102 protein-coding genes and 2 tRNA genes (2 of these 104 only partly in view) are annotated in these 113,923 nt (G+C 63.3%); 73 read left to right on the forward strand and 31 right to left on the reverse strand.

The window, feature by feature from the left end; all coding sequences use genetic code 11:
• A protein-coding gene (locus tag IF10I1_RS13850; protein ID WP_186393279.1) for an acyltransferase crosses the window boundary here: on the reverse strand, positions 1 to 793 show its 5' portion. It extends 266 nt beyond the left edge of the window; only the first 793 of its 1,059 coding nucleotides appear in the window; its start codon is at positions 791 to 793; its stop codon lies off the left edge, out of view.
• Positions 794 to 873: 80 nt separating this feature from the next.
• Here IF10I1_RS13850 and IF10I1_RS13855 point away from each other — a divergent pair, with 80 nt between their 5' ends.
• The 6 genes from IF10I1_RS13855 to IF10I1_RS13880 all read left to right on the forward strand — a co-directional run bounded on the left by IF10I1_RS13855 (position 874) and on the right by IF10I1_RS13880 (position 5,971).
• Positions 874 to 1,242: a hypothetical protein gene (locus tag IF10I1_RS13855; RefSeq protein ID WP_186393280.1), complete on the forward strand. Its 369-nt coding sequence runs from the start codon at positions 874 to 876 to the stop codon at positions 1,240 to 1,242.
• Entirely contained in the window at positions 1,230 to 1,922 is a 693-nt protein-coding gene (locus IF10I1_RS13860; RefSeq protein ID WP_208994280.1) for a hypothetical protein, read from the forward strand. The genes IF10I1_RS13855 and IF10I1_RS13860 overlap by 13 nt, the downstream gene beginning before the upstream one ends.
• Before the next feature lie 459 nt (positions 1,923 to 2,381).
• On the forward strand, positions 2,382 to 2,741 hold the full coding sequence (locus IF10I1_RS13865; protein ID WP_186393282.1) for a MarR family winged helix-turn-helix transcriptional regulator: 360 nt from the start codon (positions 2,382 to 2,384) through the stop codon (positions 2,739 to 2,741).
• A gap of 135 nt (positions 2,742 to 2,876) precedes the next feature.
• Entirely contained in the window at positions 2,877 to 3,422 is a 546-nt protein-coding gene (locus tag IF10I1_RS13870) for a recombinase family protein (RefSeq protein WP_186393283.1), read from the forward strand.
• A gap of 451 nt (positions 3,423 to 3,873) precedes the next feature.
• On the forward strand, positions 3,874 to 4,692 hold the full coding sequence (locus tag IF10I1_RS13875) for an alpha/beta fold hydrolase (RefSeq protein WP_186393284.1): 819 nt from the start codon (positions 3,874 to 3,876) through the stop codon (positions 4,690 to 4,692).
• A gap of 70 nt (positions 4,693 to 4,762) precedes the next feature.
• Positions 4,763 to 5,971, forward strand: coding sequence for a GGDEF domain-containing protein (locus IF10I1_RS13880; protein ID WP_186424543.1), 1,209 nt, complete (start codon positions 4,763 to 4,765; stop codon positions 5,969 to 5,971).
• Positions 5,972 to 6,077: 106 nt separating this feature from the next.
• Here the strand turns inward: IF10I1_RS13880 and IF10I1_RS13885 are convergent, their stop codons facing one another.
• A complete protein-coding gene (locus IF10I1_RS13885) occupies positions 6,078 to 7,766 on the reverse strand; it encodes a methyl-accepting chemotaxis protein (protein ID WP_186393286.1) in 1,689 nt (562 codons plus the stop codon).
• A 353-nt stretch (positions 7,767 to 8,119) separates the two neighbouring features.
• Here IF10I1_RS13885 and IF10I1_RS13890 point away from each other — a divergent pair.
• The 40 genes from IF10I1_RS13890 to lpxB all read left to right on the forward strand — a co-directional run bounded on the left by IF10I1_RS13890 (position 8,120) and on the right by lpxB (position 51,626).
• Positions 8,120 to 8,196, forward strand: a tRNA-Asp gene (locus IF10I1_RS13890).
• 39 nt (positions 8,197 to 8,235) lie between these two features.
• Positions 8,236 to 8,312 (forward strand) — tRNA-Asp (locus IF10I1_RS13895).
• Positions 8,313 to 8,798: 486 nt separating this feature from the next.
• Positions 8,799 to 9,164 (forward strand): NADH-quinone oxidoreductase subunit A, encoded by a 366-nt coding sequence (locus tag IF10I1_RS13900; RefSeq protein ID WP_026355734.1) that lies wholly within the window; start codon positions 8,799 to 8,801, stop codon positions 9,162 to 9,164.
• Complete coding sequence (locus IF10I1_RS13905; RefSeq protein WP_050473199.1) at positions 9,155 to 9,736, forward strand: NADH-quinone oxidoreductase subunit B family protein; 582 nt, start codon at positions 9,155 to 9,157, stop codon at positions 9,734 to 9,736. The genes IF10I1_RS13900 and IF10I1_RS13905 overlap by 10 nt, the downstream gene beginning before the upstream one ends.
• 99 nt (positions 9,737 to 9,835) lie before the next feature.
• Entirely contained in the window at positions 9,836 to 10,441 is a 606-nt protein-coding gene (locus tag IF10I1_RS13910) for an NADH-quinone oxidoreductase subunit C (RefSeq protein ID WP_050473200.1), read from the forward strand.
• Positions 10,442 to 10,452: 11 nt separating this feature from the next.
• Positions 10,453 to 11,637 (forward strand): NADH-quinone oxidoreductase subunit D, encoded by a 1,185-nt coding sequence (locus IF10I1_RS13915; RefSeq protein WP_058899695.1) that lies wholly within the window; start codon positions 10,453 to 10,455, stop codon positions 11,635 to 11,637.
• A gap of 3 nt (positions 11,638 to 11,640) precedes the next feature.
• Positions 11,641 to 12,594: an FkbM family methyltransferase gene (locus IF10I1_RS13920; RefSeq protein ID WP_122520233.1), complete on the forward strand. Its 954-nt coding sequence runs from the start codon at positions 11,641 to 11,643 to the stop codon at positions 12,592 to 12,594.
• Between the two features lie 60 nt (positions 12,595 to 12,654).
• A complete protein-coding gene (gene nuoE, locus IF10I1_RS13925; protein WP_058899697.1) occupies positions 12,655 to 13,461 on the forward strand; it encodes an NADH-quinone oxidoreductase subunit NuoE in 807 nt (268 codons plus the stop codon).
• 10 nt (positions 13,462 to 13,471) lie between these two features.
• A complete protein-coding gene (gene nuoF / locus IF10I1_RS13930; protein WP_050473203.1) occupies positions 13,472 to 14,773 on the forward strand; it encodes an NADH-quinone oxidoreductase subunit NuoF in 1,302 nt (433 codons plus the stop codon).
• Positions 14,774 to 14,799: 26 nt separating this feature from the next.
• On the forward strand, positions 14,800 to 16,869 hold the full coding sequence (gene nuoG, locus IF10I1_RS13935) for an NADH-quinone oxidoreductase subunit NuoG (protein WP_186393287.1): 2,070 nt from the start codon (positions 14,800 to 14,802) through the stop codon (positions 16,867 to 16,869).
• Between the two features lie 16 nt (positions 16,870 to 16,885).
• Positions 16,886 to 17,935 carry an NADH-quinone oxidoreductase subunit NuoH gene (nuoH, locus tag IF10I1_RS13940; RefSeq protein WP_050473206.1) on the forward strand — a complete coding sequence of 350 codons (1,050 nt, stop codon included), beginning with the start codon at positions 16,886 to 16,888 and terminating at the stop codon, positions 17,933 to 17,935.
• Positions 17,936 to 17,939: 4 nt separating this feature from the next.
• Positions 17,940 to 18,170: a hypothetical protein gene (locus tag IF10I1_RS13945; RefSeq protein ID WP_019964671.1), complete on the forward strand. Its 231-nt coding sequence runs from the start codon at positions 17,940 to 17,942 to the stop codon at positions 18,168 to 18,170.
• A gap of 28 nt (positions 18,171 to 18,198) precedes the next feature.
• Positions 18,199 to 18,687 (forward strand): NADH-quinone oxidoreductase subunit NuoI, encoded by a 489-nt coding sequence (nuoI, locus tag IF10I1_RS13950; protein WP_019964670.1) that lies wholly within the window; start codon positions 18,199 to 18,201, stop codon positions 18,685 to 18,687.
• Between the two features lie 129 nt (positions 18,688 to 18,816).
• Positions 18,817 to 19,431, forward strand: coding sequence for an NADH-quinone oxidoreductase subunit J (locus tag IF10I1_RS13955; protein ID WP_050473207.1), 615 nt, complete (start codon positions 18,817 to 18,819; stop codon positions 19,429 to 19,431).
• 90 nt (positions 19,432 to 19,521) lie between these two features.
• A complete protein-coding gene (gene nuoK, locus IF10I1_RS13960; RefSeq protein ID WP_019964668.1) occupies positions 19,522 to 19,830 on the forward strand; it encodes an NADH-quinone oxidoreductase subunit NuoK in 309 nt (102 codons plus the stop codon).
• Between the two features lie 10 nt (positions 19,831 to 19,840).
• Complete coding sequence (gene nuoL / locus IF10I1_RS13965; protein WP_186393978.1) at positions 19,841 to 21,868, forward strand: NADH-quinone oxidoreductase subunit L; 2,028 nt, start codon at positions 19,841 to 19,843, stop codon at positions 21,866 to 21,868.
• A complete protein-coding gene (locus IF10I1_RS13970) occupies positions 21,868 to 23,403 on the forward strand; it encodes an NADH-quinone oxidoreductase subunit M (RefSeq protein WP_186424544.1) in 1,536 nt (511 codons plus the stop codon). Before nuoL ends, IF10I1_RS13970 begins: the two co-directional genes overlap by 1 nt.
• Positions 23,404 to 23,429: 26 nt before the next feature.
• A complete protein-coding gene (gene nuoN, locus IF10I1_RS13975) occupies positions 23,430 to 24,872 on the forward strand; it encodes an NADH-quinone oxidoreductase subunit NuoN (protein WP_186424545.1) in 1,443 nt (480 codons plus the stop codon).
• A gap of 17 nt (positions 24,873 to 24,889) precedes the next feature.
• Entirely contained in the window at positions 24,890 to 25,654 is a 765-nt protein-coding gene (locus IF10I1_RS13980) for a biotin--[acetyl-CoA-carboxylase] ligase (protein WP_082205961.1), read from the forward strand.
• A gap of 48 nt (positions 25,655 to 25,702) precedes the next feature.
• Positions 25,703 to 27,370: a ribonuclease J gene (locus tag IF10I1_RS13985; protein WP_186424546.1), complete on the forward strand. Its 1,668-nt coding sequence runs from the start codon at positions 25,703 to 25,705 to the stop codon at positions 27,368 to 27,370.
• Positions 27,371 to 27,464: 94 nt separating this feature from the next.
• Entirely contained in the window at positions 27,465 to 27,869 is a 405-nt protein-coding gene (gene mce, locus IF10I1_RS13990; protein ID WP_058900795.1) for a methylmalonyl-CoA epimerase, read from the forward strand.
• Between the two features lie 10 nt (positions 27,870 to 27,879).
• Positions 27,880 to 28,140 (forward strand): DUF1467 family protein, encoded by a 261-nt coding sequence (locus IF10I1_RS13995; protein WP_186393292.1) that lies wholly within the window; start codon positions 27,880 to 27,882, stop codon positions 28,138 to 28,140.
• A gap of 922 nt (positions 28,141 to 29,062) precedes the next feature.
• The gene (proS, locus tag IF10I1_RS14000) at positions 29,063 to 30,391 is read left to right on the forward strand and encodes a proline--tRNA ligase (RefSeq protein ID WP_186393293.1); all 1,329 of its coding nucleotides are present in this window, start codon (positions 29,063 to 29,065) and stop codon (positions 30,389 to 30,391) included.
• A gap of 237 nt (positions 30,392 to 30,628) precedes the next feature.
• A complete protein-coding gene (locus IF10I1_RS14005) occupies positions 30,629 to 31,852 on the forward strand; it encodes a lipoprotein-releasing ABC transporter permease subunit (RefSeq protein WP_186393979.1) in 1,224 nt (407 codons plus the stop codon).
• Between the two features lie 56 nt (positions 31,853 to 31,908).
• Entirely contained in the window at positions 31,909 to 32,589 is a 681-nt protein-coding gene (locus IF10I1_RS14010; RefSeq protein WP_186393980.1) for an ABC transporter ATP-binding protein, read from the forward strand.
• Positions 32,590 to 33,171: 582 nt separating this feature from the next.
• A complete protein-coding gene (gene dnaE, locus IF10I1_RS14015) occupies positions 33,172 to 36,615 on the forward strand; it encodes a DNA polymerase III subunit alpha (protein WP_186393294.1) in 3,444 nt (1,147 codons plus the stop codon).
• A 207-nt stretch (positions 36,616 to 36,822) separates the two neighbouring features.
• Positions 36,823 to 37,599, forward strand: a complete 777-nt coding sequence (gene rpsB / locus IF10I1_RS14020; protein ID WP_026355731.1) for a 30S ribosomal protein S2 — start codon at positions 36,823 to 36,825, stop codon at positions 37,597 to 37,599.
• A 189-nt stretch (positions 37,600 to 37,788) separates the two neighbouring features.
• Positions 37,789 to 38,712: a translation elongation factor Ts gene (gene tsf / locus IF10I1_RS14025; RefSeq protein ID WP_050473214.1), complete on the forward strand. Its 924-nt coding sequence runs from the start codon at positions 37,789 to 37,791 to the stop codon at positions 38,710 to 38,712.
• A gap of 80 nt (positions 38,713 to 38,792) precedes the next feature.
• Positions 38,793 to 39,509: a UMP kinase gene (gene pyrH / locus IF10I1_RS14030; protein WP_050473310.1), complete on the forward strand. Its 717-nt coding sequence runs from the start codon at positions 38,793 to 38,795 to the stop codon at positions 39,507 to 39,509.
• 197 nt (positions 39,510 to 39,706) lie between these two features.
• On the forward strand, positions 39,707 to 40,270 hold the full coding sequence (gene frr / locus IF10I1_RS14035) for a ribosome recycling factor (protein ID WP_050473215.1): 564 nt from the start codon (positions 39,707 to 39,709) through the stop codon (positions 40,268 to 40,270).
• 66 nt (positions 40,271 to 40,336) lie between these two features.
• On the forward strand, positions 40,337 to 41,104 hold the full coding sequence (locus tag IF10I1_RS14040; RefSeq protein WP_186393295.1) for an isoprenyl transferase: 768 nt from the start codon (positions 40,337 to 40,339) through the stop codon (positions 41,102 to 41,104).
• 2 nt (positions 41,105 to 41,106) lie between these two features.
• On the forward strand, positions 41,107 to 41,970 hold the full coding sequence (locus IF10I1_RS14045) for a phosphatidate cytidylyltransferase (RefSeq protein WP_244284721.1): 864 nt from the start codon (positions 41,107 to 41,109) through the stop codon (positions 41,968 to 41,970).
• A 75-nt stretch (positions 41,971 to 42,045) separates the two neighbouring features.
• Positions 42,046 to 43,239, forward strand: coding sequence for a 1-deoxy-D-xylulose-5-phosphate reductoisomerase (dxr, locus tag IF10I1_RS14050; protein WP_186393982.1), 1,194 nt, complete (start codon positions 42,046 to 42,048; stop codon positions 43,237 to 43,239).
• 162 nt (positions 43,240 to 43,401) lie between these two features.
• Positions 43,402 to 44,550: an RIP metalloprotease RseP gene (gene rseP / locus IF10I1_RS14055; RefSeq protein ID WP_050473217.1), complete on the forward strand. Its 1,149-nt coding sequence runs from the start codon at positions 43,402 to 43,404 to the stop codon at positions 44,548 to 44,550.
• Between the two features lie 147 nt (positions 44,551 to 44,697).
• Positions 44,698 to 47,070, forward strand: coding sequence for an outer membrane protein assembly factor BamA (bamA, locus tag IF10I1_RS14060; RefSeq protein ID WP_186393296.1), 2,373 nt, complete (start codon positions 44,698 to 44,700; stop codon positions 47,068 to 47,070).
• Between the two features lie 85 nt (positions 47,071 to 47,155).
• Positions 47,156 to 48,196, forward strand: coding sequence for a UDP-3-O-(3-hydroxymyristoyl)glucosamine N-acyltransferase (gene lpxD, locus IF10I1_RS14065; RefSeq protein ID WP_186393297.1), 1,041 nt, complete (start codon positions 47,156 to 47,158; stop codon positions 48,194 to 48,196).
• Between the two features lie 57 nt (positions 48,197 to 48,253).
• Positions 48,254 to 48,721: a 3-hydroxyacyl-ACP dehydratase FabZ gene (gene fabZ / locus IF10I1_RS14070; protein ID WP_208977450.1), complete on the forward strand. Its 468-nt coding sequence runs from the start codon at positions 48,254 to 48,256 to the stop codon at positions 48,719 to 48,721.
• Between the two features lie 7 nt (positions 48,722 to 48,728).
• Complete coding sequence (gene lpxA / locus IF10I1_RS14075; RefSeq protein ID WP_186393298.1) at positions 48,729 to 49,535, forward strand: acyl-ACP--UDP-N-acetylglucosamine O-acyltransferase; 807 nt, start codon at positions 48,729 to 48,731, stop codon at positions 49,533 to 49,535.
• A gap of 1 nt (position 49,536) precedes the next feature.
• Positions 49,537 to 50,427, forward strand: coding sequence for an LpxI family protein (locus tag IF10I1_RS14080; RefSeq protein WP_186393299.1), 891 nt, complete (start codon positions 49,537 to 49,539; stop codon positions 50,425 to 50,427).
• The gene (lpxB, locus tag IF10I1_RS14085; protein WP_094462039.1) at positions 50,424 to 51,626 is read left to right on the forward strand and encodes a lipid-A-disaccharide synthase; all 1,203 of its coding nucleotides are present in this window, start codon (positions 50,424 to 50,426) and stop codon (positions 51,624 to 51,626) included. Before IF10I1_RS14080 ends, lpxB begins: the two co-directional genes overlap by 4 nt.
• A gap of 128 nt (positions 51,627 to 51,754) precedes the next feature.
• Here lpxB and gltA read toward each other — a convergent pair whose 3' ends face one another.
• Both gltA and gltX read right to left on the reverse strand, forming a co-directional pair.
• On the reverse strand, positions 51,755 to 53,047 hold the full coding sequence (gltA, locus tag IF10I1_RS14090) for a citrate synthase (RefSeq protein WP_050473222.1): 1,293 nt from the start codon (positions 53,045 to 53,047) through the stop codon (positions 51,755 to 51,757).
• 240 nt (positions 53,048 to 53,287) lie between these two features.
• A complete protein-coding gene (gltX, locus tag IF10I1_RS14095; RefSeq protein WP_186393300.1) occupies positions 53,288 to 54,712 on the reverse strand; it encodes a glutamate--tRNA ligase in 1,425 nt (474 codons plus the stop codon).
• 202 nt (positions 54,713 to 54,914) lie between these two features.
• On the opposite strand from gltX, the gene IF10I1_RS14100 reads away from it, so the two are divergent.
• Entirely contained in the window at positions 54,915 to 57,176 is a 2,262-nt protein-coding gene (locus IF10I1_RS14100) for a ComEC/Rec2 family competence protein (protein WP_186424547.1), read from the forward strand.
• Positions 57,177 to 57,616: 440 nt separating this feature from the next.
• Here the strand turns inward: IF10I1_RS14100 and IF10I1_RS14105 are convergent, their stop codons facing one another.
• From IF10I1_RS14105 to IF10I1_RS14135, 7 genes are read right to left on the reverse strand one after another with little or no spacing between them, the layout of a single operon-like run.
• Positions 57,617 to 58,228 carry a hypothetical protein gene (locus tag IF10I1_RS14105; RefSeq protein WP_186393302.1) on the reverse strand — a complete coding sequence of 204 codons (612 nt, stop codon included), beginning with the start codon at positions 58,226 to 58,228 and terminating at the stop codon, positions 57,617 to 57,619.
• 1 nt (position 58,229) lies between these two features.
• Entirely contained in the window at positions 58,230 to 58,934 is a 705-nt protein-coding gene (locus tag IF10I1_RS14110; RefSeq protein WP_186393303.1) for a hypothetical protein, read from the reverse strand.
• A complete protein-coding gene (locus tag IF10I1_RS14115; RefSeq protein WP_123194420.1) occupies positions 58,906 to 59,907 on the reverse strand; it encodes a carbohydrate kinase family protein in 1,002 nt (333 codons plus the stop codon). Before IF10I1_RS14115 ends, IF10I1_RS14110 begins: the two co-directional genes overlap by 29 nt.
• Positions 59,908 to 59,915: 8 nt before the next feature.
• Positions 59,916 to 60,965 carry an ABC transporter ATP-binding protein gene (locus tag IF10I1_RS14120; protein WP_123194419.1) on the reverse strand — a complete coding sequence of 350 codons (1,050 nt, stop codon included), beginning with the start codon at positions 60,963 to 60,965 and terminating at the stop codon, positions 59,916 to 59,918.
• Positions 60,966 to 60,970: 5 nt separating this feature from the next.
• Positions 60,971 to 61,813 carry a carbohydrate ABC transporter permease gene (locus IF10I1_RS14125; RefSeq protein ID WP_058899717.1) on the reverse strand — a complete coding sequence of 281 codons (843 nt, stop codon included), beginning with the start codon at positions 61,811 to 61,813 and terminating at the stop codon, positions 60,971 to 60,973.
• 3 nt (positions 61,814 to 61,816) lie between these two features.
• A complete protein-coding gene (locus tag IF10I1_RS14130; protein WP_050473230.1) occupies positions 61,817 to 62,758 on the reverse strand; it encodes a carbohydrate ABC transporter permease in 942 nt (313 codons plus the stop codon).
• 9 nt (positions 62,759 to 62,767) lie between these two features.
• Positions 62,768 to 64,324: an ABC transporter substrate-binding protein gene (locus IF10I1_RS14135; protein WP_186393306.1), complete on the reverse strand. Its 1,557-nt coding sequence runs from the start codon at positions 64,322 to 64,324 to the stop codon at positions 62,768 to 62,770.
• A 313-nt stretch (positions 64,325 to 64,637) separates the two neighbouring features.
• On the opposite strand from IF10I1_RS14135, the gene IF10I1_RS14140 reads away from it, so the two are divergent.
• From IF10I1_RS14140 to IF10I1_RS14180, 9 genes are all read left to right on the forward strand, one after another.
• Positions 64,638 to 65,972 (forward strand): NAD(P)H-dependent oxidoreductase, encoded by a 1,335-nt coding sequence (locus IF10I1_RS14140; RefSeq protein ID WP_186415535.1) that lies wholly within the window; start codon positions 64,638 to 64,640, stop codon positions 65,970 to 65,972.
• Between the two features lie 10 nt (positions 65,973 to 65,982).
• Positions 65,983 to 67,026: a thiamine pyrophosphate-dependent dehydrogenase E1 component subunit alpha gene (locus tag IF10I1_RS14145; RefSeq protein WP_186393983.1), complete on the forward strand. Its 1,044-nt coding sequence runs from the start codon at positions 65,983 to 65,985 to the stop codon at positions 67,024 to 67,026.
• Entirely contained in the window at positions 67,023 to 68,033 is a 1,011-nt protein-coding gene (locus IF10I1_RS14150) for an alpha-ketoacid dehydrogenase subunit beta (RefSeq protein ID WP_019966160.1), read from the forward strand. Before IF10I1_RS14145 ends, IF10I1_RS14150 begins: the two co-directional genes overlap by 4 nt.
• Positions 68,033 to 69,352 carry an acetoin dehydrogenase dihydrolipoyllysine-residue acetyltransferase subunit gene (locus tag IF10I1_RS14155; protein WP_186393308.1) on the forward strand — a complete coding sequence of 440 codons (1,320 nt, stop codon included), beginning with the start codon at positions 68,033 to 68,035 and terminating at the stop codon, positions 69,350 to 69,352. The genes IF10I1_RS14150 and IF10I1_RS14155 overlap by 1 nt, the downstream gene beginning before the upstream one ends.
• Positions 69,353 to 69,392: 40 nt before the next feature.
• Positions 69,393 to 70,385 (forward strand): sugar-binding transcriptional regulator, encoded by a 993-nt coding sequence (locus tag IF10I1_RS14160; protein ID WP_208975621.1) that lies wholly within the window; start codon positions 69,393 to 69,395, stop codon positions 70,383 to 70,385.
• Positions 70,386 to 70,518: 133 nt separating this feature from the next.
• On the forward strand, positions 70,519 to 72,150 hold the full coding sequence (locus IF10I1_RS14165; protein ID WP_186393309.1) for an ABC transporter substrate-binding protein: 1,632 nt from the start codon (positions 70,519 to 70,521) through the stop codon (positions 72,148 to 72,150).
• A 66-nt stretch (positions 72,151 to 72,216) separates the two neighbouring features.
• Positions 72,217 to 73,188: an ABC transporter permease gene (locus IF10I1_RS14170; RefSeq protein WP_050473235.1), complete on the forward strand. Its 972-nt coding sequence runs from the start codon at positions 72,217 to 72,219 to the stop codon at positions 73,186 to 73,188.
• 10 nt (positions 73,189 to 73,198) lie between these two features.
• Positions 73,199 to 74,131: an ABC transporter permease gene (locus IF10I1_RS14175; RefSeq protein WP_208977449.1), complete on the forward strand. Its 933-nt coding sequence runs from the start codon at positions 73,199 to 73,201 to the stop codon at positions 74,129 to 74,131.
• A gap of 13 nt (positions 74,132 to 74,144) precedes the next feature.
• Positions 74,145 to 75,848: an ABC transporter ATP-binding protein gene (locus IF10I1_RS14180; RefSeq protein ID WP_186415534.1), complete on the forward strand. Its 1,704-nt coding sequence runs from the start codon at positions 74,145 to 74,147 to the stop codon at positions 75,846 to 75,848.
• Positions 75,849 to 75,890: 42 nt separating this feature from the next.
• Here IF10I1_RS14180 and IF10I1_RS14185 read toward each other — a convergent pair whose 3' ends face one another.
• On the reverse strand, positions 75,891 to 77,633 hold the full coding sequence (locus IF10I1_RS14185) for a sigma-54-dependent Fis family transcriptional regulator (RefSeq protein ID WP_208977448.1): 1,743 nt from the start codon (positions 77,631 to 77,633) through the stop codon (positions 75,891 to 75,893).
• 283 nt (positions 77,634 to 77,916) lie between these two features.
• Here IF10I1_RS14185 and IF10I1_RS14190 point away from each other — a divergent pair, with 283 nt between their 5' ends.
• The 5 genes from IF10I1_RS14190 (at position 77,917) to IF10I1_RS14210 (ending at position 83,840) form a co-directional block, all read left to right on the forward strand.
• A complete protein-coding gene (locus tag IF10I1_RS14190; protein WP_186393312.1) occupies positions 77,917 to 79,389 on the forward strand; it encodes a benzaldehyde dehydrogenase in 1,473 nt (490 codons plus the stop codon).
• A gap of 70 nt (positions 79,390 to 79,459) precedes the next feature.
• A complete protein-coding gene (locus tag IF10I1_RS14195) occupies positions 79,460 to 80,560 on the forward strand; it encodes an NAD(P)-dependent alcohol dehydrogenase (RefSeq protein WP_186393313.1) in 1,101 nt (366 codons plus the stop codon).
• A gap of 319 nt (positions 80,561 to 80,879) precedes the next feature.
• Positions 80,880 to 81,920, forward strand: a complete 1,041-nt coding sequence (locus IF10I1_RS14200) for a TRAP transporter substrate-binding protein (RefSeq protein WP_208977447.1) — start codon at positions 80,880 to 80,882, stop codon at positions 81,918 to 81,920.
• Positions 81,921 to 81,994: 74 nt separating this feature from the next.
• Positions 81,995 to 82,510 carry a TRAP transporter small permease subunit gene (locus tag IF10I1_RS14205; protein ID WP_050473240.1) on the forward strand — a complete coding sequence of 172 codons (516 nt, stop codon included), beginning with the start codon at positions 81,995 to 81,997 and terminating at the stop codon, positions 82,508 to 82,510.
• The gene (locus tag IF10I1_RS14210; protein ID WP_186393315.1) at positions 82,500 to 83,840 is read left to right on the forward strand and encodes a TRAP transporter large permease subunit; all 1,341 of its coding nucleotides are present in this window, start codon (positions 82,500 to 82,502) and stop codon (positions 83,838 to 83,840) included. The genes IF10I1_RS14205 and IF10I1_RS14210 overlap by 11 nt, the downstream gene beginning before the upstream one ends.
• Before the next feature lie 122 nt (positions 83,841 to 83,962).
• Here IF10I1_RS14210 and IF10I1_RS14215 read toward each other — a convergent pair whose 3' ends face one another.
• Positions 83,963 to 85,012, reverse strand: a complete 1,050-nt coding sequence (locus tag IF10I1_RS14215) for an AraC family transcriptional regulator (RefSeq protein WP_019966147.1) — start codon at positions 85,010 to 85,012, stop codon at positions 83,963 to 83,965.
• Positions 85,013 to 85,171: 159 nt separating this feature from the next.
• Between IF10I1_RS14215 and IF10I1_RS14220 the strand changes: the two genes are divergently transcribed.
• Positions 85,172 to 86,620: an APC family permease gene (locus IF10I1_RS14220; protein ID WP_094461827.1), complete on the forward strand. Its 1,449-nt coding sequence runs from the start codon at positions 85,172 to 85,174 to the stop codon at positions 86,618 to 86,620.
• 98 nt (positions 86,621 to 86,718) lie between these two features.
• Positions 86,719 to 88,089 carry an aminotransferase class III-fold pyridoxal phosphate-dependent enzyme gene (locus IF10I1_RS14225; RefSeq protein ID WP_122520209.1) on the forward strand — a complete coding sequence of 457 codons (1,371 nt, stop codon included), beginning with the start codon at positions 86,719 to 86,721 and terminating at the stop codon, positions 88,087 to 88,089.
• 170 nt (positions 88,090 to 88,259) lie between these two features.
• Here the strand turns inward: IF10I1_RS14225 and IF10I1_RS14230 are convergent, their stop codons facing one another.
• From IF10I1_RS14230 to IF10I1_RS14240, 3 genes are read right to left on the reverse strand one after another with little or no spacing between them, the layout of a single operon-like run.
• Positions 88,260 to 89,549, reverse strand: a complete 1,290-nt coding sequence (locus IF10I1_RS14230; RefSeq protein ID WP_050473244.1) for a TRAP transporter large permease — start codon at positions 89,547 to 89,549, stop codon at positions 88,260 to 88,262.
• A complete protein-coding gene (locus tag IF10I1_RS14235; protein ID WP_050473245.1) occupies positions 89,546 to 90,082 on the reverse strand; it encodes a TRAP transporter small permease in 537 nt (178 codons plus the stop codon). Before IF10I1_RS14235 ends, IF10I1_RS14230 begins: the two co-directional genes overlap by 4 nt.
• Positions 90,079 to 91,101, reverse strand: a complete 1,023-nt coding sequence (locus IF10I1_RS14240) for a TRAP transporter substrate-binding protein (protein WP_186415532.1) — start codon at positions 91,099 to 91,101, stop codon at positions 90,079 to 90,081. Before IF10I1_RS14240 ends, IF10I1_RS14235 begins: the two co-directional genes overlap by 4 nt.
• Before the next feature lie 112 nt (positions 91,102 to 91,213).
• Here IF10I1_RS14240 and IF10I1_RS14245 point away from each other — a divergent pair, with 112 nt between their 5' ends.
• A complete protein-coding gene (locus IF10I1_RS14245) occupies positions 91,214 to 91,714 on the forward strand; it encodes a MarR family winged helix-turn-helix transcriptional regulator (RefSeq protein ID WP_208977445.1) in 501 nt (166 codons plus the stop codon).
• 24 nt (positions 91,715 to 91,738) lie between these two features.
• On the opposite strand, the gene IF10I1_RS14250 is transcribed toward IF10I1_RS14245, so the two are convergent.
• The 8 genes from IF10I1_RS14250 to IF10I1_RS14285 are packed head-to-tail and all read right to left on the reverse strand — an operon-like array spanning position 91,739 to position 98,503.
• Positions 91,739 to 92,245, reverse strand: coding sequence for a flavin reductase (locus tag IF10I1_RS14250; RefSeq protein WP_186415530.1), 507 nt, complete (start codon positions 92,243 to 92,245; stop codon positions 91,739 to 91,741).
• Positions 92,246 to 92,256: 11 nt separating this feature from the next.
• Positions 92,257 to 93,237 (reverse strand): PDR/VanB family oxidoreductase, encoded by a 981-nt coding sequence (locus IF10I1_RS14255; protein ID WP_186415529.1) that lies wholly within the window; start codon positions 93,235 to 93,237, stop codon positions 92,257 to 92,259.
• Positions 93,234 to 93,995, reverse strand: a complete 762-nt coding sequence (locus IF10I1_RS14260; protein WP_186415528.1) for an SDR family NAD(P)-dependent oxidoreductase — start codon at positions 93,993 to 93,995, stop codon at positions 93,234 to 93,236. The genes IF10I1_RS14255 and IF10I1_RS14260 overlap by 4 nt, the downstream gene beginning before the upstream one ends.
• Positions 93,995 to 94,489, reverse strand: coding sequence for an aromatic-ring-hydroxylating dioxygenase subunit beta (locus tag IF10I1_RS14265; protein ID WP_186415527.1), 495 nt, complete (start codon positions 94,487 to 94,489; stop codon positions 93,995 to 93,997). The genes IF10I1_RS14260 and IF10I1_RS14265 overlap by 1 nt, the downstream gene beginning before the upstream one ends.
• Complete coding sequence (locus tag IF10I1_RS14270; RefSeq protein WP_186393321.1) at positions 94,486 to 95,748, reverse strand: Rieske 2Fe-2S domain-containing protein; 1,263 nt, start codon at positions 95,746 to 95,748, stop codon at positions 94,486 to 94,488. The genes IF10I1_RS14265 and IF10I1_RS14270 overlap by 4 nt, the downstream gene beginning before the upstream one ends.
• Positions 95,749 to 95,795: 47 nt before the next feature.
• Complete coding sequence (locus IF10I1_RS14275) at positions 95,796 to 96,161, reverse strand: hypothetical protein (RefSeq protein ID WP_050473251.1); 366 nt, start codon at positions 96,159 to 96,161, stop codon at positions 95,796 to 95,798.
• Positions 96,162 to 96,197: 36 nt separating this feature from the next.
• Entirely contained in the window at positions 96,198 to 97,337 is a 1,140-nt protein-coding gene (locus IF10I1_RS14280; RefSeq protein WP_244293755.1) for an acyl-CoA dehydrogenase family protein, read from the reverse strand.
• 2 nt (positions 97,338 to 97,339) lie between these two features.
• On the reverse strand, positions 97,340 to 98,503 hold the full coding sequence (locus tag IF10I1_RS14285) for an amidase (protein ID WP_186415525.1): 1,164 nt from the start codon (positions 98,501 to 98,503) through the stop codon (positions 97,340 to 97,342).
• 517 nt (positions 98,504 to 99,020) lie between these two features.
• On the opposite strand from IF10I1_RS14285, the gene IF10I1_RS14290 reads away from it, so the two are divergent.
• Complete coding sequence (locus IF10I1_RS14290; protein WP_058899900.1) at positions 99,021 to 99,587, forward strand: nuclear transport factor 2 family protein; 567 nt, start codon at positions 99,021 to 99,023, stop codon at positions 99,585 to 99,587.
• Positions 99,588 to 99,783: 196 nt separating this feature from the next.
• Here the strand turns inward: IF10I1_RS14290 and IF10I1_RS14295 are convergent, their stop codons facing one another.
• From IF10I1_RS14295 to IF10I1_RS14305, 3 genes are read right to left on the reverse strand one after another with little or no spacing between them, the layout of a single operon-like run.
• The gene (locus tag IF10I1_RS14295; protein WP_186415524.1) at positions 99,784 to 100,623 is read right to left on the reverse strand and encodes an intradiol ring-cleavage dioxygenase; all 840 of its coding nucleotides are present in this window, start codon (positions 100,621 to 100,623) and stop codon (positions 99,784 to 99,786) included.
• Positions 100,624 to 100,640: 17 nt separating this feature from the next.
• The gene (locus tag IF10I1_RS14300; protein ID WP_186424548.1) at positions 100,641 to 101,708 is read right to left on the reverse strand and encodes a maleylacetate reductase; all 1,068 of its coding nucleotides are present in this window, start codon (positions 101,706 to 101,708) and stop codon (positions 100,641 to 100,643) included.
• Positions 101,705 to 102,040 (reverse strand): Dabb family protein, encoded by a 336-nt coding sequence (locus IF10I1_RS14305; RefSeq protein WP_186424598.1) that lies wholly within the window; start codon positions 102,038 to 102,040, stop codon positions 101,705 to 101,707. The genes IF10I1_RS14300 and IF10I1_RS14305 overlap by 4 nt, the downstream gene beginning before the upstream one ends.
• Before the next feature lie 235 nt (positions 102,041 to 102,275).
• Between IF10I1_RS14305 and IF10I1_RS14310 the strand changes: the two genes are divergently transcribed.
• Positions 102,276 to 103,184, forward strand: a complete 909-nt coding sequence (locus IF10I1_RS14310) for a LysR family transcriptional regulator (protein WP_186424549.1) — start codon at positions 102,276 to 102,278, stop codon at positions 103,182 to 103,184.
• A 17-nt stretch (positions 103,185 to 103,201) separates the two neighbouring features.
• Here IF10I1_RS14310 and IF10I1_RS14315 read toward each other — a convergent pair whose 3' ends face one another.
• Complete coding sequence (locus IF10I1_RS14315) at positions 103,202 to 103,876, reverse strand: GntR family transcriptional regulator (RefSeq protein WP_186424550.1); 675 nt, start codon at positions 103,874 to 103,876, stop codon at positions 103,202 to 103,204.
• A 121-nt stretch (positions 103,877 to 103,997) separates the two neighbouring features.
• On the opposite strand from IF10I1_RS14315, the gene dctP reads away from it, so the two are divergent.
• The 6 genes from dctP to IF10I1_RS14345 all read left to right on the forward strand — a co-directional run bounded on the left by dctP (position 103,998) and on the right by IF10I1_RS14345 (position 111,883).
• The gene (dctP, locus tag IF10I1_RS14320; RefSeq protein ID WP_208994281.1) at positions 103,998 to 105,002 is read left to right on the forward strand and encodes a TRAP transporter substrate-binding protein DctP; all 1,005 of its coding nucleotides are present in this window, start codon (positions 103,998 to 104,000) and stop codon (positions 105,000 to 105,002) included.
• 79 nt (positions 105,003 to 105,081) lie between these two features.
• Complete coding sequence (locus IF10I1_RS14325) at positions 105,082 to 105,612, forward strand: TRAP transporter small permease subunit (RefSeq protein ID WP_050473258.1); 531 nt, start codon at positions 105,082 to 105,084, stop codon at positions 105,610 to 105,612.
• The gene (locus IF10I1_RS14330) at positions 105,612 to 106,925 is read left to right on the forward strand and encodes a TRAP transporter large permease (protein WP_186415519.1); all 1,314 of its coding nucleotides are present in this window, start codon (positions 105,612 to 105,614) and stop codon (positions 106,923 to 106,925) included. Before IF10I1_RS14325 ends, IF10I1_RS14330 begins: the two co-directional genes overlap by 1 nt.
• Complete coding sequence (locus IF10I1_RS14335; protein WP_186415518.1) at positions 106,925 to 108,346, forward strand: malonyl-CoA decarboxylase; 1,422 nt, start codon at positions 106,925 to 106,927, stop codon at positions 108,344 to 108,346. The genes IF10I1_RS14330 and IF10I1_RS14335 overlap by 1 nt, the downstream gene beginning before the upstream one ends.
• Positions 108,343 to 109,854 (forward strand): malonyl-CoA synthase, encoded by a 1,512-nt coding sequence (locus IF10I1_RS14340; RefSeq protein WP_186415517.1) that lies wholly within the window; start codon positions 108,343 to 108,345, stop codon positions 109,852 to 109,854. Before IF10I1_RS14335 ends, IF10I1_RS14340 begins: the two co-directional genes overlap by 4 nt.
• A 94-nt stretch (positions 109,855 to 109,948) precedes the next feature.
• Positions 109,949 to 111,883, forward strand: coding sequence for an alpha/beta hydrolase domain-containing protein (locus tag IF10I1_RS14345; protein ID WP_186415516.1), 1,935 nt, complete (start codon positions 109,949 to 109,951; stop codon positions 111,881 to 111,883).
• Between the two features lie 23 nt (positions 111,884 to 111,906).
• Here IF10I1_RS14345 and IF10I1_RS14350 read toward each other — a convergent pair whose 3' ends face one another.
• Entirely contained in the window at positions 111,907 to 112,329 is a 423-nt protein-coding gene (locus tag IF10I1_RS14350) for an Lrp/AsnC family transcriptional regulator (RefSeq protein ID WP_186393331.1), read from the reverse strand.
• Positions 112,330 to 112,462: 133 nt separating this feature from the next.
• Between IF10I1_RS14350 and IF10I1_RS14355 the strand changes: the two genes are divergently transcribed.
• Positions 112,463 to 113,026: a cysteine hydrolase family protein gene (locus IF10I1_RS14355; RefSeq protein ID WP_186393332.1), complete on the forward strand. Its 564-nt coding sequence runs from the start codon at positions 112,463 to 112,465 to the stop codon at positions 113,024 to 113,026.
• A 115-nt stretch (positions 113,027 to 113,141) separates the two neighbouring features.
• Here IF10I1_RS14355 and IF10I1_RS14360 read toward each other — a convergent pair whose 3' ends face one another.
• Together IF10I1_RS14360 and IF10I1_RS14365 are read right to left on the reverse strand one after the other, a co-directional pair.
• On the reverse strand, positions 113,142 to 113,774 hold the full coding sequence (locus tag IF10I1_RS14360) for an NAD(P)H-dependent oxidoreductase (protein ID WP_186393333.1): 633 nt from the start codon (positions 113,772 to 113,774) through the stop codon (positions 113,142 to 113,144).
• A 135-nt stretch (positions 113,775 to 113,909) separates the two neighbouring features.
• A protein-coding gene (locus IF10I1_RS14365; protein ID WP_050473264.1) for a PilZ domain-containing protein crosses the window boundary here: on the reverse strand, positions 113,910 to 113,923 show its end. It continues 262 nt past the right edge of the window; 14 of the gene's 276 nt are visible here — the last part of the coding sequence; its start codon lies off the right edge, out of view — the gene reads right to left on this strand; it ends in the stop codon at positions 113,910 to 113,912.

Genomic DNA, 113,923 nt, shown 5'->3' on the forward strand with positions numbered 1-113,923 from the left:
TGACATAGGCCGTGCAAACCGCATGGACCAACAGGAAGTAAGGCCCCCAAAGGGCGAACAGGGGGACGACTAGCGCCAGAACGGCTAGTGGCCCCGATAGAGGGATATAGTCCCTGTTCGCCCAGGCGGCGCAGCCCATCAGGAAGAACGTTAACGGATGCTGGTATCTGGTTTCACCGGAGAAGATGAAAGAAAGGTCAGGCCCATACACCACCAGATAGAGCAGACCAATGATCATCAGATTAGCGGCAGCCCTCCTGCGCCATACACCCATGATGCCGAGGCCTAGTACCAGTAGATAGCTGCGCAGCTCCACCGGCAGCGTCCACATCGATCCATTCGTGCTCCCTGGGAATGGGTTCTCCATGAAATTGAACGGTAGGTTCATCTGCCACGACCAGAGCGGTGCGTTCTGGAAGTACGTAGTCTTCACCGTGGCGAAATACTCTCCGAGACTGACGTTCGATCCTAGCGGGCCGATCACCAGGGTGGCGATTACGCAGAACATGATGATGCCTGGATAGAGCCTCAGCCCACGTGAGATGATGAAATGGATTGCGCCTCGTCCCGCAAACGATGCGGTGATCAGGAACCCGCTGATAGCAAAGAACCCGCCGACAGCGAGCTGGGTGATGGCGGTGTGCGGAACAATCAGTAGAGAGATCGGGTCATAGCCGTTCCCTGTGATCGGATAGGAATGACCGAACAACACTAGCAAGGCGAACAGTGTACGCAGAAGTGTGAAGTTGTTCTCTCTATTTCCGTCATAATCCTTGAGAAACCGAATGCTCATTGAGACTGGAAGACTTCCACTAAATCGGGAGGTGGTCCACGTCCTTAGCGCATATAAAAGTTGAAATCTAGGGGGTATCCGTGAGGCGCACGCGCATCATCGACCGGTGGATGGAGCTGGAGGCAGAGGCTCAGAGCCGTGAGGCGAAGGAGCGGGCCGGTGATCAGCAGACCATGCCGATGCCTGAGCTGTTCGCCCAGTTGATGCAGCAGCAGACGGAGACAAGCCGAGTGCTGGCTGAAACCCAGCGCATGCTCGCGGGATTGCTCACCGCCCCGAAGGAGCCCGAGGTGAAGAAGGATGGGCGGCTTATCTCCGCACGGGAGGCCCGTGCTGAGTTTGGTCTTTCGCAGTCTGCCAGTGAGATCGGCATCCGGTCCACCAAATACTGCCAGGCCCACGGCGTCCGCTACTACCAGCGCCGCACGGCAGCAGGTTGGACACGATGACGGGGGCCAGAGGCGAAGAGACGCTCACAGTTGAGCACCGCAGCACTGGGCTGAGTTCTCGGCCGAGCTACAAGGGCTGGCTTGCCGCCCAGAAGACAGCCGCTCTTGCCCGTGGCGGGAAGCCCCTACGGATGACCGGGGGCAGCGATTGCCGGGAGTTTCCCCGCGTGCCGCAGCGCAGGGCAGGCGAAATCATCAACCCCCTCACGGGTGAGGTTGTCACGGGATGCCTGACCGCCTCAAAGCTCTCCGGAGAACTGGGCCTGTCCTCCCGGAAGATTTACGACCAGCTTGAGAAAGCCGAGGCTGTGGCCCGTGTTCTGCGGGCAAGGGAAGTGCCGATGATATGCGCCCCTTGGCTGACGAAGCCCATGTATGAGCATGTGCCAGAAGTCACCCGTGCGGGGGTGGAGGACGGCCTTGTCATCCCCATCGCCTTCAGCCACGGGGGCAGGGAGACACAGTGCATTCTCATCACGGAGAAGGGGCAAGCCGTGGTCAGTGCTGCCTTGGCAGGGAAGACCGGTGAGACGGAGAAGACGGGGAAGGTGGAGACCAAGAAACAGGTTATCCGTGAGCTGCTGGCTTCGGGGCACTCACGGGCAGAAGTGATGAGGCAGACCGGATGGCCGAAGCAGACTGTCTCACGGCTGATGATGACGATGGAAGACCATCATTGATGAGTGTCCCATTTTATCGGTCATTCCCCTATTAAGAGAGCATGGGGCACTGAATAGGCAATGCTAGGACGGCCATAAGCCGGGAAGACCACATCTCTGGATAATAATCGGAAGGGTCACATACCATGGGCTCAGGTATGATCATGTCCAGGGGGAAGCCTGTATCTCATCATCAATGGTGAGGGTGATAGCTATGCCCTTCTCCGACCATCACCCTTTCTATCATTCCCCTCCGTAGCGTCCATGGCTGTGGTCTTTCCATAGAAAAGGGCGGCCTTTCTTACCGAAAAAATCCGAGGCGGCAATCGATATAGAGGAAACGCGCGTGTCCCCCGTGGGGGCGCGGGAATAGCTCCCGTGCGCGCCTAAGCATGCGCGGTTATGGCTCCCGCAGGCGCTCGCATGGCTTGACCTTCGCCGTCCCTCCTGCATCTTCCGAAGACAGCAAAGGGGGACGGCATGGGCCTTGCACCAGCACGACAGAGCACCACCACGGCAGGACAGCGCACGCTCCGGGGCCTGTTCCTTCACCTGAGCGTCTTTCGGGAACTGCGGGCTGAGATGCCCATGCAGATGGCGGCTGTCTTCCTGATGGTGGCCATGAAGCCCGGCGTCCATCAAAGAGACCTGCCTGACCTGTTGAACCTCAGTCAGTCTTCCGTCTCACGGAATATCAACGCTCTTGGCAGGACCGACAGGCATGGAGGCAAAGGGCTGGGTCTTATCGAGCAGAGGGCCGGAAGTCTGGGCTGGAGAACGCCGGAACTGTACCTGACAGAGGCGGGCAAGGGCTTGGCGAAGCGCTTGATGGCCATCTGACCCAGCGTGTCCGGTATGGGTGTACCCGGACAGGACATGCCTAAACCGCCCTTTTGTGTCCCGCATGGGTTGACTTCCGATTTATCGGACGATATTCCTGTTTTGTCTTAGACATTATCGGACAGGATTTACCCCATGAAAATCGGCTACGCCCGCGTTTCTTCCCTCACCCAGAATGAAGGCGCACAGGTGGACCTTCTCAAGCGGCACGGCGCTGAGGAGTTGTTCATTGAGAAAGCCAGCGGCACAAGCCGGGAAGGCCGTGAGAAACTGAAGGAAGCTATCAGGTTCGCCCGGAAGGGGGACGTGCTGATGGTCACCCGTCTTGACCGGCTGGCCCGTTCCGTGCTGGACCTGAACGCCATATCACTGGAGCTACAGGCCAAGGGCGTGGACCTTATCGCCACTGAACAGAACATCGACACCACAACGCCTACCGGGCGTCTCATGTTCAACATGCTTGGCGCGATTGCAGAGTTTGAGACGGACCTGAGAAAGGAACGGCAGCTTGAGGGCATCGCCAAGGCGAAGCAGGAAGGCCGTTACAAGGGGCGTCCTGTCACTGTTGATGCAGATGCTATCAGAGCTGCAATATCATCTGGGGATAAGCCTACGGCGGTTGCAAAGCGGTTCAACGTGGCCCGCTCGACCGTCTACCGAATTATGGGCGAGCCTGCTTAAGACAGGGCGTATCTGTGCGTTTTCCGCTGCTTGACGGGTAGGGCACTACGCTGGTACACAGAAAACATAAGCTGTCAGAAATACAGCAATGAAAACAGCATGTTCTGGGCGCCTCTGTGGACTTCGAGTCTCTCACCGCCCACCATCTTGTACCAAGCCGCCGAGCTGCTGACGCATCACGCCTTGAAAAGGCTCAAGCGACGCACGGGCTTGAGCAAATCTCTGACAATCAGCCGATCTGGCCTTTGCTGCGTTGGTGCAGCGGCTTCATAGCGTCAAGGCGTGCTGTTTCCGTGCGGCTTCGGCGTGTCAGTGTTATTGGGTTGCCTTGCCTGCCAAGTGCTTGTTTTATAACCTTATTGTGGAATATTGTGCAGTTTGCAGATAAATTTTTACTCCTGCCTAATTGCAAGTCCTTAAACTGCAGGGTGTGGGTTGTGAGGATTGCTGTATGAGCGTGCAGGACGTTTCAAGGAAATATGCGGTGACGCTGCGCGGCAAGGGCGGCGTTCCAATCGTCTTTGCCCATGGCCTCGGGTGTGATCAGACCATGTGGAAGGATGTGGCTCCCGCCTTTGAAGCGTCCAACCAGGTGATTCTGTTTGACCTGATCGGGTTCGGCAATTCGGATCACAGCTGCTTCAGCTACGAGCGGTATCAGTCGCTTTCCGATTATGCGGATGACTGTATCGAGTTGATTGAGCATGTCTGTTCCGAGCCGGTCATATTCGTTGGCCATTCCGTCAGCGCCATGATTGGTGTTCTGGCGGCCGGGAAGCGGCCGGATCTGTTCAGGCAGCTGGTGCTGATCGGTCCGTCCCCGTGCTATGTGAATGATGGCGCGTATCAGGTAGGCTTCAATGCGGCGGATATTGAAGGCCTGATCGAGGCGATGCGGTCGAACTATCTCGGCTGGACGAAAGGGATTGCGCCGCTGATCATGGGCAATCCGGAACGCCCGGAACTGACGGCGGTTCTGGAGGAGAGCTTCTGCCGGACGGATCCTGATGTCGCACAGCATTTTGCAGCCCTGACGTTCTGGAGTGACAACCGCAACGATCTGGCGTCTGTCACCACGCCGGCTCTGGTCATCCAGTGCTCCGATGATGTCATCGCACCGCAGACTGCCGGCCGCTATGTGGCCACGCAGATGCCCAATGCGCAGTTCGTCGAGCTCAAGGTTACGGGCCATTGCCCGCATGTGAGCCATCCTGCCGAAGTCATTGAAGAGATCAGGTGCTATGCCGGGCTTCCCATCCCCCTCAGCTGACGTCCCCGGACTTCTTGACGCATGGTATGATGCCCCTTGCGCGCTTGCGGTCACGGATGCCTCCTTCCGGGTGACCCGTGCCAACAGGCTGTTCTGCCGGCTTGCGGGAACCGGCGAAAGTGAGGCTGAAGGCAAGCGCCTCAGCAGCTTCCTGAGCAGGCCAAGCCAGATCTATTTCGAAAGTGTTCTGGCGCCGCTGCTGCACATCGAAGGCGCCTGTTTTGAAGTCGCGCTCAGCCTGCAGGCTGCGTCTTCGTCCACGCCCGTTCTGGTCAACATGACGGTCCGGACCGGGGTCTCGCCGCGGCTCTACGATGTGGCCGTTTTTCCGGCGCCGGAGCGGCGCTCCTTTGAAGAGCAACTGCTCAGTCTCAAGAGCGATGCCGAGCGGCGCGCCGCCTGGCTTGCCCAGCTTGAGGCTCTTTCAGGCATCGGAGCATGGACCTACGAGATCCGGACGGGACGGATGCTCTGGTCCGGCCGGACCTATGAGCTTTACGGAATCAGCAGCGGCACGGATATCGATCTGGAAACGGCTCTGCGGCCCTTTGCACCCGCCGTCCGCAGAATGATTGAGGATATGCTGGCGCAGCCGGATCTGCCGAGCCTGGCGCCCGTGTCCCATGAAGTGGAGTTCAGCCATCCGTCAGGTCTGGTCCGCCGTTTCAAGATTGCAGGCCATGGCAGCGTCAACCAGCTCGGCGAGCCGGTGATTCAGGGCGTTCTGCAGGACATCACGGACGCCTATAACAGTCAGCTCGACCTGTGGCGCGCAGCCCATTTCGACCAGATCACCAGCCTGGGCAACCGCTATCATTTCAATGCAGAACTGTCGGGCCGGACGGAGCCCAAGGGCAAAGCGGCTGAGTTCTTTCTGCTGATCATTGATCTTGATGGCTTCAAGGCCGTCAATGACACCTATGGCCACCGCGCCGGGGACGATGTTCTCAAGGAAGTGAGCCGCCGCATCAGCCTGTGTGCCAGCGCAGGCAGCTTTCGTCTTGGCGGCGATGAATTCGCGCTGATTGTTGACGCCAACTCCGGAGTTGATGCGGTGAGAGCGCTGGCCCAGCATCTGCTGACGGATATCGCCCGTCCGATTGATATCGGGAAGGAGGCGGTCTGCGTCAGTGCATCCATCGGCATTGCGCACTATCCGTCCGACGGATGCGAAAGCGATCTGCTTCTGCACGCGGCTGATTGCGCCATGTATGCGGCCAAGAAAAACGGCAAGAATCAGTTCGCCATGTTCCGTCTTGAGGCGGGAGCGGACATCTGACGGTCCGGCCAGGGACTGCAGCAGACGCCTGCCCAGCAAAAAACCGGCGGAGTGATCCGCCGGTTTCTGTATGTGGAGGGCAGGGGGCTGCCCGCCGGGTCTGTCATCAGGCGGCAGCGACAGCGCGCAGGAAGGTTTCGATGCGGTTGCGCAGGTCCTCGGTGCTCTTGGCGGTCTGGCCGGAGTTCTGCAGCACGTCTTCCGCTGTCTGTGCGGTGCGGGTTGCCCCGTCGGCGACGTGATGCATGTTTTCCGTGGCCATACGGGTCCCCTGAGCGGCTTCCTGAACGTTGGCGGAGATTTCCCGCGTCGCCTTGCCCTGCTCGTCCACGGCCCCGGCAATGGCGCCGGTGTAGCCATTCACCTCTTCCATGATGTCGGTGATCTCTTCGATCACGGCAACGGTCTCGCGGGTCGAGGCCTGAATGGCAGAGATCTGCGAGGAGATTTCTTCCGTTGCCTTGGAGGTCTGGTTGGCCAGTTCCTTCACTTCGGCGGCGACGACAGCAAAGCCCTTGCCGGCCTCACCGGCGCGGGCGGCCTCGATCGTGGCGTTGAGGGCGAGCAGGTTGGTCTGTTCGGCAATCGCCTGGATAAGGCTGACGACCTCGCCGATCTTCTGAGCGGCAGCGTCAAGGCTGGCGACCTTCTGGTTCGACTGGGCGGCACTGGTGGTGGCTTTGCCGACGATGATGCTGCTCTGGCTGACCTGGCGGTTGATCTCGCCGATGGAGGCGGAGAGCTCCTCTGCGGCCGAGGCGACGGTCTGCACATTGGCGGTGGCCTGTTCGGAGGCGGCGGCTGCGCTGCCGGAGGTTTCTTCCGTGCGTGTTGCGATCTGCTTCAGGGCAACAGCTGCCTCATTGAGGCGGCCGGTGTTTTCGGCGACGACACTGAGTGCCTGCTGCGACTCGACCTGGAAATTCTCGATCAGGCGGGCAATCGCCTCCTGGCGCTGATGCTCGCGCAGACGGTCGGCTTCGCTCTGGCTTTCCAGCTGCTGCCGGGTAAGGCCATTGTCGCGGAACACGTTGACGGACCGGATCATGTCACCGATTTCATCCTCGCGGCCCGTGCCATCAATCTGCGAGCCGAAGTTGCCGTCAGCGATCTCCAGCATGCGCAGCGACAGGCTGCGCAGCGGGCGGGCGATGGAGCGGGCGACGAGAACGGCGAGCGTCACACAGGCCAGAACAAGCACAGCCATGAGGCCGGCGCTGCTGATGGCCGTGCGCCAGTAGGCCGCGTTGATGTCTTCCAGAAGCACGCCGGAGCCGAGCACCCAGTCCCAAGGCTGGAAATAGGAGACATAGCTCACCTTCGGCAGCACCACGTTGTTCGGATCCTTCCAGGAATAGGCGACATAGGCACTGCCCTTCGCCTTCGCCTCCGTCACGAACTCGCGGATGTGCTGCTTGCCATCTCCATCGGTGGAGTTGATCAGGTTCTTGCCTTCATTTTCAGGCTTGGCCGGATGGACGAGGCTGGTGCCGGCGGCATCATAGACGAAGACATAATCCTTACCGGAATTATAGAGCATGCCGCGCAGGGCGTTGCGGGCAGCAAGCTGTGCGTCGGATTCGCTCATCTCGCCCTTGGCCGCGCGGGCCTGATAGGTGAGAGCCACATTCTGCGCCGCCTCAACAACACTCTTGATTTCCGTACGCTTGAAGGCGTTCAGGTTTTCGCCAAGTGCATAGAGCTGGTACGCAAAGGCAGCCGCGAAACACAGACTGAACAATCCGACCAGGGCATAGAGTTTGCCGCTGACAGTCTTGGGTGTTCCGAATTTCATTTTTAAAATTCCTCAGATGCAGGGTCCGTCCCAGCGGAACTATGCGGTCTATCGCTTAATAATTCAGAAAAACGCTACGTTAGTTTTATGTATTGTCCTGGTTGTATCCGTCTGCGAATGCGAATCTCCGGGTGTGTGGTGGCTGGTGGTTTTCTGGATAAGTCTGCAGCTTTTTGCGCGCGATGAGAATTTATCCACAGAGCTGCAGCCGATCCGCCGATGCGGGATGGCGGTTTTCTGCCTTTTTTGAAAAACAGGTCATTCGCCGGTTCAGGGGTGCTTGACTTCCGTCCGGGGCCGCCGTACATCGGCACCACTTCGCGGCGCCGGAAGGTTGCTGCGGGGGAAACGAAGCGGGTGTAGCTCAGTTGGTTAGAGTGCCGGCCTGTCACGCCGGAGGTCGCGGGTTCGAGCCCCGTCACTCGCGCCATTCCCTTTCAGAGGGTTTGGCAGCCGTTTCGTAAAGTGTGCGGGTGTAGCTCAGTTGGTTAGAGTGCCGGCCTGTCACGCCGGAGGTCGCGGGTTCGAGCCCCGTCACTCGCGCCACTTACGAAACTTGATGAAGCCCCCTTTGCGGGGCTTTTTTCATGTCCGGTAAAAACTTTCCACGTTTATGAAATGCCCGCCCAGCGGGGCAGGGCTGCGGCGGTTGGCCGCGGCGCTGGAGGCTGGCCCGGATGGTGGGCCGGATGGTGGGCCGGATGGTGGGCTGGGGCGTTTCGGAGGCTCGCAGGGGCTTTCCCAATGCGGTTTGCGCTCTAGCTTGTCTGTAAGAGGATATGCGTAGTGCTCTTCTGCCGTAGCGGAGGCATGGTTTTCCGGTGATGGCGGCGGCAGTTGGCTTCTGCAGGCGATTGCGCTGTCTGCTTTCGGCTCTTGCGTTGCCCATGCGCGTGAGCTAAGCGTGCGCTCGCATGTTGGTAAAATCGGGGCGTTTGACAGGCTCGAGTCGTACTCCTATGAGTGGGGCACGTGCCGGAACCACCGGATCTCCTCCCGATCCGGCCCGCCAAGTGCAAGGACGCGAAAGACATGGAAGATCTGTTGCGGGATTATCTCCCGATTGCCGTCTTCATCGGTATTGCGCTGGTCATTGGCCTGGCGCTGCTGGTGTCGCCGTTTTTGCTGGCCTATTCCAAGCCGGATCCTGAAAAATTGTCGGCCTACGAGTGCGGATTCAACGCCTTTGACGATGCGCGCATGAAGTTTGATGTGCGCTTCTATCTGGTGTCCATCCTGTTCATCATCTTTGATCTGGAAGTGGCTTTCCTCTTCCCCTGGGCGGTTGTGTTCGGGGATCTGGGCTGGCTCGGCTTCTGGTCGATGATGACCTTCCTTGGTGTGCTGACCATCGGCTTTATCTATGAATGGAAGAAGGGGGCTCTGGAATGGGACTGACCACGTCTTCGGGCACGCTGGTCGCACCCGCTCCGAAGGGTGTGATCGATCCGGCCACCGGCAAGCCCGCCGGGGCTTCCGATGCCTTCTTCATGCAGGTCAATGACGAACTGGCCGACAAGGGCTTTCTGGTCACCTCGACCGAGAGCCTCATCCAGTGGGCCCGCACCGGCTCGCTGATGTGGATGACCTTCGGTCTGGCCTGCTGCGCCGTGGAAATGATGCAGATGTCGATGCCGCGCTATGACGCGGAGCGCTTCGGCTTTGCTCCGCGCGCCAGCCCGCGCCAGTCCGACGTGATGATCGTCGCCGGCACGCTGACCAACAAGATGGCGCCCGCGCTTCGCAAGGTCTACGACCAGATGCCGGAACCGCGCTACGTCATCTCCATGGGCTCCTGCGCCAATGGCGGCGGCTATTATCACTATTCCTATTCGGTGGTGCGCGGTTGCGACCGCATCGTGCCGGTTGACATTTATGTCCCGGGCTGCCCGCCGACGGCAGAGGCGCTGCTTTACGGCGTGCTGATGCTGCAGAAGAAGATCCGCCGCACAGGCACGATCGAACGCTAAGGCCGTCCGGGCGCAAGGCCCGGGCAGCACCGTGTAGAATGCAAGGGTGCGGGTTGAGGGATCCGCACCGTCAGGTCCGGAAGGGTCGGGAACAAAACGATGGACGAGACGCTGAAGGAACTCGGCGAGCATATCGGGCTGGCGCTGAAGGACCGGTTGTTGTCGTGGCAGGTTGCCTATGGCGAGCTGACGCTGACCGTTCCGGCCCAGGACATCATCGATGTGGTGCGTTTCCTGCGCGATGACGCGAGCTGCAAGTTCGTCAATCTGACGGACATTTGCGGTGTGGATTATCCCTTCCGCGACAAGCGCTTCGATGTCGTCTACCACTTCCTGTCGCCGGTGCAGAACCAGCGCATCCGCGTGAAGGTGGCGACCGACGAGGACACGCCGGTTCCGTCGCTGACGCCCGTTTTCCCCGGTGCCGAGTGGTTCGAGCGCGAAGCCTACGACATGTACGGCATTCTCTTCTCCGGCCACCCGGATCTGCGCCGCATCCTGACGGACTACGGCTTCGACGGCCATCCGCTGCGCAAGGACTTCCCCGTAACCGGTTACGTGGAAGTGCGCTATGACGATGACAAGAAGCGCGTCGTCTATGAGCCGGTCCGGCTGACACAGGAATTCCGCAACTTCGACTTTCTCTCGCCCTGGGAAGGCACGGACTACGTGCTTCCCGGCGATGAGAAGGCAACGACGAATTAAGGGCGGGCGGCATGGCTGAGGCTCAGGTTCGCAATTTCAACATCAACTTCGGTCCGCAGCATCCGGCGGCGCACGGCGTGCTGCGCCTTGTGCTGGAACTGGACGGCGAAGTGGTGACGCGCGTTGATCCGCATATTGGTCTGCTGCACCGCGGCACCGAGAAGCTGATCGAGCAGAAGACCTATCTGCAGGCGGTTCCCTATTTCGACCGCCTCGACTACGTGGCGCCGATGAACCAGGAGCATGCCTTTGCCCTGGCGGTGGAGCGTCTGCTCGGCATCACCGTGCCGATGCGCGGGCAGCTGATCCGTGTGCTCTACTCGGAAATCGGCCGTATCCTGTCGCATCTGCTCAACGTGACGACGCAGGCCATGGACGTTGGCGCGCTGACGCCGCCGCTCTGGGGCTTCGAGCCGCGTGAAGAGCTGATGGTGTTCTATGAGCGGGCCTGCGGCGCGCGCATGCACGCTGCCTTCGTCCGGCCGGGCGGCATCCATCAGGATCTGCCGCGCCAGCTGCTGGATGATATCTGGGACTTCTGCGATCCGTTCCTGCAGACGCTGGACGATATCGACGGCCTTCTCACCGACAACCGCATCTTCAAGCAGCGTAACGTCGATATCGGCGTTGTGACGCTGGAAGAGGCCTGGGCCTGGGGCTTCTCGGGCGTCATGGTGCGCGGCTCGGGCGCTGCCTGGGACCTGCGCAAGTCGCAGCCCTATGAGTGCTACGGCGATCTCGACTTCGACATTCCGATCGGCAAGAACGGCGACTGCTACGACCGCTATCTCATCCGCATGGAAGAGATGCGCCAGTCGATCCGCATCATGAAGCAGTGCCTTGAGCGCCTGACCAAGGAGACCGGTCCGGTCTCGTCCACCGATGGCAAGATCGTGCCGCCGAAGCGGGGCGAGATGAAGCGGTCGATGGAAGCGCTCATCCACCACTTCAAGCTCTATACGGAAGGCTACCACGTGCCGGCTGGCGAAGTTTACGCCGCCGTGGAAGCGCCGAAGGGTGAGTTCGGCGTCTACCTCGTGGCGGATGGCACCAACAAGCCGTACCGCTGCAAGATCAAGGCGCCGGGTTACAGCCATCTCCAGGCGATGGATTTCCTCTGCCGCGGGCATCAGCTGGCCGACATTTCCGCAGTGCTCGGTTCGCTCGATATCGTGTTCGGGGAGGTCGACCGCTAGGGAATGGATCTGACAAGAGCCCCGATCTGCGTGGACAAGGCCAGCGGCGCCATCTCGGATGCGACGCCGGTGGAGCACGCGGGACTGGTTCTGACACGGATGGCAGCCAAGGCGCTGCGGCCGCTGGACGATCTGGGGTTCTCGCATGCGGCGCGGCTGATCCGCTGCCTGCTGCCAAGCCGCCGCAAGGTGGCTGTCAGGTTCACGCAGGACATGACGTTCTGCTTCCCTTATGGCGACGGCTATTGGGGGCTTCTGCTGGATCCTCGCGATACCTACGAGGAAGAGGTGGAGGCGCTGCTGCTGGCGGTGAAGGATTGTGAGTACGCCTTCATCGATTGCGGTGCCAATTACGGATACTGGTCGCTGAAGGTGACCAGCGAGCGGTTTGGCCGGCACAAGGCGGCCGCAATCGAGCTGGATCCCGCCAGTTTCGCGCTGCTTGAGGCGAATGTGGCGGCGAACGGCGGCAGGGTCACCTGCCTCAACCGGGCGGTGGCCGGACGGGATGACGATGTGCTCCGTTTCTACGGGGCCAAGCATGAGGCGCGATCCGTTGTGCCTCAGGCCGGTGTGGAGCCGAAGGGTGAGGTTCTTTCGGTCACGCTGGACCGCCTCGTGGACGATGGACACATTCCGCAGGAGGGGCCGCTGGTCCTGAAGCTGGATGTGGAGGGCATCGAGATCGAGGCGCTGCGCGGTGGTGTGGCGCTTCTGATGCGCGATGTGCTCGTGATCTACGAGGAGCATGGCAGCGACCGCAGCCATGCCGTTTCGCGCTACTTGCGCGAGGACTGCGGAATGCGGTTGTTCGGCCATGCCGGACACGACTTTTTTGAACTCGGCCCGCTCGGTGAGCTGGACCGTATCAAGACCAACCGGCGCAGAGGTTACGACTTCTTCGCCACACGCAGCCGCTTCTGGCTCGACCGTCTCGAATCCCTCGCAAGAGGGTAGGGGCGCCGGGCAGGACCGGAGTGGCAGCGGCCCACAGGGCACGGAACGGGGAAAAGGACCATGGCGGTTCGCAGACTTGCCGCTGAACAACCTGAAAGCTTTGCTTTCACAGCGGAAAATCTCGCTTGGGCGAAGAAGGTGATCGACCGTTACCCGGCTGGCCGTCAGGCCTCGGCCGTGATCCCGCTTTTGTGGCGCGCACAGGAACAGAACGAAGGCTGGGTGAGCGAGCCGGCGATCCGCTACATCGCGGAAATGCTGGGCATGCCGCACATCCGCGTGCTGGAAGTGGCGACGTTCTACACCATGTTCCAGCTGCAGCCGGTGGGCAAGAAGGCGCATATCCAGGTGTGCGGCACCACGCCCTGCCAGCTGCGCGGCGCGGAAGACCTGATCCGCGTGTGCAAGTCGAAGATCGCCGCTCATGCGCATGATCTGTCGGCTGACGGCAATTTCTCCTGGGAAGAGGTCGAGTGCCTTGGTGCCTGCGTGAACGCGCCCATGGTCCAGATCTTCAAGGACACCTACGAGGACCTGACGCCGGAGAGCCTTGAAAAGCTCATCGACGACATTTCCGCCGGCCGCGAAGTGACGCCCGGCCCGCAGATCGACCGCCGTTTCGGTGCTCCCGAAGGCGGCCCGACGTCGCTGACGGATATTGCCGACGACACGCAGGGCGTTCTTCCCGTACCGCATGTGGTGGATGGCGCAGAGAAGGCTTCGCATGCCTTCGCCGGTCCGTCGATCAACGGTGGCGGCAAGGATTTCAACGGCGTACCGGATTCGGCTGAAGTGTCAGTTGCACGTGTGAAGGCCGAAGTGGCCGCCCGCAAGGCTGCTGAAGCCGCAGCCAAGAACGAGGGGTGAGAGAGGCAAGATGCTGAAGGATCAGGATCGGATCTTCACCAATATCTACGGCTTGCACGACTGGGGCCTTGAGGGCGCCCGCAAGCGTGGCCATTGGGACAACACCAAGGGGCTGATCGAAAAGGGCCGCGACTGGATCATCGAGGAGATGAAGAGTTCGGGTCTGCGCGGGCGCGGTGGCGCCGGCTTCCCGACCGGCCTCAAGTGGTCCTTCATGCCCAAGGCCAGCGACGGCCGCCCGTCCTATCTGGTGGTCAATGCGGACGAGTCCGAGCCGGGCACCTGCAAGGACCGCGAGATCCTGCGCCACGACCCGCACACGCTGGTCGAGGGCTGCCTGATCGCCGGTTTCGCCATGGGCGCCATTGCCGCCTACATCTATGTGCGCGGCGAATTCATCCGTGAGCGCGAGCGCCTGCAGGCTGCCATCGACCAGGCCTATGACGCCGGGCTGATCGGCAAGAACAACAAGAACGGCTACGACTTCGACATCTACGTCCATCACGGCGCAGGTGCCTATATCTGCGGTGAAGAGACCGCGCTGCTCGAAAGCCTTGAGGGCAAGAAGGGCCAGCCGCGCCTGAAGCCGCCGTTCCCGGCGAACGTCGGCCTCTATGGCTGCCCGACCACCGTGAACAACGTGGAATCGATCGCCGTTTCCCCGACGATCCTGCGCCGTGGCGCGGTCTGGTTCTCCGGTCTCGGCAAGCCGAATAACGCAGGCACGAAGCTGTTCTGCGTGTCCGGCCACGTCAATCGTCCCTGCACGGTCGAGGAGGAGCTGGGCATTCCGTTCAGCGAACTCATCGAGAAGCACTGCGGCGGCATTCGCGGCGGCTGGGACAATCTGCTGGCGGTGATCCCGGGCGGCTCGTCCGTTCCCTGCCTCACCGGCGAGCAGATCAAGGACACGGCCATGGACTTCGACACCCTGCGCGGCCTCGGCTCCGGCCTCGGCACGGCGGCGGTGATCGTCATGGACAAGTCCACCGACATCATCAAGGCGATTGCGCGCCTGAGCTACTTCTACAAGCACGAGAGCTGCGGCCAGTGCACGCCGTGCCGTGAAGGCACCGGCTGGATGTGGCGCGTCATGGAGCGCATGGTCAAGGGCCAGTCCTCCCGTGAGGAAATCGACATGCTGTTCAACGTCACCAAGCAGGTGGAAGGTCACACGATCTGCGCCCTTGGCGATGCGGCTGCATGGCCGATCCAGGGCCTGATCAAGAACTTCCGGCCTGTGATCGAGGCCCGCATTGACGACTACGTGGCCAAGACCAAGGCTCCCAAGGCCTTGGCTGCGGCAGAGTAACCGGGAACGGAATTCGGAGACAGGCGATGACAAAGCTGATCATCGACGGCAAGGAAGTTGACGTCCCGGCGGATTACACGCTGCTGCAGGCCTGCGAGGAAGCAGGCGCGGAAGTGCCGCGTTTCTGCTACCACGACCGGCTGTCGATTGCCGGCAACTGCCGCATGTGCCTTGTGGAAGTGAAGGGCGGGCCCCCGAAGCCGACCGCCTCCTGCGCCATGGGCGTGCGTGACCTCAGGCCCGGCCCGAACGGCGAGCCGCCGGTGGTGCTGACCAAGAGCCCGATGGTCAAGAAGGCCCGCGAAGGGGTGATGGAGTTCCTGCTCATCAACCACCCGCTGGACTGCCCGATCTGTGACCAGGGCGGCGAGTGCGACCTTCAGGACCAGGCCATGGCCTATGGTGTGGACAGCTCGCGCTTTGCCGAAAACAAGCGTGCTGTCGAGAACAAGCACCTCGGCCCGCTGGTCAAGACCATCATGACCCGCTGCATCCACTGCACGCGCTGCGTCCGTTTCACCACGGAAGTCTGCGGCGTTGCCGACATGGGCCTGATCGGCCGTGGCGAAGATGCGGAGATCACCACCTATCTGGAAGCCGCGCTGTCCTCCGAAATGCAGGGCAACGTGGCCGACCTGTGCCCGGTGGGCGCGCTGACGCACAAGCCCTACGAATTCAACGCCCGCCCCTGGGAACTGGTGAAGACGGAAAGCGTCGACGTCATGGATGCGCTCGGCTCTGCCATCCGCGTCGACACCCGTGGCCGCGAAGTGATGCGCATCATGCCGCGCCTCAACGACGAGGTGAACGAGGAGTGGATCTCGGACAAGTCCCGCTACATCTGGGACGGCCTGAAGACCCAGCGCCTCGACCGGCCCTACGCCCGCAAGGACGGCAAGCTGGTTCCGGTGAGCTGGAGCGAAGCCTTCCAGATCATTGCGGACAAGGTGAAGGCCACCACCGCTGACAAGATTGGTGCGCTCGCCGGCCAGTTGTCCAGCGTGGAAGAGATGTTTGCGCTGAAGAGCCTGATGGACAGCCTCGGTGTGAAGAACATCGACAGCCGCTTTCCCGGCTCGCCGCTGCATCCCAAGCATGGCCGCGCCAGCTATCTGTTCAACGCCACGGTTGCCGGGATCGACGAGGCCGATGCCATCGTTCTGATCGGCACCAACCCGCGCCTCGAAGCTCCGGTGCTCAACGCCCGGCTGCGCAAGCGCTGGGTCAAGGGCAATGTCGAGATTTCCGTGATCGGCCAGAACGCCGATCTCACCTATCCGGCCACCTACAAGGGCGCTGGCCCCGACACGCTGGCATCCCTCATCGACGATGCGTCCTTCCTCGCCGGTGCGAAGAAGCCGCTCATCATCGTGGGTCAGGGCGCGATCAACCGTCCGGACGGGGCTGCTGTTCTGTCGCTGGCGGCCAAGCTTGCCCAGTCGCGCGGCGCGGTCCGGGAAGACTGGAACGGCTTCAGCGTTCTGCACACGGAAGCCGCTCAGGTTGGCGCGCTCGATATCGGCTTCGTACCGGGCGAGGGCGGTCTGTCGACCGGCCAGATCCTGGCTGAAAACAGCCTCGACGTGCTGTTCCTGCTGGGCGTTGACGAGATCGAGATCCCGGCCGGGGCTTTCGTGGTCTATCAGGGCACCCATGGTGACAAGGGCGCCCACCGCGCCGACGTCATCCTGCCGGGCGCTGCCTATACCGAGAAGTCCGGCCTTTACGTGAACCTTGAAGGCCGCGTCCAGCTGGGCGACCGTGCCGGCTTCCCCCCGGGTGAAGCGCGTGAGGACTGGGCCATCCTGCGTGCCCTGTCGGCGGTTCTCGGCAAGGCTCTGCCGTTCGACAGCCTAGCGCAGCTGCGCGCCAAGCTCTTCGAGGCATTCCCGCACATGGCGGCCATCGACACCATCGCAGCCGGCAACCCGGCTGACGTGGAGGCTCTGGCCGGCCTTGGCGGCAAGACCAATTCCGTCGCCTTCACCAACGTGATCAGCGACTTCTATCTGACGAACCCGATCGCCCGCGCGTCGAAGGTCATGGCGGAATGTTCCGCACTGGCCAAGTCGCGCCTGGCGGCGGCAGCGGAATAAGGGGCAGGGGACAACGATGTCGGAGTTTATGACGACCTACGGCTGGCCGTTCCTCTGGATGGCGTTCCAGAGCGTGCTGCTGATGGTGGTGCTCCTCGTGATCATCGCCTACATCCTCTATGCCGACCGCAAGATCTGGGCTGCCGTGCAGATCCGCCGGGGCCCGAACGTGGTTGGCCCCTGGGGGCTGCTGCAGTCCTTTGCCGACCTTCTGAAGTTCGTGCTGAAGGAGCCGGTCATTCCGGCGGGCTCCAACAAGGGCCTGTTCCTGCTGGCACCGCTCCTCACCGTGCTTCTGGCGCTCAGCGCCTGGGCCGTGGTGCCGGTGGCCGATGGCTGGGTGATTGCCGACATCAACGTGGGCATTCTCTACATCTTCGCCATCTCCTCGCTCGGGGTCTACGGCATCATCATCGGCGGCTGGGCCTCCAACTCGAAGTATCCCTTCCTGTCGGCCCTGCGCTCTGCCGCGCAGATGGTGTCCTATGAAGTCTCCATCGGCCTCGTCATCGTCACCGTCCTGCTCTGCGCCGGTTCGCTGAACCTGACGGAAATCGTCAATTCCCAGAAGACGGGTCTGGCGACGGCTGTGGGCCTGCCCTGGCTGTCGATCCTTAACTGGTACTGGCTGCCGCTGCTGCCGATGTTCGTGGTGTTCTTCATTTCGGCCCTGGCCGAGACGAACCGCCCGCCCTTCGATCTGGCGGAAGCAGAGTCGGAGCTCGTGGCCGGTTTCATGGTGGAATATGGCTCCACCCCGTACATGATGTTCATGCTCGGCGAGTATGTGTCGATTGCGCTGATGTGCGCGATGATGACCATCCTGTTCATGGGCGGCTGGCTGCCGCCGGTGGATGCGGCTCCCTTCACCTGGGTGCCGGGCTTCGTCTGGTTCCTGCTGAAGTCGCTGCTCGTCTTCTTCATGTTCGCCATGGTGAAGGCAATGGTCCCGCGCTACCGCTACGACCAGCTGATGCGTCTGGGCTGGAAGATCTTCCTGCCGCTGTCGCTGATCATGGTTGTGGTTGTCGCCGGCGTTCTGCAGGTGATGGGCTGGGCCCCGTAAGGCCATGGATATTTCCGTCGCCGGGTTGATTGGCGCAGCCATCGGGTTGTACATCGGCTGGCTCGACTACGGCATCCTGAACGGGCTGCTGTCGGCGATGGTCGAAAAGAACAAGCGCAAGGGCGGCGGATGGGCCGTACGGTTCGAGCCAGTCCTGCGCAAACTGGTTTTCATCCTTCCGGTCACCCTCTTTCCGGTGATCGGGTATCTGGCCGCGTTTCAGCTTGTAGGCTGAGCGGCAGGAAGGCAAAGAGGCTCTGGCGATGGGACTTGATCAGGCCATAAAGTCGCTGTTCTTGAAGGAGTTCGTATCGGCGTTCTTTCTCGCCATGCGCTATTTCTTCAAGCCGAAGCCGACTGTGAACTACCCCTTCGAGAAGGGGCCGGTGAGCCCGCGTTTCCGCGGCGAGCATGCCCTGCGGCGCTATCCCAACGGGGAAGAGCGCTGCATCGCCTGCAAGCTGTGCGAAGCCATCTGCCCGGCGCAGGCAATCACCATCGAAGCCGGCCCGCGCCGCAACGATGGCACCCGCCGCACCACCCGTTATGACATTGACATGGTCAAGTGCATCTACTGCGGCTTCTGCCAGGAAGCCTGCCCGGTGGATGCCATCGTCGAGGGCCCGAACTTCGAGTTCGCCACCGAGACGCGCGAAGAGCTTTACTACTCCAAGGAAAAGCTGCTCGCGAACGGCGACCGGTGGGAGCGGGAAATCGCCCGTAACATCGCAATGGATGCGCCCTACCGCTGAGGCGGCAGGCACAAGAAACAAGACCCCTGGCCGCTGCATGAAGCGGGCAGGGGATGCGCGGAACCGGCCGGCCGGCGGGGGACGCAAGAATGAGCCAAAGGCAAGAGCCCGAGACAGGCAGGTCCTGACATGATCCTGAAAGCCCTCTTCTTCTATCTGTTTGCCGGAGTGACCGTGGCATCTGCCTTCATGGTCATCTCGTCGCGCAATCCGGTGCACTCGGTGCTGTTCCTCATTCTGGCCTTCGTCAATTCGGCTGGTCTGTTCATCCTTCTGGGGGCCGAGTATCTCGCCATGCTGCTGATCGTCGTCTATGTCGGCGCGGTGGCGGTGCTCTTCCTCTTCGTGGTGATGATGCTGGACGTCGACTTCGTCGAGCTGCGGCAGGGCTTCCTGCAGTACATGCCGGTCGGCGCGCTGGTTGGGCTCATCCTGCTGGTCGAGCTGCTGATGGGTGTTGGCGCCTGGGTGATCGCGCCGGACCTGCTGGGCCATGGCTCACAACCGATCCCGCCGCTGGATCAGGTGTCCAACATCGAGGCCATCGGCCAGGTGCTCTACACCAAGTACATCTTCTTCTTCCAGGTTGCCGGGCTTGTGCTGCTGGTGGCGATGATCGGGGCCATCGTCCTGACGCTGCGCCACCGTGAGGGCATCAAGCGCCAGAGCGTTCCGGCTCAGGTTGCGCGCAACAAGGAAACGGCCATCGAGATCCGCAAGGTCGAGCCGGGCAAGGGCATTTGACGCGGGAAACCGCGGTTTTAAACCCGGGCAGGGGCATTTGATGCTCTTCTGCCCGGATCGGGGTAAACGAGGGAGCACTGCGAGGCGCCCATGGAAATCGGTCTGTCGCACTATCTGTCGGTCGCGGCCATCCTGTTCACGATCGGGATCTTCGGGATCTTTCTGAACAGGAAAAACGTGATTGTCATCCTGATGTCGGTGGAGCTGCTGCTCCTCGCCGTCAACATCAACTTTGTCGCCTTCTCCACACACTTGGGCGATCTCATGGGCCAGATTTTCACCATGCTGGTTCTGACCGTGGCGGCCGCCGAGGCTGCCATCGGCCTCGCCATTCTGGTCGTGTTCCACCGCAACCGCGGCTCCATTGCCGTGGAAGACATCAATGCGATGAAGGGGTAACGGACGGATGTTGTATTCAGCGATCGTCTTCCTGCCCCTGATTGGCTTCCTGATTGCCGGTCTCTTCGGGCGTGTGATCGGGCATACGGCCAGCGAGTACATCACCAGCGGTCTGGTGATCGTCTCGGCCGTGCTGTCCTGGATTGCCTTCTTCACCATCGGTTACGGCGAAACGGCGCTTGTCGAAGTGGAGATCCTGCGCTGGATCTCCTCAGGCGCGCTTGATGTCGCCTGGTCGCTGCGCATCGACACGCTCACCGTGGTGATGCTGGTGGTGGTGAACACGGTGTCGGCTCTCGTGCATGTCTATTCCATCGGCTACATGCACCACGACCCGCACCGCTCGCGCTTCTTTGCCTATCTGTCGCTCTTCACCTTCGCCATGCTGTCGCTGGTGACGTCGAACAACCTGCTGCAGATGTTCTTCGGCTGGGAAGGCGTGGGCGTTGCCTCCTATCTGCTCATCGGCTTCTGGTACAAGAAGCCCTCGGCCAATGCGGCGGCCATGAAGGCCTTCGTCGTCAACCGCGTCGGTGACTTCGGCTTTGCCCTTGGCATCTTCGGCGTCTTCATGATGTTCGGCACCATCAACCTGCCGGAGATCTTCGCCAACGCACAGGCCGTCGTTGGCGGCCACGGGGCAGAGGGCGCTGACCACGGCGCGGCCGTGCTGAACTTCCTCGGCCATCCGCTCGATGCCCATACGGCGATGACTGTTGTCTGCCTGCTGCTGTTCATGGGTGCCATGGGCAAGTCGGCGCAGTTCCTGCTGCACACCTGGCTGCCGGACGCGATGGAAGGCCCGACCCCGGTGTCGGCCCTCATTCACGCCGCCACGATGGTGACCGCGGGTGTGTTCATGGTCGCCCGCCTGTCGCCGCTGTTCGAGCTGTCCCATACGGCGCTGATGGTTGTGACCTTCTTCGGTGCCACGACCGCCTTCTTCGCGGCAACGGTCGGCCTCGTGCAGAACGACATCAAGCGCGTGATCGCCTATTCAACCTGTTCGCAGCTCGGCTACATGTTCGTGGCGCTCGGCGTCGGTGCCTATTCGATCGCCGTGTTCCACCTGTTCACGCACGCCTTCTTCAAGGCGCTCCTGTTCCTCTGCGCCGGTTCGGTCATTCATGCGGTGTCGGACGAGCAGGACATGCGCAAGATGGGCGGCCTGCGCAAGCACATCCCGTTCACCTACTGGACCATGTTCATCGGCACGCTCGCCCTCACGGGTGTCGGCATTCCGCTCACGCACATTGGTCTGGCCGGCTTCCTGTCCAAGGATCTGGTGATCGAAGCCGCTTATGCCGCTTCGTCGGGTGCGCATGCCAATGCCTTCGCGCTCTACGGCTTCTGGATGACGGTGGTGGCCGCAGGCCTGACTTCCTTCTACTCCTGGCGCCTGACCTTCATGACCTTCCACGGCAAGCCGCGCGCTCCGGTGGATGTGATGAAGCACGTGCATGAATCCCCGATGGTGATGCTGGCGCCGCTGTTCATCCTGTCCATCGGTGCCGTTCTGGCGGGCATGCTGTTCTACAGCCAGTTTGCCGGCGAGGGCTACGATGCCTTCTGGAAGGGTGCGCTGTTCACCGGTACCGAGAACCACATCCTTCACGCCATCCATGACGTGCCGAAGTGGGTCAAGGTTTCGCCCTTCGTCATGATGGTGCTTGGCCTCGGGACCGCCTGGTACTTCTACATCCGCTCGCCCGAGACGCCCAAGCGCCTGGCTGCCGAGCATGAGGGCCTCTACAAGTTCCTGCTGAACAAGTGGTACTTCGACGAGCTCTACAACCTCATCTTCGTGCGTCCGGCCATGTGGATCGGCCGCCAGCTCTGGAAGAAGGGTGATGGCAAGATCATCGATGGCTACGGCCCCGATGGCGTTGCCGCCCGTGTCCAGAATGTCACGTCCTGGGTCGTGCGCCTGCAGACCGGATATCTCTACCACTATGCTTTTGCGATGCTGATCGGTGTGGCGGCGCTCGTCACCTGGTCGATGTTCACCGGCGTTTCGACCGGCGGGGGAGCGCACTGATGATCGATTGGCCGATCCTGACACTGACCACATTCCTGCCGCTGGCAGGTGTGCTGGCCATTCTCCTGGTGCCGGGAGACGATGACGGGGCAAAGCGCAACATCCGCATGGTTGCGCTGGTCACCACCATCTTCACCTTCATCCTGTCGCTGTTCATCTGGGGCGCCTTCGACTACGCCAACCCGGGCTTCCAGCTTGTCGAAAGCAAGGAATGGCTCGGCGGCAACATCGGCTACCGCATGGGCGTCGATGGCATCTCGATGCTCTTCGTCATCCTGACGACGTTCCTCATGCCCTTCTGCATCCTTGCCTCCTGGGAGAGCGTGCAGAAGCGCGTGAAGGAGTACATGATCGCGTTCCTCATTCTGGAAACGATGATGATCGGCGTGTTCTGCGCGCTGGATCTGGTGCTCTTCTACGTCTTCTTCGAGGCGAGCCTGCTGCCGATGTTCCTCATCATCGGCGTGTGGGGCGGCAAGCGCCGCGTCTATGCCAGCTACAAGTTCTTCCTCTACACGCTGCTCGGCTCCGTGCTGATGCTGGTGGCCATCATGTCCATGTACTGGACGGCCGGCACCACCGACATCGCAGCCCTGATGCGCCATCCCTTCGCGGAGAATGCGCAGACGTGGCTATGGCTCGCCTTCTTCGCCAGCTTTGCGGTGAAGATGCCGATGTGGCCGGTGCATACCTGGCTGCCGGACGCCCACGTGGAAGCGCCGACCGCCGGTTCCGTGATCCTGGCCGGCGTGCTGCTGAAGATGGGCGGCTACGGCTTCCTGCGCTTCTCGCTGCCGATGTTCCCGCTGGCGAGCGAAATGTTCGCCCCGCTGGTGTTCACCCTGTCTGTTGTCGCCATCATCTACACCTCGCTGGTGGCGCTGGCGCAGGAGGACATCAAGAAGCTCATCGCCTATTCCTCCGTCGCCCACATGGGCTACGTCACCATGGGCATCTTCGCGATGAACATGCAGGGCCTGCAGGGCGCGATCTTCCAGATGCTGTCGCATGGTATCGTCTCCGGCGCGCTCTTCCTCTGCGTCGGCGTGATCTATGACCGGATGCACACCCGCGAGATTTCGGCCTATGGCGGCCTTGTCAACCGGATGCCGGTCTATGCGGTGATCTTCCTGATCCTGACCATGGCCAATGTCGGCCTGCCGGGCACCAGCGGCTTCGTCGGTGAAATCCTGACCCTGATGGGTGCCTTCGAGGCCAACACCTGGGTTGCCTTCTTCGCAGCCACCGGCGTGATCCTCTCGGCCGCCTATGCGCTCTACCTCTACCGCCGCGTCGTCTTCGGCGCGCTGGACAAGGAGAGCCTGAAGTCGATCCTCGATCTCGACCTCCGCGAGAAGGTGCTTCTGGTGCCGCTCGTCGTGCTGACCATCTTCTTCGGCTTCTATCCGTCGCCGGTACTTGATGTGACGACGGCCTCGGTGGAAGCCCTGATCACCAATTACAATGCAGCCATCGAGGCGGCTGGCCCGGCGCAGCAGGCACACATTCCCGCTGCCGCCCATGCCAGCCACTGATCCCGACTGGACGAAAGACGCGCGCAATGTCTGAAACCACTCAATTGCCCGACCTTCTGCCCGTACTGCCGGAGATCTTCCTCTCTGCGGGTGCCCTCGTGCTGCTGATGATTGGCGCCTTTGGCGGCAAGAAGATCAGCTTCCTCGTCAACGGCATGGCCATGGGCCTGGTCGCGGCGGCAGCGCTCTTCGTGCTGCCCTACGGCGCCCAGCTCGGGACGACCTTCCACGGCGCCTTCATTCTGGACGGCTTTGCCTTCTACATGAAGCAGCTGGTGCTGATCGGCTCGTTCTTCGCCATCGCCATGTCCTGGGCCTATGCCAAGAGCCAGTCCTTCGACCGCTTCGAGTATCCGGTGCTGATCCTCCTGGCCACCGTCGGCATGATGCTGATGCTCTCGGCCAATGACATGATCGCCCTTTACCTTGGCCTCGAGCTGCAGAGCCTGTCGCTCTACGTGGTGGCTGCGATCAACCGGGACTCCGTGCGTTCCACGGAAGCCGGTCTCAAGTACTTCGTGCTGGGTGCCCTGTCCTCGGGCATGCTGCTCTACGGTATCTCGCTGATTTACGGTTTCACCGGCCATGTCGGCTTCCCGGAAATTGCAGCGGTGCTGACGAAGGAGGGCGCGTCCATCGGTCTCGTCTTCGGCCTCGTCTTCATGCTTGCTGGCCTTGCCTTCAAGATTTCGGCCGTGCCGTTCCACATGTGGACGCCGGACGTCTATGAAGGCGCGCCGACGCCGGTCACCGCCTTCTTTGCGGCCGCTCCCAAGGTCGCGGCCATGGGCCTTCTGGTGCGCGTCGTCATCGACGTGTTCCAGCCGGTTGCCCATGACTGGCAGCAGATTGTGGTCTTCGTCTCCATCGCCTCCATGGTGCTGGGTGCCTTTGCCGCCATCGGCCAGACCAACATCAAGCGCCTGATGGCCTATTCCTCCATCGGCCACATGGGCTATGCGCTCGTCGGCCTTGCCTCCGGTACGGAACAGGGTGTGATGGGCGTCATCGTCTACATGACCGCCTATCTGGTCATGACCCTCGGCGCCTTCGCCTGCATCCTCTCCATGCGCCGCAAGTCGGGCATGGTGGAAGAGATCAGCGAGCTGTCCGGCCTGTGGAAGTCCAACCTGCCGATGGCCATCCTGCTCGCCTGCATCATGTGGTCGCTGGCCGGTCTGCCGCCCTTCATCGGCTTCTTCGCCAAGTGGTACGTGTTCTCGGCCGCTGTCGAGGCAGGGCTCTATCCGCTGGCGATCATCGGTGTTGTCGCTTCGGTGGTGGGGGCCTACTACTACCTGCGTGTCATCAAGGTGATGTTCTTTGATGAGCCGGCCGAGAAGTTCGAGCCGATGCCGGTGGAACTGCGGGTCGTGCTGGGCCTGTCCAGCATCGGCGTGCTGTTCTTCTTCGCCGGTGCGTCCAGCTTCATTCCGATCGCCACGGCGGCGGCCAAGAGCCTGTTCTGAGCCTTATGAGCGGGACATTGCAAGAATTTGGCCCGGTGCCTTGCGCACCGGGCTTCCGTTTTGAAAGGCACTCCGCGCTGGAGTCGACCAACACCCGTGCCATGGAACTGGGCCGGGCAGGGGAGGTGGGCGGCCTGTGGGTGCTAGCGGATGTGCAGACCGGCGGACGCGGCCGGCGCGGCCGGGCCTGGGTGTCGCCGAAGGGCAACCTCTTCGCCTCGGTGCTGCTGATCGATCCGGGCCCGCGCGACCGGCTGGGCGAGCTGCCCATGGTGGCCGCCGTTGCGCTGGCCGAGGCCGTGGACCGGGCGGTCGGCTCCATCGGCCTTGCACGGCTGAAGTGGCCGAATGACCTTCTGGTGGATGGCGGCAAACTTTCCGGCATCCTTCTGGAAGCTCAGCCGCTCAGTGGCGGCCGCACCGGGGTCGTCTGCGGTTTCGGTGTCAATGTGGCGGCTCATCCGCAGATCGAGGCCTATGCCACGACGGATCTGACCGCGCTTGGCTTCCGCGTTTCGGCGCAAGTGATGTTCGAGCGGCTGGCAGAACAGTTCGCCCTCTGGCTCGGCCATTGGCAGCGCGATGGTTTTGATCCGGTGCGGGACGCCTGGATGAAACGGGCGCTGCGGCTGGGCGAGAAGATTGCCGTGCGCATGGGGGAAGAGCTGATAGAAGGCCGCTTTGCCGAAATCGATACGCGCGGGCAGATGGTTCTCGTGCTTGACAACGGCAGCAAAAAAACAATTTCGGCCGGAGATGTTTTCTTCGGAACCACAGGCTGACCGCACGCAACAGACTGTGCGGACATGAATATGCAAGGAGCACACCGTATGGCGGATGCCAACGAAATCGTCTTCCTGCCGCTTGGCGGCGTTGGCGAAATCGGAATGAACCTGGGCCTCTATGGCTATGGCCCGGACGGCGACCGTACGTGGCTGATCGTGGATTGCGGCGTCACTTTTGCAGGCCCCGACCTGCCGGGCATCGATCTGGTGCTGCCGGACATCCGCTTTCTGGAAAGCGAACGCAACCGCATTGCCGGCATGGTGATCACCCACGCGCATGAAGATCACTACGGCGGCATCATGCACCTGTGGCCGCATCTGCGGGTGCCGGTCTATGCCACTGCCTTCACCGCCGGTCTGCTGGAAGCAAAGATCGAGAGCGAGCCGGGTGCCGAAGAGGTTCCCGTGACGCTTGTAAAGCAGGGCGACCGGCTGAAGATCGGCGCCTTCGACGTCGAATTCGTCGCCATGTCCCACTCCATCCCCGAGCCCTGCGCCCTGGCGCTGCGCTTTCCGGAGGGCATGGTGGTGCATACGGGCGACTGGAAGATCGACCGCACGCCCGGCGTCGGCAAGCCGATCGACCTTGACCGTCTGGCCGAACTCGGCCGGGAAGGGGTGACGGCACTGGTCTGCGACAGCACTAACGCCTACCGGGAAGGCTTCAGCCCCTCCGAAGGCGATGTGGCCGGTGAACTGACCAAGATTATGAAGCGGGCGAAGCACCGGGTGGCCGTGACGACCTTCTCGTCCAACGTTGCCCGCATCCGAGCCATTGCGGAAGCTGCCGCCGCTTCGGACCGCAACCTCGTCGTCGTCGGCCGCTCCATGCGCCGGGTGATCGAGGTGGCCGGAGAGCTGGGCTATCTCGATGATCTGCCGCCGTTCCTCGATGAGGACAGCTACGGCTTCCTGCCGCGCGAGAAGACGGTGCTGCTCTGCACCGGCTCGCAGGGTGAAGTCCGGGCGGCCCTTGCCCGTATCGCTGCGGGCGAGCACCGCAACATTGCCCTGTCGAAAGGCGATCTGGTGATCTTCTCCGCCCGCACCATTCCCGGCAACGAGAAGGAAGTGGGCGCCATCGTCAATGGCCTTGCCAAGTCCGGTGTGGAGATTGTCACCGACCGGGACGGGCTGGTGCATGTGTCCGGCCATCCCCGGCAGGGCGAACTTGCCGAGCTTTACAAGCTGCTTCAGCCAAAGGTGGTGGTTCCCGTCCACGGCGAACCGTTCCATCTTGCAGCTCACGGCGAGTTTGCCCGCTCGCAGAAGATCAAGTCGGTGGTGGTGGCCGGAAATGGCGACATCATCCGTCTGGCACCGGGCCGCGCCGAAGTCATCGATGAAGCGCCGTTCGGCATCACGGTGGTGGATGGCATGATCATGGGGGATCCGGAGGAGACCGGCGTGAAGGAGCGGCGCAAGCTGTCCTTCGCCGGGGCTCTTGTGGTGTCGCTGGTGATCAACAAGACCGGTGATCTTCTGGATGATCCGGCCGTCGCGCTCTTCGGCATTCCGGAAACGGATGGCGAAGGGGACGAGATGGAGGAGATCGTCATCAAGGCCGTGCATGGCGCTTTCGGCAGCATTCCGAAGGCCCGCCGCAAGGACCCTGATCTGGTGAGTGAGGCGGTGCGCCGCTCTGTCCGCTCCAGCGTCAATGAGGTCTGGGGCAAGAAGACGCTCTGCAAGGTGCTCGTCTCCCGGGTATGATGACCGGGTGCGGGCCCTTGGGAGAGGGGCCGCAGGCACGCGCTGGCGCGTGGCGGGCCATGTGACAACAGGCCCGCCGGGCGAAGGAGGAAAGATGATCGGACGACTGAACCACGTGGCCATTGCCGTCAGCGACATTGACGCAGCCGCTGCCGTCTACCGCGACACGCTGGGGGCCGATGTCTCGGCCAAGGTGCCGCAGCCGGACCATGGCGTGTCGACGGTTTTCATCAACCTGCCCAACACCAAGATCGAGCTGCTGGAGCCGCTCGGCGAAAACTCTCCCATCCTGAAGTTCCTCGAAAAGAACCCGTCCGGCGGCATCCATCATGTCTGCTACGAGGTGGATGACATTCTGGCCGCCCGTGACCAGCTTCTGGCCAGGGGAGCGCGCGTGCTGGGCGATGGCGAGCCGAAGATTGGCGCCCATGGCAAGCCCGTGCTGTTCCTCCACCCGAAGGATTTTCTCGGCACCCTGACCGAACTCGAACAAGCCTGAAGGATCTGCAATGTCGATTGCCTACGGCCTGGCTGTCTATTTCATGATGTGGTGGATTCTCCTCTTCGCCGCGCTGCCTTTCGGCGTGCGCACGCAGGAGGAGGAGGGCAAGGTCGTCCCCGGCACGGTGGAAAGCGCTCCGGCGCGCCACCGCATGTGGCGCGTTGCCATGTGGAACACGGTGGTCACGACAATCGTCTTCGCCGTCTTCATCTGGTTGCGCGAGTCCGGCCTCACGCTGGACGACATTCCGCTGCCGGGTCCGAGGTGAGGGCGATTGTCCTGCCGGGTTGCGTGATCTGACGCAGCGTCTGGAATTCCTTGGAATGGGGTCCTGAATTTCTTGTGAAGCAGGATGATATGCCGGCTGAAGTGGCTGGTGGTGCGTCAGCCATGCGTCACGGCTTCGCGTCGTGTGGTTGGGGCGGGAACCGGCTTGACCGCCTGCTTCTGTCTTGTCTGGTCAGGAAGGCTATTCCTGCCTCATTGATCGAAATGACGGCAGATATAGTGTGCCAGCTCTTCCGTATTCGTCATGCCATGACGGAGAGGGGTTTTACTTGGCTGAGTGTGGGATTTCTGCTGAAAAATTTGCAGATGTTTGATGCTTTCTGTTGATGCCAGGCCTTGCGATGCTCGGGCACTGCGCCTTGAAAAAGCCCAAGCGCTGCCAAGCCCTCGCAGTCAAAAATTATGCGCCAGAAATCCCTGCCAAAAATCCCGCCCCAAAATCCGGACGAAAAAAAAGCAGGACTTGCGTCCTGCTTCTTTAAGTTCCGCGTCTAAACTCCCCCGTTTTACACCAGTGCTCTTTTAAGCTTCCAGTGCCGGCTGCGAACCCGAAGGTGCGCCTGGGGGATCTTCCTCCCAAGACTCAGACCGCGATGCCTCTTTTCAGTGGCTCCGAACGTTGAAAATCAACGTCCTGTTCTTATGAAAGTGGAAACTAGCGCATCGACACAAACTTGTCACTATTTTGAGCGCATAAGCACAAACTTTTTGCATGCCGCTTTCTGATGCGGTTCGCCGGCTCCGGAAAATGGCTGCCTCTGGGCCGCCGGAGTGCGGGAAACGGCGGATAACCGCGCATTTGGCGGCAAGGGGCTTGAGTTTTTGCCGCACCTGCGGTTTCTCTCAGGCCGCGTCCCGCATATGGGCCCGGCTTGCGGGCCAAGCAAGACCAGAGAGAGACCATGCGCCTGTCCCGCTTTTTTCTGCCGATCCTGAAGGAAAACCCCAAGGAAGCGGAAATCGTTTCGCACCGCCTGATGCTGCGCGCCGGCATGATCCGCCAGCAGTCCGCAGGCATCTATTCCTGGCTGCCGCTTGGTTTCCGCGTGCTGCGCAAGATCGAGAAGATCGTTGAGGAAGAACAGAATCGCGCCGGCGCCATCCAGTTGCTGATGCCGACCATCCAGTCGGCCGACCTGTGGCGCGAAAGCGGGCGCTATGACGCCTATGGCAAGGAGATGCTGCGCATCGAGGACCGCCACGAGCGTGAAATGCTGTTCGGCCCGACCAACGAGGAGATGATCACCGACATCTTCCGCGGCTATGTGCGCTCCTACAAGGATCTGCCGCTGAACCTCTACCACATCCAGTGGAAGTTCCGTGACGAGGTGCGCCCGCGCTTCGGCATCATGCGCGGCCGTGAATTCCTGATGAAGGACGCCTATTCCTTCGACATCGACAAGGAAGCCGCGCGCCACGCCTATAACCGCATGTTCGTCGCCTATCTGCGCACCTTCGCCCGCATGGGCCTGAAGGCCATTCCGATGCGTGCCGACACCGGCCCGATCGGCGGAGACATGAGCCACGAGTTCATCATTCTGGCTTCGACCGGTGAAAGCGCCGTGTTCTGCGACAAGAGCCTGCTGGACATGCCGACCCCTGCCGCCGATACGGATTTTGCCTCGGACCTGACACCGCTGATCGACCAGTGGACGACGCCTTATGCGGCAACGGACGAGATGCACGATGAAGCTGCCTTCGAGGCGCTGCCTGCTGATGCGCAGGTATCCGCCCGCGGCATCGAGGTGGGGCACATCTTCTACTTCGGCACCAAGTATTCCGAAGCCATGGGCGCAAAGGTCATGACCAAGGAAGGCACGGAAGTGCCGGTGCACATGGGTTCCTATGGCGTTGGCGTGTCGCGCCTGATGGGCGCGCTCATCGAGGCGAGCCATGATGAGGAAGGGATCATCTGGCCTGCTTCCGTGGCGCCGTTCCATGTGGGCCTCATCAACCTGAAGCCGGGCGATGCGGAGACAGATGCGGCCTGTGAGGCGCTGTATCAGCGTCTTGAAAATGCCGGGATCGAAGTCCTGTATGATGACGTTGACACCCGCGCCGGGACCAAGTTCGCCACCATGGATCTGATCGGTCTGCCGTTCCAGCTGATCGCAGGACCGCGCGGCCTCAAGGATGGCGTGATCGAGGTGAAGGAGCGGGCCACGGGAGCCCGCGAAACACTCACCATCGATGCGGCCTTCAACAAGGTCCGGGAAGCTCTGGCTGTCTGAGCCAGTTTTCCGGCCCCCGCATCTGGGGGATAAGGGACCGGGCGCACAGGATTTCCTCCGCCCGGTCTTGTACTATCCGCAGTGACCACCGATCTGCCGCTTGTGGCCTTATGGCCAGCGGCTCCGGACGCAAGGCAGAGCATGAGCGGACCCAAGGACGTTTCCGGCAAGGGCAAGAACACCAAGGCAGCGCAGGATTCCCGCGCGCCGGGCAAGGCCTTTGCCCCTTTCGAGTGGATGCTGGCCGGGCGCTATCTGCGTTCGCGGCGGCGTGATTCCTTCATTTCCGTCATCGCCGGCTTTTCCTTTGCCGGAATCACCCTTGGCGTTGCCACGCTTGTGATCGTGATGGCGGTGATGAACGGCTTCCGCTCCGAGCTTCTGTCGAAGATCCTTGGCATCAACGGCCACATGCTGGTGCAGCCCATCGATCAGCCGCTGACGGATTTCGATGCGGTCGCTTCACGTCTGCAGGGCGTGGAGGGCGTGGTGGCGGCCGTGCCTTTCGTCGAAGGCCAGGCGCTGGTCACCGGGCCCGCCAACAGCCTCGGCGCGCTGGTGCGCGGCCTCTACGAGCAGGATCTGAAGCGCCTGCCGCTGGTGGCCGGCAACATCCGCATGGGTACGCTGGAGGGCTTTGATACCAGCGAGGGCGTTGCCATCGGCACACGGCTCGCCGCGCAGCTCGGCCTCACCATCGGCGACAATCTTGCCATCATCTCGCCGCGCGGAACGGTGACGCCGATGGGCGTGACGCCGCGGCGCAAGTCCTATCCGATCACGGCGATCTTCGAGATCGGCATGTCAGAATATGACGGCACCATCGTCTTCATGCCGCTGAAGGAAGCGCAGAGCTACTTCAACATGGACGACCGGGCGACGGGCGTTGAAGTCTATGTGAAGGACCCGGACAGCGTCGGCCGCATGCGTGCCGCCGTCGAGGACGGGGCAGGGCGCCCGGCTTTCGTCACCGACTGGCGCCAGCGCAACATCACCTTCTTCTCGGCGCTTGAGGTGGAGCGGAACGTGATGTTCCTGATCCTGACGCTGATTGTCGTCGTGGCCGCGCTCAACATCATTTCGGGTCTCACCATGCTGGTGAAGGACAAGGGCAAGGATATTGCCATCCTGCGCACCATGGGGGCGACGCGCGGCTCGATCCTGCGCATCTTCGTCATCACGGGGGCCAGCATCGGCGTGGTCGGCACCATCTCCGGCTTCCTGCTGGGCCTGCTCGTGTGCCTCAACATCGAGAGCATCCGTCAGGGCATTTCCTGGCTGACCCAGACCCAGCTCTTCGACCCGACGCTCTATTTCCTGTCCAAGATGCCGGCGGAAATGGATACGGGCGAAACCATCATGATCCTCATCATGGCGCTGGTGCTGTCGCTGCTGGCAACGCTCTATCCCGCCTGGCGGGCAGCGCGGCTCGACCCGGTGGAGGCGCTGCGTTACGAATGAGCAGCACGTCCGGCACTGCCCCCGCACCCTCCGCAAGACCAGCCAAGAGCCCGCCCATGTCCGTTCCGGCGCTGCGCCTTTCCGGTGTTTCCCGTGTCTTCCACGAAGCCGACCGCAAGCTTGAAATCCTGAAAGGCGCCGACCTGACGCTGGACGGTGGCCAGATGGTGGCGCTTGTCGCGCCCTCCGGCACCGGCAAGTCCACGCTGCTGCATCTGGCCGGCCTGCTGGAGCGTCCCGATGAGGGCGAGGTCTATGTGGGCGGCAAGGCCTGCAGCGCCATGAGCGATGATGAGCGCACGGCCATCCGGCGCAATGACATCGGCTTCGTCTACCAGTTCCACCATCTCCTGCCCGAATTCACGGCGCTGGAGAATGTGATGATGCCGCAGATGATCCGCACGCTGCCGAAGAAGGTTGCGGCGGAGCGGGCGGCGCAGCTGCTCGACTACATGCGCCTTGGCGAGCGCGGCAGCCATCACCCGTCCGAGCTTTCCGGCGGTGAGCAGCAGCGTGTTGCCATCGCCCGTGCGGTCGCCAACGCGCCGCGTCTGCTGCTGCTGGACGAGCCGACCGGCAACCTCGATCCGGAAACGGCTGCCTATGTGTTCGATGCGCTCTATGCGCTGGTCCGGGCTTCCGGCGTCGCCGCGCTCTTTGCCACCCACAACATGGATCTGGCCGGGCGCATGGACCGGGTCATCACCTTGCGCGACGGCAAGGTGGTGGATCTCTGACGTTTGCCTCTGAGGCAGTTCCTGCGGCGCCTCCGGTTCGTGAGGGCCGGTAAGTCCGGTTTTGCCTGGCTCTCTAAGAGAGAGCTCTGTTCATAGTCTGTTCACTATGGCTGATGCTTTTCGCCCGCTCCCTCCGGAGCGGGCTTTTTTGGTCTTGAAAGGTGAACGGGAAGAGAACAAAATAGATACATATTGAGCTTCTAGCTCAGATGACTTGGTCCAAGAGGAGGTATCCATGACCTTTTTCGCAAGAGACGTCGCAGCCTTCGGTTCGCTGGTCATTTTCGTTGCCACCATCGCCGTCTGGGGCGAGGTGCTGTTCGCCGTGCACTGATCCTGCCATCTGATGCTGGCAAAGCGTTGCTCCAGCATCGGCAGTGAAGGAAAGACGTGGCCGCGGCCTTCTGCGGTCATCCAAAGAAAACAGGCGCTGCCATGGCGCATTTCCCGCTTCCTGCAGCCTGCGGGGCTCGACAGGGCAAGGGCTGAGCGTTCATGGTAGGGGACACAGTTTCAAGGGCTGGCGCTTGCGGGTGCCGGCTGCCGGCAGGCCGGTTTCCGGTTGCCTGAAAGTGAAGTCCCATGTCTGCAAATCCCGGTTTCGTTCACCTGCGCGTCCATTCGGCCCTGTCGCTGCTGGAAGGCGCGCTGCCGATCAAGAAGCTGCTCGACCTGGCCAAGGCCGACGCGCAGCCGGCGCTGGCGATCACCGACACGGGCAACCTGTTCGGTGCGCAGGAGTTCGCCGGCAAGGCCTGGGGCTCCGGCATTCAGCCCATCATCGGCTGCCAGATCTCCGTCGCCTTTGACGAGGAGGGCGGCGATGACCGCCGGGGTGATCCGGCGCTGTTTGACGTGGTTCTGCTGGCCATGAGCGAACGCGGCTACGGCAACCTGATGGAGCTGACGAGCCGGGCCTTCCTCGACACGCCCACGGGCCAGCTGCCGCATGTGCCGCAGGCCTATCTCGAATCGCATGCGGAAGGGATCATTCTCCTGACCGGCGGCGCGAGAGGCCCCATCGGCAAGGCGCTGCTGACCGGCAACCGCACGCTGGCGCAGGCGCGGCTTTCCCGGCTGGCGAAATCCTTCGACGGGCGCTGCTACGTGGAGCTTCAGCGCCACGGCATGGCCGACGAACGGCGCACGGAATCCGGGTTCATCGATCTGGCCTATGACATGGGCCTGCCGCTGGTCGCCACCAACGAGGCATTCTTCCCCAAGCGCGAGGACTATGAAGCCCATGACGCGCTGATCGCCATTTCCGAAGGCCGGGTGATCTCGGACGAGGAACGCCGCCGCCTGACGCCGGAGCATTATTTCAAGTCCCGGCAGGAGATGATCGAGCTGTTTGCCGATCTGCCGGAGGCGGTGGAGAACACCGTCGAGATTGCGCTGCGCTGCCATTACCGGCCGCTGAAGCGCAACCCGATCCTGCCGCGCTTTGCCGGTGCCGATGCAGACCCGGAGGAGGCCGAACAGGCCGAGTCGGCCGAATTGAAGCGCCAGTCCCGCGAAGGCCTTGCCGAGCGTCTGCGCGTCCACGGCCTTGCCGATGGGCTGACGGAAAAGGACTACTGGGACCGGCTTGAGTTCGAGCTGTCGATCATCGAGCGGATGAAGTTCCCCGGCTACTTCCTGATCGTGGCCGACTTCATCAAATGGGCCAAGGCCCATGACATTCCGGTGGGGCCAGGCCGTGGTTCGGGTGCAGGCTCTCTGGTGGCCTGGGCGCTGACCATCACCGATCTCGACCCCATGCGCTTCTCGCTGCTGTTCGAGCGCTTCCTCAACCCGGAACGTGTGTCGATGCCGGACTTCGACATCGACTTCTGCCAGAACCGGCGCGAAGAAGTGATCCGCTATGTGCAGGAGAAATATGGCCGCAGCCAGGTGGCGCAGATCATCACCTTCGGTTCGCTGCAGGCCCGCGCCGTGCTGCGCGACGTGGGGCGTGTCTTGCAGATGCCCTATGGTCAGGTGGACCGGCTGTGCAAGCTGGTGCCTGCCAATCCGGCGAACCCCGTAACGCTGGCGCAGGCCATTGCCGACGAGCCGCGCCTGCGCGAAGCGGCGCGCGAGGAAGAGGTGGTCGAGCGCCTTCTGGAAATGGCGCAGAAGCTGGAAGGGCTGTACCGCCACGCCTCCACCCACGCCGCCGGTGTGGTGATCGGCGACCGTCCGCTGGAACAGCTGGTGCCGCTCTACCGCGATCCGCGCTCCGACATGCCGGTGGCGCAGTTCAACATGAAGATGGTGGAAGAAGCCGGGCTGGTGAAGTTCGACTTCCTCGGCCTCAAGACGCTGACCGTCATCGACACGGCGCTGAAATTGATCGCGCGCAAGGGCGTCCATATCAAGATCGAGGAAGTGCCGCTGGACGACGAGAAGACCTACCGTCTTCTGGCCGCCGGTGAAACGGTGGGCGTGTTCCAGCTGGAAAGCCAGGGCATGCGCCGCGCCATTGCGGGCATGAAGCCGGACCGTTTCGAGGACATCATCGCGCTGGTGGCGCTGTACCGTCCGGGCCCGATGGAGAACATCCCGGTCTATAACTCGGTCAAGCATGGCGAGCTGGAGCCCGATTACCTGCATCCGCTGCTGGAACCGATCCTGAAGGAGACGAATGGCATCATCGTCTATCAGGAGCAGGTGATGCAGATCGCCCAGGTGCTCTCCGGCTACTCGCTCGGCGAAGCTGACCTTCTGCGCCGCGCCATGGGCAAGAAGATTGCTGCCGAGATGGAGGTGCAGCGCGCCCGTTTCGTTGACGGTGCGGTGGAGCGCGGCGTCGACAAGGATCAGGCCGGCACGATCTTCGACCTTGTGGCCAAGTTCGCCAACTACGGCTTCAACAAGTCGCACGCGGCTGCCTATGCGCTCGTTTCCTATCACACGGCCTGGCTCAAGGCGAACCACCCGGTGGAGTTCATGGCCGCGTCCATGACGCTGGATCTGGGCAACACTGACAAGCTGGGCGATTTCCGCCAGGAAGCCCGGCGCATGCGGATCGAGGTGATGCCGCCGTCGATCAACCGCTCCATGGTGCATTTCGACGTGGACGAGGGCCGCATCGTCTATGCCATGGGCGCCATCAAGGGCGTGGGTGAGCAGGCGGTGCAGCATATCGTGGACGCACGCGGTGACCGGCCATTCCGCAGCCTCAGCGACTTTGCCAGCCGCATTTCGCCGAAGTTCCTCAACAAGAGAACGCTGGAAAGCCTTGTCAACGCAGGGGCATTCGACTGTATCGAGCCGAACCGTGCCCGGGTGTTCGAGGGGCTGGACCGCGTCATGGGGCTGGCGCAGCGCACCGAATCCAACGCAACCCTTGGCCAGAACGACATGTTCGGCGGGGCAGGGGCTGAGGAAGAACTGCAGCTGCCGGAGGTGAACGGCTGGCTGCCGGGCGAGCGGCTGCAGCGCGAACATGCGGCCATCGGCTTCTATCTGTCGTCCCATCCGCTCGATGAATATGCGCCGCTGCTGGAGCGCATGCGGGTGCAGATGTGGGCGCAGTTCTCCGAGGCGGTGAAGCGCGGTGCGTCGGCCGGGCGCCTTGCCGGAACCGTGATCTCCAAGCAGGAGCGCAAGACCAAGTCCGGCAACCGCATGGGCATCGTGCGTTTCTCTGATCCCACCGGCCAGTTCGAGGCGCTGCTCTTCTCCGAGAAGCTCGCCCAGTTCCGTGATGTGCTGGAAGTCGGCAAGTCGATGGTGGTGCTGGTCAACGCCGACATGCGCGATGACGAGCCCTCCATCCGCATCGAGCAGGTGGATCCGGTGGAGGTGATGGCTGCCCGCGTGCAGAAGAGCCTGCGCGTCTTCCTGCGCGACCCGCGCCCGCTCAAGAGCCTGTCGCGCCACCTTGGCGTCAAGGGCGAGGGGGAGGTGAACGTGGTCGTGCTGCTGGACGAGGGCAAGCGCGAGGTGGAAGTCCGTCTTCCGGGCCGCTACCGCCTGTCGCCGGAAATCGCCGGTGCGCTGAAGGCCGTGCCGGGCGTCACGGACGTGCAACTGGCCTGATCCTGCACCGGAAAACGGCGGGCGAGGCTGTTAAAACCTGTCATTTGCGCTTGTCATGGCGCGGATGCGCGCATATAAGGCGCCCATTCCACACACGGGGGAAGGCTTTGGCTTGTCCATTTGCCGTTCCGGTGTCTGCTTCAGCCTCAGGCTCCTGCTGCACGCTCCCCGTGGAGGTTCAACCGGAAAAATATGGAGTTCAGGGCCATGGCATTGCCCGATTTCACCATGCGTCAGCTGCTCGAAGCTGGTGTTCACTTTGGTCACCAGAAGCACCGCTGGAACCCGCGCATGGCGCCGTACATCTTCGGCGTTCGCAACGACATCCACATCATGGATCTCGGCCAGACTGTTCCGCTGCTGCACCAGGCTCTCAAGGCCGTCAGCGACACCGTTGCCAAGGGCGGCCGTGTTCTGATCGTCGGCACCAAGCGTCAGGCTCAGGAAGCTGTTGCCGAATCCGCACGCAACTGCGCGCAGTATTTCGTCAACGCCCGCTGGCTCGGCGGCATGCTGACCAACTGGAAGACCATTTCCGGTTCGATCCAGCGCCTGCGCAAGCTCGAAGAGACCCTGTCCACGGACACCTCGGGCCTGACCAAGAAGGAAAAGCTGTTCATGGACCGCGAGCGCGAGAAGCTCGAGCGGAACCTGGGCGGCATCAAGGACATGGGCGGCCTGCCGGATCTGATCTTCGTGATCGACACCAACCGTGAAGCCATCGCCATCCAGGAAGCCCGCCGTCTGGGCATCCCGGTCGCCGCGATCCTCGACTCGAACTGCTCGCCGGAAGGCATCACCTATCCGGTCCCGGGCAACGACGACGCCGGCCGTGCGATTGCGCTGTACTGCGACCTGATCGCCCGTGCAGCTCTCGACGGCATTTCCCGCGCCCAGGGTGGCATGGGCATCGACGTCGGTGCTTCCGAGTCCGCTCCGGTCGAGCCGGCTCTCGACGCTGAAGAAGAATCGGCTGACGCCTGATTCTGTTGCAGGTGCGGCGCCCGGCGCCGCACCTGTTCTGACCCTGGCAGCGGCCTCATGGCTGCGCCGTTTTGAGGTCAGGCGCGGCAATGCCGCTGACGGAGGCCCCTCTTGCGGGAACCGTCATAAAGGCGCGGTTGGCCATGGGCTAAACCGTGCGAAGCTTTAACTCCGATTCACGAGGCTACCATGAGCATTACCGCAGGAATGGTGAAGGATCTGCGCGAGAAGACCGGCGCAGGCATGATGGACTGCAAGGCTGCTCTGACCGAAACCAACGGTGACATGGAAGCAGCGATCGACTGGCTGCGTGCCAAGGGTCTCGCCAAGGCTGCCAAGAAGGCCGGCCGCGTGGCTGCCGAAGGCCTGGTTGGCGTTGCATCCAAGGGCACGACCGCTGCCGTCATCGAGCTGAACTCCGAAACCGACTTCGTGGCCCGTAACGACGGCTTCCAGGCTCTGGTGCGCGATGTCGCCGCCGTTGCCCTGACCGCAGGCGGTGATGTCGAGGCGATTTCCGCTGCCGGCTACCCGGGCTCCGACAAGTCCGTTGACGCATCCATCAAGGATGCCATCGCCACCATCGGCGAGAACATGACCCTGCGCCGCGCAGCCGTCCTGTCCGTCAACGACGGCGTTGTCTCTACCTATGTCCACAGCGCCATTTCCGATGGCCTCGGCAAGATCGGCGTGCTCGTCGCGCTTGAGTCGGCCGGCGACAAGGACAAGCTGAACGCTCTGGGCCGCCAGATCGCCATGCACATTGCCGCCACCAGCCCGCTGTCGCTGAACGTCGACCAGCTGGACCCGGCCGTTGTGGAGCGTGAGCGCGCCGTGTTCATCGAGCAGGCCCGCGAATCCGGCAAGCCGGACAACATCATCGAGAAGATGGTCGAAGGCCGTATCCGCAAGTTCTACGAGGAAGTCACCCTCGTGAAGCAGGCTTTCGTCATCGACCCGGACAAGACCGTCGAGCAGGCTGTTGAGGCTCTCGGCAAGGAACTTGGCACCGCAGTCACGCTCTCCGGCTTCGTCCGCTTCGCTCTCGGCGAGGGGATCGAGAAGGAAGAGACGGACTTCGCGGCAGAGGTCGCCGCGGCGGCCGGCCACTAAGCCCAGAGGGCGCCGGATCAAACCGGCGCCTTTTTTTTGACAGCCCTTTTTTCACGATCATTGAACCGGAAGGTATGCCCATGTCCAAACCGCTGCGCTGGCGCCGTGTGCTTCTGAAACTCTCGGGCGAGGCCCTGATGGGCAGCCAGTCCTTCGGCATCGATCCGGCAGTGGTCGAGCGGATCGCGCTTGAGATTGCCAGTGCGGTGAAGCTGGGTGCGCAGGTGGGTGTGGTGATCGGCGGCGGCAACATCTTCCGCGGCGTGGCTGTTGCGGCCAAGGGCGGCAACCGCGTCACCGGTGACCACATGGGCATGCTGGCGACGGTCATGAACAGCCTGACCGTGGCCGACGCCCTGCGCCGCCACGACATTCCGGCCCGCGTGCTTTCGGCCGTGCCGGTGCCCTCCATCTGCGAAACCTTCACCCAGCGCGGTGCCGAGCGCTACATGGAAGACGGCGACGTGATCGTCTTCGCCGGCGGCACGGGCAACCCGTTCTTCACCACCGATTCCGGTGCGGCGCTGCGTGCTGCCGAGATGAAGTGCGATGCCTTCCTGAAGGGCACGCAGGTGAACGGCATCTATTCGGAAGATCCGAAGATCAATCCGGATGCGGAGCGCTACACCGAACTGACCTATGAGGACGTGATCACCCGCAACCTCAAGGTCATGGACACGACGGCCATTGCGCTCGCCCGTGACAACAAGATCCCCGTGATCGTGTTCTCGATCCACACCCCCGGCGCTCTGGTGAGCGTTCTGGAAGAGCGCGGCCTCTACACGGTCGTCAGCTGATTTTCCGAAGGACGGGGGGCTTTTCCGGCCTTCCCGGCATCAGGAAAAGCAGAGTGGCGGAATGCGGCTTGCGCATCCGCCTGTCTCCTGCTTATTCAGGGGCTCTGCCTGAGTTGGTCTTGTCTTTCGGCGAGACTGTGCCATGTTTGCGCCGCGCCAGCAAAGCGTGAGCCAACGAAAAACAAAGCGAGGAAGTTATGCCGGTTGAAGGTGTCGATCTCAAAGATCTCGAGCGTCGTATGCAGGGCGCACTTGGTGTTCTGAAGACCGAACTTGCGGGCCTTCGCACCGGCCGTGCTTCCTCCAGCATGCTGGATGCCATCGTCGTCAACGCCTATGGCCAGTCCATGCCGATCAACCAGGTTGGCACCGTCTCCGTGCCGGAGCCGCGCATGGTCGCGATCCAGGTCTGGGACAAGGGCATGGTCAGCGCCGTCGAAAAGGCGATTCGCGAATCCAGCCTTGGCCTCAACCCGGTGATCGATGGCCAGCTGCTGCGCCTGCCGATCCCGGAGCTGAACGCCGAGCGCCGCCAGGAGCTGATCAAGGTCGCGCACAAATATGCCGAGGCCGCCAAGGTCGCCATCCGTCACGTGCGCCGCGACGGCATGGACATCATCAAGAAGCTGGAGAAGGATGGCGGCATCAGCCAGGATGACGCCCGTGTTGCTTCCGATGACGTGCAGAAGCTGACCGACGCCCGCATTGCCGAGGCCGACAGCATGCTGGAAAAGAAGCAGCAGGAAATCTCCCAGGTCTGAGGATCTGAAAGGGGGCTGGTTCTGTGCCTGCCCCCGCCAGCCTGGAAGTGTGCCCCGGGGGACTTGATGACCAGCCGACCTGAAACTGGCTCCAGCGTGACAGGCCCCGCTCCCGGCGGTGCCGCCGCGCCGCGCCATGTCGCCATCATCATGGATGGCAATGGCCGCTGGGCTCAGGCACGCGGGCTGCCCCGCACCGAAGGGCACCGCCATGGGCTGGAAGCGCTGCGCAAGATCATCCGCCATGCGTCGTCGCGCGGAGTCGATTTCATCACGCTCTACAGTTTCTCCTCCGAAAACTGGCGCCGTCCGCCCACCGAAGTCAGCTTTCTCATGTCGCTGCTGCGCCGTTTCGTGCAGCGCGATCTGAGCGAGCTGCACAAGGCCAATTGCCGGGTGCGCATCATCGGCGAGCGTGAAGGGCTGGATCCGGGCATCCGCAGCCTGCTTGAAGAAAGCGAGCGGGTGACGGCAGCCAACACCGGCATGACCGTTGTCATCGCCTTCAATTATGGCTCGCGCGATGAAATCACCCGTGCGGTGCGCAAGCTCACGCAGCTATATCTGGCGGAGGGGCGTGATCCTTCGGCCATTACCGATGCGGAGATTTCGGCCAATCTCGATACGGCCGGTATCCCTGACCCTGATCTCATCATCCGCACCAGCGGCGAGCTGCGCCTGTCCAACTTCCTGATGTGGCAGGCGGCCTATGCCGAATTCTATTTCACGCCGGTTCTGTGGCCCGATTTCGGGCCTGAGGAGTTTGACGCGGCGCTTGCCTCCTTCTGCGAGCGTGAGCGGCGCTTTGGCGGCGTGACCGCTACGGGATCCTGATCATGGCCGGGGGGGCAAATGGCAACAGCGGAACCGGCGGTCCGGCCGGGCCGATGGCGGACCTGAAACTGCGGTTCATTTCCGCGCTGATTCTGGGGCCGCTCGTGCTTCTCATCGCCTGGCGGGGCGGCGAGGCATTCTTTGCGCTGGCGCTGCTTGGCTGCGCGCTGTTCCTGAAGGAGTGGCTGGCGATTGTCGGGGCGCGGCCGGCCGGCCTGCCTGCACTGGCCGGCTTTGCAACGCTTCTGGCCGTCGCGGGGCTGATCTACGCAGGGCATGAGCTGTGGGCCCTTGCCGCGCTGGCCGCCGGTGCGGGACTCAGCATCTTGTCGGCCCGGGCCGGGAAGACTGGTTTCTGGACGGCTGAGGGCATTCTCTATTCCAGTCTCGCTCTCGGGGCGCTGATGCTGCTGCGCCGCGGCAGCGAGGGCGAGCTGCACATCTTCTTCCTGCTGGCGGTCGTCTGGGTGACCGATGTCGCCGCCTATTTCACCGGGCGCAAGCTCGGGGGCCCGAAGCTCTGGCCGCGCGTTTCGCCGAAGAAGACCTGGTCCGGCGCCATCGGCGGTCTTGTCTTCGGTGCGCTTGGCGGCCTCGGTGTTGTTGCGGTTCTGGGGCAGGGCGGCACGCTTTCCTGGTTTGCCTTCGGTCTTGCGGTTTCCGCTGTATCGCAGGGGGGCGACCTGCTGGAATCGGCGATCAAACGGCGCTTTGGCGTCAAGGATTCCGGGCGTCTCATTCCCGGCCATGGCGGTATCATGGACCGGATCGACGGGCTGGTGGCGGCTGCCATCTTCGCCGTGCTGTGCGGGCTGCTCTTCGGCGGCAGTCTTGCCGATCCGATGTCCGGCATCGGTTTTCAGTAAGTTCAGGAGCCTGGGTGGTTGGCTGTGGTGAGTGAGGCAGAGAAGGGCCGGGACGCTTCGGCAGGGCTTGAGGCAATGCTGGCAGGGCGGACTGCGCCGCTGCGGCTGGTCATTCTCGGGGCCACCGGCTCCATCGGCCGCAACACGCTCGATCTCGTTGCCCGTTATCCGGAGCATTTCGAGATTGCGGCCCTTGTGGCCGGTCAGGATGCGGCCGGGCTTGCGGAACTTGCCCGTCAGACCGGTGCCGGTTTTGCCGCTCTCGCCGATCCTTCAAAAGGCGAAGAGCTGGCCGCGTATCTCGCGGGAACTGGGATTGCCTGCGGTGCCGGTGAAGCTGCGGTGATCGAGGCCGCCCTTCAGCCATCGGATATGGTGATGGCGGCTATTGTCGGCGCTGCCGGCCTACGCCCCACCTTTGCAGCGCTTGAAGCGGGCCGCACCATCGCTCTGGCCAACAAGGAATGTCTCGTCTGCGCCGGTGATCTCTTCATGGCCGCCGCAGGGCGGGCAGGGGCTACGGTGCTGCCGGTTGATTCGGAGCACAATGCCATCTTCCAGGTGCTGGAGAGCCGCAATCTGGCGGAAGTGGAAAAGATCATCCTCACCGCTTCGGGCGGTCCGTTCCGCACCTTGTCCCTCTCCGAAATGGCGCATGTTTCGCCTCAACAGGCATTGAAACATCCCAACTGGAGCATGGGCAGCCGTATCACCATCGACAGCGCCACCTTGATGAACAAGGGGCTGGAGGTGATCGAGGCCTCGCATCTCTTCTCGCTGCGCCACGATCAGATCGAGATTCTGGTGCATCCGCAATCGGCTATCCACGGAATGGTTCAATATACCGATGGCTCACTGCTGGCACAGCTGGGACCGGCCGACATGCGCACGCCCATCGCTCACTGCCTTGCCTGGCCCGCCCGCATGCCGGTGCCGGGGGCACGGCTCGACCTTGCAAAGCTCGGCTCGCTGACCTTCGAAGCTCCGGATATCAAGCGGTTTCCGGCGCTTGGCCTTGCACTGGATGCCATGCGGGCAGGGGGCTGCGCACCGGCTGCGCTGAACGCGGCGGACGAAGTGGCGGTTGCTGCATTCCTGTCCGGGCAGATCGGCTTTACGGGCATTGCCGGGCTGGTTGGGGCGGTGCTCGACAGGCTGGCGGCTGGGCAGGATCTTGCCCCGGCGGCAGACATCGATTCCATCCTGGCGCTTGATATGCAGGCGCGGGCGGTGGCTCACGAATTGCTGAACCGCTTTGCATTGACCTGACCGCCGCCAGGAGGGAGGTTTTCCCCGCCGCATTTGGCGCTCGGGACTAATTTCCGCCATACATCTGGCATCACCTTGGCTGGATGGCTATCTTCCGGGCAGGAAAGGGGCGAAACATGACCGCCTCGCTACCCGCGTCTTGCGCAAGTTCAGGATAGGTGAATGGATCTTCTCGCAGCCCTGTCGTCCCAGCCGGTGCTCACCCTGCCAGCCTTCCTGTTCGTGCTGACGGTTGTCGTTTTTTTTCATGAGCTTGGCCATTTTGCGGTGGCCCGCTGGTGTGGCGTGGACGTGGAGGCCTTCTCCATCGGCTTTGGCCGTGAGCTGATCGGCTTCAATGACCGCAAGGGCACACGCTGGAAACTCTGCCTCATACCGCTGGGCGGTTATGTGAAATTCTCCGGCGATGAGAATGCGGCCAGTGTGCCTGATCACGAAAAGGTGGCGGCCATGAGCGAGGCGCAGCGGGCAGGGGCTTTCATGGCCAAGCCTGTCTGGCAGCGTGCGGCCGTGGTTGCCGCCGGCCCGGTCGCCAATTTCATCCTCGCCATCGTCATCTTCGCCTTCATTTTCGGCGCTTTTGGCCGTGTCGTTTCAACGCCGCTGGTTGGCGAAGTGCAGCCGGAAAGTGCGGCTGCGGAGGCAGGGCTTCAGCCCGGAGATCTGATCACTGCGGTCAACGGGACTCCGATCGAGACCTTTGCCGAGTTGCAGCGCATCGTCAGCGTCAGTGCCGGTGTGCCGCTGCGGCTGGAGGTCGAGCGGCAGGGGCAATTGACGGACCTGACCGTGACGCCGCAGCTGCGCGAGCTGAAGGACGACTTCGGCAATGTGCAGCGTATCGGTCTTCTGGGGGTGTCGCGGACCGTGCAGGAAGGCGACCGGATCCAGAAAACTTATGGTCCTGCCGCTGCAGTGAAAGAGGGTGTTAACGAAACATGGTTCGTTATGGTGCGGACCGTGGAGTATATCGGCAAGGTCGTGCGCGGACGCGAACCGGCTGACCAGCTTGGCGGCCCGATCCGCATCGCGGAAGTGGCCGGTCAGGTGGCGACGCTTGGCTTCATTCCGCTGCTGCAGCTTGCCGCAGTGCTTTCGGTCAGCATTGGCCTGCTCAATCTGATGCCGGTGCCGATGCTGGATGGGGGACATCTGGTTTATTATGCTGCGGAAGCTGTCAGAGGGCGGCCGCTCAGTGAGAAAGCGCAGGAATTCGGCTTCCGCATCGGCCTCACGCTGGTGCTGATGCTCATGGTTTTTGCGACCTGGAATGACCTGTCACGTCTTGTTGGCCGCTGGCTGCCTGCGTGACATGCCCGCAACGCATTCAAATGAAATCTGTTTCGTGTGAATCGTGCGGTTGCGTATTCGGCAAAAGGATGTAAAACCAAGGCCGGATGCTGAGAATCTGACTATGATCCTTCGGGATCAGTTTTGTAAAAAAGGCATAGCTCGAATATGCAGCGACTGCGGAAAATCTCCCGCGCCGTGATTTTGTCGGCGCCGCTCCTTGTCACCGGCGGGATGCTGCCTGACCCGTTCGGGTCGTTTGTTTCCACTGCGGAGGCAGCCGTTGCGGGTTCCATCGTCGTGCGTGGCAACACGCGCATCGAGGCCGAAACCGTCGCGAGCTACATGACCATCAAGCGGGGGCAGCAGTATTCTGCGGCCGATATCGACGAATCGCTCAAGGCGCTGTTTGCGACGGGGCTGTTCGAAGATGTCCGTATCGCGCAACAAGGCGGCACTGTGGTCGTCACGGTGGTGGAAAATCCGGTCATCTCGCGTGTGTCCTTCGAGGGCAACAGGCGTCTGAGCGCGGAGACCCTCAAGGGCGTCGTGCGCACCACCGAGCGCTCCATGCTGAGCCGCAGCAGGGTGCAGAGCGACGTTCAGAACATTCTGGAAGCATACCGCCGCTCGGGCCGTTACCGCGCCTCGGTTGATCCCAAGACCATCGACCGTGGCAATGGCCGCGTCGATCTGGTGTTCGAGATCAATGAAGGCGAAAAGACCGGCGTCGAGCGCATCAGCTTCGTTGGTAACAAGAACTTCAGTGACCGCCGCCTGCGCGATGTGATCCGCACGCGTGAAAGTGGTCTGCTGAGCTGGCTGCGCAGCTCCGACACCTATGATCCGGACCGTCTTGCCGCGGATCAGGAACTGCTGCGTCAGTACTATTATCAGAATGGTTATGCTGATTTCCGGATCATTGCTGCCAGTGCCGACCTCGATCGTGAGCAGAACGTCTTCTATGTGACCTTCACGATTGACGAGGGCGAGAAGTACCAGATTGGTAGTGTGGAAGTTCAGAGCTCCCTGTCGTCGATCGACCCCGAGAGCCTGAGGTCCTATGTGCGCACCAGCACCGGTGATACCTATAACTCCCGCCGCGTTGAGCAGTCTCTGGAAGACCTGACGCTGCAGGTGTCCAGGGAAGGCTATGCCTTTGCCGAGGTGCGCCCGCGTGCCCTGCGCAACTACGAGACCAAGACGATTGATCTCGTCTACAACATCGAGGAAGGCCCGCGCGCCTATGTCGAGCGGATCAACATCCGCGGCAACGATCGGACGCGTGAATATGTCATCCGCCGCGAATTCGATCTGGCGGAAGGCGATGCCTTCAACCGTGTTCTCATGGACAAGGCCGAGCGCCGCCTGAAGAACCTTGGCTTCTTCAAGGAAGTGCGCATCACCACCGAGCGTGGCAGCTCGCCCGACCGCGTTATCATCAACGTGGATGTGGAAGAGCAGGCAACCGGTGAAGTGTCGTTCGGTATCGGTTACTCGACCACCGATGGCGTGATCGGCGATGTTTCCATCAGCGAAAAGAACTTCCTCGGCCGCGGCCAGTATGTGAAGCTTGGCGTTGGTGGCGGCAAGAGCACCCAGTCCTACGAGTTCGCTTTCCAGGAGCCGTTCTTCCTGGGCCGCCGTATTGCTCTGGATCTCGAAGCCTATCGCCGTGTTTCGAAGAACAATGACTACCGCAGCTATGATGAAGAGATCACCGGTGGTGGTTTCGGCTTCACTCTGCCGCTGCGTGAGGATGAGCTTTCTCTGAAGCTGTTCTACAACATTTACCAGACCAAGATTAAGGATCCGAAGAACCTTGCCACCAATCTGGCAACCTGTTCGCGGAACGTTGATCTCTCCCCGGCTGTTTGTGACGCACTCGGTTCGTATCTGACGTCGCTGGCTGGTTACGCGCTGATCTACAACACGCTCGATAACAACCTGAACCCGTCGAACGGCCTTTACGGCAAGTTCCAGCAGGAATTCGCAGGTATCGGCGGTGACACGCAGTTCATGCGCTCGACCGTTGAAGGCCGCGCTTACCGGGAGATCTTCCCGGATGCCGGGATCGTCGGTAACGTCACGCTGCGTGCCGGTCATATCCAGGGCTTCGGCAGCAAGCGTCTGCGCATCTCCGATCAGTTCATGATGGGCGGTGAGCTGGTGCGCGGCTTCCAGAGCCAGGGTATTGGTCCGCGTGATCGCAAGACCGGTGATGCCATCGGCGGCCGTTTCTACGTGGCTGGTACTGTGGAAGCGACCTTCCCGTTCCCGGTCATTCCGGAAGAGTTCGGCTTGAGCGGTGCGGTCTTCGCCGATGCCGGTTCGCTGTGGGATGCCGACGACAAGCTGATCAAGGCTGTGGGCACCAACGGCGTGAACAGCAACAGCTTCAAGGTGCGCGCTTCGGTGGGTGCCGGTATCCGCTGGCAGTCGCCCTTCGGCCCGCTGCGCATGGACTTTGCCGTGCCGGTCGTCAAGGAAACAGGCGACAAGACCCAGGTGTTCCGTCTCGGTGGCGGCACCCGGTTCTGAGCCGGAGAAGCATCAATTCAACGGCCGCCGCATCAAACGGCGGCCGTTTTCTTTTGTAGTCAGAACATCTTGCGGGAGACAGTTCATGTCCGATCCCATCTTCTTCCCGCCCATGGCCGAGATGCCGCTTGAGCGGATCGTGGCCCTGTCCGGCGGCGAGCTTCAGCGCGGTGACCCGGCTCTTCTGATCAGCAAGGTGGCACCGCTTGAGGATGCGGAGCCGGGTGCGCTGGTTTTCTTCGATAATGTGAAGTATCTCGCTGAGCTCGGCAGCACACGGGCAAGTGCCTGCATCGTTGCGCCGAAGCATGTGGCCAAGGTGCCGGAGGAGGTGGCTGTCATCGTCTGCAAGGATCCGTACAGAGCCTGGGCGCTTGTGCTGGCCGGTCTGTTTCCTGCGGCCATGCAGCCGGAGCCCTTTTATGGCGAGACACGGATTTCGGAGCGGGCAACCGTGCATCCGGCAGCCGTCATTGAAGAGGGCGCCGTCATCGAGCCGGGCGCCGTCATCGGTGAGGGCGCCGAAGTTGGTGCGGGCTCTCATATTGGCCCCAATGCCGTCATCGGCTGCAATGTGCGTGTCGGCCGGGAGTGCCGGATCGGCGCCAATGCCGTGCTGCAGCACGCCCTGCTTGGCAACCGGGTCATTCTTCATCCGGGCGTCTGTGTCGGGCAGGATGGTTTCGGTTATGCCATGGGTCTTGGCGGGCATCTGAAGGTGCCGCAGATCGGCCGTGTCATCATTCAGGACGACGTGGAGATCGGGGCAAACACCACAATTGACCGCGGTGCCAACCGTGACACGGTGATTGGTGAAGGCACCAAGATCGACAATCAGGTCCAGGTTGGCCACAACGTCGTTATCGGCCGCCACTGCGTGATCGTTTCGCAGGTCGGGCTTTCCGGAAGTTCGACCCTGGCCGACTATGTGGCCATTGGCGGACAGTCCGGTGTGGCCGGCCACGTGGAAATCGGCATGGGCGCGCAGATCGCTGCGGTCAGCGTCGTCAATGACGCGGTTCCGGCAGGCGGGCGCTATGGCGGCGTGCCCGCCAAACCGGTGAAACAGTGGTTCCGTGAAATTACGGCACTGAAAAAACTGGCAGAACGTGGATCTGACGCCTGACAGGCGCGTTCTACTGCGATAAACAGCAGCAAATGACAGTTTCCCTGCAAGAGGGCGATGGATATGGAAGAACAGAAGACAACGCTCAACGCTGCCGACATCATGCGCGTGATGGAGCTCCTGCCGCACCGCTATCCGTTCCTGATGATCGACAGGATCATCGAGATGAACGGTGATGAATCCTGCATCGGCATCAAGAATGTCACGATCAACGAGCCGCATTTCCAGGGGCATTTTCCGGCTCATCCGGTGATGCCGGGCGTTCTGCTGATCGAGGCGATGGCGCAGACGGCCGGTGCCCTGTGCGTCAACTCCCTGAGCACCGACGACACGCCGCAGCTCGTCTATCTCATGACCGTCGACAAGGCCAAGTTCCGCAAGCCGGTGATGCCGGGCGATCAGGTCGAATTCCATGTGAAGAAGATCCGTAACCGCCTGAACATCTGGAAATTTGAGGCGATTGCCAAGGTGGATGGCGCTAAGGTCGCTGAAGCTGAAATCAGCGCCATGATCGTCGACGCCTGAGGAAATCATGTCCCACATTCATCCCTCCGCAATCATTGAAGACGGTGCGTCTCTCGGTGACGGGGCTCGCATCGGGCCTTTCTGCCACGTGGGCAAGGATGTGGTGCTGGGCGATGGTGTCGAGCTGAAGTCGCATGTGGCCGTTGCCGGATCCACCCGGATCGGTGCGCGCACGGTCATCTTCCCCTTTGCCTCCATCGGCCATCAGGCCCAGGATCTCAAGTTCAAGGGCGAACACGCGACGCTGAGCGTCGGTGAGGACTGCATCATCCGGGAAGGCGTGACGATGAACGCCGGAACGGAAGGGGGCGGTTCTTCCACCACCATCGGCAACCGTTGCGCTTTCCTTGCGAACTCTCACGTCGGCCATGACAGCCATCTGGGGGATGGCTGCGTGCTGTCCAACAATGTGATGATTGCCGGCCACGTCGAAGTGGGCAGCCACGTCATTTTCGGCGGCGGATCGGCCGTCATCCAGTTCACCCGCATTGGCGACCACGCCTTTGTTGGTGGCCTGGCGGGCCTCGAGAATGATCTCATTCCCTATGGCATGGTCACCGGCAACCGGGCGCGGCTTGGCGGTCTCAATCTCGTCGGCCTGAAGCGGCGCAACTTCCCGCGTGAGCAGATCCATGCCCTGCGAGCCGCCTACCGCGAGCTGTTCGAGAGCGAGGAAGGCACGCTGCGTGACCGCGCCCAGAAGATTGCCGCCAGTATGACGGACCAGCCGCTGGTGAAGCAGGTGACGGATTTCATCCTTGTCGAGGGTGAGCGCCGCTTCTGCACGCCGCGTGGCCCTGCGGGCGATGCCTGACATGACTGCCGCCAGCGATGCCGGAAAGACCGGGACCTCCACAGGATGTCTCGGTATCATCGCGGGCGGCGGCCGTCTGCCGGGGCTTATTCTGGCCGACCTGCAGGCCCGGGGCGAGCCCGTGCATCTTGTCGCCATCAAAGGCGAGGCCGAGCCGGAGCTTGCGGCCCAGGCCGATATCGAGCTGGGCTGGGGCCAGATCGGACAGCTGTTCAAGAGCCTCAAACAGGCACACTGCGACCGGGTGCTGCTGATTGGCGGCATCACCAAGAGGCCGGATTTCACCTCCGTCATGGGCGATCTTGGCACCATGCGCCGCCTGCCGGCCATCCTCAAGGCGATGATTGGCGGCGATGACAGTCTTCTGACCCGTGTGATCGGCATCTTTGAAGCCGAAGGCCTCAAGGCCGTTGGCGTGCGCGATGTGGCGCCTGCGCTGCTGGCGCGGGAAGGCCTGCTGGCAGGCAGGATGCCTGAAAGCGAAGCTCAGGCCGATATGGCGCTGGCCTACAAGGCGGTGCAAAGGCTGGGTGAACTGGATATCGGCCAGGCCGCTGTCGCCATTGGCGGGCGTGTGATCGCGCTGGAAGGGGCTGAAGGCACCGATGCGATGCTGGCGCGCTGCGCCGAGCTGCGGCGCATTGGCCGGGTCAAGACCAAGGGTGCGGCAGGTGTTCTGGTGAAGGCGGCAAAGCCCGGGCAGGACCTTCGGGTGGATCTTCCCACCATTGGCCCGCGCACGGTCGAGCTTGCCAAGGCGGCCGGGCTTGCCGGCATTGCGGTGGAAGCGGGCCATGCGCTGGTGGCCGATGAAGCCGAGACGGCGGCGGCCGCCAAGGCGGGCGGATTGTTTCTCTTCGGCCTGACGCGAAACGGGAGCGATGCAGCATGAACACTGAGGTGATGACCGGCAATCCGGGGCGTCCGCTGAAGGTGTTTCTGGTGGCTGGCGAGGAATCGGGCGATTCTCTTGGCGCCAATCTCATGGCCTCGCTGAAGCAGCTGCACGGCGGCCCGATTGTCTTTGAGGGCGTCGGCGGCGAGCGGATGGCGCATCAGGGGCTGGAGAGCCTCTTTCCGCTGTCCGACATTGCAGTGATGGGCCTGACGGCGGTCTTGAAGCGCCTGCCCACCATCGTCCGGCGCGTCTATCAGGCTGTCGACGCGGCAATTGCCGCCAATCCGGATGTGCTGATCATCATCGACAGCCCGGATTTCACGCATAATGTCGCCAAGCGGGTGCGCAAGCGCGCGCCGCATATTCCCATTGTCGATTACGTGTCGCCTTCCGTCTGGGCCTGGCGTCCGGGCCGGGCGAAGAAGATGAGCGTCTATGTGGACCGGCTTCTGGCGCTGCTGCCGTTTGAACCGGCGGCCCACAAGCGCCTCGGCGGCCCGCCCACCTTCTACGTCGGTCATCCGCTGATCGAGAAGGCGGCTCTGCTGCGCCCGGCTGCCGGTGAGCGCAGGCCGGTGGGCGAGGGCGCTCCCGTGCTGCTGCTGCTGCCCGGCAGCCGCCGCAGCGAGGTGGACGCACTGCTGGATGACTTCGGCCAGATCCTGTTGCAGCTTGCCCCGCTTCACCCGGGGCTGGAAGTGCTGCTGCCGGCGGTGCCGCATCTGGCGGACCGCATCACGGAGCGGGTTGCCGGCTGGCCGTTGCCGCCGCAGATCATCCGGGGCGAAGCTGAGAAATTTGCAGCCTTCCGGCGTGCGCATGCTGCACTGGCAGCCTCCGGCACCGTATCGCTGGAACTGGCGGCCTCCGGCGTGCCCATGGCGATCTGCTACCGGCTCGACTGGTTCTACCGCCGCCTGAAGCAGCTGCACAAGATCATGCCGATTGCCAGCGTCTCTTCCATGGTGCTGCCCAACATCATTCTGGAGCGCAATGTGGTGCCGGAATTCCTCGATGAGGAGGTCAATCCGGAGCGCCTTGTGCCCGTCATCTCGAAGCTGTTGAGCGATACGCCCGAGCGGCGCACGCAGGTGGATGCTTTCACGGCGCTCGATGGCATGATGCGCCTGCCGGATGGCCGCTCCCAGAGCGAGGCCGCGGCCCGGATCGTGCTGGATCTCCTCAAGTCGTAATACCAAGGCTTTCGATGCTGACGCATCACGCCTTGAAAAGGCTCAAGCCCGCCTTTTCCTGTTCTGCATGCACATAGCAAAAAGGGCGCCGTCTGGCGCCCTTTCCGTATTTATCAGATCAGAAGATCTCAGCTGCGGTTGCCGAGCGGCACGTAGTCGCGCTGCGGAGCGCCGGTGTAGAGCTGGCGCGGACGGCCGATGCGCTGGGACGGATCTTCGATCATCTCGTTCCACTGTGCGATCCAGCCCACGGTGCGGGCGAGGGCGAAGAGCACGGTGAACATGGTGGTCGGGAAGCCGAGCGCACGCAGCGTGATGCCCGAGTAGAAGTCGACGTTCGGGTAGAGCTTCTTCTCGATGAAGTACGGATCGTTGAGGGCGATCTTTTCCAGCTCGAGGGCAACCTGCATCAGCGGGTCATCCGCATGGCCGGTGGCCTCCAGCACTTCGTACATGGTCTTCTGCATGATCTTGGCGCGCGGGTCGTAGTTCTTGTAGACCCGGTGGCCGAAGCCCATCAGACGGAACGGATCGTTCTTGTCCTTGGCGCGCTCGATATATTCGGGGATGCGGTCAACCGAGCCGATTTCCATCAGCATGTTGAGTGCAGCCTCGTTGGCGCCGCCGTGTGCCGGGCCCCAGAGGCAGGCAATGCCGGCCGCGATGCAGGCGAACGGGTTGGCACCCGACGAGCCGGCAAGACGCACGGTCGAGGTCGAGGCGTTCTGCTCGTGGTCGGCGTGCAGGATGAAGATGCGGTCCATGGCGCGGGACAGGACCGGGTTGACCTTGTACTCCTCACAAGGCACGGCAAAGCACATGCGCAGGAAGTTGGAGGCGTAGTCGAGGTCGTTCTTCGGGTAAACGAAGGGCTGGCCGACGTGGTACTTGTAGGCCATCGCGGCGATCGTCGGCATCTTGGCGATCATGCGCAGCGAAGCGACCATGCGCTGGTGCGGATCGGTAATGTCGGTCGAGTCGTGATAGAAGGCGGAGAGGGCACCCACGGTGCCGACCATGACGGCCATCGGATGGGCGTCGCGGCGGTAGCCGGTGAAGAACCGGTTCATCTGCTCATGCACCATGGTGTGGTGCGTGACGCGGTAGTCGAAGTCCTTCTTCTGGGCGGCTGTCGGCAGCTCGCCATAGAGAAGCAGGTAGCAGACTTCCAGGAAGTCACCCTTCTCGGCCAGCTGCTCGATCGGGTAACCGCGGTGCAGAAGCACACCTTCGTCGCCATCGATGTAGGTAATCTTGGATTCGCACGATGCGGTCGAAGTGAAACCCGGATCGTAGGTGAACATGCCCGTCTCTTTGTAGAGAGTGGAGATGTCCACGACCGACGGTCCGATGGAGCCATCGAGAATCTTGAAATCGCTGGCCTTGCCGTCAACAGTCAGGTTGGCTTTCGTGTCGCCCATTCAGGTAACCCCTTCGTCTGGAACTGCCGGTGCATTCTGGCGTTGGGAGCGCCGCAGACCTTGACCGGTCTGCCTGATGCTTGCGCGGCGGTTGAAATAGCCCCGGATTGCGTAGCCCATTTGAGCGGGGGCCGCAAGCTGCATGCTGCGCTGCCCATGGCGCGAAAACGCCTGCGCCATGAGCCTTGTTCCACTGAATAACGCTGAACGTTATTCTTTAAATACCTGCCTGATCAGGCATCAAGCAGCCTGGTCGGCGATGCGGCCAAGGGATTCGTCCTTGCCCAGAACCACCAGCACATCATAGATGCCGGGCGAGGTGCCACGGCCTGTCAGAGCGGCGCGCAAGGGCTGCGCCACCTTGCCAAGCTTGAGGTTTTCGGCTTCCGCAAAGGCCTTGACGATGGCCTCCGTGCTCTCCAGCGACCAGGTGCCGTCGGCCTCGAGCTGCGGCAGAAGGCGGGCGAGGATCGACTTGCCTTCCGTGTCAAGGATGATGCCAGCCTTTTCATCAAGGTCAATTGGCCGCACCCGCCAAAGGTATGAGGCGCTTTCGGTGAGTTCCACCAGCGTTTTGGCGCGTTCCTTGAGGCCTGGCAGGGCCGCCAGCACCTTGGCTTCGTTGCCGGGGGCGGCCATCCAGTCGAGAATGGCAGCGCCGCCTTCGTTATGGGCAATGCAGGCCTTCCAGTGCACCAGCAGGTCCGCATCGGCGGTGGCGCGCATGTAATGGCCGTTGAGGTTCTCCAGCTTCTTGAAATCGAAGCGGGCGGGCGAACGGCCGATGGACTCAAGGCCGAACCAGGAAATCATGTCTTCGGTGGACATGATCTCGTCGTCGCCATGGCTCCAGCCAAGACGGGCGAGATAGTTGCGCATGGCGGCGGGCAGATAGCCCATGGCGCGGTAGGCTTCGGCCCCCAGCGCGCCGTGGCGCTTGGAAAGCTTGGCGCCATCCGGACCATGAATCAGCGGGATATGCGACATGCTGGGCACGTCCCAGCCCATGGCCTGATAGATCAGGGTCTGGCGGGCGGCGTTGGTCAGGTGGTCGTCACCACGAATGATATGGGTGATGCCCATGTCGTGGTCGTCCACCACCACGGCCAGCATGTAGGTCGGTACGCCGTCCGAGCGCATCAGCACGAGATCATCGAGATCCTTGTTCGGGAAGGTGATGCGGCCCTGCACCTGATCATCAACGATGGTCTCGCCCTCGAGCGGCGCGCGCAGGCGGATGGCCGGGGCAACGCCAGCCGGAGCCTCTGAGGCGTCGCGGTCGCGCCAGGTGCCGTCATAGCGCGGCGGGCGGCCTTCGGCGCGGGCCTTCTCGCGCATTTCTTCCAGTTCCTGCGGCGAGCAATAGCAGCGGTAGGCGGTGCCGCGGGCCAGCATCTCTTCCACCACTTCCTGATGGCGCTTGACGCGGCCGAACTGGGACACGGGCTCGCCGTCCCAGTCGAGGCCGAGCCAGGTCAGGCCGTCGAGCAGCGCATCCACGGCTTCCTTGGTGGAACGGGCGCGGTCGGTGTCCTCGATGCGCAGCAGCATCTTGCCGCCGTGGCGCTTGGCAAAGAGCCAGTTGAAGAGAGCCGTGCGGGCGCCGCCAATATGAAGGTAGCCGGTCGGGGAAGGCGCAAAGCGCGTTACGATCTGGTCAGCCATGGTCAGGATGTTGTTTCTCTGTCAGAGTGAGGTGATGCCGGTCAGAACCGGAATCCGGTTGCTGGCTCTTTAGCACAGGCGCGCGGCCCGGCAAATGTCCGGGGTGCAGCGAATGGACAAAGGGTATGGGCAAGGCCGGTGAGGCGCGTCGGCAGTGTGGGGCGGGTTTGCGTTTGGCGTATGAAGCGGGGGCCGCAGGGCCATGGCCGATGCAGGGCTGACAGGCTCTGCAACAGATGACAGGGCGCCGCCGCCGCGCCGGCCGTTTTCCATTCCTGACTGGTTTTACCGGCATGGTGAGCGCCTGTGGCGCAAGCGGCCATATACGCCGGATGCCGGACTGCTGAAACCGGCTGCAGCGGTCAGCCGCAAGGCACAGCGCGATCTTGCCCCCGTGCTGCAGGCCTTTGCCTTTTGTGGCGGCATTGCACTTTATTTTTCCCTCCCGCGTGAGCCCAATGCCTGGGTGCTGATGGCGCTTGCGGTTGTCTCCCTGGGCTTCGCCCTCCGGGCGCATTGGCGCGGGCGGCTTCATGCCGTGGCGCTGGTTCTGGCCCTGACGCTGGCAGGGGCGGCGGCAGGAGCCATGCGCACGGTGAGCATTGCTGCGCCCGTGCTGAAGGGGCCGGTTTCAGCAGAGATTTCCGGCCACGTTTCAGGCATCGCCGGGGCGGGCGCATCCCGCCAGGTGACGGTGGATGTGGCACACTGGTCGCGCCGGGGCGAGCCGCCAGCGCGGGTGCGGCTGGTGCTGCGGCAGGCCCAGAAGCTTGCCATCGGCGATGCCATCAAGTTCCGGGCCCGGCTGGTGCCGCCTTCTGGCCCTGTGCGTCCGGGCGGCTATGACTTTGCCTTCCGCGCCTATTATGACCGGATCGGCGCCACCGGCTTTGTGCTGGGCGCGCCGGAGATGATCGGCCTGCCGCCGCCGGGGCTCCGGCTGAAGGCGCTTCGGGAGATCGAGGCGGTGCGGGCGGGCCTTGTCGAAGGCATTCGCACCGCCCTTGGCGAGGGTGACCGGGCCGCATTGGCGGCGGCGCTGCTGGTGGGCGATCGAAGCCTCATTTCCGATGAAACGGTTGAGGATCTGCGCGAGGCCGGGCTGGCGCATGTGCTGTCGATTTCCGGTCTGCACATGGCGCTCTTTGCAGGCGGCGTCTATGCGGCGGCGCTGGCGCTGCTGGCCGCTTTTCCGCCGGTTGCCCTGCGCCTGCCCATCCACAAGATCGCCGCCTGTGTGGCGCTGGCCACGGCCACGGCCTATCTGCTGCTGTCAGGCGCCAGTGTGCCGACGCAGCGCTCCTATCTGATGATCGCGCTGGTGTTTCTGGGGCTTCTGACCGGGCGGCGCGGCCTCAGCCTGCGCAGCCTGTCGCTGGTGGCGCTGGCACTGCTGATCATCGCGCCGGAGGACCTCTATAACCCCGGTTTCCAGATGTCCTTTGCCGCCGTGCTGTGTCTTGTCGCCGTCTATGACGACTGGTCCCGCCGTCCGGCCACGAAGATGAATGCGGCACGGCGGGCGGGCCTCCCGCCCTTCCGCCGCATCCTTTCATCTGTAGCGTTATGGGCTGGCGGGCTGGCGGTGACCTCGCTTGTGGCCGGTGTGGCGACGGGGGTGATCGGGGCCTATCATTTCGACCGGGTCTCGCCCTACGGGCTGCTCGGCAACCTGCTGGCGATGCCTGCCGTCTCCTTCATCGTCATGCCGGCCGGAGTGCTGGCCTTCCTGCTGCTGCCCTTTGGCCTTGCGGATCTGCCGCTGGCGGTAATGGCCTGGGGTATCGACCTGATGCTGGCCTCGGCCAGTTTCACCGCCTCGCTCAGCGACACGGACGGGGTGACCGGGCAGATGCCCGCGCTCGCGGCGGTGATGCTGACGGCCTCGGTCTTCCTGCTGCTGCTGGCCAATGGGCGCTGGCGGGTCCTAGCAGCCATACCGCTCGGGATTGGCATTGTCTCACTGATGCTCTTCCGCCCGCCGGATGTGCTTGTCGCTGACCGGGGCATGCTGGTGGCCCTGCGCGATGCCTCAGGAGATTTGCGCGTTGCTGCCTCCAAGGTCGGCTTTGCTGCGGAGACCTGGCTGCGGGGCGATGGGGTGCCGCCGATGGCCTTCGAGGCCCGCCGCCTGCTGCCGCGGGACATGGCCTGTGATCCGTCCGGCTGCGTGGTCGAGGCCTATCCGCTGCCGTCAGAAGAAGGGGCTGGGGTGGCTCCGCTTCGCGTGGCTCTCAGCCGCAGCCTGGAAGCGCTGGAGGAGGATTGCCGCCTTGCGGATATGGTCGTCAGCAGCTTCACCCTTCCGCGTTCTTGCGCAAAGGCGCTGGCCATCGGCGGGCCGGAGCGCACGGAGAAAGGCGCGCTCGCCCTCTGGCTGGATGTGGTGGAGGGCAGGGTGGTGATCACGCACCTGCAATGGGCCCGCCCCGTCCGCCCCCGCCCCTGGCACGGGGCACCGTGAGGGGGGGAGCGTCCACGTGCTTTTCTCTCAAGCTTCATCCTGGGACGAACGAAGAGAGGATCCGGGACAGTGGCCAGCTTCAGCACTGCGCTTCAATCTCAACGCTCTGCAAGCGAGTGGTTCCCGGATCTCCGCTTTGCTGCGTCCGGGACGACGCGGAGCGTGTAGCAGATCTGTGCTTTTGCCTCGGCCTCGTGAAGGCCGCAGCCGCTGAAGGCGGCCTTGTCGTCAGGCACCGGGTCACCCCGGCCAAGCGCAGCGCGAGCCGGGGCCTACTCGCTCGCAGAGAGGTGCTTTGTCTTGAGCCGTGAGGCAGGGTTTTCTCTTTCGCCAGCCTCTGTGCGGCTTTCAGTCCCAAAGCTCTGCGAATGAACGCACCTCAGACTTACGCTTCGCTTCGGCCCGGGATGACGATGGAGAGGAAAGCAAGTGGGCTGGCCTCACTGCTGCCGGGGCAAGGGTGGAATGTCCTCGTGCGGGGCGAAGATGGCGGAGGCGGTCCAGTGTGGCTGCTCGCCGCTGAAAAGCTCCAGGAAGCTGATGGCAAGGTCCGGGTCTTCGAGGATGTTCTCCCGGAAGGACCACCAGGTGCGCAGGTCCGAAAGCTCAGGCACTTCATGCGGCTCTGTGTGGAATTCCTGCGCCAGAACCGCAGCGCGCACCGCAAGGCAATAGGTGACATAGACATGGCCTTCCGGCCAGAAGACGGCCGGGGCACCGCCGCCCGACGGGGCAGGTGCGTCCGCTGCCGTCCCGCCGCGCCGGGCCGTCAGCGGACCGAAATGCAGAAGTTCGCGCAGCATCAGGCCGGCGGCGAAGGTGACATAGCCGCGCCGGTCCGCATCCGCCTTGTGCTTCTGCGCTTCAAAGGCGCGGTACCAGCTCATGAAGGCGGCGGTCAGCTTGCCGTCATCCACGGTGAAGGGCTGGCCGGTCTCGGACGTCAGGCCGGAGGCATGCTCGTGGAAGGAAGCGATGAACCAGCGCAGGCGGCGGATTGCCTTGCGCACCGGCATGCGGGAATTCTCGAAACTGGCAAGCGGGCCGCTCATGTCAGATCCTCTCGGCCAGTTGTTGCAGCAGGCTGCCCAGCGCCTCCCGGTCGCGGAAGGCGCCCGCAATTTCGTCCTTGCTGCTGTCGCAGAGCAGCAGGGCGATGCGCAGCAGTTCATGCTCGCCCGAGAGGCTGCCCGGCGTTCCGGAGCGCTCCGCCAGCAGCCAGACCACAAGCGCGGTCATGGCAAGGCGCAGGCGCGCCGGTTCCATGCCGCTGTCCGGCACGGCAGCGGAGACGATGCCGGGAGCGGGGCTGATGAAACTGTGCCGGTCGAGCCCCTGCACAAGCGCTGCGGCACGGGCCGGGCTGTCGAAACTTTCATCCAGCGCCTCGTGCCAGCAGAGCGCGGCCACAGTCTCGCTGACGAGAAGGGTGGAAAGACCGGCCTCGGCCAGGAACACCGCGCCACCCCAGGCGAGCGCGCCGGCCACATCGGCGGGAGCGGCAGGACCGCCTTGCAGCGCAAGGCTGGCCCGCTGCAGGGAAACAGCATCCGGCGTGCGCACACGCAGGCGGCCGATCTTTTCACCGGCAACGTCCTCGACAATGCGGTTCAGCGAGGCGCGGATCTCGCGCGGCAGCAGGCTGAGGGCCGGTTCGATGAGCGACTTCGGCACCGGTGCCTTCTGGCGCAGGCCGCGCAGGATGTCCCTGAGCGGCAGGGCAAGTTCCTCAGGCCCCGGAACGGGCGGGTGCTTCATGGCGCAACTCCTGATCTTCCGCCCAAGTATAGGGGCGCAGCGCCGTGTTTTCCATAAACCTCAAGGTCGCATCGAGATCTTTCACAACAGCCTGCGAGCCGAGGCCCATGGCATTCTGGGCCGAGCTTGCCTGTCCCATGCGCACGCAGTCCTCGATGGGCAGGCCGAGGTGCAGTCCGGTGGCAAAGCCGGCGTTGAAACAGTCACCGCAGCCGCAGGTGCACACAACGTCGATCGCGTAGGCCGGAAGGTCAAACGCGATGCCCTTGCGGTCCCGGTACATGGCGCCCAGCGCGCCGAGGGTCAGGATGACGGCCCCGGTGCCCTGATCAAGCAGGAACCTGGCAATGTCCTCGAAATCCTCCAGACCGGACAGGGCGCGGGCTTCTTCCTCGGAGGGCATGAAATAGTCCGTATGCGCCAGCAGCGGCCTGACCAGCGGCAGGTCATCACGGGTGGAGGCGAAGACGTCGAGCGTGGTGGTGACGCCGCGCTTCTTGGCTTCCGCCATCAGTTCCGCATTGCGGCCCTTGTCCATGCGGTCCATCAGGCCGACGCCGCCCACATGCAGGATCTTCGTGTCGAGCACGGTTTCGGCCTGCGCATCGTCCACATAGAAGCCTGCCGTGGCGCCGCGCTTGTGCAGGGCGGGGCGGGCGCCATCTGGCCTCGTGGTGACGATGGAGGCTGAGGTGGAAAAGCCCTCGCAGCGCTGCATCAGGCTGGTGTCGACGCCGAAGCGGCCGAGTTTCATCAGCACCCAGTCGCCCATGTCGTCCTGGCCGACGCCGCCCACGGCCCGCACCTTCAGCCCGTGCTTGGCTGCAACGATGGCGGCGCTGCCGGCCGCGCCGGATACGGCCAGCGTGAAGTCCTCGACAAACAGGGTGCCGCCGCCCGCCGGAAGCTCGTTCACCGGGCGGCAGAGGGCGTCAAACGTGTAGAAGCCCATGGATGTGTAATCTGCCCGCATGGCCCACCTCACCGCAGCCGCTGACCGCTGGCCGTGTCAAAGAAATACAGCCGGGACAGATCGAAGGCGATAGCCTGCGTCCGGTCGAGATCCGAGCGGTAGCTGCGGTCGGCCTTCACCTCGAACAGCAGGCTGCCGGGCTTCAGCGTCAGATAGGTGAGGTCGCCGGTCGGCTCCACGCCATAGACCGGTGCGCTCATGTGGCCGCCGCTGTCGGTGACGTGGCAGTCTTCCGGGCGCACGCCGAGGGTGACGTCCCCGCTGTGGGCCAGGCGCACGTCCGGGATGGAGATGCCGGGGGCGGAGAACGTTCCGTTCTCCAGCCGCCCCGGCACCAGGTTCATCGGGGGAGAGCCGATGAACCCTGCAACGAAGGTGTTGGCCGGGTCGTTGTAGATCTCGTCCGGCGTGCCGGTCTGCTGGATCGCGCCGTTCTGCATGATGACGATCCGGTCGGCCAGCGTCATGGCCTCGATCTGGTCATGGGTGACGTAGACGGTGGTGATGGCCAGCTGGCGCTGGATGTGCTTGATCTGCACGCGCATCGCCTGACGCAGCTTGGCATCGAGGTTCGACAGCGGCTCGTCCATCAGGAACACCTGCGGCTGGCGCACGATGGCACGGGCAAGAGCTGCGCGCTGGCGCTGGCCGCCGGAGAGCGCGCCCGGCTTGCGGTCGAGATAGTCCGACAGCTCCACGAGGGCTGCGGCTTCCCGCACGCGCCGGTCATGCTCGGCCTTCGGCACGCCGCGCATGCGCAAGGGGAAGCGGATATTCTCGTAGATGCTCATGTTGGGGTAGAGCGCATAGCCCTGGAACACCATGGCCACATCCCGGTCGCGGGCGTCCACGGCATTCATCACCTCGCCATCCATGCGGATCTCGCCTTCGCTGGGGTCCTCCAGCCCGGCGATCATGCGCATGGTGGTGGTCTTGCCGCAGCCCGAGGGGCCGAGGAAGACGATGAATTCCTTGTCGGCGATGTCGATGTTCACATCGCGCACGCCCCAGAAGCTGCCCCAGGACTTCTGGATACCGGAGAGTTCGATACGTGCCATGGTGCTTATCCCTTGACCGCGCCCATCGTCAGCCCGCGCGAGAGATGCTTCTGGATGGCTGCGACCACCAGGAACACCGGAACGAACGCGAGGAAGGCGACGAGGGCAATTGCGTTGTAGATGACCCCGTCTGATCCGCCGGTGAAGTTGGCGAGCGCCACCGAGAGCGTATAGGCATCCTTGGTGGAGGCGATCAGAAGGGTGAAGAGGAATTCGTTGATCGCGAAAATGGCCGCGATGACGCCTGCGGTGATGATGCCCGGCAGGATGGCCGGGATGATGATCTCCCACAGGATGCGCAGGTCCGAGGCTCCGTCCGTGCGCGCCGCATCCTCCAGCTCTTTCGGGATGTCGAGCATATAGGAGCGGATGATCCAGGTGACGACCGACAGGTTGACCGCCGCATAGATCAGCATCAGCGCCCAGACCGTGTTGAGCAGGCCCATCGTCTTGAACAGGAAGAAGATCGGGATCGCCACAATAGCGGGAGCCATCATGCGGGTGGAAAGGATGTAGAAGCCGATGTCCTCCCGGCCCTTGTAGCGGTAACGGGCGAGCGAGAAGGCCGCCGGCACGGCCAGCACCAGATCGATGACGACGGATCCGGCAATCGCCAGCAGCGAGTTGCGCAGGTAATGGCCCATCGGCCAGTCGCGCCAGATCATGTGCCAGGCATCGAGGCTGAAGCTCGGCAGGTAGATCGGCTGGGGCGTGATGATCTCGGTCCGCGGGCGGAAGCCGATGGACAGGAACCAGAGCACGGGGGCGAGGCAGAACAGAGCCCAGGCCCCGAGGATGAGATAACGCAGGAAGAGCTTTTCGCCCTTGTTGCGGCGCTGCGAGGCCATGGCCTAGTCCCTCCCGGAGCGGAAGGCGCGCTTGACGGCAAGCTGCGCGATGATGACGGTGAGAACCAGCATGACCACCGAGGCTGCCGAGGCGTAGCCGAAGTTGAAGGTCTTGAAGCCGATCCGGTAGATGAAATAGCTGATCGTCTCCGTCGCGCCGCCGGGGGTGCCCTGGGTCATGATGAAGACGTTGGCGAACATGGTGGTGATGTCGATGCCACGCAGGATCACCGCCACGGCGATCACAGGCCGCATCATTGGCAGTGAAATGTTCCAGAAGATCGCGCCCCAGCTGGCGCCATCGAGGCGGGCGGCTTCCTCCACTTCCTCGTCCTGCCCCTGAAGCGCGGCCACGAAGATGATGAAGAGGAATGGCGTCCACTGCCAGATATCGGCGACGATCAACGTCAGGCGGGACAACCAGATCGAGGATGTCCAGGCGATGTGCCCGTCGATGAGGCCGATGCGCATGAGGAGGTCCGCAATGACGCGGCCATCCATGAAGGCGAGCTTCCAGATGAAGGCGACGGCCGAGGGCATGAACAACATCGGCACCAGGAAGATGATGCGCCAGCCCTTGATCCACGGGTCTCGGTAGGCGTGGAAGGCCAGCAGCAGCGCCAGCAGGCATTCGGCAATGAGGGCGATGCCGCCGATGATCGCGGTATTGGCGAGCGCTGCCCAGAACTCCCGGTCGCTCAGGAGATCCTGATAGTTCTCCAGCCCGACGAAATTCCAGGTGTTGAACTTCACATAGAAGAGAGACTGATAGATCGCATAGGCGCCCGGATAGAGCGTGATCGTCAGCAGGAAGCAGACGGCCGGAGCCACCAGCAGGTAGGGGAAAAGCTGGCGCATGCGCGGATTGCGGCGCCTGAAGGTACGGCCGGGCAGAGCCGGAGCGGCAGAAGCCGCCCCGGCTGCCGGCAGGTGGGTGCCGGTCATTGCAGGTCCTCAGAAGGGCAGAGCCTTGTCCTTGCCCACCCAGAGGCCGGGTGCGGCGGCGGCATAGTCGACCGGCGGCTTGCTGCCATAGAAGCCGTTGCGGTCCATGATCTTGCGGACGGCGGCCGCCGCATTGTCCAGAGCCTGTTTGCCGGAGATCTGGCCGGTCAGTGCGCGGTTGATCTCGTTGCCCATGACCTGTTCCATCTCGAACATGCCCGGCAGGCGCGGGGCGCACCAGGCATAGTCGAGCGACTTGCTCCACACTTCCGCCGGCTGTGAGGCCACCTGAAGGTTCGGATTGGTGAGAACCGACCGGTAGCCCGGCGCCACGCCATTGGCGTTGGCCTCGTTCATGGCCATGATCGAGGCGGTGGTGAGGAAGGCGAGCATCAGGAATGCGCCTTCCGCATTCTGGCTGTTTGCCGCCACGCAGGAGGTCGAGCCTGCGATATTGGGCGGTGCGAAATGACCGCCGGCAATGCGCGGCTCGTAGATGGTGACGAAATCATCGACGATCTGCGACTGGTCGGGGCGCATGGCCTGCGTGCCCGAATCCTGCCAGCTGATGTTGGTGGCGACCTGTCCGCCGAGCCATGCGGCGCGGTTTTCGCCCCAGCCTGCACCGGCAAAGCCTTCGATGGCGTTCTTGGACAGCGCAAGGATGATATCCATGCCCTTGTTGCCCGCGTCGCCGTTGAAGATGGGTTCCCACTTGTCGTCAAAGAGCATCATGCCGGCCTGCGCCGCCACATGCTCCCAGGTGTAGGTGGACCAGAAACCGCGCGCGCCCAGCATGCCGATACCGGCAACGCCCCGGGTCTTGTTGTTCAGTTCTGCGGACAGGCGGATCAGCTCGTCATAGGTCGGGACGGAGGTCCATCTGTCGATCGGGCCACCCAGAACCTCCTCGACCATCTTCTTGCGCAGATGCACCATCTGGATGTCGCAGTCGAACGGGATGCCGTACATGGTCCCGTTGAAATAGCCGTAGTTCAGGCGGTAGGTGTCGTAGAAGTCGTCGAGCGGCAGCTTCCACTTCTCGGCATAGTCGCCAAGCGGGGCGAGGAAGCCGGGGGCTGCGAAATCGCCGAGCCAGGGCGAGAAGAACTGCAGCGCATCGAAGGACGCATTGCCGGAGATGAACTCGGCGACGGCCTTGTCATAGAAGCTGTCATCGGGGATCGGAACCAGCTCCACCTTGATACCGGACAGGGCCTCGAACGGGTCAAGACCCTCGGCGGCTGATTCCTGATCGGCTGCACCGATGGCAAAGCGCACGGTCGTGCCTGCGAATTCCTTGCGCACCGCCTCCCAGTCGCAGGTGCGGATCCAGTCCTTTGCCGGGTCCCACAGCGGCTTGCTGTCGGTCAGGCCATAGAGCTTCTGATAATCGGCGCGGACGTATTTCGAGATGGAAATATCGTCCAGAACGGTCTGCGGATCGGGCAGGCCGTTCTGCGCCAGAAGACGCGTGCTCCATGACGTGCCGATCAGTGATGCGCCGGCGGCAGCAGTGCCTGCCTTCAGGAACGAACGGCGCGAAAGATTACCGGTGATACCCATCAAGTCTCCTCCCAGATGACGATGGCCATGATTTGCCGATGGCATTTCCGCGGCCCCGGTTGCGCAGAGGTTGCGCCGGGCAGGCGGTTCGTTGCCTGCGGAGATGGGCCGGAACATTTGAATGTTCTATAAAACAATTGTTCGCAATTTCGCACTTGTCAATCGGATTTGATGCAAAGTTGGATCTGAGGCGTTGTGCGGTGCGATCAGGTCTGTGAGCGATTGCAGTGACGAATGATTGAACAAGTTCGTTGACACAAGAACGAAAGTTCACAATGCTTGCGGCAACTCAACCCCCACCAAGGCATATGAAATGGCTTCAAACGTCGCGCTTACAGGTCTCGCCCGCGATCTGGCCGCCAGGGCGCAGGCGGGCCGTCCGGTCCGCATCGGACTGATCGGGTCCGGCGAAATGGGCACGGACATCGTCACCCGCGCCTCCATGATGGATGGCGTCGAAGTGGCTGCGATTGCCGATATCAACCCGGCGGCCGCGCACAAGGCCGTGGAGATTGCCCGTCAGGAGCAGGGCCACAGCCAGGATGCTGGCACGGTGGACAAGCTGAATGCCGCCATCGAATCCGGCCGCACGGCGATTGCCGCGTCTTCGGACATCATTCTCGAATCGGGCCTCATCGACGTGGTGATCGACGCCACGGGCGTTCCGGCTGTCGGTGCCGAGATCGGCCTCAACGCCATGGAGCGCGGCAAGCATCTGGTCATGATGAATGTCGAGGCGGACGTGACCATCGGTGCCTATCTGCGGCGCGAGGCAGACCGGCTGGGCGTCGTCTACAGCCTTGGGGCGGGCGATGAGCCCTCTTCCTGCATGGAACTGATCGAGTTCGTCTCCGCCATGGGCCACCGCATCGTCTGTGCGGGCAAGGGCAAGAACAACCCGCTCAACATCGACGCAACGCCGGATGCCTATGCAGCGGAAGCCAAGGCGCGCCACATGAATGCGCGCATGCTGGTGGAATTCGTCGATGGCTCCAAGACCATGGTGGAAATGGCCGCCATCGCCAATGCCACGGGCCTGATCCCGGACTGTGACGGCATGCATGGGCCCGCTGCCGGGCCGAAGGAACTGGCAACCACCCTCATTCCGCAGAAGGATGGCGGCGTGCTGTCCGGCATTGGCCGGGTGGATTTCTCCGTCGGCAAGGGGCTGGCGCCGGGCGTTTTCGTTGTTGCCGAAGCCGAGCATCCGCGCGTCTGGGAGCGGATGAAGGATCTGAAGATGGGCGACGGCCCGTATTTCAGCTTCATCCGGCCCTATCACCTCACCTCGCTGGAAGTGCCGCTGACCTGCGCCCGTGCCGTTCTCTACGGCAAGGCCGACATGATCCCGCTCGACAAGCCGGTGGCGGAAGTCTGCGCGGTGGCCAAGCGGGACCTGCAGGCGGGCGAGACGCTGGACCAGATCGGCGAATACACCTACCGCGCCTGGGTCATGGAAGTCTCCCGCGCCCGTGCCGCGAAGGGCATTCCAGCCGGTCTTCTGACGGGGGCCAAGGTCACCCAGCCGATCCGCAAGGGCGAACTGATCACCAGCGACAACACCGCGCTTCCCGCCAACTCCCGCATTGCCGAACTGCGCCGCCGCCAGGATGCGATGGTGTACGGGCAAGAGCTGGCGCATGCCTGAGGACAAAGCCATGGCCAACACCGCTGAAAAGGCAAAGGGCGCTGCGCCCGCAGCCGACGCCAATCTTCCCTATGCGCTGCGCAGCTACTCGCCCGAGGCGCTGACGGAAGCGCTGCGCAAGATGATGCTGATCCGCAAGTTCGAGGAAGGTGCGGAAGACAGCTACATGCGCGGCCTCATTCACGGCACCATGCACCTGTCGATCGGACAGGAAGCTTCCGCCGTGGGCTCGTCCATGTCGCTCACGGATGACGACAAGATCACCTCCAACCACCGCGGCCACGGCCACTGCGTTGCCAAGGGCGCGGATCTGGGGCGGATGTTTGCCGAGTTCTTCGGCAAGGAAACCGGCTACTGCCGGGGCCGGGGCGGTTCCATGCACATCGCCGACGTGGCCAAGGGCAATCTCGGTGCCAACGGCATCGTCGGCGGCGGTCTGCCGATTGCGGTGGGTGCCGCCCTTGCAGCCAAGCGGCTGGGCACAGGCGCTGTCACGGTCTGCTTCTTCGGCGACGGCGCCAACAACGAGGGCGCTTTCCACGAGGCGCTGAACATGGCTGCCGTCTGGAAGCTGCCGGTGGTTTTCGTCTGCGAGAACAACAAATACGGTATGTCCACCTCGGTGGAGCGCTCCACGGCTGTGAAGCACATTTCCGAGCGTGCCGCCGCCTACAGCATGCCGGGCGTGACCGTGGACGGGAATGACTTCTCCGCCGTTGCCGAAGCCGTGGACGCGGCGGTGGCAAGGGCGCGGGCAGGCGAGGGGCCGAGCCTGGTCGAGAACGTCACCTACCGCTGGCGCGGCCATTCCAAGTCTGACCGCAACCGCTACCGCACCAAGGAAGAAATCGCCGAGTGGATGGACCGCGACCCGATCAAGCGCATGACCGCGATGCTGGTTGATCACGGCATCCTGACGCAGGACGGCATCGAGGCACTGGAGGCCAGTGTGGCGCAGCAGATTGCCGATGCCATCGCCTTTGCCGCCGCGAGCCCGTCGCCACAGGCCTCCGAGGCCACCCGTTTCGTTTACACTGAAGAGACCGCAGCATGAACGCGCATCCGGCGAGCCCCCTCCGCGAACTCTCCTATGCCGAAGCCATCCGCGAGGCCATGGATCTGGCGCTGGGCTCAGATCCCCGCGTCGTTCTCATGGGTGAGGACATCGGCGTCTACGGCGGTGCCTTTCAGGTGACCGGCGATCTCGTGCACAAATACGGCACCGACCGGGTGATGGACACGCCCATCTCGGAACTGGGCGGTGCCGGTGTCGCCGTTGGTGCGGCGCTGACCGGCCTGCGGCCCATCTTCGAGTTCCAGTTCTCCGACTTTGCCGCCCTTGCCATGGAGCAGATCGTCAATCAGGCGGCCAAGCTGCGCTACATGCTGGGCGGCGCCGTTTCCGTGCCGCTGGTGATGCGCTTTCCGGCTGGCTCCGGCACGGGCGCAGCGGCGCAGCACTCCCAGAGCCTTGAAGCCTGGCTGGGGCACGTGCCGGGCCTGAAGGTGGTGCAGCCCTCCACGCCGGAAGATGCCAAGGGCCTGCTGCTGGCAGCATTGGAAGATCCGGACCCGGTGATGATCTTCGAGCACAAGATCCTCTACAAGATGAAGGGGCATGTGCCGGAGGGCCATTACACCACGCCGATCGGCAAGGCTGCGATCCGCCGTCCGGGCAAGGACCTCACCATCGTCGCCACCGCCATCATGGTGCACAAGGCGCTGGAGGCTGCCGCCACGCTGGAAGCCGAAGGCATCAGCGCCGAAGTGATCGACCTGCGCACCGTGCGGCCGATGGACCGGGAGACGGTTCTGGCCTCCGTGCGCAAGACAGGCCGGCTTGTCTGTGTCTATGAAGGGGTGAAGACGCTGGGCGTCGGTGCTGAGGTCAGCGCCATGGTGGCCGAAAGCGATGCCTTCGACTTCCTCGACGCGCCGATCATCCGCCTGGGCGGGGCCGAAAGCCCGATCCCCTATAATCCCGAGCTGGAAAAGGCCGTTGTGCCGCAGGTGCCGGACATTCTGGATGCTGCCCGCAAGCTGGCGAAGGGGCGTGTCTGATGCCCAATGAAGTGATCATGCCGAAGGTGGACATGGACATGGCGAGCGGCAAGCTCGCCACATGGCATGTTGCACCCGGTGACTGGGTGGAGAAGGGCGAGCCGCTCTTCGACATCGAAACCGACAAGGCCGCCATGGAGGTGGAGGCGCCTGCTTCCGGCTTCCTGCATCATGTCATTGCAGAAGGAACGGATGTGCCGATTGGATCAACGGTCGCCTGGCTCTATGGCAAGGATGAAGCCGTTGGTGAGCCGACTAACCAATCCGCCGCGCCTGCTGTTGAAACGCCTGCCGCTTTGCCGGAACCTGCAGCGGTTGCTCCCGCCGCTGCACCCGTTGCCGCGCCTGCGGGCGAAACAGCAGGCGGGGGGCAGGGCCTGCGCGCCACGCCTCTGGCCCGCAGCCTTGCCCGTGAGGGCGGTGTTGATCTTGGTGCCATCTCCGGCTCCGGCCCTCAGGGCCGCGTGCAGGGGGAGGATGTGCGCAAGGCGCTTGAGGCGGGCAGGGCGGATGTGACAGCGGAAGCGGTCCTTCCGGCTTCTGCATTGCCGTCGTCTCCCGAATGGCAGACGGGCCCGCTCTCCATCACCCGCAGCAAGGGCGGCACCGGGATACCCGTTGTGCTGATCCATGGCTTTGCCAGCGACGGGGCGAGCTGGGCGCCGCTGGAGGCCTATCTCAAGCACCGTCCGCTGATCCGCATCGAACTGCCCTCGCATGGCAAGTCGCCGCGCCTGCGCATTGCGGACTTCGCTTCGCTTGCAGCTGAGCTGCGCCGGGCGCTGGAGCAGACGGGCGAGGAGAAGGTGCATCTGATCGGCCACAGCCTCGGCGGCGCACTGGCGCTGGCGCTGGCCGATACGCGGCCCCGGCAGGTGGAAAGCCTGACGCTGATCGCGCCTGCTGGCCTCGGGGCGGACATCAACGGGCAGGTTCTCTCCGGCATCTGCCGGGCGCAGCGGGCCGAGAGCCTTGCGCCCTGGCTGCGCTGCCTCGTTGCCAATCCGGACATGATCACCGATGGCTACGCCAAGGCCGCCATGGCCGGGCGCAAGGATGCGGCCCTCAGGGCGGCGCAAACGGCGCTGGCCGATGTGCTGTTCCCCGATGGCACGCAGGGTTTCGACCTGCGCGCGGCGCTGGGCCGTCTCGATGTTCCGGCGCGGATCATCTGGGGCCGGCAGGACGGGATCATCCCCTGGCAGCATGCCTTGCGCGCCAGCGGTCAGGTGGCCTTGCACCTCATTGAGGGCGCCGGGCATATGCCGCAGGTGGAAGTCCCGGATCAGATTGGCAAAATCCTGCGGCAGCACCTATGATGGGGGATCACGGATTCCTCATCGATAACGGGAAATGCCCATGTCCGACAGCCAGAGCAGCCAGACGAACGGAGCGCGGGAGCGCGGCCCTGCCGACCAGCATGGCCAGCTCCGCATCCGCGCCGCCTGGCTCTATTATGTCGAGGGGCTGACCCAGTCGGAAGTTGCCAAGAAGCTGGACGTGAACCGCATTCTCATCACGCGGCTCCTGTCCGATGCCCGCAAACGGGGCGAGGTGATCATCCGCATCAAGTCGGACATCGCCCCGCTGGTGGAGCTGCAGCGCCAGCTGGAAGAGCGCTTCGGCCTGCGGCAGGCCATCGTCGCGCCGTTCTCCGATCCTGACGGCGACCCGACCCGGGCGATTGCCTCGGCGGCGGGCACCTATGTCTCCGGCATCATGGCCAACCGAATGACCGTAGGCGTGGGCTGGGGCCGCACGCTGCATCAGATGCTGCCCTTCATCGAGGGGCGGCAGCTGGAAGGCGTGCGCGTCATCTCGCTTCTGGGCGGTATTTCGCAGGCCAAGCGCTTCAACCCGGCGGAATTCGCCTGGCAGTTTGCCGAGCTCTTTGATGCCGAAGGTTTCCTCGTGCCCGCACCGGCGCTGGTGGATTCCGTCCAGACCCGCCACGCGCTGCTGGAGCATTGCGGCCTTGATCAGGTGCTGCAGATGGCGGAGACCTGCGATGTGGCGCTGCTCTCCTGCGGTGGCATCTCGACGCTCACCACCTCCTACAGGCTGGGGCAGGTGTCGGAAGCCGAGCGCCAGTCCCTTGTGGCGGCGGGGGCTGTGGGGGATGTGCTCTACCATTTCCTCGATGCCGAAGGGCGAACCGTGCCGCATCCGGTGAACGAGCGTTCCATCTCCATCCCGCTGGACCGGCTTGACCGGGTGAAGTCCAAGGTGCTGATTTCCGGCGGGCGCGAGAAGACGCAGATGATGCGTGCCACCCTCAAGGCGCTGGACATGGATGTTGTCATTACAGATGAACTGACTGCACAGCGGCTGCTGGGTCAGCTTGAGGCGTGAGCCAAGTTCACTGCCTTATTTTTCTTGCGGGCATTTCCGGCGGCAGCATGCCTTGACAGGCCTTTATACCTCTGGGACTGGTAGCTCTCCTTCCTTTGTTGCCTCAGGGCATCTCAATCAGACGGGTTCGGCCATGACACAGGCGAAACGCGCAGCACTGCTGCTTTCCTCTTCCGTTTTATTTGCCTTTGCGGCGAACGCGCAGGCGGCGGAGCTTCGCTTTGCCTCGCAGGGCGATCTGGTGTCCATGGACCCCTATGCGGTCGAAGAGGTGTTCACCTCCGGCTTCCTGGGCAATGTCTATGAAGGCCTCGTGCGCCGGACGCCGGACCTGAAGCTTGAACCGGCGCTGGCCGAAAGCTGGGAAATGCTGTCGCCCACCCAGTGGCGCTTCCATCTGCGCAAGGGCGTGACCTTCCATGACGGCAGCCCCTTTACGGCAGATGACGTGATCTATTCCGCCGAGCGCGTGCGCTCCGGTTCCTCCGACTTCAAGAACCGCCTTCCGGCTGGTGTCGAGATCGTCAAGGTGGATGATCACACGGTTGATTTTCTGACAAAGGAACCGAACCCGATCCTTAACTACACCTGGGCCAACTGGTACATCATGTCCAAGTCCTGGTCCGAGGCGAACAAGGTGGCGCCTCCGCAGAAGGGCGGGGACACGGAAAACTACGCGACCCTGCACGAGAACGGCACCGGCCCCTACAAGCTGGCCGCGCGTGAGCCGGGTGTGCGCACCGTGCTTGAGGCTTATCCGCAGTGGTGGGGTGCTTCAGCCAAGACAGGCAACGTCGACAAGGTGACCTATACACCGGTGCCGAACCCGGCGACCCGTGTGGCCGGGCTTCTGGCCGGTCAGCTGGATGTGGTGTTCCCCATTCCCGTGCAGGACATCCCGCGCCTCGAGGCTGCGGCCAATACGCAGGTTGCAGCCGGGCCGGAAGTGCGCACCATGTACCTGTCCATGAACCAGTGGAAGGACACGCTGCCGGGCTCCGGCCTTGAGGGCGTCAATCCGCTGAAGGACGTGCGCGTGCGCGAGGCCATCTACCGCGCCATCGACATCAACACCATCCGCGACAAGATCATGCGCGGCCAGACCACGCCTGCGGCCCTGATGGTGGCGCCGGGCGTCAACGGCTACACGGACGAGATCAAGCGGCTCGACTATGATCCGGAGAAGGCCAAGGCGCTGCTGGCGGAAGCCGGTTATCCGGACGGCTTTGCCCTGACTTACCAGTGCTCCAACGACATGTATGTGAATGACGAGGCGACCTGCCTTGCCATTTCCTCTATGCTGGCGAAGGTGGGCATCAAGGCCAAGCCGAACGTGCAGCCGCGTGCCAAGTATCTGGAGTCCATCACTGCGCCGAACATGGACTTCGGCCTTGCGATGCTGGGCACGACACCGGCCAGCCTCGACAGCCACATCGCGCTCTACTCCCTGCACATGTGCCCGCGCGTGGCAGAAGACCGGCCGCTGTGGGACAAGGACGATCTGACGAAGATCGTCGCGGGCAAGTCCAACTTCGGCGGGTATTGCAATCCGGAAGTGGACCGGCTGGCGGGCGAGATCCTGAAGGAAGCCGATCAGGACAAGCGCAATGCGCTGATCCGCGAGGCCTGGACCATCACCACCAATGACGTGGCCTATGTGCCGCTGCACCAGACCTGGGCCGCATGGGGCACGGGCAAGACCGTGAAGCTGGAGCGCCGTGCCGACAACGTCTTCGACTGGCGCCACGTGACCATCGGGCAGTAAGCTGGCCGTCAGAAGCTGCGGCATCCGGCTACCGGATGCCGCGGCGCAACCGGGATTCTCAGCGCAATGATCTTCTACATGCTCCGCCGCCTGTTTCAGGCGGGTATCGTGCTGCTGGTGGTGGCGCTGGTGGCGTTCTTCATGTTCCGCTATCTGGGCGATCCGGTGTCGCAGCTGGTCAGCGAGGAGACGAGCCTTGCCGACCGGGCGGCGCTGCGCGAGGCGCTGGGGTTGAATGATCCGGTGCTGGTGCAGTTCGGCCATTTCATTGGCCGGGTGGTGCAGGGCGAGTTCGGCCTGTCCTACCAGATGGGCCAGCCAGTGGGCCGGCTCATTGCCGACCGGCTTCCGGCCTCCATCGAACTCAGCGTCATTGCCTTCTCGCTGGCGCTGGCGCTGGGCATTCCGCTCGGCGTGCTGGCAGGGCTGAAGCCGGACAGCTGGCTGGCGCGGGCGATCATGATCTTCTCGCTCGCCGGGATTTCCATGCCCACCTTCTTCGTCGGGCTGATGCTGATGGTCTATTTCGGCGTGGAGCTGAACCTGCTGCCGACCTTTGGCCGGGGCGAAACAGTGGATCTCGGTTTCTGGACAACGGGGCTTCTGACCCGCTCCGGCTGGCTCTCCATCATCCTTCCGGCCTTCACGCTGGGCCTGTTCCAGCTCACCTTCATCATGCGCCTTGTGCGGGCGGAAATGCTGGAGGTGATGCGCATGGATTTCATCCGCTTCGCCAAGGCGCGCGGCCTTCCTGCCCGGCGCATCCACTTCCGCCATGCGTTGAAGAACACGCTGGTGCCCGTGATGACCATCGCCGGGCTGCAATTCGGCTCGATCATCGCCTTCGGCATCATCACCGAAAGCGTGTTCCAGTGGCCGGGCATCGGCCTTCTGTTCCTCCAGGCGATTTCGAGCGTCGATATCCCTGTCATCTCCACCTACCTGCTGCTGGTTGCGGTGATCTTCGTGACGGTCAACCTGGTGGTGGACCTGCTTTACTACGCGGTTGATCCGCGCCTGCGCGCCAGCGCCAGCTGAGGGGAAACGGATGCCTGCTTCTGCCACGCCATCCGGTTTGCGCCTGTGGATCGCCCGGCGCCCGGTGCTCTACCGCTTTCTGGCTTCACCGCTGACGGTTCTGGCTGCGTTCATCGGCTCGGTCATGATCCTTGCGGCCATCGCCGCGCCGCTGATTGCCCCGCACAATCCCTTCGACATTGCCTCGCTCGACCTTCTCAACTCGCTGCTGCCGCCGGTCTGGCATGAGGGCGGCAGCCCCGAGTTCCTGCTCGGAACCGATGATCAGGGCCGCGATCTCTTTTCCGCGCTGCTTTACGGCACCCGCACCTCGCTGATGGTGGGCGGGGTGTCGGTTCTGGCGGCTGTTCTCTTCGGTCTCGTATTCGGGCTGCTCGCCGGCTATTTTGGCGGGCTGACGGATGCCATCGTCATGCGCGTCGTCGATATCCAGATGACCTTTCCGGCCATCATGGTGGCGCTGCTGGTGGATGGCGTTAGCCGGGGCATCCTGCCGCCGGAGCAGCATGACCGGCTCGCCGTCTTCGTCATCATCTTCGCGCTCAGCCTGTCGATCTGGCCGCAGGTGGCCCGCACGGTGCGGGCCTCGACGCTGGTTCAGCGCAACAAGGACTATGTGCTGGCTGCGCAGGTGACCGGCATTTCCGCGCCGCTGATCCTCATCCGCCACATCCTGCCCAACGTCATGGGCCCTGTGCTGGTGATTGCCACCATCAACCTCGGCGTTGCCGTGCTGGGTGAGGCGACGCTGAGCTTCCTCGGCGTCGGCATTCCGGCTTCCGAACCCTCGCTCGGCACCCTGATCCGCATCGGCAACAACTTCCTGTTCTCCGGCGAGCGCTGGCTGGTGGTGTTTCCGGGCATGACGCTGGCGCTGCTGGTGCTGTCGGTGAACCTCGTGGGGGACTGGCTGCGCGATGTCCTCGACCCCAAGCTGCGCTGACCGGAGGCCTCCCATGTCCTTGCTCTCCATTTCCGGCATGAGGGTGGAATACCCGCAGCCCCTCGGCACCTTTGTGGCCGTGCAGAATGTCAGCCTCGAGGTTGGGCGCGGCGAGATCGTCGGCATCGTCGGCGAGTCCGGTGCGGGCAAGTCCACCATCGGCAGCGCCGTGATGGGCCTGCTGGAAGCGCCGGGCCGGGTGACGGCAGGCGAAATCCGCTTTGACGGCGAGGCCATCGATCCGGCCAGCGAAAAGACCATGCGCCGCCTGCGCGGCAAGCGTATCTCGATGATCTTTCAGGACCCGCTCACCAGTCTCAATCCTCTGATGACGGTGGGGGCGCAGCTGATCGAGACCATTCGCATTCATCAGTCCATGAGCGAGGGGGAAGCGCGGGAGAAGGCCATCGGCCTCTTGGCGCAAGTTGGCATCGCCAGTCCGGCAGAGCGGATCATGGCCTATCCTCACCAGTTCTCCGGCGGTATGCGGCAGCGTGTGGTGATTGCGCTGGCGCTGTGCTCAGACCCAGATCTGATCATTGCGGATGAGCCGACGACGGCGCTGGACGTGTCCGTTCAGGCGCAGATCCTTGATCTTATCCGCAAGCTGGTGAAGGAGCGGGGCATCGGCGTTATTCTCGTCACCCACGACATGGGCGTCATCTCCGGCACGGCAGACCGGGTGGTGGTGATGTACCGGGGCGAGGTGGTGGAAAGCGGGCCGGTGCGGCAGATCATCGATGCGCCCGGCCATCCCTATACCCGGAGCCTCATCGGCGCGGTGCCGCGCGGCGACCGCAAGCTGGACCGTTTCCCGCGCCTGACCTATCCGCCGCAGGCAGAGGACGCTCCGCTCAGCACAGATCGCAGCCCCGCGCTGCAGTGGCTGACGGAAGGGCGGGAGGGTGGCGCCAAGACTGTTGATGCAAAGCCCCTCATCGAGGTGCGCGATGTGCGCCTGCGCTTCCAGACAAAGGCGGCGCTGCTGCCGTCCAACCGCCGTTACTTCGAAGCCGTGCGCGGCGTCAGCCTCGATATCCGGCAGGGCGAGGTGCTGGGATTGGTAGGCGAATCCGGCTGCGGCAAGTCTTCTCTGGCCCGCATGCTGGTGCAGATCTACCGGCCGACCTCCGGCACCATCAGTTTTGATGGCAAGACCGTGGGCGGGGCGGCGAGCCAGGCGGAAGACAGGGCCCTGCGCCAGCAGGTGCAGATGATCTTCCAGGACCCGTATTCCTCGCTCAACCCGCGCATGAGCACGGGCCGGATCATTGCCGAGCCGCTGACCCATCATGGCCTTGCCACGTCATCTGCCGAGCGGCGCAGGATCGTGGCGGATTTGCTGGAAGCGGTGGGGCTTGGGGCGGCTGCGGCGGACAAGTATCCGCATGAGTTCTCCGGCGGCCAGCGCCAGCGCATCGCCATTGCAAGGGCACTGGCGACGCGGCCCCGGTTCCTCATCTGCGACGAGCCGACCTCGGCGCTGGATGTGTCCATTCAGGCGCAGATCCTCAACCTGTTGAAGGACCTGCGTGACGCGCTGGATCTCACTGTGCTTTTCATCAGCCACGATCTGCCGGTGGTGCGCCAGATGTGCGACCGGGTGATCGTGATGAAGGAGGGGCTGATTGTCGAGGAAGCTGAGACCGAACAGCTCTTTACCGCCCCCGCCAGCCCCTATGCCCGGCACCTGCTGGACCTGATGCCCAGCCTGTAACTCCAGACCCCGAGCGGCATCCGGGCCTTGGCATAAGTGCCCTCAGATCAGCCCGTGCTTGCGCAGACGGTATTCCAGCCGTGCCCGCGTCAGGCCGAGGCGGCGGGCGGCGGCGGAGATGTTGCCTTTTTCCTGCGCCAGCGCATCGCGGTAGAGCGCCTGTTCCTGTGCCTCGATCTGTTCAAGCCCTTCGCTGCGGGCTGGAAGCGGGGCGGTGCCGGGCGTCGTGCGCAGCACCGGCACAGGCCCTGTCGGCCGCTCGCTGCCCTGAAACACGTGGTGCAGGCCGATCAGGCCGTTGTCATCGGCAAAGACCACGCCGCGCTCCACAAGGTTCTGCAATTCGCGGATGTTGCCGGGAAAGTCATAGGCCAGCAGCGCGTCCATGGTGCTGCGGCTGAAGCCGGTGATGGCCTTGCCGTGCTTCTCCCGGAACTGGGCCAGAAAATGGGCGCAGAGCAGGGGGATGTCATCGCGTCGCTCCCGCAGCGGGGGAATGTGGATGGGGCAGACGTTGAGGCGGTAATAAAGGTCGCGCCGGAAGCGCCCGGCAGAGACTTCCTGCGCCAGATCCACATTGCTGGCCGCAACGATGCGCACATTCACCGGAATGGAACGGGTGCCGCCGAGCCGCTCGATGGTGCGCTCCTGAATGGCGCGCAGCAGCTTGCCCTGTGCGGAGAAGGTGAGGGAGGCGATCTCGTCCAGAAACAGCGTGCCGCCCTCAGCCCGTTCGAAATAGCCGGGACGGGCGGTAACCGCCCCGGTGTAGGCGCCTTTTTCGACGCCGAAGAGTTCGGATTCCACCAGATTGTCCGGAATGGCCGCACAGTTGATGGCGATGAAGGGCGCCTTGCTGCGCCGGCCCAGCTGGTGCAGCTGGCTGGAAAACAGCTCCTTGCCCACACCGGATTCGCCGATGAACAGCACGGTCGCATCGGTTGCGGCGACCTTCTCCAGAAGGTGGCTGGCACGCTGGAAGCTGGCGGAGACGCCGACCATGCCGCTCGGGCCCTGGGCAGCAGGCTCTGCTGCGGCCGTTTCCGCTGAGGTCCCTTTGGCGCTGGTTGCGGCGCTGCGCCCGCGCCAGGACAGGCCGAAATATTCCTGCTCCGGCGCATCCTTGCCCCAGGCCGCAGCATCGCGTCCCACCACAAGGCAGTGCGGTGCGCCCATGCCTGCGCATTCGATCTCGCGGAAGAATACCGGATGGCCGAGAATGCGGCTGGTGTAGCCGGAGGGCACACCGGTCTGCATCCAGCACACGGGCTCCTGCGCAAGGCCATGGCTGGCGTGATGCTCTGCGGCTTCCGAGGAGTCCTCCCAGACGAATTCGCCGTGATAGGTGCCCTTGTCCGCATCAAACTCGAAGTGGCGGGTCGTCACCTTGACGAAGCCCTCCAGTGTGTGAACGCGCGGACCTGCGGCCAGAAGCTGGGTGATGCTGGCTCCGGCAAAGCGGTCCAGCACCAGTTCCGCCGCCCTTACGCCCTGCAGATAGCCGACGCGCATCAGCAGCGCCTTGGCCCGCTCCATGCCCAGCGTATCGATCAACTCCGCGCGAAGCGCGCCCAGCACCTGCGACTGGATCAGCACCATGCGCTGGTCGTTGAGCCAGATGCGCCCGTCGCCGAGGGCAAAGAGCAGCGAATGCGCCAGATCATCCAGCGTTGGCGGGGCGGCGGTGGGCAGTTCGCTGAAGGCCCCGCGCCGGATCATCCGGCCCGTGCGGGCCGAGGCTTCGGCCAGGGAAATCAGATGGTCAGGGGTGCCGGGTGTGTTCATGAATTTCATGTTTTCATGAAACTGATGAGCTGTTCAATGAAATTCTGAAACCCTGCGGAATGCGGCATGGCTGCCCGTCCGTTGTTCCTCGCGGAAAAGTCCATGTTCTTCAGTGGCTTGCCCCACATGTCCGGCGCAGGCCCGTTGTGGCACGGCGCTTGCGTAAGGGAAACTACGGCCATTTGAGGAGATGGTCTGGCGGCGGAAGCTGCCAAGAGGAGGACGGCACGGGCGGTGCGGCAGGGCAAACTGCGGCGCCTCCGGCCAAAGGGAGGACCTGATCATGAACATGCTGCATGCCGGATTTCTGAAGCCGGGAAGCTGGAGCGGGCGCATCTTTGACGGCAGCTGGTCGGCATCTGCCGCCGGTACGCTGACCGTGCGCGAACCTGCGACCGGAGACGTGCTTGCCGAAACGGGCCTTGCCGGGCCGCAGGAGGTTGCCGCCGCAGCAAAGGCCGCCGCTGCGGCCCAGAAGGCCTGGGCCGCCGTGCTGCCGCAGGCGCGTGCCGCGATCCTGAACCGGGCGGCGGATCTTCTGGAGCAGAACGGGCAGGAGCTGATCCCCTGGATCATGCGCGAAAGCGGCTCGATCGAGGCCAAGGCCGGGATCGAGATCGAGCACGGCGCCCAGTTCCTGCGCCATGCGGCCTCGCTGGCCACCATGCCGATGGGGCTGGTTCTGCCGACGATGGATGGCCGCAGCAGCCACGCCCGGCGCCTGCCGCATGGGGTTGTGGGTGTCATCTCGCCCTACAATTTCCCGCTCGTTCTGTCGGTGCGTGCCATCGCCGCGGCGCTGGCGGTGGGCAATGCAGTGGTGCACAAGCCCGATCCGCGCACGCCCATTTCCGGCGGCATCATCATCGCCCGGCTGTTCGAGGAAGCTGGCCTTCCCGCCGGTGTCCTGCATGTGCTGCCGGGCGGTGCGGATGCGGGCGAGGCCATGTGCAAGGACCCGAACATTGCCATGATCTCCTTCACCGGCTCGGCGGCAGGCGGCTCGAAGGTGGGCGAAGTCTGCGGCCGCCACCTCAAGAAGGTGCAGCTGGAGCTTGGCGGCAAGAACGTGCTGATCGTTCTGGATGATGCGGATGTGGATGTGGCTGCCTCCAACTGCGCCTGGGGTGCCTTCCTGCATCAGGGGCAGATCTGCATGGCGACAGGTCTTGTCCTTGCACATGAAAGCATTGTGGAGGCGCTGGCGGAAAAGATCGCGGCCAAGGCGCAGCATCTTCCGGTGGGCGATCCAGCCTCCGGCCGTGTGGCGCTGGGGCCGGTCATTTCCCCCAATCAGGTGGAGACGATCCAGCACATCGTCGATGATGCGGTTGCCAAGGGCGCAAGGCTTCTGGCGGGCGGCAAGGCGGATGGCCTGTTTTATCCGGCAACCGTTCTGGCGGGCATCACGCCGGACATGCTGGCCTTCCGCGAGGAGCTGTTCGGGCCTGTGGCCTGCATCATGAGCTTTGCCGGCGATGCGGAGGCTGTCCGCATTGCGCAGGACAATGACTACGGCCTGTCCGCCGGCATTCTCTCGGCCAGCACCTCGCGCGCCATGGCCATCGGCAATCAGCTCAGGACCGGCATGCTGCATATCAACGACCAGACGGTGAACGGCGGGCCCTTTGCGCCCTTCGGCGGCTTCGGCAAGTCGGGCAACGGCACCCGCATCGGCGGGCCTGCCGACATCGAGGAATTCACCCAGTGGCAATGGGTGACTGTCCGCGATCAGGCCCAGCCTTATCCGTTCTGACATCCCTTCCGCCGGACGCTGACTGGCCTTGTGCGCCCGCGTCCGGCCCTTTCCGTTGCTGGAGGCAATCATGAAAATCAAGGCAGCCGTTGCGCGCGAGACGCGTGCGGAACTCGTTCTGGAAACGCTGGATCTGGAAGAGCCGAGGGCAGATGAAATTCTGGTGGAGGTGGTGGCCACGGGCGTGTGCCACACCGACGTCGTGGTGCGGGACGGCATGCTACCGACGCCCTTGCCGGTGGTTCTGGGGCACGAGGGGGCAGGCATCGTGCGCAGCACGGGCAGTGCCGTCACCAAGGTGAAGCCGGGCGACCGGGTGGTCATGACGTTCAACTCCTGCGGCCATTGCGAAACCTGCAAGGAGCATCAGCCGTCCTATTGCTACGAGTTCTTCCCCCGCAACTTCTTTGCAACGCGGCCCGACGGCTCGACGGCCCTGTCGAAGGACGGCGAGCGGGTGCATGGCAATTTCTTCGGCCAGTCCTCCTTTGCAAGCCATGCCATCTGCAATGAAAGAAATGTGGTGAAGGTGCCGGAGGGCGCGCCGCTGGAGCTTCTGGGCCCGCTTGCCTGCGGCATCCAGACCGGTGCAGGTGCAGTGCTCAATGCACTGAAGGTGCGCGAGGGCAAGAGCTTTGCCGTCTTCGGAGCCGGGTCCGTTGGCCTGTCCGCCGTGATGGCAGCCAAGGTGGCCGGAGCACGAACCATCATCGCCGTGGATCTCAATCCGGACAGGCTGGAACTGGCGAAGGAGCTGGGCGCGACCCATGTCATCAACCCGAGCGCGGAAGATGCCACGGCGGCGATCCTCGCCCTCACGGGCACGGGCGTGCATTATGCGCTCGATACCACGGGCCTGCCGCCGGTTATCCGCTCGGCCGTGATGGCGCTTGCCAATGCCGGAACCTGCGGCATTCTCGGCGCCTCGGGGCCGGAGGCGGAGCTGCAGATCAACGAGATGCATTTCATGAGCGGCGGCCGGCGGCTGATGGGCATCGTGGAAGGCGAGAGCGATCCGGATGAGTTCATTCCGCATCTGGTCGAACTCTACAAGAAGGGGCTATTCCCCTTCGACAAGCTCATCACCTTCTATGAGTTCGGCGAAATCAACGCCGCCATCCATGCCTCCGAAACGGGCTCTGCCATCAAGCCCGTGCTGCGGATGGCGTGAGGGAAAATTTGTTTCGTTGGATGTGAGATGAAACCCTGAGGCCGTCTTCATGGGCGTGAAGGCGGCCTTCTGCATCTGGCTTGGGCGTCCGCTTCCGCCGTCCGGCTTATCTTTGCGGGCGGGATGCGGTGCAGGCGCTGCTTTCTTGCGCTGGCTGCAACAGAGTTTTCCGGAATGCGCGATTTATTCCGGAAGATCAAAGTGCAAGCCTGACCCTGCAGCATGTTTCACCGGCAGGTGGTCCCATCGATAAACAACAAGATCCACGCGGGAAAAAAGTAATTTTCTCCCGATGCTGGCCCATGCCCAGAGGTTCATCATGAAATTCACCCGTTCTCTGCCGCGTCTGGCGGCCCTCGCATTGACAACGGCACTTGTGGCAGCCGCGCCAGCGCAGGCGGATACCGTTTCTCTGGATCTGCAGAGCGCCTGGCCCCTGACCATGCCGGCCAGCGGCCAGAATGCCGAATATCTGGCGGAGAAGCTGAATGCCCTGTCGGGTGGCAGCCTCAAGGTGAAGGTCTATTCGGCCGGCAAGCTTGTGCCGCCGCTGCAGATTTTCGATGCCGTGCAGCAGGGTTCGCTGGATGCGGGCTACACCTCGCCGCTCTATGTGGCCGGGCGCTTTCCCGCCGTGCAGCTCTTCGGCGGTATCCCCTTCGGTCCGGATGTGCTGACCCACGCGGCCTGGATCTATAACGGCGGCGGCCGGGAGATCTGGTCGGAGATCTATGCCAAGCAGGGCGTCGTCACCATTCCCTGCGGCCTGATGGAGCGGGAAGCGGGCGGCTGGTACTCTTTCGAGATCAAGTCTGTCGCTGATTTCAGCGGCAAGAAGCTGCGCTTTGCCGGGCTTGCGGGCGAGACCATGGTCAAGCTCGGCGCCTCCATCGTGCTGCTGCCGACCGGTGAGATCTATCCGGGCATGGAGAAGGGGGTGATCGACGGCGCCGAGCTGTCCATGCCCGCCATCGACGTCACCGTCGGACTCGATAACGTGGCCAAGAACTACTACCTGCCGGGCTGGCACCAGCCTGCGGCTATGAATGAGCTGATCATCAATCAGGCCAAGTGGGACAGCATGGACGAGGCCCAGAAGACGGCCATCGAGGAGGCCTGCAAGGCGACGAACCTGCGCTCCGTCATGTCCACCCAGACCGCCAATGCGGAAGCGGTGAAGGGCTTTGAGGCCAAGGGCGTGCAGGTGCGCCAGTTCCCGCCGGAGGTGCTGGAGGCCATCAAGGCCAAGGTGGATGAGGTGATGAAGGAGCAGAGCGGGAAGGACGCCGACTTCAAGCGCGTCTGGGAGTCCGTGTCGGCCTACCGTGCCTCGACCGAAGCTTGGGCTGCCCGCCAGTAACACGAGGATTGCGCGGGTGGCGGGGCACAGATGGCCTGCCGCCCGTCCGCCTTCACTGCAACGGGGCTGTCCTCATGCATTTCGTCGAACTGGTGGACCGGCTCAGCCGGTCGGTGGGGCTTGCAGGGGCGCTGGTGCAGCCGCTGCTGATGCTCACCATTCTGGTCAATGTGCTGCTGCGCTATGTGTTCAATCTCGGCATGATCGAGCTTGAGGAACTGCAGTGGCACATGAATGCCGTCGTGGTCATGTGCTGTCTTGCCTGGGCCTACCAGCGCGACATGCATGTGCGGGTCGATGCCCTGCACGGGCGCATGGGTGAGCGGGGCAGGGCGCTGGCCGAAGTGCTCGGCGTTCTCTTCCTGCTGCTGCCCTTCGCCGGGTTCCTCACCCTGAATTCCTGGAAGATCTTCGAATATTCCTGGCGCCTCAGGGAAGGCTCACCCATGCCCTCCGGCCTGCCGGCCCGCTACATCATCAAGGGCGTCATGGCCGCAGGCTTTGCCCTTCTCTTCCTGCAGGGGCTTTCCGTGCTCCTGAAATCCCTTGCCGTCCTGATCCGCCCCGGGAGGTCCGCCGATGGGCGTTGATGCGGTTTTCGTCTTCTTGCTGTTCTCCACCTTCATGGTGGTGATGTTCTCCGGCTATCCGGTGGCTTTCGTGCTGGGCGGCGTCGGCGTTCTCTTTGCCGTGCTCGGCAGTGTGCTGGATGCCTTTGCCTTTGATGCGGACATGGCCTCCATCCGCATGCTGGGCTTTGTCGCCAACCGGACCTTCGACACGCTGTCCAGCTATTCGCTCATTCCCATGAGCATGTTCATCTTCATGGGCCTGATGCTCGACCGCTCGGGCATTGCCGAAAAGCTGCTCACCTCCATGCACGGGCTGTTGCGGCAGGTGCCGGGCGGGCTGGCGGTGTCGGTGGTGCTGATCGGCGTCGTCCTGGCGGCCTCGACCGGCATCATCGGTGCTTCCGTGGTGCTGCTCGCCACCATCGCCATGCCGGCCATGCGGGCGGCAGGCTATGACGACCGTCTGAGCCTTGGCACCATTGGTGCGACCGGATGCCTCGGCATTCTCATTCCGCCGTCGATCATGCTGGTGGTCATGGGCGACCAGCTGCAGATCCCGGTGGGGGACCTGTTCAAGGGCGCCATCGTACCGGGCCTGCTGCTCGCCGGTGCCTATGTGGTCTATATCGTCACCGTGGCTCTGATCTGGCCGGACAGGGCCCCCAAAGGTCATACCGGTGATGCGGCAAAGGTGACCTTTGGCGAGCTGGCCCGGGTTCTTGTGGCGCCGCTGCTGCTGGTTGTGGCAGTGCTTGGGTCTATCGTCTTCGGCATTGCCTCGCCGACGGAAGCCTCCGGTATCGGTGCGGCGGGGGCAACGCTGCTGGCCATCGCTTCCGGACGGCTGGGCTGGAAGGGGTTCGTCGAAGTCTGCGAGGCAAGCGGGCTGACGACGGCCTTTCTCTTCGCGCTGATCTTCGGCGCCTCCTGCTTTTCGGTGGTGCTGCGCGGCTATGGCGGGGACGAGGTGATTGCCGATGCCCTTCATGCCATTCCGCTGCCGCCGGAAGGCACGCTGCTGCTGATCCTCTTCATCCTGTTCCTGCTGGGTTTCTTCCTCGACTGGATGGAGATCATCCTCATCATCGCGCCGCTGGTGATGCCGGTGCTGACGGCCATGGGCCACAATCCGGCCTGGGTGGCGATCCTGATGGCTGTCTGCCTGCAGACCTCCTTCCTGACGCCGCCGGTCGGCATGGCACTGTTCTATCTCAAGAACACGGTTTCCGATGCCGCCATCGGCACCATCTACCGGGCGGCGGTGCCTTTCGTGCTGCTGCAGATGGCGGTGCTTGCCGCCTGCCTCATCTGGCCGCAACTGGTGCTGGGGCTTGCGGGCATGAAGTGACACCGGGAGGGGGCTGATACCAACTCTCGATGAGCTTGTCTCATCGAGAGTTGGTCAAGCCCGTGCGGCGCATGAGCAAATTCAAGGCGTGATGCGTCAGCATCGAAAGCCTTGGTATAAGCCTACGCGCCGCCGGTGATCCACTCCTCCCCGTCATCGCCGCTTGCGTCCTGTGCCGCCCGGCGCTGCCCCTTGGCCGCGCTGGGCGGTTCGCCTTTCCAGCCCCGGTAGGCGCGCCAGAACACCGTGCCGTCGGCATAGCCCAGACTATGGGCAATCTGGGTGACGCGGGCATCCTTCTGGGTCAGCTGATTGGCCGCCAGCTGGATGCGGTGCTCCCTGACGAGATCACGCAGCGAGGTGCCTTCTTCTGCCAGACGCCGCTGCAGGCTGCGCGCCGACATGTTGAGCTCGGCCGCAAGGGCGGTCAGCGTCACCGGCTTCTGGCCAAGATAGAGGCTGATCCGGTTGCGGATGCGGTCCGTCATCGTCTGGCTTTCATCGCTTTCGTCGCCGATCAGGTCGGCAAGGTGATGCTCCAGAATGGTGACAAGCTCCCGGTCCTCGCTGCGGTAGATCCGCGTCGCATCATCCCGGCCCATGATGATCCGGTTGCTGGCCTGGCGGTAGAGCACGGGCGCGCGGAAAATCCGCTGTAAAAGCTGCGGATTGGCGCTCTCAGCATGCTCGAAATGCACTTCCAGCGGCTTCCACTCCGGCGAGAAGCAGGAGCGCACCAGCTGGGCGCAGGCGGCCAGCGTGTATTCCGCATCCTGCCGCCGCGGCCACATGACCGGATCCTGCAGCCGGTAGGTCCAGACCAGATCGCCATTGACCTCGAACATGTTGGACTGGGTGCCGCTCTGCAGGGCCATCACGTGGCTCGCCAGCCGCTGGAATCCGGCCGCAATGCTGGGTGACAGGGAGAACAGGACGCCCATCGGCCCCATGTCTGCCGGCTGCACCCGCATGGCCAGTTTCAGCCCCAGATCCGGATCCTTCAGATGGACGGCAGCCGCCTCGAACAGGGTCACATAGCGGCCCAGCGGCAGCACCGAATAGGGGTCGGAAAGCTGCGTCCGGGTGATGCCATATTTGGCGATGAACTCCTGTATATTGCTGCCCTGATCTGCGATGTGCTTCAGCAGCGGGGTCAAGACAGAGGCACGCACTGACTTTATTTTAGGCGTTCGTCCCATGCAGGAATTTCCCTTACGCAGAATTACGGGAATGTGGCGCATATTATCGGAAGTTTGACGCATAGTGCAATGGGACTGGCGCCGCGCGCGGTCATACTCAAAGAATAAAAATGAACTTCCAGGGGTAAAAACATGACGATCGACGCGAATACTCGCGCCGGCGGAGAGGTGCGGCTTGCCCGCAACTCGGTCGGGCTGGCGCATATTGTCTTCTTTGTGGTTGCAGCAGCCGCGCCTTTGACGGCTGTGGCGGGGGCTTCGCCTGTGGCTTTCGCCTTCGGCAACGGGGCCGGTGTTCCCGGCGCCTTCGTGCTGGCGGGTCTTCTCTACATCATCTTCTCGGCCGGGTTCACGGCCATGAGCCGCCATGTCGGCGGTGCCGGTGCCTTCTACACCTATATCTCGCAAGGACTTGGCAAGCCGATGGGCGTCGCCGGGGCCGTCATGGCGCTGGTGACCTACAGTTCGGTGCAGATTGCCGTCTACGCGCTCTTCGGCGTCTTCACGGCAGGTGCCATGGCCGGGCTCGGGCTGGAAGCGCCCTGGTGGGCATGGTCGCTGGCGGCCCTTGCGGTGGTCCATCTCTGCGGCCAGCGCAACATTTCCTTCTCCGGCAAGATCCTTGGCGTCGCCATGGTGCTGGAAATCGCCATCCTCCTGATGCTGGATGTCGGCATCCTGCTGCGCGGCGGTGGCCCGGAAGGCCTCAGCCTTGAGAATTTCGCGCCGTCCGTCGTGTTTTCACCGGGGCTGGGCGTGGCACTGGTCTTCGTGATCGGTTCTTTCATTGGATTTGAATCAACCGCCATCTTCGGTGAGGAAGCCCGCGATCCGGACCGCACGATCCCCCGCGCCACCTATACGGCGGTGCTGCTGATCACCGGTTTCTATGCCTTCTCCACCTGGGCCATCGCGCAGCATTACGGCTCGTCCGTGATCCAGCAGACGGCGGAAGCCGGTCTTGAGACGCTGTATTTCAATGCCGCTGCCGATGTGCTGGGCCCCTGGTCGGTCACGGCCATGGAAATCCTGCTCATCGTCTCGCTGTTTGCCTGCGTCCTGTCCTTCCACAACACGCTGAACCGTTATTTCTTCGCCCTCGGCCGTGAGGGGCTGATTGCGAAGATCTTCGGCAAGGTCAGTGCCGCGCATGGCTCTCCGGCGGCGGCCGGCTGGCTTCAGTCGGCGATTGCCGCAAGCATTCTTGCGATCTTCATCATCGGCGGCGCAGATGCCTATGCAGTGGTGTTCTCCTGGATGTCCGCTCTTGCGGTGCTTGGCATCCTGATGGTGCAGTTCCTCGTGTCGCTGGCCATCATCGCCTACTTCCGCCGCCAGCATGGCCATGAGCACAGCATCCTCGTCACGCGGATCATGCCGGCCCTGTCGGTCGTGGGGCTTGGTGGCGCCATCCTGCTGGTCAGCAGCAATCTGGAGCTTCTGTCGGGCAGTGACAGTGCGCTGGTGCAGTCCTTCCCGGTTCTCATCGCCCTTTGCGGCCTTGCCGGGTTCCTTTTCGCCATGCGGATCAAGAGCCGCCAGCCGGACCTCTACAAGAACCTCGGCGCTGTCTTCGAGTGATCCCTTCCTGCCGGGCGGTTCTGCCACAGAGCCTGTCCGCCCGGCAGCATCATTCCAACAAGCAAGAACACGAAATCCATCCAAAGGAGGAGCAGTCAATGCTCGACAAAACGTCCAACTTCATCCGCGAGAACAACACGCGGCATCAGTTCCACCCGATGATCCATCCGCTGATCTCGCAGGCCAATCCGCCGCAGATCATCGTCTCCGGTGACGGCTGCTATGTCACCGACATTGACGGCAAGCGCTATGTGGACGGTTTCGGCGGCCTGTGGAACGTCAACGTCGGTCACAACCGGCGTGAGGTGAAGGAAGCGATCATCGCCCAGATGGACCGCATTTCCTATTACTCGTCCTTTGCCGGTACCACCACACCGCCCTCCATCGAACTCTCGGCCAAGGTCTGTGAGATGGCCGCCGAGGAGGACATGGACAAGGTGTTCTTCAGCGCCAACGGGTCGGATGCGGTGGAGACCGCGCTGAAGCTCGCACGTCAGTACTGGCAGCTTGCCGGAGAGCCGGGCCGCTACAAGTTCATCTCCATGAAGAACGGCTATCACGGCGTGCATTTCGGTGGTGTTTCCGTCAACGGCTCGCCCTATTACCGCGGCGCCTACGAGCCGCTGCTGCCGGGCTGCACCCAGATCGACACGCCCTGGACCTACCGCAACCCCTACACGGAAGACCCGGAAGAACTCTCGGAAATCATTGCCCGCCTGCTGGAGCGCGAGATCTATCATCAGGGACCGCAGACGGTGGCTGCCTTCATCGCCGAGCCGGTGCAGGGCGCGGGCGGGGTGATCGTGCCGCCGGCCTCCTTCTGGCCGAAGGTGCGCGAGATCTGCGACCGCTACGGCGTGCTCTTGATCGCCGATGAGGTCGTCACCGGCTTTGGCCGGTCGGGCTCCATGTTCGGCTCGCGCGGCTGGGGCGTAAAGCCGGATATCATGTGCCTCGCAAAGGGCATTTCGGCCGGTTATGTGCCGCTGGGCGCCACCGTGCTGAACCGCCGCGTGGCCTCGGCCTGGTACAAGGATGTGACGCCGGGCGGCTTCCTGATGCACGGCTATACCTCCACCGGCCACCCGCTCGCCTGTGCCGCAGCTCTCGCGGCACTCGACATCGTCGAACGGGAAGACCTGCCGGGCAACGCCGCCCGCATGGGCAAGGTGCTGCTCGATGGCTTGAAGCCGCTGGAAGGCGTCTCCTCGATCATCGGCGAAGTGCGCGGCAAGGGGCTGATGGTCGGCATCGATCTCGTTGGCGACAAGAAGACCCGTGCACCGCTTGATCCGTCCAACGGCATTGCCGAGAAGGTGGCCTTCTACGCCCGTCAGGAAGGCGCGATTGTCCGCCCGGCCGGTTCCACCATCATCCTCTCACCCCCGCTGGTCATCGGCGAGGAGGAAATCTCCATCCTGGTCGCCGCCCTCGGCAAGGCCTTTGCCAAGGTCGAGAAGGAACTCTGATCCTGCAAATGGAAAGGCCCCGCCGGAGTGATATCCGGCGGGGCCCTTTCTTCACACCTCCGGCCTATCATGCCAAGGCTTACGATGCTGACGCATCACGCCTTGATATGGCTCAGGCGCCGCACGGGCTTAACCAACTCCCGATGAGTAAGTCTCATCGGGAGTTGGTCTCACATCATCCGCGGCACGAAGAGAACTATGGCCGGGAAGGCGAGGATCAGGGCGATGCGGCCCACATCCACCGCAACGAAGACGCCAAGGCCCCGGAAGATGGTGCCAAGGCTGACATCGCGCACCACCGACCGCAGCACGAAGGCATTGAGGCCGACGGGCGGGGTGATGTAGCTGACCTCGGTGACGATCACCACATAGATGCCGAACCAGATGAGGTCGAAGCCGGAGGCCGCGACAATCGGGTAGAACACCGGAATGGTCAGCGTGATCATGGACAGGCCTTCCAGCACGCAGCCAAGCAGCAGGTAGATGGCCGTGATCATCAGGATGATCAGCATCGGATGGTTGCCCACCGAATTGAGCATCGTCTGAATGTCCTGCGTCATGCCGGAGAGGTTGACATAGTTGGTGAAGGTGAGGGCACCGAACAGGATGAAGAACATCACGGCCGTGGTCTTGGCGGTCTCGTAGAGCGTCATGATCGTCTGGCGCAGGTTGAGCCGCCGCTGGATGATGACGAGCAGGAAGGCGCCTGCCGCGCCCATGCCGGCGCTTTCGGTGGGGGTGAAGACGCCGAGATAAATGCCGCCCATGACGAAGACGAAGAGCAGCATGGCACCGCTGATGCCCTTCAGCGCGCGGATGCGGTCCATCAGCGGCAGTTTCGGTTCCACCGGCAGATCCAGCTTGCCGATGCGCACGGAGATGATCACCGCAAGCGCATAGCCGAGAATGCCGATGATGCCCGGAACGATGCCGGCCAGGAACAGCTTGCCGATGTCCTGCTGGGTCATGATCCCGTAGAAGACGAGGATCACCGACGGCGGGATGAGAATGCCCAGCGTGCCGCCCGCCGCGATGGAGGCGGTGGAGAGCCCGTCCGGATAGCCATACTTGCGCATGGAGGGCAGGGCGATCTTCGCCATGGTCGAAGCTGTGGCAAGGGACGAGCCGCAGACGGACGAGAAGCCGCCGCAGGCAAAGACGGTCGCCACCGCCAGTCCGCCGCGCCGGTGCCTCAGCCAGGCATAGGCGGCGTTGTAGAGATCCTGCGCGATGCCCGACTGCACGACGAAGTTGCCCATCATCAGGAAGAGGGGAAGGATCGACAGGGAGTAGCTGCGGCTGTTGTCAAAGAAGGTCTGGCCCAGCAGGGACAGGGCCGGGTTGAGGCCGATGATGGCGACCGTTCCGGCGGTGCCGACGGCGGCCAGCGCAAAGCTGATCGGGAGTCCGGCGGCCAGAAGGGCGAAGAGGATGAGGATGCCGACTTCCCAATGGTTCATTCGGGCCTCCCAGCCTGCACCGGAAGGAGGCAGGCAATGGCTTTGGCGACAAGGATGAGGGCGGCAAGCCCGGTGAAGATCGAAACGAGGTAGCCGAGCGGGGCCAGCGGGATCTGCAGGCTGATCGTGGTGCCGCCATAGGAGCCGACCTGCGCGGCCGCGGCCCAAAGGCGCCAGCCGATGACACACAGGATGGCGGCGGAGGCAAAGGCAACCACGGGCCTGCGCAGTCTCTCCACCGCCCAGGGCAGGCGGGCGGTCAGCATGTCCACGGTCACATGGTCATCATCCAGCGTCGCGGCGGGCAGGCCGATGAAGATCACCGCCGCAAGCAGCATTTCGGTCAGTTCGGTGGCGCCCTGAACCGGGGATGCGAGAAAATAGCGGCCGACCACATCGGCCACGGTGAGCAGCATCATGGCGGTCAGCATGACCGCACAGATGCCGGCAAGGCCCATCCGGAACCAGGTCAGGCCCGCGCTGCGCGCAGGCCTTTCCCCGATGATGGGCGTCTTCTGGACGCAGGTGCTCATTCAGCGGCGGCCTTGGCGATTTCCGCCTGCAGCATCTCATAGGCCGCAGCGCCATCGACGCCGCTGGTGGAGACTTCCGCGATGCGCTTGTCGATCACCGGCTGGAACTTGACCTTGAGGGCCTCGACTTCTTCCGCCGTTGCCTTGTGCAGGGTGATCTTGCCTTCCATGGCGCTGCGGCCGGCGGCGTCGACGGTATCCCACATCTTGCCGGCGCGGCGGACCAGCGGCTCGCCGATGACGGTTTCGATGGCTTCACGGTCCTTCGGGTCCAGGCTGTCGAACTTCGCCTGGTTCATGACGATGAACATGGTGGTGTTGTAGAGCCCGCCGGGGAACTCCAGGCCCTGATCCAGCAGCGGGATCAGGTTGAAGAAGCTGACGGATTCGAAGGGGAAGAGAATGCCGTCGGCAATGCCCTGGGACAGAAGCTCGTAGGCCTTGGAGGAGGGGCCTTCCACGGGCACGGCGCCAAGGCCGGTGGCAAGGTCGTGGGCCAGCGTGCTGCCGACGCGCACCTTCTTGCCTGCAATGGCTTCCGGCGTGGTCAGTTCGCCGCCCTTCATGAAGATGGCGCCGGGACCGTGTGTGAACAAAGCAAGAACTTTGACACCTTCGTATTCGTTGGCGTCCTTCAGCATCTTCTCATAGGTGCGCCAGTAGCCGAGGGAGACGGCTTCCGCGCTGTCGCCCAGGAACGGCATCTCGCCCAGAACGGCGGTCTTGAAGCGGCCCGGCGTGTAGCCGTTGACGGCGTAGGTGATGTCGGCCACGCCATTCTTGGCAAGGTCGAAGGAGGCAGGCGGGGGAGCGAGCGGCGCCGGCAGGATCTGTACCTTGACGCGGCCTTCCGTGACGCGCTCGATGTCTTCTGCCATCGGCTGCATCAGCTGGGTGACCTGCGGGTGGCTGGGCGGCAGCCAGCTGTTCAGGGTCAGCACGGTCTGGGCAGAGGCCACGCCCGTCATCAGGCCAAGTGCCGTTGCACCGGCAAGAGCAAAACTTGTGATCACGTTCATTTTCATCTAATTCCCCTCTGGTGTATTGTTATGCATGCAACCGGCAATCGGCTCATTGCGACCGCCGCTGTTCGGAGGCTTTGCGCCCCTCGAAACCTTGGAAAGACTGGCCATGACTGCATCCGACACCGCTCACGTCTCTCTGGCCGCAGAGGCCGCTCTCAACGAGGGCGAGCAGGCTGTGAAGCGGATGAAGCGGAACTGGCCGTTTTACTGGATTTCCCGTGTGAACGGGCGTTACGTGCAGGTGCTGGAGCGCCGTCTGAAGCCCATCGATCTCGACATGCCGCGCTGGCGCGTGCTGATGTCGCTGCACGAGGACGGCTACCTCAGTGTCTCCGAGATTGCCGACTACAGCGTGCTCAAGCTCAACACCGCCACGAAGATCGTGCAGCGCATGCTGGCCGATGGTCTGGTCACCACCCGTGTCCGTCCGACGGATGGCCGCGTCACCGAAGTGACCCTGACACCCAGGGGCGACGATATGCGCCGCCGTGCCCTCATGGAAGCAGACAAGATCCTCGCTGCGTCCTTCATCAATATCTCCAGCGAGGAACTGGCAGCACTCAACGGCCTTCTGGAGAAGGTCTTCGACGGTCTGGGAGAGATCTGAGCGCGCTGCCGGTCCTGCCATCGCTTACCCCGCCGCGGCTTCAAGCTGATGGAAGGCGCGGCTGAACCAGATCAGCCCTTCCGGCGTGCCGGACCACAGCCGGGTTGCGGCCACCTCACAGAAGAGCACGGAATGGGTGCCCTTCTGCTGACGGTCGATGATACGGCAATCGAAAGCCACGGCTGCACCCTGAAGAACGGGGGCGCCCGTCTCCAGCGTGTCCCATCCGGCCTGCGAGAAGCGGTCTTCGCCCGTCCACCTTGTGAAGGCACGCGACAGATCCCGGTGCCCGGGCCGCAGCACATTCACGCAGAGCGTGCCATTGGCCAGAAAGGCGTCATGGGCATAGGCGTTCTGGTTGATGCAGGCCAGCAGCATCGGCGGGCTGTCGGTCACTGAACAGACGGCCGAGACGATCATGCCATGGCGCCCGGAGGGGCCATCGGTCGTCACCAGATTGACGGCGGCCCCCAGACGGCTCATGCCTTCACGGAAGGCTGTGATTTCCGGGGGAATTGGGGTCTCGGTCATGACTTTCCTCCTCAGATGTCGAGCACGAGGCGCGAGGTGCAGGCGCGTGAGCAGCAGGCGCAGATCATCGAGCCTTCTTCCTTCTCACCGTCCGTCAGGAACTGGTCGCGGTGATCGGGCGTGCCCTCCAGCACATCCGTCACGCAGGTGCCGCAGACACCTTCCTCGCACTTTACCTCGATTTTCACGCCTGCACGGGCCAGTGCCTTGGCGATGGTGTCCTCCGGGCCAACCGTCACCGTGACGCCGGACAGGCGCGCCTCCACCTCGAAGCTTTCGCCGGTGATGTCCACATCGGCGGAGAAATACTCGCGGTGCACGTGCGACGGGGCATGGCCCATTGCCTCGGCGCTGGAAATCACCCAGTCCATGAAGCCCTGCGGCCCGCAGACATAAAGGTGCGTTCCGGCGCCGGGCTCCGGCAGGTCACGCGGCAGCTGCAGGCGCTGGGCCTCGTCTTCATCGTCATGATGGAAGACCACCCGGTCCGCCCAGGGGCTTGCCGCAATCATGCTGCGGAACGCCGTGATGCCGGCCGAACGGGTGCAGTAATGCAGGGTGAAGTCCCGGCCGAGGGCATGGAGGCGCTGGGCCATGGCCAGCATCGGCGTGATGCCGATGCCGCCGCCGAAAAGCACCGTGCGGGTGGCGCTTTCCTCCAGCGGAAAGTGATTGCGCGGGCCCTCGATCCGGAAGCGCGCGCCGGGTGTTGCCAGCCGGTGGACCGCCTCCGAGCCGCCACGGCTCTTCGGGTCCTTCAGCACGCCGATTTCGTAAGCCGTATTCGTGGCAGGGTCCGAGCAGAGCGAGTACTGCCGCCACAGGTCGAGCCCGCCGTCCTGAAGGTGGATGTCGAGATGGGCACCGGCGGTGAACGGGGGCAGGGGCTCCCCGCCCGGGCTTGCCAGCCGCAGGCGGATGATGTTGCCCGGTTCCTCGATCCGCTCGGTGACGGTCAGCTCAAGCGTCTGTTTCGGACTGATCGCATTCATCGCATGTAGATCCCGCCGTTGACGTCCCAGCAGGCGCCGGTGACGAATGCTGCCTCAGGGCCGGCCAGAAGGGCGACCAGCCCGGCCACGAAATCCGGGTCCCCCAGTTTCCCCACCGGGATATTGGCCAGCGCACCGGCCATCTTTTCCGGGGTGATCACCGAGCGCACCATCGGCGTGTCCATGGGACCGGGGGCGATGGCGTTGCAGGTGACGCCGAAGGGGGCGAGATCACGGGCGAAGATCTTCGTCAGCGTCAGGATCGCGCCCTTGGAGGCGGCATAATGCGCGCCTGTGGCGGTGCCGCCGTTCTGGCCCGCGAGCGAGGCCATGTTGATGATCCGGCCATAGCCGCGGTCGCGGAAATGGCGGCCGAAGATCTGGCAGCCGGTGAAGGTGCCGCCTGCATTCACCGCCATGATGGCGTTGAAGTCAGCCGGATCGATCTCCAGCACGGGCTGGACGGCGGTGCGGGCGGCGTTGTTCACCAGCACCTCGACCGAACCCCAGCGCTCGACGCTGCGGTCGAGGATGCTCTGGAAGTCGTCCGGCTTCGTCACGTCCAGCGTGCCGATGACCGCCGTCTCCCCGGCCAGGTCAAGCTCCTGCGCCAGCGCTTCGGCGGGGCCGGGATCCACGTCGGTGATGACGACGCGGAAACCGGCCTTGTGCAGGGCCCGGACGGCCAGGGCACCGAAACCGGTGGCCCCGCCCGTCACGACGGCTGTCTGGATCTTTTCAGGAAGCGGCGCTGCCATCAGAACAGATAGCTGAGCGCAGTCAGCTCCCCGTCAGAGTTGAGCAGCGTTGCCACCTTGTCACGGATGCGCAGGCCGTTTCCGGTGCGCAGCAGCACATAGCGCAGGTTCGCGCCAAAGACGCGCTGGCGGCCGAACTTGTCCTCGATCAGGTGCTGGGAGCAGCGCAGCGTCACCGTCTCCCCGTCCTGTGCCTCGATAACGAAGCGCGAGACGGTGCGGATGGTCTGGGCCGGAGGCGCGGAGGAGATGGAGAAACCGGCCTGAAAACGCTCGATCCGCATCTTGCGCATCTTTGCGTCGTCGTAGCACAGGTTCAGCTCGTCCTCGTAATTGCCATCCGGATTGATCGGCATGATGTAATGGCCTTCGCCAGCCCACAGGGCGAGCCAGGCGTCATAGTCCTTGCGGTCCAGCAGCTCGGCCTCGTTCCAGACGAATTCGGCGATTTCCTGCAGGGTCACTGCGGATGTGATGGTGCTCATCGAGTTCATTGGTCCATCATCCTCTTCCACATCTGATAGGCGGCGCGCATGCCGGTCTCCGCGCTCACGTGGCCGCGCGGGCCGTGTTCGCCGGGCACTTCGTCAACAAGGCCGCGATTGACGAGGATCGGCAGATCCTCACCGCCCAGCGTGCCGCGCTGGACGCGTTCCCACACTTCCGCATCATCGGGAGAGCCGAAGCCGAGCGGGCCCTGGAAATGCTCGTGCAGGCGCAGGCGCATGCGGTTGGCCGCCACCGGGCCACCGTCCATGCCGAGCGCGATGTGGCGGATGCCGGTTTCACGCACGTTGATCGGGCGCAGCACGCGGAAGAAGGACAGGGAGAAGGAGACGTTCGGGAAGAGATTCAGGTTGAAGCCTGCACCGCCCACCGCACGCACGATCTTGCGCACCTGATCTTCCGGATAGCCTTCGTCCCGCAGTTCCTGCGCCAGCGCTTCAAAGCGCTGCGGAATGGCGGCGTCGAGGTTGTCGTCGAGGTCGACGAGTTCCGGCATCATCACCATCACCGAATGGCCGTTGCCGAGGTCTTCCACGAAGCCTTCGCCCTCAAGGAAGGTGAAGGTGGCTTCGGCTTCCTTGTCCAGCGACTGCAGGAAGGACTTGTGCACCACGGGGAAGTGGTAGGCGTCGGTGGTGTTCTCCAACTGGATCTTCCAGTTGCCCGGGAAGGTGAACTGATGTTCGCCCAGTACCTTGATGGGGAAGCCGCCGCCCTGCTTCATGAACAGGTCGATCCACTTCTTCGCTCCGGCAAGGAAGCTTTCCAGCGGCTCGATCTCCTCGTTGAAGGTGGCGAAGATCATGCCCTGATAGCTTTCCACCCGCAGCTTCTTCAGGCCGTGAGCTTCCTTGTCGAAGTCCTCGCCATACTGCTCCGGATAGGGCAACCCGCGCAGGGAGCCGTCGAGGCCGTAGCCCCAGCCGTGATAGGGGCACTGGAAGGAGGAGGTCTTGCCCTTCTTCACCTCGCACACCGTTGCGGCCCGGTGGCGGCAGCGGTTGACCATCACGTGGATCTCGTTCTTGCGGTCCCGCACCACGATGACCGGCTGGCGGCCAACCCAGGAGCGGACGAAGGAGCCCTTGTCCGGGATTTCGGAAGTGTGGGCGACCCACACCCAGGTGCGGCCGAAAATGCGCTCCAGCTCTTCCTCGAAAAGTGCCTCGTCCTCGTACATCGGCGTCTTGACCCGGTCGAATTCGACCAGATCACCGGGTTGCGGTTGTGTTGCGGCGATCGTCATTTGAGCTCTTTCCTCTGGTTTGTTGCTTTGACCCTGATGGCGGCGTCTCACAGATCCGGGATCTGCAGCGCACGGCCCATGCGTGCCTCGATGCGCATGTAGCGCCACAGGCGGTGGTTCTCGTCGCCGACCTGAATGGTGCGGAACAGGTTGCAGGCCGCGACTACGGCATCCCGGTCCGGGAAGTCGCAGAGCATGTAGCAGGTCCACGGGAAGCCCGTGGGCGAGGTGCCGACCATGGTCTCGTCGTCATCGATGGTGCCCAGGACGGTCACGCCGTCCATCTTGGCAACGCTCGACATGAACGTGGCAAAGCCCGTCCAGACGCTGCCGATCTTGTCGAAGGGCAGATCGAAGAAGTTCTGGTGCACGGCAATGCAGAGCAGGGTGCGGATCTGTTTGGCTTCAGCCATTTGTTTATCCTTTCAATGGAAATGAGAATGAATGTCTCACGGGTAGCCGGGGGGCACGGGCTGGCCGAGCAGCGCGGCGCCCGCCGCCTGCCAGCTGCCTGCGCCGATGAAGGCGTGCTGGGCAACGCAGGCCGCATCGATCATGCAGCGGCCGAGCGGATGACCGCTCATCATCGCGTCGGAGCCGCCCATGACGAAGGCAAGGCGGGCGGCCTCGGCACCGTCTTCGGCGGCCTTGGAGGCGGCATGGCGCAGGCGGATGTGCGTGGCGCGGTCAACCTCGCCCTTTTCGAGCATCTGCTGCCAGCCTTCCTCGATGGCGTCGTAGAAACCGGCCCTTGCGCCGGACAGAAGGCCTTCCGCACGGGCAAAGCCTGTCTGGATATAGCCGCGTGCCGCAGGGCTCGGTGCGCCGGTGATGGAGGCGCGCTTGGTGGCGTCCTCGCTCAGCCAGTCGAGAGCCGCACGTGCGGTGCCAAGGGCGACGACGGCCAGCACCTGTGCTGCGAGCGCCATCGCCGGATAGTGGAAGATCGGGTCGTCCATTTCCGGCTTGCCGCCCCGGATGAAGGTCCATTCTTCCGGCACCACGACCTTGTTTGCGACGATGTCGTGACTGCCAGTGGCGCGCAGGCCGACCGTGTCCCAGGTCTCGTCCACGGTAACGGCATGGCGGGGCATGACGGCGGTGCGGGGCAGCGGGCTGTCCTCGCCTTCGATCTTGATGCCGGCACCGACCAGAGAGGCGCCCATGACGCCGGAGCCCCAGGGCCAGCGGCCGGTGACTTCCAGCCCGCCGGGCACGCGCTTGGCAAGTTGAGGAGGGAACAAGCCGCCTGCAAAGACTGTGTTGGGGTCCTTGCTGTAGATGGAGGCATAGGTTTCCTTCGGCAGGGCCGCCAGATAGGTGGCCGAGACGCCAAAGCTGGCAACCCAGCCGGCCGAGGCATCGGCGCTGGCGATGTCCTCGATCAGCCGGCAGAAGGCCGCCGGAGACAGGGCGTCGCCGCCAAAACGCTGGGGCACGAAGGCACGGTAGACGCCGATGGCCTGAAACTGGCGCACGATATCAATCGGGATGTGGCGCAGCTGATGAAATTCATGCCTGCGGGACCGGATTTCCGCCTTTAGGCTTTCGAGTGTCACGTCCGCTGGGGACTGGGTAAGGGCATCCATGGTCATTCCTCCACCTGGAAGTCTTTGAAGGTCTCGCAAAGCCAGCGGGCGATGGCGCAGACCTGCTCATCTCCCTGCTTGCGGCCAATGATCTGAAGTCCGGCGGGCAGCCCGTCCGGCGTGAGGAGCGGCAGAACCAGCGCCGGATGACCCGACAGGTTGAACGGCCGCAGATAGCGTGTGAGGGGGAGAACCCGCTGCGGATCATCCGCTTGCGAAAGGCGCGGCGGCACCACCGGCAGGGCCGGGGTCAGGATCGCGTCATGGCTGGCAAGGGCGGCATCCACTTCGGCCGTGAACCGGGTGCGCACCTCTTCGGCAGCGGCCAGATCCTCATCCGTGATGGACATGGCTGCAGCGATGCGCGCCCTCACATCCGCGCCCAACGGCGCGCCTTCCGTGACCAGATGGCCGAAGGCTGCTGCTGTCTCGCGGCCGATCACCGTCATGCCCGCCTTGAAGGCGGCTTCCAGTGAGGGCAGGTTCACGGCGGTCAGCGCTCCTGCCTGCGGTGTGACCACCGGGGCGAGTGCTGCCAGGATGGCGGGCTCGGCATCCATGCCGGTGATGGCAAGTTTCGGCGCTGCAGTCAGGCGTGCCGGGGTGAAGCTGGCGTCGAGTGCGGCCATCGCCTGCTCGATCCGGTCCATGCTTCTGGCAAAGGGGCCGATGCAGTCGAGCGAGCTTTGCGCCGGGCTTGCGCCCTTGCGGCTGACCCGCCCGAAGGTGGGCTTGAAGCCGATGACGCCGCAGCAGACCGCAGGCTGGCGGATGGAGCCGCCGGTGTCGGTGCCGATGGCAAAGTCGACAAGCCCGCCAGCCACAGCGGCGGCAGAGCCCGAGGACGAGCCGCCGGGAATGATGTCCGGCCAGCGCGGATTGACCGGGGTGCCGAAGCGGGCGTTCACGCCCGTCATGCCATAGGCAAGCTCGTGCATGTTGGTCTTGGCGGTGATGCGGCACCCGGCATCAAGCAGGGCCGCCACCACATCGGCATGCACTGTGGCGGCAGGGGCCGCGTCGAAGGCCGCCGAGCCGCAGCGCGTCACGGTGCCCGCGATGTCGATGCAGTCCTTGACTGCAACACGCGGACCCGTCTGGCCAAGCGCAAGCGTGGCCGTAAAGACCGGCGAGCCGCCGGTCAGGGCTGAAGTGTCATTTGTCATTTTTCTATGCGGAGCGCTTGCGGCTCCGTTCCCTCTGGATACGGTAAAATTACCGCAAATCGAAAAGCCGTCAACGTAAAATCGTTGATGAAGATCAAAAAAATTATTTGAAATCAATTAGATGAACGAGAAATGCGGCGCCAGCCCTATCGGCTGTGCCGTTCTCTTCAGGCGCGGAATGAACACTCGGCGTAATTTCAACGAAATACAGACAGCCGAAGCGTAACATGTAAAATCACGTGAATTGTTGCGTATTCTGAAAGTCTGTTTTGCGCCGGTGATGTCTGCTGCACCGCTTGCCCTTGCGGCCTTTGCAAGGGTTCTTGGTTTTGAAGGTGTTTTGCACGCGGTGAAGAGTAATCCTGTATTGAAAACTCATCTTTTGTACCGTATTACGTGAATATTACCGCTTGACCCTGAGGGTGGACGGCGCAAGCCTTGCGCCAGCGCGCAGGCGTGTGCCGGTTCATCTGACGGCTCATGCGCCTGTTCATCTGCAACGAAAAGAGGGGAAGTCATGACTGAGACCACAAGGCTGGACGCACTGGTGCGGCGGATCGAGGTGCTGGAAGCGGAAGCCGATATCCGGCGCCTTCAGGCCCGTTACATGTTCCTGTGCGACACACCCATGCCGGAGTTCGGCGTGACCAGCGATGCGGAGCGCATCGACCTGATCATGGCGCTCTACACGGAAGATGCGGTGTGGGAAGGCGTTGGCGAATATTACGACAACCAGTTCGGCCGCGCTGTGGGGGCGGCGGCCATCCGCAAGCATTTCGAGGGCTTCTGGGGCGGCAAGACCGATCCGGCCCTGATCCTCAACTGCCACTATCTCACCTCCGAGCAGATCCACGTGCATGAGGGCGGGACAACGGCAGACGGGCAGTGGGTGCACATGCAGCCGTGGCTCTTCTCCGACGGCAAGGCGCTGCTGCGCTCCTCGCGCCTCAACAACACCTTCCGCAAGGAGCCGGACGGGGTCTGGAAGATCACCCGCACCCGCACGGAAAACGTCTTCGTTGCCCCGCTTCCGTCCACCTGGGCCTCGGACTATCCGTCAAAGTCCGTGCTGATGCGGCCCTGAGCAGGATCTCTTTCCGGAAACCGGCATAATACCAAGGCTCTGAGATGCTGACGCATCACGCCTTGAAAAGGCTCAAGCGCCGCACGGGCTTAACCGACACTCGATGAGTCAAGTTCATCGAGTGTTGGTATAAGCCCTGAAGCCCCGGTCACCGCTGGGGCTTCAGCTTTTTTGGGCATGGTGGCTGACCCGTGTCTTATTCTGCCTGCAGCACGAAGTCGTAGGCCGCGCGCCAGGTTTCGCTGTCCCGGTTCACCCGCTCGAAAGGCGTGATGAGCGAGGCCTTGACGCCGAACACGGCATCGCTTTCCAGATATGGATCACCTGAAACGAAAAGATGGGTGATCACCCTCCGGTAGCCCGGTGCGGTGACCATGAAATGCATGTGGGCGGGCCGCCAGGGGTGGCGGCCAAGCGCCTCGAGCAGCTGGCCGGCCGGCCCGTCATGGGGGATCGGATAGGAGACGGGCCGGATGCCGCGGAAGGCATAGCGCCCGTCTGCGCCCGTGCGGAAGATGCCGCGATTGTTGAAGGGCGGCTGCACTCCGGGCTGCTGCACGTCGTAGAAACCGTCTTCATTGTCCGACCACACGTCAATCAGCGCACCTTCGACGGGATTGCCATCCAGATCCAGCACCCGCCCCTCGAAGAGGCAGGTTTCGCCCTTGCCGTCGAGGCTGATGCTGTCGCCCATCTGCCGCTCCGGCGCGCCGTCCACGTGGAAGGGGCCGAAGACGGTCGTCTCCGTTGCGCCTTCCGGCTGGCGGTGGTTGATGGCGTCCACCAGCATCGACACGCCCAGAATGTCCGACAGCAGGATGAACTCCTGCCGCGTGTCCGAGCAGATCTGGCCGCTGCGCGTGAGGAAGCTGATGGCTGCGGCCCATTCTTCTTCGGTCAGTTCCACGTCCTTGATGAAGGCATGCAGGTGATTGACGAGTGAGGTCATGACATGGGCAAGGCGCGGGCTGGTGGCAGGTCCAATGCGGCCGTTCACCTGCTCGGCAGACCGGTCTTCTGTGAAGTAGTCGATCATGGCGGTCTCCTTCGCTGTCAGTTGTCCATCCGGGGCAGGGACCCGTCATGGGCGCGCCGGAGCAGGGCCAGAATGGCCTGCCGCTCCAGCGGCCGCGGATTCCAGTAGGGGTTGGAAAGGGCGATGTCTGCTGCCCGCTCAAGGCCGCTTTCCGGCATACCGATCTCAGCCAGGCTGACCGGTGCGCCCGTGGCGCGGGCAAGGTCCTGAAGGCGGCGGGCCGGATCGCTGCCCAGAACGCCGGCCAGCTGATCCATCACCTCTGGAATGGCCGGGGCATTATAGGCCAGCGCATGGGGCAGGAGCACCGTATGCGTCTCGGCATGGGGCAGGGCGAAACTGCCGCCCAGCGTGTGGCAGAGCTTGTGATGCAGCGCCATGCCGACGGAGCCAAGGCACAGGCCGCAGAGCCACGCGCCATAAAGCGCCTTGCGCCGTGCTTCGCCATCCTCAGGCGTGCGGTGGATGGCGGGCAGTGCTGCGGCCATGGCGCCGATGGCCTCGAGTGCCAGCAGGCCGATGACCGGATTGCGGTCCCGGGCATAAAGCGCTTCCACCGCATGGGCGATGGCATTCATGCCGCTGGTCATGCTGACATGGACAGGCAGGGCAAGGCTGAGGCTGACGTCATAGAGCACGGTCTGCGGCAGCACCTTGGCCGAAAGCTGCGTCTGCTTTTGGCCGTTGCGAGTCTCGCCGAGAATAGGCGTCATCTCCGAGCCGGAATAGGTGGTGGGGATGACGAGTTGCGGCAGGCCGGTGCGCAGCGCCACCGCCTTGGACAGGCCGATGGCGGAGCCGCCGCCTGCGGCCACCACCAGATCAGCCTTGCGGGTGCGGGCGGTGTCGGCGGCCAGATCGCTGATATCGACGGGCGTGTGCATCGCCGCACCGGCGAAGGTGCCACAGACCCTGCCCCCCAGCGCTGCCGTGATGGTGTCCATCAGCCCGGTCTGGCGCGGGGTGGTGATGACCAGCACCCGCCTTGCTCCCAGCCGCTCGGCCTCCGCGTCCAGCTGATCAAGAGCGGTATCGGCGAAAATGACCCGCGCCGGATGGGCCGTGTAGGTAAAGCCTGCCATCATTGGACCGTCTCCCCGTTCACTGGATAATCCACCTGATGGCGCGTGATCCGCAGGCCTTCCAGTGCATCACGAATGCGCAGATGGGCCGGATGAACTGCATAAGCCTTGAGCGCTTCGGCGCTTTCAAATTCGCTGAACAGCACCACGTCGCAGGCGTAATCGATGCGGCTCACATCGATGCCGATCTCCAGACGGGTCATTCCGGGGATCAGCCCGCGCAGGCTTTCAAAGGCCGTCTTGATTTGTGCCTTGGCCTTATCCCGGTCTTCCGGTGTCTCTCCGGCCACATTCCACATCACGATATGCCGCACCGCAGTGGTGCCCTTCGTCATCGCGTCCACTGCGGGCGCTCCCTCTGGATTGGTGCGGGCTGCTTCTCTTTGCGGCGGCCCTGTTCACGTGGCATCAGAGTTGCATTGGTTGATTAGGTGATAAATCCCGTAATCTGGGAATGTTTCTTGCCCGGCGCGCAAAAATCAACGCGTCCGCCGGGCATGCGACAGAACAATTGCAAGATATGTGTTTATACGGTAATAATACCGTAACAATCTTGCAGGAGGGGCAAGAATGGACCGGTTGGCAGAGCTTGAGGTATTCACCCAGATCGCCGATGCAGGCAGCCTGACGCGGGCGGCCGATGTGCTCGGCCTGTCTGTCTCCGGCGTCAGCCGGCATCTGACCAGCCTGGAAAACCGGCTGGGCGTGAGGCTGGTGCAGCGGACCACGCGGCAGCTGTTCCTGACCGGGGAAGGGGAGCGGTTCGCCGCCAGTGCCCGGGAAATCCTCTCCAGCCTCAATGAGGCGGAAACCAGCGTCAGTGCGGTTTCGGCCGAACCGCGCGGCACCATCCGTGTCGGTGCCTCGCTTGCCTTTGCCAAACTGCATCTGATGCCGGTGATCCGCGAGTTCCGGGCGCGCTATCCGCTGGTCAACATCGAGCTGCAGGCCTCCAACCGCTATTACGACATGATCGAGAACGGTCTCGACCTTGCCATCCGCACCCGGCGGGGCGAGGCGGACAGCTCGATCACCATCCGCAAGCTGGCGGAGACCCAGCGCACCCTCGCCGCCTCGCCGGACTACATTGCCGCCCGGGGTGCGCCTGTCCATCCGCATGATCTGGCGGACCACGACCTGCTGCTCTACAGCCTTGCCGATGACTGGGAGAACCTTACCTTTACCCGCGGCAACGAAAGCATGCGGCTTCCGGTCAGCGGCACCATGGTGTGCAATGACGGGCTGCTGCTGCGCCAGGCCGCAAGGGACGGGCTCGGCATTGTCGTGCAGCCGTCCTATGTGCTGCATGACGATCTTCAGTCGGGCCGTCTCGTCAAGGTTCTGGAGGGCTGGCATCTGCCGCGCCTCAGCATGAACCTGGCCTTTCCCTCCCGCGCCCATATGCCCGCCCGCACCCGGCTCTTCATCGATGCGCTGGTAGAGTACTTCCGGCGCAACAACTTCGAGGCGCTCTGGTAGGCCGTCTCTGAGAAGGGTTATCCCTGTCCTGCCGTGCGGCTGCGCAGGCGTTCCATGTTGGCCACAAGGTCCGAGAACCTGTCCCCCTGCACTGCGATATGGTCGCGCAGCTGGCGGCGGGCGCTGTCCTCATTGCCGTCAAGGATTGCCGCAACGATGCCGGCATGTTCCTGCAGGGAAACTTTCATGCGGTTGCGCACCCTGAGCTGCAGGCGGCGGTAGGGCCTGAGGCGCCGGTGCAGGGCGATGCACTGCTCCTTCAGGAAGGCGCTCTGGCTCGCGGCATAGATCGCGTGGTGGAACTGCTCGTTCTCGTAATAATAGGCGTCGGTGTCATCGCGCGCGGCAGCGGCCTCGCAGGCGGCATGCGCAGTTTCCAGTGCGGTTCTGTCTTCGGCCGTGTGGCGGCGGGCAGCGAGTGCCCCTGCCATGCCTTCCAGCTCCGCCATCACGTCAAACATTTCCAGCACATAGTGCGGACCCGGATCCACGATCACCGCACCGCGCCTGGGGCGGATCTCCACGAGGCCGATGGCGCTCAGCTGCATCAGGGCTTCGCGGATCGGCGTGCGTGACACGCCATAGCGGGTGGCAAGCTGCGTCTCGTCGAGCCGCTGGCCCGGCTCGAATTCACCCGTGACGATGCCATTCTCGATCTCGTCCCGAAGCTTCTGGAAGGTATTCTCTGACATCGCCCCGCCCTCGCGTACGCCGTGAAATTTCTTGTATACAAGATTATTGACATCGCGTGCAAGGCAAACGCATCATTCGCTCTCATCCGGCAGGGAGGCCGGATTTCTGGGAGGAAGAACGATGAAGAAACTCACTCGCATGTTGAAGACAGGTGTGCTCCTTGCAGGCATGGCAGCGGCGGCAGGGTCTGCCGGCGCGCAGACCGTGCTCAAGGCCTCGCATCAGTTTCCCGGCGGCAAGGGCGATATCCGCGACGAAATGGTGCAGGTCATTGCGCGTGAAGTCGAGGCGGCGAATGTGGGGCTGACCGTGCAGGTCTTCCCCGGCTCCTCGCTGTTCAAGCCAAATGAGCAGTGGAACGCGCTGACCCGTGGTCTGCTGGAGATGACATCCTTTCCGCTCGACTATGCCTCCGGCCGCCATCCGGAGTTTTCGGTCACGCTGATGCCGGGGCTTGTCGGCAATTTCGACCGCGCCAACCGGCTCAATCAGTCCGAATTCATGCAGGATATCAAGAAGATCATCGAGGACAACGGCGCCATCGTCATTGCCGATGCCTGGCTATCGGGCGCCTTTGCCTCCAAGAAGGGCTGCATCACCTCGCCTGAAACGATGAAGGGGCAGGTGATCCGCGCCGCAGGCCCGGCGTTTGAGGAGATGCTGGCCGCAGCTGGTGCCTCGATTGCCTCCATGCCATCGTCTGAAATCTACACCGGCATGCAGACCGGCGTGCTGGACGCGGCGAACACCTCGTCGGCCAGCTTCGTGTCCTATCGCCTGTTCGAACAGGCCAAGTGCCTGACGGCGCCGGGCGAGAATGCGCTGTGGTTCATGTATGAGCCGGTGCTCTTTTCCAAGCAGGTGTTCGAGCGCCTGACGCCCGAGCAGCAGGCCGCCGTTCTGGAAGCTGGCAAGAAGGCCGAAGCCTATTTCGACGCCGAGGTGCGCAAGGGCGATCAGCTGATGATCGACACCTACAAGAAGGCCGGGGTCGAGGTCGTTGAAATGTCCAAGGCCGATTATGACGCCTGGCTCGCGGTGGCTCAGGAGTCTGCCTACAAGAACTTTGCCGCCAAGGTGCCGAATGGCGGCGCCCTGATCGAAAAGGCCCTTGCGGTCGAGTGATACCGGCCCTCGCACGGCCCGGACCTGCCGGACGGACAGGGCCGGGCCGCATGTGGACGGTCAAACTGAGAGGTTTGAAATGATCGGGGCCTATATCCGGGCAGTCGGGCATCTTTCGCGGGCTTTGGCCGTGATTGCCACGCTGCTCATCATCGCGGCGATGCTGGTCGTCTGCCAGATGATCCTGATGCGCTACGTCTTTACATATCCAACGATCTGGCAGACGGACTTTGTGGTTTTCTCCGCGACTGCGGCCATGTTCCTCGGCGCGCCCTATGTGCTGATGAAGGGGGGGCATGTGGGCGTTGACGTGGTGGAGATGATGGTGGGGCCACGCACCCGCCACGGCCTCAAGATCCTCGGTAGCCTGCTGGGGCTCACCTTCTGCGCCATCATGCTCTGGGCGGTGTGGATCCAGTTCCACGAAGCCTGGGCCGGCAACTGGAAACATGCCAGCATGTGGGCACCGCCGCTGTGGATCCCCCTGTCGGCGCTGCCGCTCAGCTTTGCCATGCTGTGCCTGCAATATGTGGCGCAGATCCTGCTGCTCCTGACCGGTTCCGCCCCTGCGGATACAGGCCACGGGGCGCTTGCCGGGGAGGGGCGCTGATGAGCCCGATGCTGTCTGGTCTTCTCCTCATCGGTGCGCTCTTCGTGCTTCTGGGCACGGGCATGCCGATTGCCTTCGCCCTCGGCCTTGCCGCCGTCGCTGCCCTGTTCCTGCAGATCGGTCCCGGCATTGTCTATGTGCTTGGCGAAACCATGTTCGCCGGTATCGCCAACCTGGCCTATGTGTCGATCCCCATGTTCGTGCTCATGGGCGCGGCGGTGGCATCCTCGCCTGCGGGCTCGGATCTCTACACCTCGCTGGACCGCTGGCTCAACCGGGTGCCGGGCGGGCTGGTTCTGTCCAACATCGGTGCCTGTGCCATCTTTTCCGGCATGACCGGCTCATCGCCCGCCACCTGTGCGGCCATCGGCAAGATGGGCATTCCGGAAATGCAGAGCCGGGGTTACCCCAACTCCGTTGCGGCAGGCTCCATCGCGGCGGGCGGCACGCTCGGCATCCTGATCCCGCCCTCTGTGACGCTGATCGTCTATGGCATCGCCACGGAAACCTCCATTGGCCGCCTGTTCATGGCCGGAGTGCTCCCTGGCATCATGCTCACGGTCATGTTCATGATCTGGGCGCTGATCGACTGCCGCCGCAAGGGCTATGACCTCAGCGGCCGTGGCATCACCTTCACGTTGAAGCAGAAGCTGGAGCAGCTGCCGCGCATCCTGCCGTTCCTGCTGATCATCGCCGGGACGCTCTATGTGCTCTACGGCGGTGTGGCAACGCCGTCCGAAGCGGCCGGGGCAGGGGCGTTTCTGACGCTTGTGGTCGTGGTGATTGCCTACCGGCTGTTCCGCTTCAAGCCCGTGTCGCAGATCTTCGGCTCGGCCATGCGCGAGAGCGTGATGATCATGATGATCATGGCGGCGGCGGAGCTGTTCGCCTTCGCCCTGTCGTCGCTGTTCATCACGCAGACGGTGGCAACGGCGATTGCCGGGATGGATCTGAACCCCTGGGTGCTGATGCTGGTCATCAACGTGTTCCTGCTCGTCTGCGGCATGTTCCTGCCGCCGGTGGCGGTGATCGTGATGACGGCGCCGATGCTGTTCCCCATCGTTACCCAGGCTGGCTTTGATCCCTACTGGTTCGCAATCGTGCTGACGATCAACATGGAAGTGGGGCTGATCACGCCGCCCATCGGGCTCAATCTCTTCGTCATCAACGCCATTGCGCCGAAGATACCGACGAAGGATATCCTGTGGGGGGCGCTGCCCTATGTGCTGGTGATGTTCCTTGCGATCTTCATCCTGTGCCTCTTCCCGGGGATCGCAACCTGGTTGCCCAACCAAATGCTCGGAGCGGTCTGATGAACACCACATCCTTCTTCAGTGAAATGCTGCAGGCCATCACGGAACGGGGGCGCCGCCTCCTGTCCATCTCGCCCCAGACCGGAGATGACGACCCGCTCGTCATCCTGGAGCAGCGCTGCGACACGCTGCTGTCCAGTCAGGGCGAGGCCTCCGGCATGGCGCTGGCCAAGGATGTGCTGACCCGCTGGGATCAGCTGGACGAGGCCGGGAAGACCGGCTTCGCCCGGCTGCTGCTGGACCGCTTCGGCCCCAACACCGGACGGCTGGAAAAGGCCATCAAGGCCTATCAGGAGGACCCTTCGCCGGTGTCTCTGGCCGCCTTGCACATGGCCAGCGAGCCGCGCCGTCAGGAATTGATCCGCCGGCTCAATCTGGCGCCTGATGCCATTGCCACGCTGGTGCGCATGCGTGAGGCGCTGTTGAAGATGAAGGTATCGGACAAGGCGCTGGAGACGGTCGATCAGGATTTCGCCCATCTCTTTGCCTCGTGGTTCAACCGGGGTTTTCTCACCCTGCGCTCGATCAGCTGGTCGACGCCTGCGAACATTCTGGAAAAGATCATCCGTTATGAAGCGGTTCATCACATCGGTGGCTGGGAGGAACTGCGCCTGCGGCTGGCGCCCGAGGACCGGCGCTGCTTTGCCTTCTTCCATCCCCGCCTTGCCGATGATCCGCTGATTTTCGTGGAAGTGGCGCTGACGACCGCGACGCCGGACACGATTGCCGAGGTGCTGCGCGAGGAGCGTGAGCCGATTGGCGCCGGGGAGGCGACGACGGCGGTGTTTTACTCCATCTCCAACTGTCAGGACGGCCTGCGCGGCATTTCCTTCGGCAACTTCCTCATCAAGCAGGTGGTGGAGGATCTGCGGCGGGAGCTGCCGAAACTGGAAACCTTCGTCACCCTGTCTCCGGTCCCCGGCTTTGCCGCATGGCTCTCGCGCGAGCGGCGGGCGGAGGTTTGCGATGTGTTGAGCGCGCAGGACCGGGAGGTGCTGCAGGGGCTGGACACCGAGGGCTGGCACAGGAACGAGGAATTGGCTGCCCGCATCCGGCCCGTGCTGATGGGGGCTGCCGCCTGGTATTTCCTCAAGGCCCGCACGCCGCAGGGCAAGGTGGTTGATCCGGTCGCCCGGTTCCATCTGGGCAATGGTGCCCGGCTGGAACGGCTGAACTTTCTGGGAGACCTCTCGCCCCGCGCGCTCGAACAGTCGCACGGGCTGATGGTCAACTACCTCTACAAGCTCGACGACATCGAAACCAATCACGAGGCCTTCGCCGTGCGCGGCGAAGTGGCGGCCTCCTCTCAGGTCCGCAAGCAGCTGCCGCCGGACCGGCAGCCCCGCCAGCTCGTTCCCGTTGCCTCCAGCCCGTCCGAGGACGGCACAAAGACAAAATCCACCAAGGAGTTCACCGCATGAGCAATCACCTTTTCGATGCAATCCGGGCCGCCGCCACTCCGGCCGCACCTTTCATCGAAACCCTCGACGGCCGGTCCTGGACCTATCAGGACATGATGGACCAGTCGGGGAAGCTTGCGGGCGTGCTGATCGAACTGGGCGTCGAGCCGGGGGACCGGGTGGCGGTACAGGTGGAAAAGAGCGCCGAAGCGCTGATGCTCTATCTTGCCTGCGTGCGGGCAGGAGCGGTCTATCTGCCGCTGAACACCGCCTATACGCTGGCCGAGCTGGATTATTTCATCTCCGATGCCGAGCCGCGCCTCGTCGTCTGCGCGCCGAAGGCGAGAGAAGGGCTTGAGCCGGTGGCGGCGAAATATGGCGCCCGTGTCGAGACACTGGATGAGGCGGGCGGCGGCAGCCTGATGGACAAGGCCACCGGCAAACCTGCGGATTTCGCCAATGTCCAGCGCGGTCCGGATGATCTGGCGGCCATTCTCTACACCTCCGGCACCACCGGCCGGTCGAAGGGGGCGATGCTCTCCCACGACAACCTGCTCTCCAACGCCGCGACCTTGCGCGAATACTGGCGCTTCACCAGCGGTGACCGGCTGATCCATGCGCTGCCGATCTTCCACACTCATGGCCTGTTCGTTGCGTCCAACGTGATCATGCTGTCCGGCGCTTCGATGTATTTCCTCAGCAAGTTCGATCCGGAGGAGGTGCTGCGGCTGATGCAGTCGGCCAGCGTGCTGATGGGCGTGCCGACCTTCTATGTCCGCCTGTTGCAGAGCGAGGGCCTGACGAAGGAGGCAACGGCGCGCATGCGTCTGTTCATCTCCGGTTCGGCGCCGCTTCTGGCCGATACGCACCGCCAGTTCGAGGAAGCCACCGGCCATCGCATCCTTGAGCGCTACGGCATGACCGAGACGAACATGAACACGTCGAACCCCTATGAGGGCGAGCGTGTGGCCGGAACGGTCGGCTTCCCGCTGCCGGGCGTGTCGCTGCGTGTCACCGATCCGGAGACGGGTGCGTCTGTTGCCGATGGCGAGACCGGCATGATCGAGGTGAAGGGGCGGAATGTGTTCCAGGGCTACTGGCGCATGCCGGAGAAGACCAGGGCTGAGTTCCGCGACGACGGCTTCTTCATCACCGGCGACCTCGGCAAGATCGATGACCGCGGCTATGTCCACATCGTCGGGCGCGGCAAGGATCTCGTGATTTCCGGTGGCTACAATATCTATCCCAAGGAAGTCGAGACCGAGATCGACCAGCTGGCCGGCGTGGTGGAAAGCGCCGTCATCGGCGTGGCCCATCCGGATTTCGGTGAAGGTGTCACCGCCATCGTCGTGCGCCAGAAAGGCGCGAATCTGGCGGAAACCGATGTTCTGGCAAAGCTGCAGGACCGGCTGGCGCGTTACAAGCAGCCCAAGCGGGTGATTTTTGTGGATGAACTGCCGCGCAACACCATGGGCAAGGTGCAGAAGAACGTGCTGCGCGACACCTATGCCGGGCTTTATCAGTCCTGACACAAAGACGTGAGATTGTCCCCGGCCTCAAGATGATTTGCCTGAGGCCGGGGCTGGCGTGGTATTGCTGCCCGGTGTCAATGGATGGACGTAGATGGGCCGGACCAGTCATTCGCTTCTTGCTGCCGCCATGGCAGCGTGTCTCGCATTTCCTTTCGCAGCAGATCAGGCGCAGGCCCGTGTGACGGGCTTCACCATTGTCTCCCAGCGTCCGGTCTTTGAGGGCCGGACCTTTGGCGCAGTGGGTGCCTATGAGCGCATCGACGCCATTGCCGAATTCGCCGTCGACCCGGACGAGCCGCGCCTTGATGCGATTGTGGGAGTCGATGATGCGCCGGTGAATGCGCAAGGCGATGTGGAGTTTTCGGCCAATGTCACCATCCTGAAGCCTGCCGATCCTGCCCGTGCCTCCGGGCTGCTGTTCTATGAAATCGCCAACCGGGGCCGCAGCATCAGCCCCATTCTGCTGAACCTTGCACCAGGCGCCTCCGTTCCGGACAAGGCCGCCGATGCAGGCGATGGCTTCCAGATGCTGCGCGGCGACACCATCGTCTGGTCGGGCTGGCAGGCCGATGTGGCGCCCGGCCTCTTCCGCATCACTCTGCCGGTGCTGGAGGGCAAGACCGGGCTGGCGCGCGAGCAGGTGGTCTTTGACCGGCTGGAAGACAGCAGCACGCTGGCGCTGAAGTTTCCCATGGCAAGCCTTGATCCGTCCGCCATAAGGGTGACGGTGCAGGCAGGGCCCGATGCGCCGGCCGTGCCGCTGGCCTTTGTGATCGACAACGAGAGCCAGATCACCATCACCCGCAGCAAGGACCATGATGCGGGCGCCATCCATGAGGTGGTCTATACCGCGAAAAATCCGGTCCCGGCGGGGCTTGGTTTTGCCGCCGTCAGCGACCTCAATTCCTTCCTGCGCGGGTTGCCGGGGCATGAGGCGATGCCGCCGTTGAAGAACATCCGCCACACGGTCGTCATGGGCATTTCCCAGTCGGGCCGCTTCCTGCGGGATTTCCTTTATCACGGCTTCAACGCCGATGGCCTCGGCCGCAAGGTCTTCGACGGGGCGATGGTGCATGTGGCCGGATCGCGCAAGCTCTTCCTGAACTATCCCTTCTCGCAGCCGGGCCGCTATTCCCGTCAGCACGAGGAGCATGATTATCCGGGCGACCAGTTCCCCTTCAGCTATGCGATGAGCACGGACCCGCTGACGAACCGCTCCGATTCGGTGCTGGCGCGCTGCGAGGCCAGCAGAACCTGCCCCAAGCTGATGCATTCGGACAGTTCCACGGAGTTCTGGCAGGCACGTTCGGCGCTGATTACCCTTGGCCCCGATGGCGCGCCCCTGACCATGCCGGAGAATGTCAGGCTCTACGGCCTTGCCAGCGTGCCGCATCTCAACACCTGGACGGCACGGCCGACGGAAAATGCAAGCTGCCTGTTTGCCTTCAATCCCTTGAGCCCCGCGCCGGTGATGCGGGCACTCTATGATGCCATGGCAAAATGGGTCGAGGGCAGCGGGCTGCCGCCCGAGAGCCGGTTCCCGAGCCTCGCGGACGGCACGCTGGTGCCCCACGACGGTTTCACCATGCCGCTGATCGGCGGGGTGCATCTGAAGCCGCCCTATAATGTGGTCCGGGTGGAAAACCACACGGCTGTTCCCCCGCTGCATGGGGCGGCCTATCCGGCCTTTGTCCCGGCGGTGGATCAGGACGGGCTGGAAACGGGCGGTATCCGCCTCCCGGCTGTCGCGGCACCGGCAGCCACCTATCTGGGCTGGAACCTGCGGCGCAAGGGCTATGCGGAGGGCGCACTCTGCGGCCTTGCCGGGTCCTATATTCCCTTGCCCCGCAGCATTCTGGCCGAAGATGTCCGCAAACCTTTCGCTCAGCGTTATGCAAGCAAACAGGCCTACCTGGCGGCTGTCGAAGGGGCCGCGAAGGACCTGATCAAGGCCGGCTACATGCTGGAGGCCGACATGGGGCTGGTTGTTGAAAGAGCCAAGGAAGACGCCGCCGCATTGCCTTGAGCCGTGCCCGGCGCTCTTCGCACCTACCCCATATGCCGTTCCAGCACCATGTGGGTGGTGAGGCCTGAGATGAGGGGCAGGACGTCGATGGCGGCGCGGATGGCTTCGATGCCGGCCATATCCGCAGCCTCGGCGAAGATGACGAGGTCGATGGGACCGGCCAGAGCATGGATCCTGCGGATACCGGGGATCTTTTCCAGATGCGGCATCAGCTTGGCGCAGCTGCCGCCCGGCGCATGGGTGACGAGGAAATGGGCCGCCACCTTGCCCGTGCTCCCGGCCGGTTCCACCGTTGTGAAGCCACTGATGGCGCCGCTGCGCAGCAGCCGGTTCAGCCGGTCCTGCGTGGCACTGCGCGACAGGCCGATGTCCCTTGCCAGCGCCACGAGCGGGCGGCGGGCATCGCGGCGGAGCGCGGTCAGAAGCAGCTGATCCTTCTCATCCATGGCCTTAACCATCCTCCACGCCCAGACCGGCACAATGCCGGTCATATCCGGCGTCTTGCCGGGGTGCAACCGGCAGCGCTGCGGGCGATACAAGCGGCATCACTTCTGAGGTTCCTGACGGAGATCGAGACCCGTGCTGCCACTCAACGAAAGGACCGTGCTGCTGCCGGTCGACATGCAGGCCGCCTTCGACGGGGCGCCCTGGCCGCCGCGCTGGAACGCGGATGTCGACCGCAACGGGCTGGCGCTGCTGGGTCTGTGGCGCAAGCTGGGCCTGCCCATCATCCACGTGCGGCATGATTCTGCCGAGCCCGGCTCGACGCTCCGGTCCGGGCAGCCCGGCAACCGCTTCCGCCCCGGCTTTGAGCCTCAGGACGGCGAGCAGCTGGTGGTGAAGAGCGTCAACTCCGCCTTCATCGGCACGGATCTGGATCTGCGCCTGCGCCGCCTCGGGGCTGAGGATGTGGTGGTCTTCGGCATTTCCACGGACATGTGCGTTTCCACGACGATCCGCACGGGAGCGAATTTCGGGTGGCGCATGACGCTGGTCGAAGATGCCTGTGACTGTTTCGATTTGCCGGGAGAGGGCGGGACGGTCATCCCCGCGCGCACTGTTCACGAGGTGCACAGAGCAACGCTTGGCTTTGAGTTCTGCAAGCTCGTCAGGACAGCGGAGCTTCTTGCCTCTGCCAGCTGAACCGGGGGCGCGATCTTCCAATTGCGGACCGGAAGCCGATAGCCCACCCGTTGCTTCTGGCTGCAAGCGCATCACCGGTCCGTCAGCAGGATCCGGTGATGCGCGTTTTCTTTGGTTACTTCACTTCGATGACGAACTGATCGCGCGGGCGGCGCACCTTCTTCAGGCTGGCCAGCCAGTCATTGGCTTCATCCCGGTAGCCGAGCGGCAGAATGGTGACGGACCGCAGACCCTTGGCGCGCAGGCCCAGAATCTCGTCGAGCTTGTCCGCGTCAAAACCTTCCATCGGGGTGGAATCAACGCCTTCGAAGGCCGCTGCAGCCAGAGCGATGCCGAAGGCGATATAGGCCTGACGGGCGGCGTGCTGATAGTTGGTCTCGGCATCACGCGGCACATAGGTGTTCAGCAGCATCTGCCGGTAGTTTTCCCAGCCTTCGCTGGTGAAGCCGCGTTCCTCGTTGACGAGGTCGAACATCATGTTGATGCGGTCTGCGGTGTAGTTGTCCCAGGCCGCAAACACGAGCAGGTGCGACCCTTCGGTCACCTGCGCCTGATTCCAGGCAATTTCCTGAATCTTCGCCCGGACTTCCGGATTGGTCACGACGATAACCTCGAACGGCTGCAGGCCGCTGGAGGTGGGGGCAAGGCGGGCGGCCTCCAGAATGCGCTCGACCTTGTCTTCCGGAACCGTCTTCGACGGGTCCATCTTCTTGGTCGCATAGCGCCAGTTCAGCTTTTCAATCAGCATTCTATGGCCTTTCGGGCTGGAAAGCCGCGGCCAGGGGAGGGGAAAGGGGCTGGCCGCGTCAAGACAACTGTCTGCAGCTAGATAAACCTTCTTATCGCTGCTTCAAGGCTCCGGTTGCCCGCGGTCCGTTTTGTGTCAGCGTTTGGCCA

Source organism: Pannonibacter sp. I15F10I1 (genome assembly GCF_900185665.1).
GTDB lineage: Bacteria > Pseudomonadota > Alphaproteobacteria > Rhizobiales > Stappiaceae > Pannonibacter > Pannonibacter indicus.

Coding starts and splice junctions, on each gene's coding strand:
- IF10I1_RS13865 (WP_186393282.1), top strand. CDS start 2,382: ATGGGCCTTGCACCAGCACGACAGAGCACCACCACGGCAGGACAGCGC.
- IF10I1_RS13870 (WP_186393283.1), top strand. CDS start 2,877: ATGAAAATCGGCTACGCCCGCGTTTCTTCCCTCACCCAGAATGAAGGC.
- IF10I1_RS13875 (WP_186393284.1), top strand. CDS start 3,874: ATGAGCGTGCAGGACGTTTCAAGGAAATATGCGGTGACGCTGCGCGGC.
- IF10I1_RS13885 (WP_186393286.1), bottom strand. CDS start 7,766: ATGAAATTCGGAACACCCAAGACTGTCAGCGGCAAACTCTATGCCCTG.
- IF10I1_RS13900 (WP_026355734.1), top strand. CDS start 8,799: ATGGAAGATCTGTTGCGGGATTATCTCCCGATTGCCGTCTTCATCGGT.
- IF10I1_RS13905 (WP_050473199.1), top strand. CDS start 9,155: ATGGGACTGACCACGTCTTCGGGCACGCTGGTCGCACCCGCTCCGAAG.
- IF10I1_RS13910 (WP_050473200.1), top strand. CDS start 9,836: ATGGACGAGACGCTGAAGGAACTCGGCGAGCATATCGGGCTGGCGCTG.
- IF10I1_RS13915 (WP_058899695.1), top strand. CDS start 10,453: ATGGCTGAGGCTCAGGTTCGCAATTTCAACATCAACTTCGGTCCGCAG.
- IF10I1_RS13920 (WP_122520233.1), top strand. CDS start 11,641: ATGGATCTGACAAGAGCCCCGATCTGCGTGGACAAGGCCAGCGGCGCC.
- nuoE (WP_058899697.1), top strand. CDS start 12,655: ATGGCGGTTCGCAGACTTGCCGCTGAACAACCTGAAAGCTTTGCTTTC.
- nuoF (WP_050473203.1), top strand. CDS start 13,472: ATGCTGAAGGATCAGGATCGGATCTTCACCAATATCTACGGCTTGCAC.
- nuoG (WP_186393287.1), top strand. CDS start 14,800: ATGACAAAGCTGATCATCGACGGCAAGGAAGTTGACGTCCCGGCGGAT.
- nuoH (WP_050473206.1), top strand. CDS start 16,886: ATGTCGGAGTTTATGACGACCTACGGCTGGCCGTTCCTCTGGATGGCG.
- IF10I1_RS13945 (WP_019964671.1), top strand. CDS start 17,940: ATGGATATTTCCGTCGCCGGGTTGATTGGCGCAGCCATCGGGTTGTAC.
- nuoI (WP_019964670.1), top strand. CDS start 18,199: ATGGGACTTGATCAGGCCATAAAGTCGCTGTTCTTGAAGGAGTTCGTA.
- IF10I1_RS13955 (WP_050473207.1), top strand. CDS start 18,817: ATGATCCTGAAAGCCCTCTTCTTCTATCTGTTTGCCGGAGTGACCGTG.
- nuoK (WP_019964668.1), top strand. CDS start 19,522: ATGGAAATCGGTCTGTCGCACTATCTGTCGGTCGCGGCCATCCTGTTC.
- IF10I1_RS13970 (WP_186424544.1), top strand. CDS start 21,868: ATGATCGATTGGCCGATCCTGACACTGACCACATTCCTGCCGCTGGCA.
- nuoN (WP_186424545.1), top strand. CDS start 23,430: ATGTCTGAAACCACTCAATTGCCCGACCTTCTGCCCGTACTGCCGGAG.
- IF10I1_RS13985 (WP_186424546.1), top strand. CDS start 25,703: ATGGCGGATGCCAACGAAATCGTCTTCCTGCCGCTTGGCGGCGTTGGC.
- mce (WP_058900795.1), top strand. CDS start 27,465: ATGATCGGACGACTGAACCACGTGGCCATTGCCGTCAGCGACATTGAC.
- IF10I1_RS13995 (WP_186393292.1), top strand. CDS start 27,880: ATGTCGATTGCCTACGGCCTGGCTGTCTATTTCATGATGTGGTGGATT.
- proS (WP_186393293.1), top strand. CDS start 29,063: ATGCGCCTGTCCCGCTTTTTTCTGCCGATCCTGAAGGAAAACCCCAAG.
- IF10I1_RS14005 (WP_186393979.1), top strand. CDS start 30,629: ATGCTGGCCGGGCGCTATCTGCGTTCGCGGCGGCGTGATTCCTTCATT.
- IF10I1_RS14010 (WP_186393980.1), top strand. CDS start 31,909: ATGTCCGTTCCGGCGCTGCGCCTTTCCGGTGTTTCCCGTGTCTTCCAC.
- dnaE (WP_186393294.1), top strand. CDS start 33,172: ATGTCTGCAAATCCCGGTTTCGTTCACCTGCGCGTCCATTCGGCCCTG.
- rpsB (WP_026355731.1), top strand. CDS start 36,823: ATGGCATTGCCCGATTTCACCATGCGTCAGCTGCTCGAAGCTGGTGTT.
- tsf (WP_050473214.1), top strand. CDS start 37,789: ATGAGCATTACCGCAGGAATGGTGAAGGATCTGCGCGAGAAGACCGGC.
- pyrH (WP_050473310.1), top strand. CDS start 38,793: ATGTCCAAACCGCTGCGCTGGCGCCGTGTGCTTCTGAAACTCTCGGGC.
- frr (WP_050473215.1), top strand. CDS start 39,707: ATGCCGGTTGAAGGTGTCGATCTCAAAGATCTCGAGCGTCGTATGCAG.
- IF10I1_RS14040 (WP_186393295.1), top strand. CDS start 40,337: ATGACCAGCCGACCTGAAACTGGCTCCAGCGTGACAGGCCCCGCTCCC.
- IF10I1_RS14045 (WP_244284721.1), top strand. CDS start 41,107: ATGGCCGGGGGGGCAAATGGCAACAGCGGAACCGGCGGTCCGGCCGGG.
- dxr (WP_186393982.1), top strand. CDS start 42,046: ATGCTGGCAGGGCGGACTGCGCCGCTGCGGCTGGTCATTCTCGGGGCC.
- rseP (WP_050473217.1), top strand. CDS start 43,402: ATGGATCTTCTCGCAGCCCTGTCGTCCCAGCCGGTGCTCACCCTGCCA.
- bamA (WP_186393296.1), top strand. CDS start 44,698: ATGCAGCGACTGCGGAAAATCTCCCGCGCCGTGATTTTGTCGGCGCCG.
- lpxD (WP_186393297.1), top strand. CDS start 47,156: ATGTCCGATCCCATCTTCTTCCCGCCCATGGCCGAGATGCCGCTTGAG.
- fabZ (WP_208977450.1), top strand. CDS start 48,254: ATGGATATGGAAGAACAGAAGACAACGCTCAACGCTGCCGACATCATG.
- lpxA (WP_186393298.1), top strand. CDS start 48,729: ATGTCCCACATTCATCCCTCCGCAATCATTGAAGACGGTGCGTCTCTC.
- IF10I1_RS14080 (WP_186393299.1), top strand. CDS start 49,537: ATGACTGCCGCCAGCGATGCCGGAAAGACCGGGACCTCCACAGGATGT.
- lpxB (WP_094462039.1), top strand. CDS start 50,424: ATGAACACTGAGGTGATGACCGGCAATCCGGGGCGTCCGCTGAAGGTG.
- gltA (WP_050473222.1), bottom strand. CDS start 53,047: ATGGGCGACACGAAAGCCAACCTGACTGTTGACGGCAAGGCCAGCGAT.
- gltX (WP_186393300.1), bottom strand. CDS start 54,712: ATGGCTGACCAGATCGTAACGCGCTTTGCGCCTTCCCCGACCGGCTAC.
- IF10I1_RS14100 (WP_186424547.1), top strand. CDS start 54,915: ATGGCCGATGCAGGGCTGACAGGCTCTGCAACAGATGACAGGGCGCCG.
- IF10I1_RS14105 (WP_186393302.1), bottom strand. CDS start 58,228: ATGAGCGGCCCGCTTGCCAGTTTCGAGAATTCCCGCATGCCGGTGCGC.
- IF10I1_RS14110 (WP_186393303.1), bottom strand. CDS start 58,934: ATGAAGCACCCGCCCGTTCCGGGGCCTGAGGAACTTGCCCTGCCGCTC.
- IF10I1_RS14115 (WP_123194420.1), bottom strand. CDS start 59,907: ATGCGGGCAGATTACACATCCATGGGCTTCTACACGTTTGACGCCCTC.
- IF10I1_RS14120 (WP_123194419.1), bottom strand. CDS start 60,965: ATGGCACGTATCGAACTCTCCGGTATCCAGAAGTCCTGGGGCAGCTTC.
- IF10I1_RS14125 (WP_058899717.1), bottom strand. CDS start 61,813: ATGGCCTCGCAGCGCCGCAACAAGGGCGAAAAGCTCTTCCTGCGTTAT.
- IF10I1_RS14130 (WP_050473230.1), bottom strand. CDS start 62,758: ATGACCGGCACCCACCTGCCGGCAGCCGGGGCGGCTTCTGCCGCTCCG.
- IF10I1_RS14135 (WP_186393306.1), bottom strand. CDS start 64,324: ATGGGTATCACCGGTAATCTTTCGCGCCGTTCGTTCCTGAAGGCAGGC.
- IF10I1_RS14140 (WP_186415535.1), top strand. CDS start 64,638: ATGGCTTCAAACGTCGCGCTTACAGGTCTCGCCCGCGATCTGGCCGCC.
- IF10I1_RS14145 (WP_186393983.1), top strand. CDS start 65,983: ATGGCCAACACCGCTGAAAAGGCAAAGGGCGCTGCGCCCGCAGCCGAC.
- IF10I1_RS14150 (WP_019966160.1), top strand. CDS start 67,023: ATGAACGCGCATCCGGCGAGCCCCCTCCGCGAACTCTCCTATGCCGAA.
- IF10I1_RS14155 (WP_186393308.1), top strand. CDS start 68,033: ATGCCCAATGAAGTGATCATGCCGAAGGTGGACATGGACATGGCGAGC.
- IF10I1_RS14160 (WP_208975621.1), top strand. CDS start 69,393: ATGTCCGACAGCCAGAGCAGCCAGACGAACGGAGCGCGGGAGCGCGGC.
- IF10I1_RS14165 (WP_186393309.1), top strand. CDS start 70,519: ATGACACAGGCGAAACGCGCAGCACTGCTGCTTTCCTCTTCCGTTTTA.
- IF10I1_RS14170 (WP_050473235.1), top strand. CDS start 72,217: ATGATCTTCTACATGCTCCGCCGCCTGTTTCAGGCGGGTATCGTGCTG.
- IF10I1_RS14175 (WP_208977449.1), top strand. CDS start 73,199: ATGCCTGCTTCTGCCACGCCATCCGGTTTGCGCCTGTGGATCGCCCGG.
- IF10I1_RS14180 (WP_186415534.1), top strand. CDS start 74,145: ATGTCCTTGCTCTCCATTTCCGGCATGAGGGTGGAATACCCGCAGCCC.
- IF10I1_RS14185 (WP_208977448.1), bottom strand. CDS start 77,633: ATGAACACACCCGGCACCCCTGACCATCTGATTTCCCTGGCCGAAGCC.
- IF10I1_RS14190 (WP_186393312.1), top strand. CDS start 77,917: ATGAACATGCTGCATGCCGGATTTCTGAAGCCGGGAAGCTGGAGCGGG.
- IF10I1_RS14195 (WP_186393313.1), top strand. CDS start 79,460: ATGAAAATCAAGGCAGCCGTTGCGCGCGAGACGCGTGCGGAACTCGTT.
- IF10I1_RS14200 (WP_208977447.1), top strand. CDS start 80,880: ATGAAATTCACCCGTTCTCTGCCGCGTCTGGCGGCCCTCGCATTGACA.
- IF10I1_RS14205 (WP_050473240.1), top strand. CDS start 81,995: ATGCATTTCGTCGAACTGGTGGACCGGCTCAGCCGGTCGGTGGGGCTT.
- IF10I1_RS14210 (WP_186393315.1), top strand. CDS start 82,500: ATGGGCGTTGATGCGGTTTTCGTCTTCTTGCTGTTCTCCACCTTCATG.
- IF10I1_RS14220 (WP_094461827.1), top strand. CDS start 85,172: ATGACGATCGACGCGAATACTCGCGCCGGCGGAGAGGTGCGGCTTGCC.
- IF10I1_RS14225 (WP_122520209.1), top strand. CDS start 86,719: ATGCTCGACAAAACGTCCAACTTCATCCGCGAGAACAACACGCGGCAT.
- IF10I1_RS14230 (WP_050473244.1), bottom strand. CDS start 89,549: ATGAACCATTGGGAAGTCGGCATCCTCATCCTCTTCGCCCTTCTGGCC.
- IF10I1_RS14235 (WP_050473245.1), bottom strand. CDS start 90,082: ATGAGCACCTGCGTCCAGAAGACGCCCATCATCGGGGAAAGGCCTGCG.
- IF10I1_RS14240 (WP_186415532.1), bottom strand. CDS start 91,101: ATGAACGTGATCACAAGTTTTGCTCTTGCCGGTGCAACGGCACTTGGC.
- IF10I1_RS14245 (WP_208977445.1), top strand. CDS start 91,214: ATGACTGCATCCGACACCGCTCACGTCTCTCTGGCCGCAGAGGCCGCT.
- IF10I1_RS14250 (WP_186415530.1), bottom strand. CDS start 92,245: ATGACCGAGACCCCAATTCCCCCGGAAATCACAGCCTTCCGTGAAGGC.
- IF10I1_RS14255 (WP_186415529.1), bottom strand. CDS start 93,237: ATGAATGCGATCAGTCCGAAACAGACGCTTGAGCTGACCGTCACCGAG.
- IF10I1_RS14260 (WP_186415528.1), bottom strand. CDS start 93,995: ATGGCAGCGCCGCTTCCTGAAAAGATCCAGACAGCCGTCGTGACGGGC.
- IF10I1_RS14265 (WP_186415527.1), bottom strand. CDS start 94,489: ATGAACTCGATGAGCACCATCACATCCGCAGTGACCCTGCAGGAAATC.
- IF10I1_RS14270 (WP_186393321.1), bottom strand. CDS start 95,748: ATGACGATCGCCGCAACACAACCGCAACCCGGTGATCTGGTCGAATTC.
- IF10I1_RS14275 (WP_050473251.1), bottom strand. CDS start 96,161: ATGGCTGAAGCCAAACAGATCCGCACCCTGCTCTGCATTGCCGTGCAC.
- IF10I1_RS14280 (WP_244293755.1), bottom strand. CDS start 97,337: ATGGATGCCCTTACCCAGTCCCCAGCGGACGTGACACTCGAAAGCCTA.
- IF10I1_RS14285 (WP_186415525.1), bottom strand. CDS start 98,503: ATGACAAATGACACTTCAGCCCTGACCGGCGGCTCGCCGGTCTTTACG.
- IF10I1_RS14290 (WP_058899900.1), top strand. CDS start 99,021: ATGACTGAGACCACAAGGCTGGACGCACTGGTGCGGCGGATCGAGGTG.
- IF10I1_RS14295 (WP_186415524.1), bottom strand. CDS start 100,623: ATGATCGACTACTTCACAGAAGACCGGTCTGCCGAGCAGGTGAACGGC.
- IF10I1_RS14300 (WP_186424548.1), bottom strand. CDS start 101,708: ATGATGGCAGGCTTTACCTACACGGCCCATCCGGCGCGGGTCATTTTC.
- IF10I1_RS14305 (WP_186424598.1), bottom strand. CDS start 102,040: ATGACGAAGGGCACCACTGCGGTGCGGCATATCGTGATGTGGAATGTG.
- IF10I1_RS14310 (WP_186424549.1), top strand. CDS start 102,276: ATGGACCGGTTGGCAGAGCTTGAGGTATTCACCCAGATCGCCGATGCA.
- IF10I1_RS14315 (WP_186424550.1), bottom strand. CDS start 103,876: ATGTCAGAGAATACCTTCCAGAAGCTTCGGGACGAGATCGAGAATGGC.
- dctP (WP_208994281.1), top strand. CDS start 103,998: ATGAAGAAACTCACTCGCATGTTGAAGACAGGTGTGCTCCTTGCAGGC.
- IF10I1_RS14325 (WP_050473258.1), top strand. CDS start 105,082: ATGATCGGGGCCTATATCCGGGCAGTCGGGCATCTTTCGCGGGCTTTG.
- IF10I1_RS14330 (WP_186415519.1), top strand. CDS start 105,612: ATGAGCCCGATGCTGTCTGGTCTTCTCCTCATCGGTGCGCTCTTCGTG.
- IF10I1_RS14335 (WP_186415518.1), top strand. CDS start 106,925: ATGAACACCACATCCTTCTTCAGTGAAATGCTGCAGGCCATCACGGAA.
- IF10I1_RS14340 (WP_186415517.1), top strand. CDS start 108,343: ATGAGCAATCACCTTTTCGATGCAATCCGGGCCGCCGCCACTCCGGCC.
- IF10I1_RS14345 (WP_186415516.1), top strand. CDS start 109,949: ATGGGCCGGACCAGTCATTCGCTTCTTGCTGCCGCCATGGCAGCGTGT.
- IF10I1_RS14350 (WP_186393331.1), bottom strand. CDS start 112,329: ATGGATGAGAAGGATCAGCTGCTTCTGACCGCGCTCCGCCGCGATGCC.
- IF10I1_RS14360 (WP_186393333.1), bottom strand. CDS start 113,774: ATGCTGATTGAAAAGCTGAACTGGCGCTATGCGACCAAGAAGATGGAC.